At 41.3% G+C, this 115,343-nt stretch carries 69 protein-coding genes and 2 pseudogenes (1 of these 71 only partly in view); 15 read left to right on the plus strand and 56 right to left on the minus strand.

Annotation, left to right across the window (positions count from 1 at the left end):
• Positions 1–14 precede the first annotated feature (14 nt).
• From GD631_RS00280 to GD631_RS00370, 20 genes and pseudogenes are all read right to left on the minus strand, one after another.
• Positions 15–350, minus strand: a complete 336-nt coding sequence (locus GD631_RS00280; protein ID WP_004306577.1) for a hypothetical protein — start codon at positions 348–350, stop codon at positions 15–17.
• 32 nt (positions 351–382) lie between these two features.
• Entirely contained in the window at positions 383–697 is a 315-nt protein-coding gene (trxA, locus tag GD631_RS00285) for a thioredoxin (RefSeq protein ID WP_004306576.1), read from the minus strand.
• A 157-nt stretch (positions 698–854) separates the two neighbouring features.
• Positions 855–1,550 (minus strand): rhamnogalacturonan acetylesterase, encoded by a 696-nt coding sequence (locus tag GD631_RS22380; protein ID WP_370511892.1) that lies wholly within the window; start codon positions 1,548–1,550, stop codon positions 855–857.
• Between the two features lie 66 nt (positions 1,551–1,616).
• Positions 1,617–2,996, minus strand: a pseudogene (locus GD631_RS22385) (glycoside hydrolase family 88/105 protein); the annotation flags it as partial.
• The gene (locus GD631_RS00295) at positions 2,996–5,164 is read right to left on the minus strand and encodes an alpha-N-acetylglucosaminidase (RefSeq protein WP_143257723.1); all 2,169 of its coding nucleotides are present in this window, start codon (positions 5,162–5,164) and stop codon (positions 2,996–2,998) included. The pseudogene GD631_RS22385 and the gene GD631_RS00295, both read right to left, overlap by 1 nt.
• 54 nt (positions 5,165–5,218) lie before the next feature.
• Entirely contained in the window at positions 5,219–7,312 is a 2,094-nt protein-coding gene (locus GD631_RS00300) for an alpha-N-acetylglucosaminidase (RefSeq protein ID WP_244983370.1), read from the minus strand.
• Between the two features lie 144 nt (positions 7,313–7,456).
• On the minus strand, positions 7,457–7,603 hold the full coding sequence (locus GD631_RS00305; protein ID WP_143257722.1) for a glycoside hydrolase domain-containing protein: 147 nt from the start codon (positions 7,601–7,603) through the stop codon (positions 7,457–7,459).
• Positions 7,575–8,195 (minus strand): hypothetical protein, encoded by a 621-nt coding sequence (locus tag GD631_RS00310; protein ID WP_143257721.1) that lies wholly within the window; start codon positions 8,193–8,195, stop codon positions 7,575–7,577. The genes GD631_RS00305 and GD631_RS00310 overlap by 29 nt, the downstream gene beginning before the upstream one ends.
• A gap of 26 nt (positions 8,196–8,221) precedes the next feature.
• Positions 8,222–9,310 (minus strand): aldose epimerase family protein, encoded by a 1,089-nt coding sequence (locus GD631_RS00315; protein ID WP_143257720.1) that lies wholly within the window; start codon positions 9,308–9,310, stop codon positions 8,222–8,224.
• A gap of 4 nt (positions 9,311–9,314) precedes the next feature.
• Positions 9,315–11,456, minus strand: coding sequence for a glycoside hydrolase family 31 protein (locus GD631_RS00320; protein WP_143257719.1), 2,142 nt, complete (start codon positions 11,454–11,456; stop codon positions 9,315–9,317).
• An 83-nt stretch (positions 11,457–11,539) separates the two neighbouring features.
• Positions 11,540–13,291, minus strand: coding sequence for an alginate lyase family protein (locus tag GD631_RS00325; RefSeq protein ID WP_185911541.1), 1,752 nt, complete (start codon positions 13,289–13,291; stop codon positions 11,540–11,542).
• A 136-nt stretch (positions 13,292–13,427) separates the two neighbouring features.
• On the minus strand, positions 13,428–14,633 hold the full coding sequence (locus tag GD631_RS00330) for a glycoside hydrolase family 88 protein (protein WP_143257717.1): 1,206 nt from the start codon (positions 14,631–14,633) through the stop codon (positions 13,428–13,430).
• Between the two features lies 1 nt (position 14,634).
• The gene (locus GD631_RS00335) at positions 14,635–16,509 is read right to left on the minus strand and encodes a glycoside hydrolase family 97 protein (RefSeq protein WP_143257716.1); all 1,875 of its coding nucleotides are present in this window, start codon (positions 16,507–16,509) and stop codon (positions 14,635–14,637) included.
• A gap of 9 nt (positions 16,510–16,518) precedes the next feature.
• On the minus strand, positions 16,519–17,214 hold the full coding sequence (locus GD631_RS00340) for an endonuclease/exonuclease/phosphatase family protein (RefSeq protein ID WP_229067726.1): 696 nt from the start codon (positions 17,212–17,214) through the stop codon (positions 16,519–16,521).
• Between the two features lie 280 nt (positions 17,215–17,494).
• Positions 17,495–19,150, minus strand: coding sequence for a hypothetical protein (locus GD631_RS00345; protein ID WP_143257714.1), 1,656 nt, complete (start codon positions 19,148–19,150; stop codon positions 17,495–17,497).
• 132 nt (positions 19,151–19,282) lie between these two features.
• Positions 19,283–21,019: a RagB/SusD family nutrient uptake outer membrane protein gene (locus tag GD631_RS00350; RefSeq protein WP_143257713.1), complete on the minus strand. Its 1,737-nt coding sequence runs from the start codon at positions 21,017–21,019 to the stop codon at positions 19,283–19,285.
• 21 nt (positions 21,020–21,040) lie between these two features.
• Positions 21,041–24,124, minus strand: a complete 3,084-nt coding sequence (locus GD631_RS00355) for a SusC/RagA family TonB-linked outer membrane protein (RefSeq protein ID WP_143257712.1) — start codon at positions 24,122–24,124, stop codon at positions 21,041–21,043.
• A gap of 189 nt (positions 24,125–24,313) precedes the next feature.
• Positions 24,314–26,263, minus strand: a complete 1,950-nt coding sequence (locus GD631_RS00360; protein ID WP_143257711.1) for a glycoside hydrolase family 97 protein — start codon at positions 26,261–26,263, stop codon at positions 24,314–24,316.
• A gap of 22 nt (positions 26,264–26,285) precedes the next feature.
• A complete protein-coding gene (locus GD631_RS00365; RefSeq protein ID WP_143257710.1) occupies positions 26,286–29,579 on the minus strand; it encodes a DUF5107 domain-containing protein in 3,294 nt (1,097 codons plus the stop codon).
• A gap of 7 nt (positions 29,580–29,586) precedes the next feature.
• Positions 29,587–30,963 (minus strand): sugar porter family MFS transporter, encoded by a 1,377-nt coding sequence (locus GD631_RS00370; RefSeq protein ID WP_143257709.1) that lies wholly within the window; start codon positions 30,961–30,963, stop codon positions 29,587–29,589.
• Positions 30,964–31,266: 303 nt separating this feature from the next.
• Between GD631_RS00370 and GD631_RS00375 the strand changes: the two genes are divergently transcribed.
• Positions 31,267–32,154 carry an AraC family transcriptional regulator gene (locus GD631_RS00375; RefSeq protein ID WP_143257708.1) on the plus strand — a complete coding sequence of 296 codons (888 nt, stop codon included), beginning with the start codon at positions 31,267–31,269 and terminating at the stop codon, positions 32,152–32,154.
• A 165-nt stretch (positions 32,155–32,319) separates the two neighbouring features.
• On the opposite strand, the gene dnaE is transcribed toward GD631_RS00375, so the two are convergent.
• Positions 32,320–36,126, minus strand: a complete 3,807-nt coding sequence (gene dnaE, locus GD631_RS00380; protein WP_143257707.1) for a DNA polymerase III subunit alpha — start codon at positions 36,124–36,126, stop codon at positions 32,320–32,322.
• 161 nt (positions 36,127–36,287) lie between these two features.
• Between dnaE and GD631_RS00385 the strand changes: the two genes are divergently transcribed.
• From GD631_RS00385 to GD631_RS00395, 3 genes are all read left to right on the plus strand, one after another.
• Positions 36,288–36,974 (plus strand): phosphatidylserine decarboxylase family protein, encoded by a 687-nt coding sequence (locus GD631_RS00385; RefSeq protein WP_004299219.1) that lies wholly within the window; start codon positions 36,288–36,290, stop codon positions 36,972–36,974.
• Positions 36,975–36,984: 10 nt separating this feature from the next.
• Entirely contained in the window at positions 36,985–37,692 is a 708-nt protein-coding gene (gene pssA / locus GD631_RS00390; RefSeq protein ID WP_143257706.1) for a CDP-diacylglycerol--serine O-phosphatidyltransferase, read from the plus strand.
• Positions 37,693–37,759: 67 nt separating this feature from the next.
• Positions 37,760–38,050 (plus strand): DUF4834 family protein, encoded by a 291-nt coding sequence (locus GD631_RS00395; RefSeq protein WP_143257705.1) that lies wholly within the window; start codon positions 37,760–37,762, stop codon positions 38,048–38,050.
• Between the two features lie 14 nt (positions 38,051–38,064).
• Here GD631_RS00395 and GD631_RS00400 read toward each other — a convergent pair whose 3' ends face one another.
• A complete protein-coding gene (locus tag GD631_RS00400) occupies positions 38,065–38,502 on the minus strand; it encodes a nucleoside deaminase (protein WP_143257704.1) in 438 nt (145 codons plus the stop codon).
• A gap of 48 nt (positions 38,503–38,550) precedes the next feature.
• Positions 38,551–38,784: a hypothetical protein gene (locus tag GD631_RS00405; protein WP_004299215.1), complete on the minus strand. Its 234-nt coding sequence runs from the start codon at positions 38,782–38,784 to the stop codon at positions 38,551–38,553.
• Positions 38,785–38,851: 67 nt separating this feature from the next.
• Between GD631_RS00405 and GD631_RS00410 the strand changes: the two genes are divergently transcribed.
• The 4 genes from GD631_RS00410 to GD631_RS00425 all read left to right on the plus strand — a co-directional run bounded on the left by GD631_RS00410 (position 38,852) and on the right by GD631_RS00425 (position 41,777).
• Complete coding sequence (locus tag GD631_RS00410) at positions 38,852–39,217, plus strand: YraN family protein (protein WP_143257703.1); 366 nt, start codon at positions 38,852–38,854, stop codon at positions 39,215–39,217.
• Positions 39,218–39,319: 102 nt separating this feature from the next.
• Complete coding sequence (locus tag GD631_RS00415) at positions 39,320–39,676, plus strand: MmcQ/YjbR family DNA-binding protein (protein ID WP_143257702.1); 357 nt, start codon at positions 39,320–39,322, stop codon at positions 39,674–39,676.
• Positions 39,660–40,418, plus strand: a complete 759-nt coding sequence (locus GD631_RS00420) for a biotin--[acetyl-CoA-carboxylase] ligase (protein WP_143257701.1) — start codon at positions 39,660–39,662, stop codon at positions 40,416–40,418. Before GD631_RS00415 ends, GD631_RS00420 begins: the two co-directional genes overlap by 17 nt.
• A 66-nt stretch (positions 40,419–40,484) precedes the next feature.
• Positions 40,485–41,777 (plus strand): zinc-dependent metalloproteinase lipoprotein, encoded by a 1,293-nt coding sequence (locus GD631_RS00425; RefSeq protein WP_143257700.1) that lies wholly within the window; start codon positions 40,485–40,487, stop codon positions 41,775–41,777.
• A 33-nt stretch (positions 41,778–41,810) separates the two neighbouring features.
• Here GD631_RS00425 and GD631_RS00430 read toward each other — a convergent pair whose 3' ends face one another.
• The gene (locus tag GD631_RS00430; protein ID WP_143257699.1) at positions 41,811–42,494 is read right to left on the minus strand and encodes a tetratricopeptide repeat protein; all 684 of its coding nucleotides are present in this window, start codon (positions 42,492–42,494) and stop codon (positions 41,811–41,813) included.
• 112 nt (positions 42,495–42,606) lie between these two features.
• Here GD631_RS00430 and GD631_RS00435 point away from each other — a divergent pair, with 112 nt between their 5' ends.
• Both GD631_RS00435 and pyrH read left to right on the plus strand, forming a co-directional pair.
• Complete coding sequence (locus GD631_RS00435; RefSeq protein ID WP_143257698.1) at positions 42,607–43,935, plus strand: MATE family efflux transporter; 1,329 nt, start codon at positions 42,607–42,609, stop codon at positions 43,933–43,935.
• 54 nt (positions 43,936–43,989) lie between these two features.
• Positions 43,990–44,700, plus strand: coding sequence for a UMP kinase (pyrH, locus tag GD631_RS00440; RefSeq protein WP_004299207.1), 711 nt, complete (start codon positions 43,990–43,992; stop codon positions 44,698–44,700).
• A 97-nt stretch (positions 44,701–44,797) separates the two neighbouring features.
• Here the strand turns inward: pyrH and GD631_RS00445 are convergent, their stop codons facing one another.
• The 5 genes from GD631_RS00445 to GD631_RS00465 all read right to left on the minus strand — a co-directional run bounded on the left by GD631_RS00445 (position 44,798) and on the right by GD631_RS00465 (position 55,219).
• Positions 44,798–48,940 (minus strand): hybrid sensor histidine kinase/response regulator transcription factor, encoded by a 4,143-nt coding sequence (locus GD631_RS00445; RefSeq protein ID WP_185911542.1) that lies wholly within the window; start codon positions 48,938–48,940, stop codon positions 44,798–44,800.
• A 395-nt stretch (positions 48,941–49,335) separates the two neighbouring features.
• Entirely contained in the window at positions 49,336–49,533 is a 198-nt protein-coding gene (locus tag GD631_RS00450; protein ID WP_143257696.1) for a hypothetical protein, read from the minus strand.
• Between the two features lie 420 nt (positions 49,534–49,953).
• A complete protein-coding gene (locus GD631_RS00455; RefSeq protein ID WP_143257695.1) occupies positions 49,954–51,432 on the minus strand; it encodes a right-handed parallel beta-helix repeat-containing protein in 1,479 nt (492 codons plus the stop codon).
• Positions 51,433–51,512: 80 nt separating this feature from the next.
• Positions 51,513–53,729: a glucosidase family protein gene (locus GD631_RS00460; protein WP_143257694.1), complete on the minus strand. Its 2,217-nt coding sequence runs from the start codon at positions 53,727–53,729 to the stop codon at positions 51,513–51,515.
• Positions 53,730–53,851: 122 nt separating this feature from the next.
• The gene (locus GD631_RS00465) at positions 53,852–55,219 is read right to left on the minus strand and encodes a choice-of-anchor Q domain-containing protein (RefSeq protein ID WP_143257693.1); all 1,368 of its coding nucleotides are present in this window, start codon (positions 55,217–55,219) and stop codon (positions 53,852–53,854) included.
• Positions 55,220–55,444: 225 nt separating this feature from the next.
• Between GD631_RS00465 and GD631_RS00470 the strand changes: the two are divergent.
• A pseudogene (locus tag GD631_RS00470) lies at positions 55,445–56,168 on the plus strand (transposase); the annotation flags it as partial.
• 221 nt (positions 56,169–56,389) lie between these two features.
• Entirely contained in the window at positions 56,390–57,385 is a 996-nt protein-coding gene (locus GD631_RS00475; protein WP_143257692.1) for an IS110 family RNA-guided transposase, read from the plus strand.
• A 240-nt stretch (positions 57,386–57,625) separates the two neighbouring features.
• Here GD631_RS00475 and GD631_RS00480 read toward each other — a convergent pair whose 3' ends face one another.
• The 21 genes from GD631_RS00480 to GD631_RS00585 form a co-directional block, all read right to left on the minus strand.
• On the minus strand, positions 57,626–59,326 hold the full coding sequence (locus tag GD631_RS00480; RefSeq protein ID WP_185911543.1) for an Ig-like domain-containing protein: 1,701 nt from the start codon (positions 59,324–59,326) through the stop codon (positions 57,626–57,628).
• A 34-nt stretch (positions 59,327–59,360) separates the two neighbouring features.
• Positions 59,361–60,677 (minus strand): right-handed parallel beta-helix repeat-containing protein, encoded by a 1,317-nt coding sequence (locus GD631_RS00485; RefSeq protein ID WP_143257690.1) that lies wholly within the window; start codon positions 60,675–60,677, stop codon positions 59,361–59,363.
• Between the two features lies 1 nt (position 60,678).
• Entirely contained in the window at positions 60,679–61,263 is a 585-nt protein-coding gene (locus GD631_RS00490; protein ID WP_143257689.1) for a DUF1735 domain-containing protein, read from the minus strand.
• Positions 61,264–61,292: 29 nt separating this feature from the next.
• On the minus strand, positions 61,293–63,014 hold the full coding sequence (locus GD631_RS00495; protein WP_143257688.1) for a RagB/SusD family nutrient uptake outer membrane protein: 1,722 nt from the start codon (positions 63,012–63,014) through the stop codon (positions 61,293–61,295).
• Positions 63,015–63,042: 28 nt separating this feature from the next.
• On the minus strand, positions 63,043–65,859 hold the full coding sequence (locus tag GD631_RS00500; RefSeq protein WP_185911544.1) for a SusC/RagA family TonB-linked outer membrane protein: 2,817 nt from the start codon (positions 65,857–65,859) through the stop codon (positions 63,043–63,045).
• A 33-nt stretch (positions 65,860–65,892) separates the two neighbouring features.
• Complete coding sequence (locus tag GD631_RS00505) at positions 65,893–67,677, minus strand: RagB/SusD family nutrient uptake outer membrane protein (RefSeq protein ID WP_143257686.1); 1,785 nt, start codon at positions 67,675–67,677, stop codon at positions 65,893–65,895.
• A 23-nt stretch (positions 67,678–67,700) separates the two neighbouring features.
• Complete coding sequence (locus GD631_RS00510) at positions 67,701–70,862, minus strand: SusC/RagA family TonB-linked outer membrane protein (RefSeq protein ID WP_143257685.1); 3,162 nt, start codon at positions 70,860–70,862, stop codon at positions 67,701–67,703.
• A 218-nt stretch (positions 70,863–71,080) separates the two neighbouring features.
• Entirely contained in the window at positions 71,081–72,085 is a 1,005-nt protein-coding gene (locus tag GD631_RS00515) for a GRP family sugar transporter (protein ID WP_143257684.1), read from the minus strand.
• 15 nt (positions 72,086–72,100) lie between these two features.
• Complete coding sequence (locus tag GD631_RS00520) at positions 72,101–73,654, minus strand: ADP-ribosylglycohydrolase family protein (protein ID WP_143257683.1); 1,554 nt, start codon at positions 73,652–73,654, stop codon at positions 72,101–72,103.
• An 11-nt stretch (positions 73,655–73,665) separates the two neighbouring features.
• Positions 73,666–74,577: a ribokinase gene (gene rbsK, locus GD631_RS00525; RefSeq protein ID WP_143257682.1), complete on the minus strand. Its 912-nt coding sequence runs from the start codon at positions 74,575–74,577 to the stop codon at positions 73,666–73,668.
• Between the two features lie 110 nt (positions 74,578–74,687).
• Complete coding sequence (locus tag GD631_RS00530) at positions 74,688–76,505, minus strand: endo-1,4-beta-xylanase (RefSeq protein WP_143257681.1); 1,818 nt, start codon at positions 76,503–76,505, stop codon at positions 74,688–74,690.
• A gap of 31 nt (positions 76,506–76,536) precedes the next feature.
• Positions 76,537–78,681, minus strand: a complete 2,145-nt coding sequence (locus GD631_RS00535; protein ID WP_143257680.1) for a hypothetical protein — start codon at positions 78,679–78,681, stop codon at positions 76,537–76,539.
• Positions 78,682–79,245: 564 nt separating this feature from the next.
• Entirely contained in the window at positions 79,246–81,084 is a 1,839-nt protein-coding gene (locus GD631_RS00540; protein ID WP_143257679.1) for a glycoside hydrolase family 2 protein, read from the minus strand.
• Between the two features lie 104 nt (positions 81,085–81,188).
• Positions 81,189–82,484, minus strand: coding sequence for a polysaccharide pyruvyl transferase family protein (locus tag GD631_RS00545; protein ID WP_143257678.1), 1,296 nt, complete (start codon positions 82,482–82,484; stop codon positions 81,189–81,191).
• A gap of 184 nt (positions 82,485–82,668) precedes the next feature.
• Complete coding sequence (locus GD631_RS22030; RefSeq protein WP_211200532.1) at positions 82,669–86,244, minus strand: glycoside hydrolase; 3,576 nt, start codon at positions 86,242–86,244, stop codon at positions 82,669–82,671.
• A gap of 22 nt (positions 86,245–86,266) precedes the next feature.
• Positions 86,267–88,450 carry a GH92 family glycosyl hydrolase gene (locus GD631_RS00560; protein WP_185911545.1) on the minus strand — a complete coding sequence of 728 codons (2,184 nt, stop codon included), beginning with the start codon at positions 88,448–88,450 and terminating at the stop codon, positions 86,267–86,269.
• 20 nt (positions 88,451–88,470) lie between these two features.
• Positions 88,471–91,050, minus strand: coding sequence for a glycoside hydrolase family 3 C-terminal domain-containing protein (locus GD631_RS00565; RefSeq protein WP_143257676.1), 2,580 nt, complete (start codon positions 91,048–91,050; stop codon positions 88,471–88,473).
• A gap of 36 nt (positions 91,051–91,086) precedes the next feature.
• Complete coding sequence (locus GD631_RS00570) at positions 91,087–93,231, minus strand: heparinase II/III domain-containing protein (RefSeq protein WP_143257675.1); 2,145 nt, start codon at positions 93,229–93,231, stop codon at positions 91,087–91,089.
• Positions 93,232–93,241: 10 nt separating this feature from the next.
• Positions 93,242–95,182, minus strand: coding sequence for a DUF4861 family protein (locus GD631_RS00575; protein WP_143257674.1), 1,941 nt, complete (start codon positions 95,180–95,182; stop codon positions 93,242–93,244).
• A 66-nt stretch (positions 95,183–95,248) separates the two neighbouring features.
• On the minus strand, positions 95,249–96,193 hold the full coding sequence (locus tag GD631_RS00580) for an RraA family protein (RefSeq protein WP_143257673.1): 945 nt from the start codon (positions 96,191–96,193) through the stop codon (positions 95,249–95,251).
• A gap of 113 nt (positions 96,194–96,306) precedes the next feature.
• The gene (locus GD631_RS00585; RefSeq protein ID WP_143257672.1) at positions 96,307–98,526 is read right to left on the minus strand and encodes a glycoside hydrolase family 3 C-terminal domain-containing protein; all 2,220 of its coding nucleotides are present in this window, start codon (positions 98,524–98,526) and stop codon (positions 96,307–96,309) included.
• A gap of 538 nt (positions 98,527–99,064) precedes the next feature.
• Here GD631_RS00585 and GD631_RS00590 point away from each other — a divergent pair.
• Genes GD631_RS00590 through GD631_RS00600 form a run of 3 tightly spaced genes read left to right on the plus strand, consistent with a single transcriptional unit; the run spans position 99,065 to position 103,927 of the window.
• Positions 99,065–99,637, plus strand: coding sequence for an RNA polymerase sigma factor (locus GD631_RS00590; RefSeq protein WP_185911546.1), 573 nt, complete (start codon positions 99,065–99,067; stop codon positions 99,635–99,637).
• A gap of 31 nt (positions 99,638–99,668) precedes the next feature.
• Positions 99,669–101,654: a hypothetical protein gene (locus GD631_RS00595; protein ID WP_143257670.1), complete on the plus strand. Its 1,986-nt coding sequence runs from the start codon at positions 99,669–99,671 to the stop codon at positions 101,652–101,654.
• A 14-nt stretch (positions 101,655–101,668) separates the two neighbouring features.
• Entirely contained in the window at positions 101,669–103,927 is a 2,259-nt protein-coding gene (locus GD631_RS00600; RefSeq protein WP_143257669.1) for a glycoside hydrolase family 3 N-terminal domain-containing protein, read from the plus strand.
• A 223-nt stretch (positions 103,928–104,150) separates the two neighbouring features.
• Here the strand turns inward: GD631_RS00600 and GD631_RS00605 are convergent, their stop codons facing one another.
• The 6 genes in view from GD631_RS00605 to GD631_RS00630 are tightly spaced (at most 31 nt apart) and all read right to left on the minus strand, a layout consistent with a single transcriptional unit that may run on beyond the window.
• Complete coding sequence (locus tag GD631_RS00605) at positions 104,151–105,704, minus strand: glycoside hydrolase family protein (protein ID WP_143257668.1); 1,554 nt, start codon at positions 105,702–105,704, stop codon at positions 104,151–104,153.
• A gap of 10 nt (positions 105,705–105,714) precedes the next feature.
• Positions 105,715–107,127, minus strand: a complete 1,413-nt coding sequence (locus GD631_RS00610; RefSeq protein WP_143257979.1) for an agarase — start codon at positions 107,125–107,127, stop codon at positions 105,715–105,717.
• A gap of 3 nt (positions 107,128–107,130) precedes the next feature.
• Positions 107,131–109,794: a glycoside hydrolase family 2 TIM barrel-domain containing protein gene (locus GD631_RS00615; RefSeq protein ID WP_143257667.1), complete on the minus strand. Its 2,664-nt coding sequence runs from the start codon at positions 109,792–109,794 to the stop codon at positions 107,131–107,133.
• 11 nt (positions 109,795–109,805) lie between these two features.
• A complete protein-coding gene (locus GD631_RS00620) occupies positions 109,806–111,914 on the minus strand; it encodes a BACON domain-containing protein (protein ID WP_143257666.1) in 2,109 nt (702 codons plus the stop codon).
• A 31-nt stretch (positions 111,915–111,945) separates the two neighbouring features.
• Positions 111,946–113,559: a RagB/SusD family nutrient uptake outer membrane protein gene (locus GD631_RS00625; protein WP_143257665.1), complete on the minus strand. Its 1,614-nt coding sequence runs from the start codon at positions 113,557–113,559 to the stop codon at positions 111,946–111,948.
• 14 nt (positions 113,560–113,573) lie between these two features.
• On the minus strand, positions 113,574–115,343 hold the 3' portion of the coding sequence (locus tag GD631_RS00630; protein ID WP_143257664.1) for a SusC/RagA family TonB-linked outer membrane protein. 1,290 nt of this gene lie beyond the right edge of the window; the window shows 1,770 of its 3,060 coding nt (coding positions 1,291–3,060); its start codon lies off the right edge, out of view; its stop codon occupies positions 113,574–113,576.

Here is a 115,343-nt window from a genome sequence, read left to right on the forward strand (position 1 = left end):
AGACCGAACGTCGTTTAGTCCACTTGTCCCAGAGAGTTTCCGTATTCCATTTCTCCCTGAACCACAAAGAGGACTTCTTCAGGATCGTATTCTCCTATTTCATCCTTTTTGGCTTCCTTTACAATGTAAGCCACAACCTCTTCCAAATCGATGTTAACATAACCGTCTTCATCGGGTTGAGCGTCGAGAATGCCACTTTCAGAGTAATACTCGTCGATTAAATCGAGAAAATAATACAATTCATCGTCCGAGAACTTCTCTTTCAGTTCTTGAGGCAGATAGTTTTTGATGAACTCGATGGTCTTTTCGTCATCGGCATCTGCTAATAAAAAATCGTCTTCCAGTCCCATTTTTTTAAGTATTAAGTGATAAGTATTATCGACTATAAAAGCTTCTTCACCTTTTCTGCGAATACCGGTTTGCCAACTGCACCTACCTGCTTGTCTACTATTTCACCGTTCTTGAAAAACAATACAGTAGGAATATTACGGATACCATATTCAGCAGCCATATCACCATTTTCGTCTACATCGCACTTACCGATGATTACTTGTCCTTCAAACTCCGCAGCCAATTCTTCAATGATAGGAGCCACCATCTTGCATGGGCCACACCAAGGAGCCCAAAAATCTACAACAACCGGTTTTCCTTCTGCAAGAACCTCTTTATAGTTGCTGTCTGTAATTTCTAAAGCCATTTTTTTTAAGTATTAATTATTAAACGTTATTTCGTTAGCTTATTCTCGCCACAAATATAATCAATTTATTCTAATCGGTGATATTCTTTTCCGGTGTTTTATACAGCCCATACAAATGGTAAGAACTAAAGAGATGCAAGCATACAGTGATAGATTCCTATTTCTTCAAATAATTCTTCAGACGACATTTCTCCAGATAACGAATGCCTTCAATGACTGCTTCTGCATTAATCATGGCTCCTTCTTTAGATGTATGTACCATATCCATATAATGAGACTTGGTCTTCTCTTCACCAATCGTTTCGAATTTCTTCGCAGCAATATCATTCAAATCTACAAAATACGCATTTTCTTGTTCGGCCACTTCTCTTGACCATTTGGCATAGGTTTGACTACAACGCCTCATTTTACCATCCTGCCATTGATTGGCAGGCGTATGAGAAAGAATAATCACTTCAACCCCTCTTGCTTTAGCCTGACGAATATACATACGGATATAGTGTCCATAACTGAATACTTCTTCTATACTTCCGTCACGTTCAAGAACGACTTTTTGTGATTTATCGTCTGTCCCTTTCAGTGCTCCCCGAGCTAGTCCGGTATTTAACGGACCACTGTCATTATGACCAAAGTCTATAATCAGATAATCGCCTTTCTGCATAGCCGGCAACAGTCTATCCCACAAACCTTCTGTATAGTAAGTACGGCTGCTACGCCCTTCCATGGCACAATTCTCAACTGTGATACGGGATATATCGAAGAAAGCCTGCAAAAAGCCTCCCCAACCCCATCGGCCATATTCACCGTTACCTGCCCGGTATTTCACCGTAGAATCTCCTATGACAAATACCACCGGAGCTTTTTTATCCAAGCGACTCAACCCAGCTACAAACTGAAGCGGATTCCCCGGTTCTGAATAAGAGAATACAGGCAAGTCACTCCGTTGAATTGTAGGATAAAAGCAAACGGCACCATCGTTCATGCGCGGATGCTCGCGTTTCATCAAATTGACCATTTCCGCTCCTGCCCAAATAACCGGAGCATAACCTTGAGCAGCCAGCGCACTCACCGGACGATGATAATAGAACGCCGGATCAAAACCGATACCGGTCTTTACACAGGTACCTTCTACTTGTCCGTCGGCGTTGATAACAGATGAGACGGCATTCCATCCCAGCAGAGCAACCGGACCATAAACCATCGCATCAACCCACCCCTTATTAATGGCATGAGCAATAGCACAGACATAGAGAGCGGTAGACGAAGTTTCATCATAAGAGTCATTACAGTCGGATAACTGATGCCAGAAACCATTCTTGCCTTGACAAGCCGCTACTCCCTTAATGTGCTGCCGCAACAAGTCCATCAGATGATCTCTGTCCGGATGTTCTTTAGGCAATACATCAAGCACTTCACAAAGTGTCACCATAGCCCATCCATTCGCCCTTCCCCAATAATAGGCAGGATGTTCACTCATGCTTTCGACCCATCCATGACGAAAAAGTCCTTTTTCGGACACAAACATACGACCGGCAAATTGATTGACCTGTCGTACAGCTTCCTGAAAATATTTCTGTTGGTCATACGCTAAATAACGTCCTCTTAATGCCAATGCAGGGATTCCTTTAAACATATCATCCAGCCACAAAGTGTTACGAAAAGGACGATTACTGGAAAATGTGCCGTCAGACAATTTTAAAGATTTATACATAACAACATTAAAACAATTATCTATCAAAGATTGTAGCTTCAAATCCTTATTCATCATTTGAGCTTTTGTCATCGCAGCACACATTGCCCCACAGTCATCCAAAGTGCGCGGAGCAAGGAGTTGGATCATAATACTATCGGTAGTGCCATATTTCTCATACACAGTCTTAAAATGAGGTGTCACTTCTGCTAAAAAATTGAAGCGTTTATATACATAGTCGCTATAATCCACCTCTCCCGTAGCTTCTGCCGCAGCAAGCATAGCTGAATAGACAGCTCCCCATTCAGTGCTTATCAAACTGAAAGCACCTCTTTCAAGTTGAGCATTCTGATCCATTTTGGTATATTCGGTGATGATTTTCCCATTCTGTTTATTAACTACATGGAAGGGAGTATTCTTTTCCAAATAAGTTAACACAGTTTTCATGTTCAGCTTAATTTCATCCACTGTCACCACACCATAGTTTACCAAACGACTCGACTTTACAAGTTCCCGACTACAACCTGCTTTCTCTTTCTTTTGAGCCATTGCCTGATTTTCTAAAACCAGCAACAATAATACTATTATAGTTACTATTAATCGATTCATCATTCTAACCTTGTTTTGTATTTATCCAATAAAAAGTGAGCGTAATTCATCAAGTCCCCTTCAACCTTACGTTCCACTTTTTTATTTGAAGAAACCCAGTGATCCTCAAACTGCTTAATAGCATCATCCAGTGCTTTCTGATTGAATTCTGACTTACTCTCCACTGCGTGCAACACAGCATCTATATACATATTCCAGCGTACCGAATAATAATCACTAATCAATCCGGACCATGTTCTGCTGGCATAGTCATTCAAGGTTCCTCCCCAAGTAGTCACCAGATTCCGGGCATTCCTCTCATAATAATCCTGAATTACAGGATCCTGACTCAATCCTCTGGCATCAGAAATCCATTTAGATAGAGAGGTATAATCATGATATGATGTTAGTTTGTCTATATCAGCCAGAAGCTCACGCATTTCAGAAGCACGCATATCCAGAGCTGCCAAATCTTTGGTCTGATACATTCTGTCAAACTCATTCTTAACTGTCAGGAAATAATTGCCCAATAATTGTCTACCAACAGAAATCACATCTATTCTCAAAGCGTCACGACGTAAATCCGGGGCATTTAATAAATTCTGCCATACTAATAAAAGTTGTTTGTTAGAGTAATTTGTTTTTGTACGTCCACTATTCTCTCCCATTTTAGGACGGTAGGTCGGCAAAATCCCGGCTGTTTTAGGTACTTGCACATATATGTCATTAAATAAAATCTGCCAAGCCTCACGCACCGGCAAAGATACACTCCCTGCATGACGGTCTGCCAACGCATTCACCCAAGCTTCATCATCCTTATTCGTGCACCAAGCCTTTTCAAGAATATATTCATAAGGAAACTGAACGACATCAAGTCCTTCTAACGTGGAACCAATCCCCTTCATATTATCTCCTCCTTCTCTCAATGCGATATCCAGCCGTCTGCCACTCTCTTTTACATTTCCCGTAATAGCCGTATTTCCTCCAAAATTTCCTAAATAGCACCAAATAAAAGGTTGACCATGAAAATAGTTTGTAGATTTCCACAATTCAACGTTTTCACAATGGTAATCCAGTAAGAACATTTTATTTTCAGGAACACCTTTCAAAAGCGCTTCAATTCGAGGAGCGGTCCACTTCTTCCGATCAAAATAAAACATCCAGGTCATTTGCAACCACTCGGCTTTAGGGTCGGCTTCTGTCAAAGTATGATATAGTTTCGATGACACCTTTCCCAGATAATCAGGTTCCCAACTTGGAGGATCAACTTCATTAAAGGGATCTACCCCATAAATATGATCTGTTCCAAACAGGAGAGTCTGCTCTTTCAAGAACTTCTTTTGTATCAAAGAAAATAAAGGCTCTTCAGGATTCAAAAAAGAACAATGATATTGTTTTGAGAAACCGGCCCATTTACCTAAACTCTGAATATTGGCATCTGGATAAATTCGTTTTAATGCTGCCGGAACATGCCCATTAAATGCAGGTAATACGGGTTTCATATTTAATTCCCGTTCACGGGACAATATTTTTTTCTGCAAATCAACTTGATTCTCTAACCATTCTATTGGTAATGGTCCATTCCAAGAATCAATATTTGCCATCCGATGCCAAGGTAAATACACAGGTCCGGTGAAATAGGAAAGAATCTCCTTATCATGCAAACCGATTTCCTTCCATACTTTATACCACACTGCTTCTTGTCCCGTTATGGCTAAAGGCATATTGATGCCGTTAAGAGCCATCCAATCTATGAACCGCTCCCAATCAGCCCATTTCCAAAAAGGCATACTATACCCAAAAGTACAATAGTTTAAAAAGAAACGCCGATCTACTTTTGCGGGAATTTCTATCGGCTCTGGAATTTCAGGTAAAGTTTCCGGCATTTCCACCGGTTGACTGGCATACCAGGAAACCGTAGTCAAACAATAGTACTTCAAATAATAATTCAAACCAACAGCCATCGAATTAGCATTGTTCCCACTTATCTGTATTTTAGAGTTACTTATGGACTCTATCCTAAAAAGATCTTTCTCACTGTCTGTTTTCTTAAACTGAAACTGATCCACATAAGTTGGAATTAATCGTTTCAACATAGATTTGGCAACTAAAACATCACCATTCGACTTGGCTTGAATGGGCAAAGTCACCATTATAAACAACAAAAGAGAATAACAAGCATTCTTCATCTTTCAAATATTTAGAGTAAACTATATATACAATTTATCACGCAGCGTGGAATATCACAAAGCCACAGCATCTCTCACCAATTTTACAGCCTCATCCAGAGGTTCTTGAAAGGGCTCCGTAGTATTATGCCATGGTGTAGTTATCCACTTTTCCTCCCAATCATCCTTTTTTTTATCGGAAAAATAAAGTTGCAAACGAGGTATATAATAATCCTTTATTAAACCAGACCATGTACGCGCAGCATAATCTTCCTGTATTCCTCCCCACGTTGTTATTAAACGTTTTGCATTTGCTTCATAAAAATCTTTTTCCACTACAGACTGACCGCAGTTTCTAGCCTGTTCGACCCACCTGTCCAGTCGATGAAGAGGATGAGACAGAAGCAGTTTATCTGCCTGCTGTAACAAAGCAACAACCTTTTCCAATAGTTTATTAGCCTCATTCTTAGCACCCATCTGTTTCTTTTCCAATGCTTTTACATATAATAAATCGGCTTTTGCACATAAGTAATAAGAAGCAAATTCAATAGCATCATATTTATAAAGATCAGATTCTTTCAAATTATCAGAGCAACTTAAAAACAATTCTATGGCATGAAAAAAGTCATCACTCATATCCACTTTGCTCTTTCTCCTACTATCAGGTACAGCAGTTTGCCAAGTAAAACGGGGATAAGAATAGAATGTACCATATGAGCTTTTTCTTAACAAACTCCATGCCTCACTCATCTTCTTCGGATATCCCCCATAACGGGCTATACAATATTCTTTCAACCATAAATCCAAATCTATGGCAGATTTACTCCACCCAACATCTGCAAGCAGTTCATATATGACCTCATTATTCTCAAGACCTTCCGGTGCAGAACCGAAACCAACTAATTTTTCTCCATATTTAGAGTGCAAGGCCTCAATCGAAGCTGATGCATATAATCCCAAATCTCCAGTCAACAAATTCTTACCTCCAAAATTCGGAACATAACTAAAGATCCATTTCTTACCATAAAATCCTTCATGCGCTTTCCAAGTTTGTTCCGTCTTCCATACCCACTTCGGGAATTCATTCCCCAAATCGATTATTATCATCTTATCATCCGGCACATGACTTAACAAAGCTGTTAAGCTTTCCTTGTCCCAAAAAGAATGATGATAGCCGAAGGTCCACCCTTGAGTCACCCATACTGCATCAGGATTACCTGCAGAGATAGATTTGTAAATGGTTTCACCATATTGGGAAAGCAACTTATGTTTTCCTTCCGTATCATCTTTCGCTACGGGAAGCTCCATCTCATTAAAACTATCCGACAGGTAAAAATCATTTTTCCCGAATTCTTTTTCCCACTCTTCCACAAACATCTTTCCTATCTCCACAAAAAAAGGAGAGTCCGGAGGCAATACATAGGCATTGTATTTTTCATCAAAACCTCCCCATTTCAAATGATTAAACTTTATCTCCGGGTGTTTCTCCACAAAGGCCATAGGTACAAATCCTGCAAAAGCCGGTGCGATGGGATGCATATTCAATTCTCGCATCCGATTTAAAATTAAGTGTTGCAGATGTATCTGATCTTTTTGCCAGCTGTCAGACAGTCCTCCATCCCAAGAATTCAAATTTCCCATGCGATGCCATGGCAAATGAGCCGGAGCTGTAAAAAAAGACTGTATATCCTTTTTATCTAATCCCAAACGCAACCACACACGTTCGGCTATGGCCTCTGCCGCTACTGTAGCCAAAGGCAGATTTACTCCATGTAAAGCCATCCAATCAATCTCCTTTTCCCAACGTTCCCAATTCCAATAAGGAGCAGTATAGCCATAAGTACAAACATTCAAGAAATATCTATAATCATACGGAGTCGTTTGCTTTGCCGAATTATACTCCGGCCATGTTTCAGGTAAAGAAAGGTGCTCTCCACTCCAGGTTTTCATGGCTCCACAAACATTTTTCAGGTAATATCGAAAAGCAAAACATAAAGCAACTTGGCTACTTCCACTAATGGTCAAGACTCCTTTAGAAGACTCTATCAAGAAGGTCTCTTTCCCTTCACAAGGTTCTATCATCTTAAAAATAACATTTTTAAGACCATCCCCAAATTGTCTGTTTATTACTTTTTGTGCAGGAAAGCTTTTATCAGTAGCAACAGCCATAGATACCGATAAACAATAAGTATAAACAAGCAACAATAACATACTCTTCTTACCAAACAAGTTTTTCATAATACAAAATTATTATTAAAGTAACTAATCTATTTAAAAAGTTTACATGTCTGCCAAAGCTTCAAACAATAAGAATTACTGCACCTTAAACAACGAATCAAATTCTGTCCATTTTCCCAAAGCCTTGGCCATCTGTGCAACGCAATAATCGTCATAAATACCTTCCAAGAGTTTGGACACTGTCTCGCGACCATTATCGATATCCGCACAATGTATAATCATCTACAAACTTCTGTTCAGCCTCAAGCACATTATCCTTTATATTGTCCACATTCCAACTTCTACCATATTGTAAATCAATCAATAGATGAGCCGTTTGATTATCTTTATATGTATAACGATGATATGCGACGTGATCCAAAGCTGTTAATTCAACTCTGACCTGATGAGTGATTAACTCAACAGCATAATAGCCTGGCGCAGCCTGTTCCGCTTCTTTCTTATAAGTCGAACGAAAATCAGAACGTTTTCCTGTCCTTTTCACTTCACCCGAATAGGGCAACAACAAAATATCAGACAATGACGGGCAACCCACCCCGTTTAAATGAGTTTGAGTAAATCCCCATATATATGGATCACTATATTGATAACCGGAAATATGCTTCCCTTCATAACCTGTATAATAATCAGAAGTAGTCTCCGGACTAGGTTGAACAAATCCTAACGGTCTAATAGCACCAGGAAAACAATTGCCACCCCCCTGAGTACCTATAAAAGGATTTACATATTGCGTATAATCCTTTAAGCCAATAGAGGCATTGGCATATAAGCAGTATAATAAATCGAATATAAATATCCAGCAAAAATGGCGCATCTTAATAGAATTATCAATAATCACAACTAATCATCAATGGAAAACTTATACTTTGTATATTGCAAATATTCTTCATCAGTATCTAAAAATACAGATGGAAAACACTTCCAATGTACCGCATCCGGGTATCCTTGAGTTTCTAAAGCAATTCCAGCATTCGCATAATAAGGAATATTACCTTTTCCCACATCAGAACCATCCATTAAATAACCTGTGTATACCTGCAAAGATGGCTGATTGGTATAAATAGATAATCTCCGTCCACTATTTTTATCGTACAATTCTGCAGCAAGCGAACGGTCATTTTCATTACATAACGTATAAGCAAGTGAGAAACCATTCTGTCGCTTAATCCCTAAGTAATCAGTCACTAAAGCATCAGAAATCTGTCGCGGTTTCCTAAAGTCCAATACAGTTCCGGCTACAGAAATCAACTCTCCTGTAGGAATCAATTCATCATCACAAGCTATTATTTGAGATGAACACAATCTAAGACTATGGGATAAAACATCTTTATTCTTCCGAACTCCAGACAAGTTAAAGAATGCATGATTTGTCACATTTATAGGCGTTACTTTATCAGTTGTAGCTTTACAAACCATTTCTATTGAATTATCGTCCGTTAATGTATAACTCACAGAAATACTTACATTCCCGGGATACCCTTCCTCCCCATCTTCAGACAAACAAGCAAAAATGACTGTTTCTTCTCCTTTTTCATTCTGCTTAACCGAACTATCCCAAAAACGATTATGAAATCCTAAAATTCCTCCATGCAGATGATTAAATGTAGGTTTACCATATATATCATTGGCAGCCAAATCATAAGACTCCTCACCTATACTAAAATGAGCATTTTTAATACGCCCACAAACACGTCCGACAATAGCACCATAATATTGTTCAGAAGCACATTCATAGCCCGCCAAATCACTGAATCCTAACAAAACATCGTCAAAACAGCCATTCCTGTCGGGAACAAACATATCTAACCAGCGCGCTCCATAGGGCGAGAAGCGGGCAACTAAACCATTGCTATTCCTAAGTGTAATCACCTGCTCTTTCTTATTATTCGTCTGCCTGTTTATCATAGCTGAAGTAGAAGCTCCAATCATTTTTTTATTTTATAAATGCCCATTTATTGATGTTATATCTCCGTCCACTGAAAGAACCTTGACGTTTGTAATAGCCTTTTCCCTTTTTAACTCCCAATGTCAACCAATTGTAACAATTCTTATTTTCAAAATCATAACTAACTCCGTCATCTTCAAATAATGTACATTGCTTTCCATCAGGATTGCCATAGACATGGCAGGTTATATTAAAAACGGAAGTTTCAGAAACAAACTGCAACGGATCTGCCAAAGGTAAAATTGTACCGTCTTTAACGAACAAAGGCATTTCATCCAAAGCAATGGCAACTTCGTATTCTCTACCTCCCTCGTAACGTTCATTCGTATTAAAATTATACCATGCACCTGCCGGAAAATAGACTTTTCTCTTTCCAGTATCATCCAGTAAAGGGGCAACCAGCAAATTATCTCCCATCATATATTGATCTGATAGATTCAGTGTTTTAGCATCCATAGGAAAATCCATCAACAAAGGACGAAATGGAGGAATACCTTCCATATGATAACGGGCAAATGTATCATATAAATACGGTAACAACCTCATGCGGGTATTTATAAGTTTGCGCGTTATATTTTCCATTTCAACACTGTCGGCCAAAAAAATTCCAGTATTATTCTTATCTTTATCATATTGCAACCAGGGAGGATTCTGCAGGAACCAACTATCTACCACAGCGTGAGCCGACAACAACACTAGTTGCAAACGTCTAAAAAATTCAGATTTAGATCCGGACTGACGAACTTCCGGAGACCACAACAAACCACCAAAAGCTGAGTTACTGATCATTTGAATGTAATCTTTATATCCATAAATATCACTATATAAAGAAGCCGGAACCGAAGAAGCGAACAAACCGGAAGAGCGATAATCTTGAAAGGTTCTCCGATTCTCGCTTTCATACATATCATTTAATGTTCTCAAATACAATAGCCCCAATGCCTGATGCATTTGTTCACCATCCATCCCGGAAGGGAAAGTGCTCATTTCAGGAAATCCCCAGGTTGAATTGCCTACAGAAATATCAGAATTATCACACTCATCCAATTTGAATCCCGAAATACCTTCTCTCATGAGCTGTTTATGATAATCAGAGAAACGCTTTCTTGTTTCCGGCAATGCAAAATCCGGGACTAAGCCACCCCAAACCAGAAAATCTCCTGAATAATCTTTTAGCGGCTCCCACAATGGTGATGTAGGATGTACATATGCATGTTCCCAAAGATTCACTTTATAGTTATTCTCATTCAGGGCTTTTAACATTGAACGATGATTTGGAAAACGTTTCTCATTCCAAACATAAGAACAAGAATAAGCTGCGGTATGCCATCCCGGTTCCAGTCCAATCACGTCACAAGGAATCTTCTTATCTCTGAAATAAGCCTGTACCCTCATCACGCCTTCTTGAGTAAAATCTGTTTTCGTTCTATATTTGAATCCAAGTCCCCACATCGGAGGCAAACAGCCACCTCCGGAAAGCAGATTGTATTTCTGGACAACTTCTTTTACATTGGAAGCTTTAAAAACAAAAACTTCAACTCCTTTACAATTGGGAATATCAATATAGACATAATTGCCTGATTTCTTGTTTTCATAAAGTTCTTCTGTTGAATTCTTTACTTCACCATTTGAAGAAATTATTTTCTTTTGGGTATGTTTTTCAGTATGCGTGCCACAATAAAAGGTTGTATAGCGCAATGTATTAATCAGAATGCCATATCCTTTGCTTGAAATATAAAATGGCTGAGGGGCATGCGTGTATCCTAATGTGTTCAGAGGATGGTCATTTACTATCGGTTTTTTCTTCAGTCCCCTCTGTTGGAATGAACCTATTTGAAGTCCAAAGCCATAAAGCTGTTCGTCATTCAGCAATGGTATACGCACCCGTCCACCACGGCTAGAAATTTGCAAGTCTATATCTTCCAATATAAAAGGAAGCGTACCTTCAGGTAGTTTTTCCAAACTTCCCTGTTTGGGTTTCTTCGGACAAAAATCATAAGGGGTATGTTCGTCCGGAGTTCCTACAGACAAACGGATAATTCCGTTACCCAATGTATCTATTGAAATTTTATTATATCCGTATACAGACGTACAACACCAAACGAATAAAACGGAAAGAAATATTTTCATATTATATTTTTTAATGAATTTATTTTTCTAACAAGACTTCCTTTCATCTTACGCTTCTACCGAAATTTAGATATCTAAGGCAATCAATCAACAAAAGTCCAAATGGCTTTAATATCCATTTTTTTACCTTTGGTTCGAATAATCAACGGGTAGACATCTTCACCTTTCTTCAATCCTTTAGGTGGAATACCGGGAGCTACTCCAATAAATAATTCATACGGAGAATGAACTACTAAAGAGAGTTTTGTTCCATCACTCATAGAAAAAGAAAAGGTGCCTTTACCAGGACTCCTACGTACTTTTGATATCCTTTCATATTCAAGTAATGTGTCTTTCCTTTCTGACGGTAGAGAGATGGAATCACGCAATATCAATGTATAGTCATAAGTATGTTCCACATCCGACTCACATGTAAAATGATCTACCAACTTTATACCTTCTAAGGAAAGAGTGCGATGCATATTCACTCCTACATATGCACTGTCAGACACAGCCTCTATTACACCTCCGCGAGAAGTCGGCTTAAATAATACTATTTTCCCCTTAGATGCTTTTTGATCTTTCTTATCAATAGTCACTGTGTTATGAGATATTGTTTTTCGATACCAGGCATAGCAATCCGGCACACCATAAGCTGTAGTTCCCAAGTCCGGCAGGATTTCCCTACGTCCGTCATGAATGCTGATAGACAATTTATCCGGATGTCCATGCAACCCACCACTGGGACCATTCTTCAGAACAACCGTTTTATTCTTAGAGCGCAATACACCAACACCTAAATCGGGAAATAAATGACTACTTAAAGAAACTCCGGAATCATGACATTTCAGCTCCATTCCATTAATTAACGCATCTGGTGATTTCCGTTCTATTTTCTCATAACAAGCTGCCAATACATCTATTATCTTTTGATTTCCTGTACGCAAAGCAACTATTTCATATAAGCCAGCCTGTTCTAACAATGTTGTTCCATACCAACCGTCGTTTTGAGAAGGAAACATTAGATCCGAGTAAAGCATATTGACCGGAGACAAAAACATATTAATAACCTTCTCGTCATACAGGTTTATATGACGACACCTTACTGCCTCAGCAGAAAGAAGAATAGCCCTTAAAGGGTAAAAATGATAAACAACCGATCCTTCATTCCACCAGCCATCATTATATACATTCTTTTTCTGCATATCATAATATCCCAGATCCGGTTTGTTTAAAGCAGCATTGATGATAGAATCATTTTTCAAAGCAACCCCTAATGCTATTATTCCTCCATTATGCCAAACTTGCCAGTTCCCCTTATCGCGGCTGGATAGCAGCAAGTCTGCACAGGGACGCAGGAAACCTTTTTCTATTTGAAGACGTTCTTGCGGTGTCATTTCTACAGAAGCAACCAAAAATGCACGGGCCGCATCTATAGCCCATACAGCTTCATCCAAGCTTTGGGAGAACAGTTTGCCGCTAGTGCCCGGAGTATATTTTCGCTCCCGGTCATGGATTTTATAGGCAGGATACTTATGAGATAAGTCCAAGAGCATGGAAGTTATATTATCCGCATATCTTTTTTCATCTGTGGCTAAATACAAATACATATTCGCCTTCAAATAGTCCAAGTTAGCTCCATGAACAAAATTCACCCATGCCCAGTCATACCTGTCAACATCACTCCATTTCTTCTTACATACTGTGCAATAGTGCGCTTTGGGGCTTTCCCAGTCAAATACAAATTGGGTGTTATGAATCGGACAAAAATAATGATGCCCATGCCCACCTTCCAAAGCTGGTATAGCTAATGAATGTTTTTCCCTTTCCGCAATGGTTCCAGCAAGTTCACCCAAAATTTTCTTCCCCCACTTTGTCTTAGACGAGGATTTTATATTACTGATATCCTCTGCAGAATAAAAATAAAAATTCTCATCTTGTTGGGCAAAAGCTGTTCCAACAAAAAATAACAAGTATATAAATAAAACAGATTTATTCATCACTGTTTGGCTTACCATTATTATAAATTTTATTCAAACGGATTAATGCCTCTATATAATAATAATCAGCATATATGATTGACGCATCTATTTCCGTTCCACCAGGCTTATGTCCTGTGGAATGAAGAAGAAACGCATTATTAGTTTGTCCGCCTCGATAAGCTGGAGAAGATAATGCCTTTATCATTTCTACTGCAGAATTAAAATAGGCATCCGCCTTTGCCTTGTCTTTCACATACGAGCTCAGTTCTAACAGTCCCGAAGCCACCACAGCAGCTGCCGAAGCATCACGAGGTTCATTGAGTAAATTGGGAACATCAAAATCCCAATAAGGAATATAGTCCTCAGGCAGTCTTTTCAAATAAATGTCTGCCGCCTTTTGTGCTATCTCCAAAAAAGACGGTTCACCCGTTTCTCTATAACACATGGTGAAACCATAAATAGCCCATGCCTGTCCCCGTGCCCACATTGACTTATCCGCATACCCTTGATGTGTTAATTGGCTGATTCGCTTCCCATTGATTGTGTCATATACAACCACATGACAGGTACTGTAGTCTTCTCTGAACTGATTTCGTGAAGTCACCAGCGCATGGCTATAAGCTATATTGTACAAATCTTTGCCTCCCCCGTTTTTAGAAGCCCAAAACAGGAGTTCCAAGTTAAGCATATTGTCAATAATCGTATTATGCGGCCATCCCTTTTGTTTCCGCATTCCGGGCCACGAGTGAATCGTCCCCACTCTCTTGTCAAACAAAGTGGCTAGCGAATCAGCTGTACGAAGCAATATTTCTTTGTATTTTTGCTCTCCTGTAAGCCTGTAAGCATTGCCGGAACTACAAAACATCATAAAACCCAAATCATGATCATCGGCTTTACGATCTACTACAGGAAACAGGGCTGAAGAGTAACGTTCAGCCTGTTTCTTGATTTCATTATCACGCGTATACTCATACACATACCATAAAATACCCGGCCAGAAACCACTTGTCCAATCATAAATGGAAGTACAATTCCATTGTTTTTGTCCCTCACCGGACAAAATATTCCGTGGCATTCGGGTTGTATCATTCAACACTGCAAGACTTTTTTTAGTTTGTTCCTCACAATAATTCAATGAAGAAGCCACATCAAAATCAGAATGAGAAGAACATGAACAGAAAAGTGCAAGCAGACTACCTAATATACATTTCTTCATATCACTTTTTCAATTCTTTAATAATCATTGTAGCACCACCACGAGGTAAAAGCGACAAATTCAGTATTGTCCGACTGGTTACTTTCTTCGTTTTAATATCCACATGTGTTCTTGTTTTTACTTTTTCGCCTCCATCTGTAAATAGAGTCAGTTCATACTTCTTGTTTTTATCCAAAAAGTCGAGAGAGATGTCCAAATCTCTTGCATCATTATTAGTAATGCATCCGACGTACCAAACACCCTCTTTTTTACGGGCCATCGCTATATATTCTCCAATAGCACCATCAAGCGTCTTTGAATCATCCCATGTAGTGGGTAAGTTATCAAAGAAAAATAATTCGGGTTCATCTTTTACATCTTCCGGTGTGTCGTACCAATACAAGAACTGCAAAGGACTGTAATTAATAACGGATAATGCCATCTGATGGCAAGAGGTATTTAGCAATGAACGTGCATTTAGACTCTGTGCCAATCCGGGTTTCAGCTCTTTTCTATGATAATAACAAACTGTACAGTCTGCTGCGCCACTAATAAAGCGAGTAAACGGTAATGTGGTATTATTTACCCCATCAGGAAATTCTTCATTGCCTCTCACACCTTCTTGAGTCAACAAGTTTGGATAAGTGCGACTAAAACCGGTTGGCCTATATTCATCATGAATATCAACCATCAGGTGGTATTTCGCACATTTCTTAACAGCCTCGTGAAGCCAGATATTCCACCTGAACGAACCGACATGAACAAAACCAAATTTAATACCAGCGATCCCCCAAGACTCATACAATGGTAGAATCTCATCCAAATGTGCAGCAAGAGCACGTTGATTGACATACAGCCACACCCCAACTCCCTTACTTTTTGCATACTGCACAACGGTAGGTATATCCAAATCATTCACAGAACAACGTTGCGGATCAACGTCTGACTTTCTGGGATCTGAATCTTTTGAAGTTTCGGAGCCATACCAGCCTGCATCAAAATGAATATAATCAAGATTTCTTTTTACTGCAAAATCCACTACTTTTTTTGCTCCCTCTGTTGTCAAAGAAACAGTACGGATAATGCGTCCGGGCTTAATCCATTCCGTATCCTCTATTTGGCAAGCCTGGTTAAGGTTCAAAATAAGATCATTATTGTTGATTAGGTCTTTAGGCTGTTCACCCACCATCACCACTCTCCAAGGAGTTTCAAAGGGAGCTATGTCTTCCACAGCATCATACATTTTACAACGAATCACATTACTTTCACCTTTCCGCAACACAAACTTAGTTCTACTATAATTTACCATTTCCGCTTCTGCCAGACTTGCATACAATCCATTTTCCAATTGGAGCGTCAACGGTCTCTCGGCCTCACCCGGCCAGTCCTTCACTAACATACGTTTGTGCTCTGCTTGAGCAAAAGGCGCAAACCAGCAGTAAGTATTTTCAGGGACGACAAAAGTTGTTTCTTCTTTACTAATACGCAGATAAGAACTGCCTAAATATTTATATCTAAAACCAATACCTGAATTATAAGCTCTCACAATTAATGCAAGCCGACTCCCCCGTCCTTTTATTTTCAACGTATAGTTATATTCTTTGTAACAATCCTCGACTACGGCTCGTTCACCATAAACCGGATGCCAAGTCTTATTTACAGATAAAGAGTCAATACGCTCGATTTCCAGATTTTGCGACCAACCATCTATACCAAGTTGTGACTCCAAAATGACAGGCTTTCCTTTATAAGAAATCTTGTATTTCAGCAAACCGCCTGCCTCGTAGGCAGAGAATGCAACATTATTATCAGGAGAGAACAAAACCTTGACGGTATTCTCAGCGTATCCCGACATCATACTTAATATGAAAAGAAGAATAAAACTAAAAATCTTCATAACCTTATTTTACTTATTAACTAATTCTATTTCAGACACAATCGGCAAATGATCGGAGAGCAATATATTCTCTACTTTAGAAGAGAGTAGTCTCCAACTCTTTTGGGGATAACCAAACAAATAATCTATCTTATTCCGAGGATGCTTGGAAGGGGATGTCAATACGGTATTATCTGAAAGAGACTGCCATGTCTTAAAATATTTTTTTATCTCGTCAGAATCCGGTTTTGTATTAAAATCTCCCCCTAAAATAATAGGGAAACGCTTTTCTTCCAGTATTTTGGTAATCACCTTCAACTGCTCGGCACGAGATTCAGAAGAGGTGTAGTCCAAATGGGTAGAAGCGACTATAATTGTATCTCCACTTGGCAATTCCATCTCAGCCATCAACAGTGCACGTGCTTCATGCCGGACATCCTGTTTAGGCAACATAATCTTTTGTACATTTATATACGGATATTTAGTCAACATTCCAATGCCATAAAAACCACCCGCATAAGGTATAGTTTTGCCATACAGAGGAAACAGCTTTGTGTAATAGCCCAGCTCCGTTATAAAGTTCTTGTCATGCTGATGTGGTGTTCTCTCACGTCTGGTCATGCAATCCAGTTCTTGTAAAGCAACGAAGTCCGGTTCATTTCCAGCAATAAAATCTGCAATATTCTTCAATGAAGAAAGCTCCCCAAAACGCAGATTATAAGTCATGACCTTTAAACGCACTGGTTCCTGGGCAGACAAACAAGAAAACAGAGAGGTAATGAAAAAAACAAGAAATATTTTCAGTTTCATAGTTCCAATTCAGCTTTAAACTTATCACTCCAATTATAATTACTAATAAAATAACAGGGGCTAACTAAAAAGTTCTATTTACAATATTCTTTCTACATATGTCTGTAGTCAGAGGGGGGTATTAAGTTAAAACTTTTTAGTCAGCCCCTTTATGAATAGCTTCTACCTTGCTACTTGATTCTTTCCTTATCCGAAATTACAATGGAAAAGGAGCATAGGGTGCTATAGACCCACCCGTATTTGCAGCACGTTCATCTGTCAATGGATACTTCACATCAAACACCATAGTCCAATGACCATTAGCTTTCTTTGTCACACTTTTCACATAAAAAATGGCAAATGCAACATTGCTGACACCCACAGCTGGTGATACAGTCGGATGGGAATGAGTACCCCAACCGAAAAGGAAACCTCCCTCTTTCTTACTTGTATCATTAAATGTATCGCCCACCCGACGACTTGCTGTGTAAATCTTATAATTTTCACCATCAGGAGAAGGAGGTATGATACTTGATTCCAAGAATTCTTGCAACCCTTGCTCAGATGAGATAGCATCAAACGCATCCTTAGTTATTTTTCCCCGCTTAGCAGATATAAAGGCATAAGTCAATGTCTCAAAACCAGTAATATAAGGTTTAGATGCATTATAATAAGCATCACCTGCTCCATAAGCATGAGGTGACAAAGGTTGAACCCCATTTCCTTTGTTTGCCAAGTAAAAATCAATTCTTTCTTGTTTATTTATCGCTGTTGATACACCAAATACAGGGGTTTCTTCAAATAATGCAAGGAAACAAGCATTATCTGCAGGGTCTGTAGACATAGTAACATCTGTCAAAGAAGCAACTCTGGATGCACTTAATACCTTTACTCTGGGTTTCTCGGTAGTTGTTACATTTCCTTGATTGGCTGCAACAATCTCCACAGATTCCATCCCCTCTTCACCTGTTAACTGGATAGAGAATTTAGCTTCATTCCCTTCACTGTCAATGAGAGGTAATTCTGTATAATTGCCCAATGAACCATTTTTCTTTATTGCATATTTCACGGAAACGATATCAGAACCTGATGCTATTATTCCATCAATTGACTTTACCTTACCTATAATAGTTCTGTTCAATTCTGTCAAATCACTGGTAAATGTCAGGTCCAAGAAATCTTCCATCACTACATTCAGAACTTTAAATTCTTTAGTAGCAACTCCACCATGAACATTAGCTGCTTTTACAAGAACAGACTGTAAGCCAGCCTCTACCGGAATAGAGAGCTCAAAATTAGTAGAAGATAAACTTCCTTGAACTGCCTCTTTTTCCACTCCATTAACCACCGGAACAGCCCAAACTGAAGCCAGTTCGTATTCGCTCTGAATCTCTCCTTTGATATTGAAAGGAATGCCTACGCAAACCGTCTTTTTCTGGTCAACATTATCCTTAAATGCTAAAACAGGAGCGTTTCTTACTTCTGCAACAGTAACCGTTCTCTTGTACAATTGATCGTTTTTGTCAAATACAGCAAAGAATATATGGGACATATTCTTGACCACCGGAATTTTAACTGACAATATATCATTCGATGATTTTTCAGGAACCGGAATATCTACCGCATTACCAATCACAACCTTACCTTCATCATTTTTCACGCCCACTTTGTAATAAGCACTCTTTATGCCGGCCTCAGAGGCGACATACAAGGGTATCTCCAATTCACCATTTTCATCCAAATATTCGTATTGATCCGGAGTATCCTTTAAATCAATAGAATAACTTACATAATCGTCGTCATAGTCACATGCTCCCAACAAAAGTGAAAACACCATAACAACAAATAGATTTATAAAACTATAGTTTTTCATAATGTCTGTTTAATAAAGATTTTCAATGAAATTAATCGGCAAGAAGATAGAGTATTTATCTCCATTCAGTAATAAATCTAAATCAACTTGCCAATTAATAATTATCTAAATAATACCTATATCAACAAATTATCAGAATCCTGGATTATTGGGGAACTCTGCTTGGGAATTCGCATCAATAACCGATTGGGGAATAGGACCTAGGTTATTTCTTTCTCGCACTGTCTTTGCAGAAGCCTCATAACCAAACCTCTTAACCCTATCGTAAAGCAGTCCCATACGGCATAGGGTAAGTGTACGGAATTCTTCAGCATAAAGTTCACGGGCTCTCTCATCCAGTAGATAATCAATGTTCACATCTGCAGCTTCCACCGGTTTTGCATTGGCACGGTTTCTTACTACATTGATATCTGCAGCGGCTTTATCTTTGTTGTCATTCTTCAAATACGCCTCAGCACGTATCAAATAAGTTTCAGCTAAACGAATAGCGTACCATTCCATAACAAAACCATTAGCCGGTTCGGCAGCATAGTGCCAATCTGAACCACATTTCATGATACGAGGATAAAAACGCTCCATTGTATCTTGTCTGGTAGTTAGCCACTCTTTCTTAATAATATCACCCGGTCTCAGTTTTACTACAATATTTGTTCCATCCTCCAAAGTCACACCTGTTTCGTAAACCTTATTAGGATCATCCACTTCAACACCATTAACGATTGGTTTAGGAGCTCTATAAATACGATTGATATTGAATTCCGCATTACGCTGATCCTCCGAACCTGATTTTCCCCACAAATCATAACAGAAGTACGGAGTAGGACGTACCCAAGAAATACCACGGCCAGTCCAGTCACGGGCATTTCCGTCATAACCAAATTTTGTAGTTCCCCAAAAAGCTGGCCAGAATACACGTTCTTGATCAGTACGGGTAGCTAAACCATCATTTAATCCACCCTGTACGAATTTATCTACCTGAATAACCCAAATAGACTCTTTGTTTCCAGTCTGATAACTAAAATTCGAGAATCCATCTTCGCTTTTCATTTGGAACAGATCCCAAAAGGCATCCTTCCCTGCTACATCCTTACGCCATCCAAAGCGTTCTGTCATCAAATGATACTCTCCTACCTTTTGGTCAATTACCATAGAGGCTGCATCTATCGCTTTTTGATACATGCTCTTATCGCCAGTTTCATCCCCAAGAGCAATATACATCTCTGCTAAATAATGATAGGCAGCTGCCTGAACCACTCTTCCTGGCTCTGTTACAGAAACCGGAAGGTTCTTAGCCGCAAAATCAAAGTCCTCGATACATTGTCTATACACATCCTCACGACTATCACGTGTATAAGCAAGGGATGGAGTTCCTACCGGCTCCGTCAGGATAGGTACCCCTCCAAACAGAAAACCTAAATAACGGTAACAATATCCTCTAAAGAAACGGGCTTCTGCCTGGGCCGCCAACTTTTCAGCCTCATTGCTCCATCTTACATCCGGATTTTCCGTCTGCTTCAACAATGTATTCACATTATAAAGCATACCAAAATGACGTCCATAAACAACACGGTAAATATCTGTGGTCGAATTTACCAAACTCCAGTCTGTATACATATCCATATCAGAAACTGGACGAAACATAATATCCGTACCAATACCAAATTGAAAGAAATAATTAGGATCATCCCTAAAATTATAATTCTGACGAACAATTCGGTAAAATTCATTCAAACCAGTTCTGAACTGGGAAGCATTTAAATAAGAATTATCGACTGTAAGAAAATCATCTGCATTCTCCTTCAAAAAATCACTGTCATTACATGCACAGAGAGAACAGAGTGACAATGCCAAGCATATTAATTTTTTCATATCTTTCCTCTATTTTTAAATTTAAAATGTAACTTCCACTCCCATAGTTATATTACGCAAAGCAGGATTACCATGAGCATAGGCCGTACCTGTTTCAGGATCGATTCCTTCCCAAGAAGTAAATGTCAGAAGGTTCTTTGCAGCCACATAGAATTTCAAGCTCCGAACAGGAGTTTTACTTAAGAGCTTTTCGTCAAATCTATAAGCTAAAGAAAGGTCTTGCAGACGTAAAAAGTCATGACGCTGTGGGAACTTATACTGATAAGGATTCGTATAATTTGGACGAGGAACCTTGTTAGAAGGGTGTTCAGGCATCCAATATTCCTTATTCAGCCAGTTAGCAGTACCACCACCGCCAAAGGTTCCAACATAATTAGCATAAATATTATCAGCAATATAATAATTATTTTTTCCACCACCAGAAATCCAGTTCAGTAAAAAATAGAGTTCAAAGTTTTTATACGTCAAGGTGTTGGACATTGTCATTGTAAAGTTAGGCTTAGAATACCCTACAATTTTACGGTCACCGTTAGCATCAATCTTACCATCATTATTTAAATCCTTGAATTTGACATCACCTGGATTACCACCATAAATTGCCATATATTCGAGGTCATCTTCCTGAATAATGCCGTCAAATACATAAGTATAGACTGCACCTAATGATTTGCCAATAAAAAGATTATTAGCGATATCATCATCTTCTACACCATCGCCATCACCATCCAAGCCATATAGTGAAACCACCTTATTACGGTTCATCCAAAAATTCAGACCTGTAGACCAAGAGAAATCTTTTGTCTCAATATTCCTTGATCTCAAAGAGAATTCAAGTCCCCAGTTTTTCACTTCACCAATATTATCGGATACATTCTGAAAACCATTCATTACAGGAATAGCACGATTCAACAACAGGTCAACAGTTCTTGAAGAGTAATAATCGATATTACCACTCAAACGATCATTGAACATTGAGAAATCGACTCCAACATTCCATGCACCAGTCTTTTCCCAAGAGAGTGCCTTGTTAGCTAAGCCACTTGAAGCTGAAGTGTTTGCTGTTTCCTGACCGAACAGATAAGATCCGGAACCCATTTTTGAGAAAGTGGAATAAGAACCAACAGACGGATTACCATTTTCACCATAAGATAATCTAAATTTCAAGTAGTTGATTAGCTTCACATGATCTCTAAAAAAAGCTTCATTGCTCACAGTCCATGCACCGGCTAACGAGAAAAAATCACCGTATTTATTACCATCCGCAAAACCGGAATAGCCATCACGACGTATAGAAGCAGATGCATGATAACGCTGTTTATAAGCGTAATTGGCACGAGCCATATAGGCCAATTGAGAAAGAACTGTTTTATCGGTATTAATACCTCTTTTTGCAGGATTACCTAATTCTAGCGAATGAATACCCAGAACTGTAGAGCCTGCTGCTTTGAAATCTTTAGCACTCAATTCAGACTTGGTAGTAGTTGCCCTCTGACGTTCTGCCAATAAAGTCAAGTCTACCGAATGATCACCAAATGTACGATTGAAGTTGACCAAATGGTTCATAAACCAGTCTGTACGTGTAGAATGACTTTTGCTACCATTTGCGTCTACCAAATACTTCGTTTGATCATAGAGGTCTTTTTCATCCAATGTATTCATAAAATAACGCTCATCTTGGAAGTTTGCACCATGTCCTTCCCAACGATTTAAAGAGAAGTTGAATGTATAAGACAAACCTTTTATCCAAGGCAAATCAACACGAGCAAATGTCAAACCATTATAATTCTGATTTCTGTCTTCATTGAATTGTCTTGTCTGCCACAACGGGTTAATAGTAGTCTGATGTCCCTGAGGAGAACGCTCCATCTCGTGTTCAAATCCTTCAAAACGAACATACTTATAACCATAAGGAGTGTTGTTTACAGCGTTTCTCATATCCGCTTCTTTACCGTCCGCATTTTTGTTAACAACAGATAACTTTAAACCAACCTTCAGCCAGTCTGTAACCTGTGATTCTATTTTGGAGGTTACAGAGAACTTTTTGAATTGGTCATTGTACATAATACCATCTTGATCAAGAAACTGACCAGAAACATAATAGTTCAGTTTATCCGTTCCACCGGAAATACTAAGCTGATAATCTTGAGAAAGCCCCATACTAACACATTCATCATACCAATCAATTATATTGCCCTCCTGGTAAGCAGAATATTCATATGGGGTCAACAGATTCTGCAATTCTAAATCTGCTTCAGAAGCACCGTTCATTCTTCTTAAGTCTTTCTTTAATTGAAGATATCCTTCAGGAGAAAGCATATCCGGCCTCGTTGTAGGAGTCTGAAAGCCTACAGTCGCGCCAAAACGTATAGTCGGCTTTTCACTCTTACCACGTTTAGTTGTAACCAAAATTACCCCATTGGCAGCTCTCGAACCATAAACTGCTGCGGAGCTTGCATCTTTCAGAACATCGACTGAAGCAATATCACTAGGATTTAACTCATTCCAACTTCCGAGATGAACAACACCATCAACAACAATCAATGGATTATTGGATGCCTTAATAGAGTTTTGACCACGGATATTAAAGCTAGGATTACCTCCCGCATTAGTAGCAGTACCAATGTCTAAACCTGGAAGTTGACCTTTCAAAGCATCCAACACGTTCATATTAGGAAGAGACATACGAGGAGAATCTTCTAATCTAATGGAAGCAATAGACCCTGTCAAGTCCTTCTTCTTAGCAGAGCCATAGCCTATCGCAACGACTTCATCTAGAATCTGTGAATTCTCTTCCATCCCAATTTTCAATTTCTTCACGGCAGAAGTCACTTGAACTTCTTTTGAGTTGTAACCAATGTAATGTACCACCAATGTACCGTTTATAGGTATATTGATCACAAAATTACCATCCACATCAGATACGACACCATTTTGCGTTCCTTTTTGAATAACCGATGCTCCAATCAAAGGATCACCAGTCCCCTTATCAAACACATATCCCTTTACACTTATGTTTTGCGCAAACATAAATGTAACAGATAAAGCACATAACAAACTAAAAATCCAGAAACGTTTGTTCTGATCCATAAAATTACTACATTTCATAAACAAAGATTTAATTAAACAAAGTTTATATTACGGACTTAATTACAACTAACAATTCTTAAGAATATTGCAAAATAAGCGAATAATTCAAGAGACTCAAATAGACTATTTATCTAAAAAGATAGACTATTTTACTGCAAACATACAATCTTACGTACACTACTGTTTTATACTGATACTGATTTGAGACTAATAAATCTTAGCAACCCAACCACCGCCTGAAGCTAAAGATATATTCAGAACTTCCCCACCTTCAACCTCTATAAGTTCATGTTTATAATCAATAGCACGAATATCAGCATTAATACCATCTTTAAAAATCTCCATCTTATACTTCTTCCCTTTAGGCAAAAAGCTTAAATCCAGTTTCATCTTTCTTGGACTCCAATCTGTAATAGCAGCTACATACCATGAATCTCCACTTCTACGAGCCATAGTCACGTAATCACCTATTCTACTGTCAAGTGGCACGATTTCATCCCACTCAACAGGGATATTTACCAAAAACTCCGTACATTCGGCCTCTTTATAATAGTCAGATTGAGGATCTGGCAACATCTGCATAGGACTTTCAGCAATAACGGCCATTGCCATGAAATGTGCCCTTGTACCTTGCCCCATCGGTGTGTCATGGTTAAAACGAAATGATTTTTTGGTAGCATTATTCAATGTTCCGGGGATGTAATCCATGGGACCGGCCACATTACGAATAAAAGGAAGCATGCAACGATTATCCGGATTATCTTTATAAGTTCCACCATTCTGCTCAAATTCCACCAAAGCCTCTCTTGTCAAAACATTGGGATAGGCTCTTCTTAATCCATCAGGACGGTATGCGCCATGGAAATCAAGTACCATCTTATACTCAGCCGCTCTTTTTGCAGCTTTCCAGTAGAAATTAGATGCCTCTTGATCGGAACGGTTGATAAAATCAATCTTTAATCCTTTGATGCCCCATTCGGAAAATTTAGCCAACGCAGCTTCCATCTGGCTATCAAATAGATCGTAAGTGACCCAAAGCATCACATCCACTCCTTTTGAAGTAGCATAATCTACCACCTCCTTCATATTAAGACCGTCAATCGTCCGTGTCAAATCCTCTTTATATGTCCAACCATCATCAAATAAGAAATAACGAATGCCAAAATGGGAAGCGAAATCTATCATATATTTAGCAGTCTCTGTATTAATGCCAGCCTTAAAGTCTACATTATATAATCCCCGTCGTGCCCACCAGTCAAAGGTTACCCATCCCGGCTTTATCCAAGAGGGAGCCTCAATCTGACATTTAGGTGCCAACTGATAAACCAACTGATTATTCAGCAAATCCTTATCTTCCGAAGCTATAGCAAACACACGCCAAGGAAAAGTTCTCTTTCCGGACGTCTTAGCTATGTAATTCTCACAAGTAAGAATTTGTCTTCTGTTCTTTGAATTACCTTTAACATTATAAGTCTTAGGATAATTCCAGAAATGAGCTCTCAAATCCCTATTCCCTTTTTCTAACCATAAACAAGGATAATCCTGCAAATCAGACTCTAATAAAAGCACATTCACTCCCGATGGAGTTTTTACTAAGGCCGGATAATTACCAGTTACCCCTTGCTCTATATCTTGAATTTTCTGTTCTACATAAGGTGCCTCATAGTCACTATTCATATTAGCGTCTTTCTGAAAAAACAAAGTGGAAGAAGGATCAAAAGCAAAGTCTGCAGCTTCATCAAAAATTGTAAGCTCCCCTTTACAATTGGTAGAGATGCGATAAGCTACTCCATTATCATATAAACGAATTTCCAGCTTTGTCTTGTCAGCAAACAGTAATGAAATCTCATTATATCGATCAACTATCCGAGAATTTTTCTCCTTTATTTCCGGCACAATTATTTGATCAACAGCATTTTTCTTTATCGAATGTACTTTTGCATTTAGCTTAGGTAACATACCTTGATCTGTATCCAAGTAAATATCACGAACTGTAAACAGGACATTTTCTTTGTGCAGTACCTGCATAGAAACATTCTTTTCAGCCGTCACGACAACATGCAATACTTTATTTGGCGAGGAAAGATTAACCTCTTTAGCCCCTGCAAACAAAGGATACAGAAGCAATAAAAGCAGATTGATTTTTAGTTTATTCATATTTTTCAGACATAAGAAGTTATTACTTATTTATCATATTATTATGTATCTGTACACCTTGATGATTATTATCCAAGTGGGATGCAATATCAAAATAGCTTTTTGCCTTCTCCATATTACCAAGCCCCAAATGTCCAAGTCCCATCAGATAGTTGCAATGAACGAGATTTTTCTTATTCATATCATCTTCCCAAATTTGTAAATCAGGAAGAGATACTGCAAAATAGTCCATTTTGAAGCGATCAAATAAATGTTTTTCACCAAAATCAATCAACCGATTAAAACGACTACGAGCATTCTCTTCATCCCCCATTTTCAAGAAGGCTAACCCCTGATAAAATATTTTATCAGGTTTCTGATCATTATAATACATTGCAGCTACCGGCAGGCTATCTCCCAGACTAGCTTTCACAAATAAGCGTTGTGCTTCTGCATCCCGTCCCATCGCTTGCATAATACAACCCTTATAATAATTGAAATCATTTTCTTGAGCTCCTTGCAACTTACCCTCTCCCAAGTTATGAGGATAGACAAAACATTCATCTATCAACTTCAATGCTTTTTCATATTCCTTCAAGTTCAGATATTTTTTCACCAATTCTACACGAGACAATTGATATTGAGCAGGTACTTTCCCTTCGCCACCTTCCCAAGGATGAAAATGGCGGTTATCAATCATGTGGATAGCTTCTTCATAACGCCCTAACTGATTTAACAATGTCACATACTCCAGATAAAGATCGTCACGCGAGAACGTAACCTCTTTATGTGCATCAAGTAAAGACAGTCGCTCTTCATGCGGACGGTTAAGACACTTATATAATTGATCCAGTTCCATCAACACACGAGCATCCTTTACATCCAACAAAAAAGCCTTCTCTAATAAAGCAACCGCCTCTTGTTTTCGATCTAATTTATTAAAATATGCCAGAGAAAGATTACGGAATACAACTGGAAAAGTAGCATCCTGTTCAACAGAGGTCTCCCAAGCAGCTACAGCTTCCGCATATTGCCTCTTGTCATACCACAAGTTACCCAAATAATACAAAGCTTTAGGAGCCTTCTTTATAAGTCCAATAACGGTTTGAAGAGCTAATATTGCCTCCAAAGTGTTTGGAAAACAATAATCCGGCGATTGTAATTCAGCCACTCTCGCCACAGCCGTAGCTGCTTCTGTCTCACCAAGCCGAAGCAAAAACCAAGCCTTATAGTAATATAATAGTGTCGGTTGTAATACCGAAAAATCAATTGCGGCATTCACCACTTTAAGTGCTTCCTCCCAACATCCGCATGAAGCATAATCCAAAGCAAGCTCTTCGTAATTATGGCTTTCTCTACGCATTTGTGTCATCAATAAATGCAGATTTTCTTCATCTCCTGTTATAAGGTATTTTTCAAAACTACATCCAAAGTTAAAGTGATCATAGGATAATGATTCCTCTATCAATGCCAAAGCTTTATCCATTTCTCCCAAATGGCGCAAAATGATTGTTTTCAAATGCCTACCTCGTAAATTACACCAATTTCGCATTAATGATTTGTCTACTTCATAAAGCGCATTTTCCCAGTCATTCCATGTTGCTGATATCTGTGCTAAAGAATAATAACTCATATGCTGCCATGCATCATTCCAGCATGCCTTATAAAAATAGTCATATGCTTCAGTGAGCTTGTCTTGATATTTAAGAGAGAGTCCCAAGTTATATAGCGGCTCTCCGTCATAAGGATTCGGATTTTTCTCTGTCAAAGTCTTTACTGCCTGACGTAAATAAGATTCAGCCTTGGCAAACTGTCCTTTACGCAATAGCCAAAGTCCCATAGCATTGTTATTTCGAACATCACTCGAATCTCTATTCAGGGCTTCTTGATAATAATCTGTAGGCATATAAGTAGCATGGCGATACTGTTCCAAATGCAAACCGGTTAGATACAGTTGTTCTGTAGTCGAGACATCTTTCGGATCTAAAGCCGCCTTAGCCGCTTCCGGTACCTCTTTAATGTCTTCTGGCTCTGGTCTCCATTTCAACAAGCACTTACCTTTGGAATTAGAGATAGTGACACATACGTCTTTAATCTCTATAATTTCGACCTTTTCTCTCAAATCATTTTCAGGAGTAACATCTCTGATAATATCAAGGACTGTATTCCCAAATTGAGTTACAGTTATATGAAGTCCGGTTTGTGTTGACGTAGCAAATACCTTCAAAATTGCACAGTCCACTCCGATTTCAATATTCATCAATATGTCTTCAGAAGCATTTTTCACTACCCCCAATTCTCTATAAGGAATAAAATATTGAACAAATGTTTTTTCCTCATAAGGTTGCAGCCATGTAAAATCAGGTTGATTGTCTGTGTACACACCGGCCATTAGCTCAATATACGGACCATCTGTATCCGTTAAGTTACGATCCCATGCTTGGCCAAAGTCTCCATTACCCCATGTCCATTGTTTCTTACCTGGTGAAATATGGTGGTTTGCCACATGTAAAACTCCTGCACGTGTATCGTTCTCGTATCCACCTACAAAGTTATATTTTGAACGTATAGCCATATATGAAGTAGGTACAGGGATATTTTTATAACGAGAGATATCAACTCCGGAGGAATAATCCATTTTATAATAGGTTCCCGTAGCAATAGGATAACGAGAGACGTCACGTTTACCATGGTCGAAAACTGCATTAACATCTTCGGGAAACACCGACTGATAATATTCATTCACTGCAACAGCAGGATTGGCCCACCACAAGAATGTTTGAGGGAAAGGAGTCGGATTATATACTTTCCCTTGTATTTCAAGTCGGGCACATCCCGGACGTAATGTAAAACCAGCCATACCTTTTTGATGGAACATACGTTCTCTTTCATTTACCCAAACGATTGCACTACCATCTTCTTTCTTTTCTATATGATAGTCAACCGGCAAATAAGTGCTCGGACGATGGTGTTGTGGCCAGTTAAACTCAATACCTCCAGAAATCCACGGTCCGGTTAATCCCACCAAAGCCGGTTTAATGACATGATTATAATATATAAAATGACGTTGTTTCACCTTGTCATACGCCATTTGTACGCGTCCTCCCAATTCGGGCAAAATCATGACTTTGATATATTCATTTTCCAGATAGATTACATGATAACTTTGCTCCTTACAAGTATCTTCTATCTTTTCAATAACAGGATATGGATAAACGACTCCACTACTACCTTGATATACCCGCTTCTCAAGAAACATGGGATTTTTCTCGGCTTTACCGATAGCATAGGTAGGAAGAAGAATATCCTCCTCCCAAACTTTTACTTCTTCAATCATGTTTTATCTATTTTTTTATTAATTCTTTTTCTAATTCTTCTAATGTCTTTCCTTTTGTTTCAGGCAAATTTGACCGGATAAAAAGAAAGCCCGCCAAACAAATGCCACCATACAACCAGAATATACCTGCTGCTCCTACAGATTCATTAAGAATAGGGAATGTATACGTCAAGAGGAAGCAGGCCACCCATAAAAAAAATGTTGAAAGAGCCATTGCCATTCCCCGTATTCTCACCGGAAATATTTCAGAAAGTACTACCCAGACAACGGGAGCTAATGACATGGCATAACAAGCAATGGCCAATATGACAAGCAACAACATTGGCCATCCGCTCACCCCGCAATAATAACATGTACCCAAAATAAGATAGATTGCCGCCAATCCAATTGAACCTATAAACATTAGATTCCGGCGTCCCCACTTATCCACAGTGTAGATAGCCACAAATGTAAAAATAACATTGGTAACACCTGTCACCACAATATTCATCAAAACATCAGAGACTTGATAACCAGCTGCGGAAAATATTTCGTGCGCATAATTGAAAATAACATTAATACCACACCATTGCTGAAAGATAGCCAGTACGATACCTATTATCAGCACTTTTCGAACTGACAAATGAAAAAGTTGTCTCCAATTGCTTTGCTGTTGCTGCTCTGTAACTAGCCGAATTATCTCTGACGAGGTCTGCTTTGCATAATCATCTCCACCTATTCGAGCTAAAATGATTTGCGCTTTATCCATCTGTTGATTAGCCGCTAACCAACGCGGGCTTTCAGGGATCATAAATGCAAGAATAAAAAACAGCCCTGCAGGAACCAACTCTCCCCAAAACATCCATCTCCAAGCCCACTCCACGCTTTCCGCACTAAGAGTAGTTGAATCCGCCGCATAATACTCTCCTATCTGCCAATTAGCAAGTTGAGCCATCAATATACCTAATACAATAGTTAATTGATTTAAAGAAACGAATTTTCCTCGAACCGGAGCTGGAGCCACTTCCGCTATATACACAGGGGATATATTGGATGCGATTCCAATGCCAAATCCACCCACAATCCGATAAAAAATAAACCAGTCAAAATCATTAACCGCACCCGTTCCATAAGCTGACAACACAAAAAGAAATGATGCAATAATCAGCATTTTTTTACGTCCATAACGGTCACTCCAACGTCCTGAGAGTAAAGCCCCAACCAAACATCCGACCAAAGCGCTACTCATAGCCCAACCTCGAAGCACAGGCAAATCTTCCAATCCCCAAAAAGGTTCATAAAAAATCTTAGCACCACCAATCACTACCCAATCATAGCCGAATAACAGCCCACCCATAGCCGAGACCAGGCAAATCAATAACAGATAAACATTATTCTTTTTCATAATATATCAATAGAAGTTGCTGCAAAGGAAAACAATAATATTTATACAGGAAATAGAAAAAAATATATAAAGATGGACTATTTTACTACTTAGCAAAATACAGACTATAAAAATAGCATAAAGACCATAAGTCAATCAGAAGAAAAAAAGTAATCACTACTATCTACTATGTTAAAATGCAATATAACAAACTGACTATATTTATAATATATATATATTTGTATTCATTTACATTGCTAATTTTCTACATAGCTTATACATAATTAGCCATAAAACTCTAATAACACTTTCAATAATAATACTATGATTAAGAAAAAAGATGGATTTAGCGGCGAAAGAGCAGTTGTACTTCCCCAGTTCATTATACATGAAATGGAAGAAAATCCCGTATCGACTCATTTACATATTACCGATATCGGCTATTACCCCAAAGCAAAATTTCACTTTATCGAGCGGTCAGAGCCTATCTCCCAGTATGTATTTATTTATTGTTATGAAGGTAAAGGATGGTATCAACTAAATGGAAAAAGATATACTGTCAATGCCAATGAGTATTTCATCTTGCCTGCTGGAATTCCTCACTCCTATGGTTCTGCTGATGATTCACCATGGACTATCTATTGGATACACTTCAAAGGGAAGCTGGCTCCCTATTTTTCTGCGCAATGTTCACATCCCATAGAAATCAAACCTGGAATACAGTCCCGGATTAATAACCGAATAGACATGTTTGAGGAGATTTTGCATACGCTAGGAATGGGCTATAGCCACGAAAACCTATTGTATACCTGCTCCATTTTCTATCACTATCTTGGAACATTAAGATATCTCCAGCAATATAGAGGAGCCGTTCAACAGGATTCAAACTCTACAGATATAATCATTGAAACAATACATTACATGAAAGAGAACATTGAACGAAAACTAACACTCCAAGAAATCGCCAAACATACAGGATATTCAATTTCTCGTTTTTCTTCATTATTCAGCCAACGAACAGGATATTCCCCCCTGACTTATTTTAATATGCTCAAAATCCAACAGGCATGCTATCTGTTGGACTTCACAAACATCAAAATTAACCAAGTCTGTTACAAAATAGGCATTGACGATCCTTATTACTTCTCACGTCTATTCAATAAAATCATGGGAATGCCTCCTAAAGAATACAAAAAACTCAAAAAAGGCTGAAGAAGACCATATTATATCTCACTATTAATCCTCCTTTTTAGTGGATTAAAAAGGAGGATTAATACAGAAACCGGATTTTATATTTTACTGTGCCTTAATTTTTGCCAAATATTTTTTATTTGCCATTTATTAAAGGACTGATATTCATCTGAGAAATACATATAATCAATTTATATGAAATCCCAATTCGGGACGCTCTTTTAAATATGTTATTAAATCCCGCCCCACCGAAAGCTTAATTGGACGAGAAATCAAATCAATTGACATGTGGCTTACATCAGCATCATCCGTCACTTTAAAATACAATTCTGTATTTCCCGGATGTTCCTTAGTCAGAGTGGCAAGTTCAGTAACCAAAGCCGAGTTCAAGACTGACAGAGGAATGATAATCGTGATCTTCTGCACCAGTTCTTCTTTCACGTCGGGAAGAAGCTCCATAGAAGTGATTTTCACTTCCAATTCATCCTGCCGCCATTGTTTCGCTTGGCAACGGGCTTTAATATATAGGAACGTTCCTTCGTTGAGATATCCCTGATAAGTCACCCAGTCATTTCCCCAGAATGGGATTTCGGTAGAACCGGAATAATCTTCAATCTTAGCAATACCATACGGATTTCCATTCTTGCTGACTCCGCGACGAACACTAGTCACAATCCCTCCCATCGTTATTTCACGACCAACAAGTGCAGCTTTATCTTCCAAATCCGCCATCCGTGTATTGCAGACATGTTCCAATACGATAGAAAATTCATCCAACGGATGAGCGGAAAGATAGATACCGACCAAATCACGCTCACGATTCAGCCGATCAAGATCACTCCAACGTTCCACACCTTGAGGAATTTCAGGAGTTGCAACATCAATAACGTTTTCACCACCGAACAAAGAATTGACAGCAGCTGCCTTATCTGCCTGATAGCGGTTACCATAGCGCATCAATGTTTCCAGAAATACTTCACCTTTAGAGTTTACAGCAAAATATTGTTCCCGCTTCAGTTCAGGAAAACTATCAAACCCTCCGGCTAATGCCAGACATTCCATATTTTTCTTGTTGCAGGCATTCAGGTTGACACGTTGCACAAAGTCGAATATACCGAGGAAAGGACCATTCTTACTACGTTCCTCCATAATACTTTGTACAGCAGCTTCACCTACACCTTTGACAGCACCAAGTCCGAAACGAATATCACCGTCATGATTTACAGTAAATTTCAGGTTACTTTCGTTTACATCCGGTCCCAGCGTCTGAATACCCATTGCCTTACATTCGTCCATCAGTTTCGTAATATCGGTAATGTTCGACAAGCTTCGACTCATCACTGCAGCCATATATTCAGGAGGGTAATTTGCTTTTAGATAGGCTGTTTGGTAAGCTACCCACGAATAACAAGTAGCATGTGATTTATTGAAAGCATAAGACGCAAACTTTTCCCAGTCGGTCCAAATCTTTTCAAGCACTTTCGGGTCGTGTCCGTTCTTACGCCCACCTTCAATAAATTTAGGTTTCATGTGATCCAGCTTGTCACGCAACTTCTTACCCATGGCTTTACGGAGTGCATCAGACTCACCACGGGTAAAGTCAGCCAATAAACGTGACAGAAGCATCACCTGTTCCTGATAAACCGTAATGCCATACGTATCCTTCAAGTATTTCTCCATTATCGGAATATCATACTCAATCGGCTTGCGTCCATGTTTACGGTCGATAAAATCAGGTATATAATCCATTGGTCCCGGACGATAAAGGGCATTCATGGCAATCAAATCTTCGAATGTAGAAGGCTGCAATTCGCGCAGGTACTTCTGCATACCGGCAGATTCAAACTGAAATGTACCAATCGTACGTCCGTCACTATATAATTTATATGTAGCCGGGTCAGAGATGTCTATCGCATCAACGTCTACTTCAACATTACGACTTAAACGGATATTTTCAACGGCCTCTTTGATAATAGACAAAGTTTTCAGGCCAAGGAAGTCCATCTTAATCAATCCGGTATCTTCAATCACCGAACCTTCATACTGGGTAACAAGCATTTTTTCGCCCGTTTCCTTATCATCAGCAGTGCTGACAGGTACCCAATCGGTGATATCGTCACGACAGATAATCGTACCACAAGCATGTACACCTGTACCACGCACGTTACCTTCAAGCATCTTAGCATACTTGATCGTATCTCGAACCAACGGATCGGATGATGCTTCCGCAGCTTGCAGTTCGGGAACATATTCAATCGCATTCCGCAAATTCAATTTCTTATCAGGAATTTTATCTGGCACTAATTTAGCCAATCGGTCAGACTCCGAAAGAGGTAGCTTTTGCACACGGGCAACATCCTTGATAGCTAACTTAGTAGCCATTGTACCATAAGTGATGATATGAGCAACTTTTTCCTGACCATATTTATTCGTTACCCAACGAAGTACTTCACCACGTCCGTCATCATCAAAGTCGACATCAATATCGGGCAAGGAGATACGGTCCGGATTTAAGAAACGCTCAAACAGCAAATCGTACTGGATAGGGTCGATTTTCGTAATCCCCAGACAATAGGCCACTGCCGAACCAGCAGCCGAACCACGCCCCGGACCAACCGACACACCCAGTTCCTTACGTGCCGCATTGATAAAATCCTGTACAATCAAAAAGTATCCGGGGAAACCCATCGTTTTCATGATATACAGCTCGAAGTTCATTCGTTCTTTAACTTCTTCCGACAGAGGTTCGCCATAAATTCTCTTGGCTCCGTCAAAAGCCAATTTAGCTAGATAATCCCCTTCAAGTTTAATACGATAAAGTTTATCATAACCACCCAGGCGTTTAATTTTCGCTTTCGCATCCTCTTCACTCAATACCACATTACCATGTTCATCCTGAGTAAATTCGTCAAACAGGTCTTTTTCCGTAAACTTCGCCCGATACCCTTCTTCCGTTCCAAAATCTTCGGGAATAGCAAAAGTAGGCATGATAGGTGCATGATCGATGGAGTAATATTCTACCTTGTCAAGAATCTCCAGTGTATTGCTCAACGCTTCGGGCACGTCAGCAAAGAGTTCGTTCATCTCTTCTCGTGTCTTCATCCATTCCTGCTTGGTATAAAGCATACGAGTAGGATCATCCAAGTCCTTACCAGTACTCAAACAGATCAAACGGTCGTGCGCTTCCGCATTCTCTTCATCTACAAAGTGAACATCATTCGTACAAATCAGTTTAACATTGAACTTCTTAGCATATTCAATCAGATATTTGTTCACATTCACCTGCAACGGATAACATTCGTGATTGGCACGGGGAACAGTCGCTTTATGACGTTGTAACTCCAAATAGTAGTCATCACCAAACAAGTTCTTATACCATTGAATAGCCTCTTCAGCCTCTGCAAATTGCCCGGCAGTAATTCGTTTCGGCACTTCACCACCAAGACAGGCCGAACAGATAATAAGTCCCTCGTGATATTTTTCCAGTTCGCTGCGGTCAGTACGCGGACGCATATAATATCCGCGCGTCCATGCGTGCGATACTAATTTAATAAGATTATGATAACCTTTTTCATTCTTAGCTAATACGATCAGGTGATAACCACTTTGGTCGGGTTTACCCTCTTTTAAGTCCATAGTGCGGCGCGCAACATACATTTCACAACCGATGACAGGTTTGAAAAGCTTATTTTCCGCTTCCACTATCTTAGCTTTACATGCAGCAATCTCCGCCTCTTTATCCGCACACTCTATTGTGCCGGCCTCAATTCCTGCAATTCGCTTCTTCAAATCTTTGACTTCACCTCTTGGACCGCTGTTCTTTTTATTGACGTAGTTCGTAAATTCCTTGATACCGAACATATTTCCATGATCGGTCACGGCAATCCCCTTCATCCCGTTTTGCATCGCTTTATCGACCAGACGAGCTACGCTAGCCTGACCATCCAACAGAGAATATTGAGTATGGACATGTAAATGAACGAAATCCTGCATAATGATAAGTAGTTAAATTGAAGGCATAAAATTACTACCTCTTGGGTTATAAACAAAAATAATCCTCAAAAAGTTATCAACATTCACATTTCTATGCTCATTTACTTGCTGATTTTTTAAATTAAGTATATTTTTGCAGACAATATCATTAAACAGCATTCATGGGCCGACTAAAAAAATTAAAAAAAATACGTATTCACCGCGAAGGAACACATATATTATGGGCTAGCTTCTTGCTATTGCTATTGATTAATGCAGCTCTTTATTGGGGAATCGATTGCAAAATACCTTTTTATGTGGTAGCAGTAGCGAGTATAGCAGTCTATCTGCTGATGGTGAATTTCTTTCGATGTCCGATCCGTCTCTTCGGGCAGGACACTGAAAAGATTGTCGTAGCACCCGCCGATGGAAAAATCGTCGTCATCGAAGAAGTTGATGAAAACGAATATTTCCATGACCGCCGCTTAATGATATCCATCTTCATGAGCATTGTGAACGTACATGCCAACTGGTACCCGGTAGATGGTACTATTAAAAAGGTAGCGCATCATAATGGAAACTTTATGAAAGCATGGCTGCCGAAAGCCAGCACAGAAAACGAACGTTCTACGGTAGTGATCGAAACTCCGGAAGGAGTGGAAGTACTCACCCGGCAAATCGCCGGAGCAGTGGCACGCCGTATTGTCACCTACGCTGAAGTAGGAGAAGAATGTTATATTGACGAACACATGGGATTTATCAAATTCGGTTCCCGTGTGGATGTGTATCTACCCATCGGCACAGAAGTATGTGTCAGCATGGGACAATTAACGACCGGTAACCAAACGGTTATCGCCAAACTTAAATAATTCTGTCACAATGACAAACATTATTAAAAATAGTATTCCAAATACTGTAACCTGCCTGAACCTTTTCTCCGGTTGTATTGCCTGTGTCATGGCTTTTGAAGCAAAATATGAACTGGCTCTACTTTTCATCGCTTTAAGTTCTATCTTCGATTTCTTCGACGGATTGTTGGCTCGTGTACTCAATGCCCATTCCATTATTGGAAAAGACTTGGACTCATTGGCTGATGATGTCAGCTTCGGGGTTGCTCCTTCACTGATCGTATTCTCTCTATTCAAAGAGATGTACTATCCGGCAAATATGGAATTCATCGCTCCTTATCTACCTTATTTGGCATTCTTGATTTCTGTTTTTTCAGCATTGCGTCTGGCAAAATTCAACAATGATACACGGCAGACGAGTTCTTTTGTCGGACTTCCGGTACCTGCCAATGCTCTGTTTTGGGGCTCATTAGTGGCAGGGGCACATGACTTCCTAATATCAGCCAACTGCCATCCTGTCTACCTTCTTATACTTGTCTGCCTGTTTTCCGGACTGCTGGTATCAGAAATACCGATGTTTTCTTTGAAATTTAAAAACCTTTCATGGAATGACAACAAAATCAGTTTTATATTCCTGATTATCTGCATTCCCCTCCTTATATTTCTTGGAATTAGTAGCTTTGCTGCCATTATTGTATGGTATATTTTACTTTCACTTTTTACAAGAAAAAGTAAATAAACAATCTCTTGGCACGTTTGTTGTACTATGAGTTTTATCGAAGTAACAACATAAAAATCATAGCCCGATGCATATACTTTTATTCATACTCATTTTTATCATTGCCATTTTTGTATTTGGCCTTTCTATTGTCGGATTCATCCTAAGAACGATTTTCGGATTAGGACGCAGTTCTTCTTCATCCCGCCCGAAACAAACAGAATCAGGACGTACAAGCCAACAGGACTATGAGCAAAGGAATCACCGTTCAAATGACAATGAAGAGGAAATATATTCCGAGAATGTTCCGGAGAAAAGACATAAAAAAATATTCACCCAGGATGATGGTGAATATGTAGATTTTGAGGAAATCAAATAGACATTACACTGCTTTCATTTCCGTTTCGCCGCAAAGAACTCTTTCATTAGCGCAGCGCATTCGTCAGCCATTATCCCTTTTACAACCACTGTTTTAGGATGTAATGCCGCACCGGCATATTTCTGATAGCCCCGTTTTTCATCTTCGGCACCAAATACAAGTTTGCCTGTTTGTGCCCAAGCAATAGCTCCTGCACACATCACGCAAGGCTCAACTGTGACATACAGGGTACATTCGTTTAAATACTTACCGCCAAGCACATTGGCAGCAGCTGTAATAGCCTGCATCTCGGCATGAGCCGTTACGTCATTCAATGTTTCTGTGAGATTATGGGCACGTGCAATAATCCGCTCTTTACAAACCACGACAGCTCCTACGGGAACTTCTCCTCGCTCGGCAGCCTTACCTGCCTCTATCAAAGCCTGTTTCATGAAGTAAATATCGTCAAGCATCCCCCTCTTTATTTTTTTATCTACAATTTCTAATTTAATAATGATCCCCTATCGCCTCATATCGTGTTCACCAAAAAGGGTGGGATAATCTTCTTCCATATTCTTATGGATAAACATGAGAATCGTTTCACGAAGCCAACGTGACTTATTCGTTATCTTATATTTCTCAAGATAACGATCTACAATCAGCTGTTCTTCGTCGCTCAACAAAATGCTCATCCGTCGTTCCCTTTTGGTACACTCGACGTGCATTTTCAGGCACTTTTTACTCCTTTTTCTCATATCTTCTGCAAAATTACTTTTACTTCTGTAAATACAAAGAATAAAAGCAGTAAATTTGCAAAAAAAGATGGCTGAACATAATGATTTAGGAAAAGCCGGAGAAAATGCCGCCGTAGTTTATCTTGAACAGAAAGGATATCTTATTCGTGACCGGAATTGGAGAAGGGGACATTTCGAACTGGACATTGTAGCCGCAAAAGGTAATGAACTGATTATAGTAGAAGTGAAGACCCGCAGCAATACCCTATTTGCTGAGCCGGAAGATGCTGTAGATTTGCCTAAAATAAGACGTACAGTACGTGCAGCAGATGCCTATATCAGATTGTTCCAGATTGACACTCCTGTACGCTTCGATATCATTACTGTAGTAGGCGACAACAGGAATTTCAAGGTTGAACATATAGAGGAAGCGTTTTATCCTCCTTTATATTAAAAAATGCTGGAACTTTATTCATCATTATAAAAGCTGTGAAATTCGTGCTTTAATTTATGATATAAACTAATTATGAAAACATATTATAATTATTAATTCATTATGAATGTAGAAACTGTCAGAGAATACTGCTTGAACAAGAAAGGAGTCACCGAATCTTTCCCTTTCGATGATGTATCACTGGTTGTAAAGGTTATGAACAAAATGTTTGCTCTCATTGACCTGGAAGAAGCTAATCACATCGCACTAAAATGTGATCCGGAAAAAGCAATCGAACTGCGTGAACATTATTCGGGAATTGAAGGAGCTTATCATTTTAATAAAAAATACTGGAATAGTGTCCGCTTTGACAGTGACGTAGACGATAAATTGATGAAAGAGCTTATCGATCACTCTTATGATGAGGTAATCAAGAAATTTACTAAAAAGTTACGCACAGAATATGATGCCCTCCCCTGATATATTCCCGGTTCCATTGATTCGTATCAGCGAGACGAACTCCACCAACAATTATTTGCAGTCTCTCTGTTCTGAACAGAAGTTGGAGGAATTAACTGTCGTTGTCGCCGATTTTCAAACTTCCGGTCGGGGACAGCGTGGCAATTCTTGGGAATCAGATCCTGGCAAGAACCTTCTTTTCAGCACCGTTATCTTCCCCGAGTTTTTGGAAGCACGACGTCAGTTTCTCATTTCACAGATTATATCTTTAGCTATTAAAGAAGAATTAGATACATATACCACCGACATTTCTATCAAATGGCCGAATGATATTTATTGGAAAGAAAAGAAAATATGTGGGATGTTGATAGAAAACGATCTGATGGGGCGGAACATCAGTCAAAGTATTGCAGGAATCGGAATTAATATTAATCAGGAAACATTTCACAGTTCTGCTCCTAACCCCGTTTCACTGCTACAAATCACAGGAAAAAAGTATGCTCTACTCGAAATACTGAAAAATATCATGCTGCGTATCCAATCTTATTATGGCTTGCTCAAAAAAGGTGATACGACATCAATAGCCTGTCAATATGAAAAATCTCTTTTCAGAAGGGAAGGACTGCATCGATACAAAGATGCCAACGGAGAATTTCTTGCACGAATCGTTTGTGTAGAACCAGAAGGAAGGTTGATTTTAGAAGATGAGATGCTGATGAAAAGAGACTATATGTTTAAGGAAGTGGAATATTTACTGAAATAAGCTATCCTATTCCAGATCAAAACATTATCTTTGGAACGTGCGTTTTTATATAAAACTCTTTCATTTATGAAAACAAAACTAATTTTCTTCCTTCCATTGTTATGGATATTAATAGGATGCGATGATTCAGATTCTGCAACATTAAATATATCAGAATCAAAGTTTGATAACATCAGCGCAAGCGGTGAATCATTAACGATAGATATTACATGTAGTTCTTCATGGACTGTAACAAGTAATAAACAATGGTGTATTCCTAATACACAAAAAGGAGAAAACGATGGAAAGTTAATCCTGACTGTCAACGCTAACTTGGAATCCAGTCCCAGAACCGCAACTATCACTATTATAAGTCACAAAGTTAACAAAACGGTTCAAATCATTCAAAAAGGCTCTACCAATACAGCAGAAGAATACCATTATGAACTCCCTGTAATCTTCCATGTATTATATAAAGAAAAAAATGATCCGCTTCAATACGTTAGCCAAAGCCGTTTAAACAATATACTCAATACAGTAAACAGCTTATATAAAGATGCAACTAAAAGTGTAGACATGAATCTGACTTTTACACTTGCAACTAAAAATCCGAATAATGAGGTTCTACCCACTCCAGGTGTAGAATATAAAGAATGGCCAGATAACTATCCCATTGACTGTGAAGTTTTCATGAATGATAATTCGGGCAAGTATGTTGATTTTTTATGGGATCCTAACCAATATATCAACATTATGATATATAATTTTGCGTCAGATCCCAACTCTAATTCAACTATATTGGGAATATCTCATCTTCCTTTTTCCACCATCAATAATAACTTTTTGGAAGGACTTAATTCTACACAATACACTCACCTAGAAAAGAATAATCTGAAGTTTCCTTATTGTGTATCCGTCAACAGTTTATTTATTAATGAACCATCTGGCACTAAATATTCTGAAGCCGATATCAGAGTAACCTTAGCTCACGAGTTAGGTCACTATCTGGGCTTACGCCATGTGTTCTCTGAAGAAGAATCTGGTGGTTTATTAGATGAATGTAAAGACACCGATTATTGCAAAGACACTCCTTCTTATAATAAGATAGAATATGATAATTGGCTCAATGAACTGCCAGGAACTAGTTATGAATTAGAATATTTATGCCAAAGAAGTAACTGCCAAGATACTAAATTTATATCTAAAAATATTATGGATTACTCCTACAGTTATTCAAACCAATTCACTCAAAATCAACGTGAACGTATCAGACATGTCTTATCCTATAGTCCTCTGATACCTGGACCGAAAAAAGGAGACATTGATACCCGAGCACTTAATGAAAGTCCCTTGGATTTACCAATACGCACTATAAAATAACAAATTGAGTATAATTGAAAAGAGGTGAACCACTTAGCGATTCACCTCTTTTTCTATCCTCAATATCTTATCCAATGTCTTTTGAGCTTCTGTTGATGGAAAACGCAAAATAACTTTCTGCAAAGAGTTACGCGCTTTCTCATACCGGGTAGTGAACAACTTCGATAATCCATCCCGGTAACGGGCATACTGCATTTTAGTGGGAGAAGAAAGTTTCTTATAATCCGTCTCCAGCTTTCTCTTCTCCTGTTCCGCTGTCAAATAATAATAGTTACCTAAAAAGATATTAGCCGCCAGATTATCCGCCTCAAGTTGCAGTATTTTTTCGTACATACGCAAAGCATCTTTTTCCTGCCCGCGACATACCTGCATTTCCGCGCAAGCTTCCAAACAATCTACATTATTAGGAGTCTTTTGCAGTAATTCCTTGTAAAATAAATAGGCTTTATCGTAATTCCGATTCTTTTTATAGGCAAGCGCTAATTCTGTAGCCAGTTTGGAGCTAATTTCACTGTTCTTGTCTACATTCGTCCAATAATACATTTCCGTACGGTCTATATTCAGAGCGATAGTCTGCCGGAAATAGCTCACAGCCTGCCCATTCTGCCCTGCCTCAATGGCAGCAGACACTTTTTGTAACATCTCATCAACCGACTGCGCATTCAGCACCAGCGGCAATGAAAATAAAGAGATAAGAAAAATAGTTAAGGTCCTCATAATCCATCTGATTGCTATTTAGTTCGTGACACACAAAGATACAATAAAAAAATAAAAAATGTACCTTTGTTCGCGAAAAGAACAATCAATTTGATAAAAGTGTTTTTATACAATGACAGATAAAAAAAAATCCTCCGTAAACAGACGAATATTACAGATAGCCATCCCATCGATTATATCGAATATTACCGTTCCGCTACTGGGACTTATCGATGTCACGATCGTAGGACATCTCGGTTCTCCGGCGTACATTGGAGCCATTGCAGTAGGAGGAATGTTATTCAATATTATCTACTGGATTTTTGGATTCCTGCGCATGGGGACAAGTGGAATGACTTCACAAGCGTACGGCCAGCATAATTTAAACGAAATCACCCGGTTACTACTACGTTCCGTTGGAGTAGGATTGTTTATAGCACTTTGCCTATTGATACTCCAATATCCTATCCTGAAACTGGCATTTACACTGATACAAACCACACCGGAAGTCGAGCAATTGGCAACGACTTATTTCTATATCTGTATTTGGGGAGCCCCAGCCACATTAGGACTTTATGGATTCGCCGGCTGGTTTATCGGGATGCAGAATTCACGCTTTCCCATGTATATCGCTATTACTCAAAACATTGTCAACATTGTGGCCAGTCTATGTTTTGTCTACTTATTGGATATGAAAGTGGCAGGAGTGGCAACAGGGACTTTAATTGCTCAATATGCAGGTTTCTTCATGGCTATTCTGCTATATATGCGCTATTACAGTGCACTTAAAAAGCGGATTGTATGGAAAGAGATCATACAGAAACAAGCCATGTACCGTTTCTTTCAAGTTAACCGGGACATATTCTTCCGTACCCTCTGTCTTGTTATAGTCACTATGTTTTTTACTTCTGCAGGAGCCGCCCAAGGAGAAATCGTATTAGCTGTAAACACCTTGCTCATGCAGTTATTTACTTTGTTTTCGTACATTATGGACGGATTTGCTTATGCTGGTGAAGCACTGGCCGGTCGTTACATAGGTGCTAAAAATCAAATAGGCTTGCGTAACACAGTACATCAACTTTTCTATTGGGGATTCGGTCTTTCACTGGTATTCACAATTCTCTATGCAACTGGCGGAAAAGAATTCCTGGGATTACTAACCAATGACACTTCAGTAATCAGTGCTTCAGACACTTATTTTTACTGGGCACTGATTATTCCGTTAGCCGGTTTCTCCGCTTTCCTATGGGATGGCATTTTTATCGGTGCCACTGCTACCCGGCAGATGCTTTACTCCATGTTAGTCGCTTCTGCCAGCTTTTTTGGGGTCTATTACGCTTTCCATCCACTTTTAGGAAATCATGCTCTATGGTTGGCTTTTCTCATTTATCTTTCACTGCGAGGAATTGTACAAACCCTTTTGGGAAGGCAAATAATGAAAAAAGTAATCGCATCCCAGTGAGGCTATCCGATAAATTATCTCTATATTTGCGGCAAACAATAAAAAGCAAAAGGTATGGCAAAGTATAAAAGAATCTTACTAAAGCTTAGTGGAGAGAGCTTAATGGGCGAAAAGCAATACGGCATTGACGAAAAAAGACTGGCAGAATATGCTGAACAAATCAAAGAGATCCACCAGCAAGGGGTACAGATTGGTATCGTTATCGGAGGAGGCAATATATTTCGCGGACTAAGCGGAGCCAATAAAGGTTTTGACCGTGTGAAGGGTGACCAAATGGGAATGTTGGCTACCGTTATCAACAGTCTCGCTCTAAGTTCTGCTCTTGTGGCTACCGGCGTAAAGGCACGTGTGTTGACAGCAGTACGGATGGAACCTATCGGCGAATTCTACAGTAAATGGAAAGCTATCGAATGTATGGAGAACGGCGAAGTGGTCATTATGTCCGCTGGAACGGGAAATCCTTTCTTTACTACTGACACCGGTTCTTCACTTAGAGGTATAGAAATCGAAGCAGACGTTATGCTGAAAGGTACTCGTGTAGATGGTATTTACACAGCTGATCCCGAAAAAGATCCTACCGCTACCAAATTCGACGATATTACATACGATGAAGTACTGAAACGTGGTCTGAAAGTCATGGATTTGACAGCGACTTGTATGTGCAAAGAAAACAATCTGCCAATCGTCGTATTTGATATGGACACAGTAGGCAACCTAAAGAAAGTTATCAGTGGAGAAGAGATAGGTACGTTAGTACATAACTAATTCTAAAATACACTGTACTAAATCCCGTACACGTAATAGCAAACTTCAACTATTATGTGTACGAGATTAATATAACAAACATGCAAGGATTAAATTATTATATCGTTTTCCTATACTGCATAGGGCTCATTCCAAAATATTTAGTGAATGCGCGGCTAAAATTAGATTTTTCCTGATAACCGCAATCAAAAGCGATTTCGGCAATAGTCTTGTCAGTATGTTTCATCTCATTTACAGCATAATCCATTCTTGTCTTTATAATAAAGTTATAAGGGGTTATGCCCATTAACGCTTTTGTCTTTCGCGCTAATTGCGAAGAACTCATACAGAGTTCTGAAGAAAGAATTTCCAGATTAAAATCTGGATCTGCCATATTTTCCCATATTATTTCCGTCATCTTTTGCACAAATGGATTGATGTATTTTCCCTCATAATCGTTGCTTACACTGTCCTGCTGTCCTTTCAGAGTTGCATACTTCTCCCACCATTTTCTTCTGTTGGATAAAATATTGCTAACACGTGCTTTAAGTATAGGAGCACTGAAAGGCTTGGTGATATAATCATCTACTCCCACATAAAAACTCTTCAATATCTGCCGCTCTTCATTTAGAGCAGTCAATAAAATGACTGGAATATGATTAATACGTTCATCACTCTTTATTTTCTCCAAAAGTTCTGTTCCATCCATTTCTGGCATCATTACATCACTAATAATTATATCTGGGATATATTCTAATGCTTTCTCCATTCCGTCCATTCCATTTACTGCCTCAATAATTCTGAACTCCGGAATCAATATAGACTTTATAAATAAACGCATATCACTATCATCTTCCACCACCAAAATGAGACCGCCATCACTGCATCTCGATGATTCTTCCTGAACGTCCACCGCTTTCTCTACCTCAATTCCCTCTACAGATGGAACCACTTCTTCAGTCTTTCCGGAAGAAACGAAACTTGAATTAGATATTGGAAGCAAAACGGTAAAGGTAGAGCCCTTATCCTGCTCGCTATCCACATAAATATGACCACCCAACAGATGTATCAATTCTTTAGTCATATTCAGACCAAGCCCTGTTCCACCTCTATTTTTTATTCTCTTCTCGTTGATCTGATAGAAGATCGTAAAAAGTTTCTCCAAAGACTCTGCCGGTATCCCTACTCCATCATCAACCACTTTAATGGATACATACATTTTCCCTTTCTCTTGGGCTTGATCCAAAATAACAGAGATATGCCCTCCCTCATCCGTATAATTAAAAGCATTCGACAGTAAATTGTACAATATCTTATCCACCTTATCCTTATCAAAGTCTATCACCAGTTTATCAAACGATGAACTGAAAGAATAAGTCACATTCCTTTGTTCAGCATGGAATTTGAATATTTCAAAGACCTCCTTAAGAAAAGGAATAATATCTTGAGTAACAAGTTGAACCGACAACTTATTGGCTTCTATCTTCCTAAAGTCTAGCAACTGATTGATTAAACGCATCAGACGACTGGCATTCCGGTGCATGACTTCCAACAAGGATTTGTCATTCCGGTCCTTCACCTTGACCATAATATGTTCCAAAGGACCCAATATCAAGGTAAGACTTGTTCGGAACTCATGGGATATATTGGCAAACAGTTGCAGTTTCAATTCATCCGCCTCATGCTGCCGCTTCGCTTCCAGACGTTCCAGCTCAATCTTTGCTTTGATCTTTTCTCTGTTCACAAAGTAATAGAGAATGAAAATAAAGAAACCGACAAACAACGAAAAATAAATAAGGTATGCCCACCACGTTTTCCACAAAGGAGGTAAAATAACCACCTTAATCTCCGCTCCTTCTTCATTCCATACTCCGTCATTGTTAGCCGCCTTCACTTTGAATACATAATTTCCCGGCGGAAGATTTGTATAAGTAGCGTATCTTTTATCAGACTTTGTATAAATCCACTGATTATCAAACCCCTCCAACTTGTAAGCATATTGGTTTTTCCCCGGTGAGAGATAGTTCAAAGCTACAAACTGAAAAGAGAACATAGACTGCCAATGCTTCAACACGATTTTCCGTGTCTGTTCCACAGGAAGTTTCAATACCGAATTATCGCCAGGGACAACAGATTGATTAAATATCTGAAAATCTGTGATATAAACGGCAGGCACTATTGTATTTTTCTTAATTGAATCGGGATTAAAACTATTAAAGCCGTTGATTCCTCCAAAAAGTATTTCCCCGTCTCTACCTTTGGAAAAGACTCCTTGGTTAAACTCATTACTTTGCAAACCATCATTTTCGTTGAACACACGGAATGTATGTAACAAGTAGTTGAACTGTATCACACCAATAGTAGAACTAATCCACAGATTGTTTGACTCATCTTCTACAATACCCATTACCACATCTCCCACTACCTCACCCGGGCGAGTTATCAAAGAAAAGGAACTGTCCGCTCTGTTAAAACGATGCAAGCCACCCTTCGTTCCAATCCACAACGTCTTATTCTTATCTTCGTGAATGGAAGTAATGACATTATCACTAATTGATTTATTGTCTTCAGGATTTACCTCATAGTTAGCAACTAACGTACCATCTAAGCCATAATGCTTCAGCCCCCCCTCTGTCCCCAGCCAAAGTTCCCCATAGCTGTCGCGAACAATAACAGTCACTTTTTCTTCCGGATAAATCAAATTCTTGCTCTGGAACAACGGGGTAAACACTTTGGTCTGCGGATTGTAGTTTAGCGCTCCTATTTCTGTTCCTATCCATATAGATCCGTCAACATCTTCATAAAAGGCATTGACAGATCTAAAAGGAACACAATTCTTCCATGGAGACTGCATTGTTATCTCTTCATAACTCTTCTCTATTAAATCATATTTACCTATTTTGTTATGACTATAGCCAAACCACAAATTCCCCTTACTGTCTTCAAACATTACGATTTTCCAAATTTTCTCATATCGAAGATTTGTGTAGTCCACAGCCTTTACTTCATTTGTTTTTTCATTAAAACTTATCAATTTGTTCCGTCCTTTGACTAGGATTTGTCCGCTTTTATCTTTCAAAATAGAGAAAATATATCCGTCTTTCGATTCTTCATCCCAATCTTTGATGTTATATGTATTAAACTTCATCATCAATGGATTATAGAAGTGTATACCATTCCATGTCCCAACCCACATGGAACCAGATCGATCTCGATATGCACAAGTCACGCTGTTCGTCAAAAGATTCCAATCACCTTTTCCTGCAACAATATGCCTGAACTCTTGTTTCTTTCTTTCAAAAATGGAGATTCCACCGCCCTGTGTAGTTATCCACATATCCCCATTAGTATCTTCTACAATGCCCGTCACTGTTTCATGACTCAGGCTTTTGGAATCTCCATTGATATGAGTGTATTGTTTCCACTCTTTTGTCTCAGGATTTATACAAAAGAGTCCGCTATGATCCGTCCCAATCCATACATTACCGTAGCGATCATGATATTGGCATGTCAAATGCCTGCATGGCACATCTTCCGAGATGTTCGGAGAATTCATATAGTACGTAAACATCTTTGTCTTCGGGTCAAAACGATTCAATCCGCCTCCCCAAGTCGTAATCCATATACAACCGTCACGGGCTATCGCAATGGAAGTAGTGGCATTATGTGAAAGGCTGTTGCTGTTATTAGGATCCGACTCATAGCAAGAAAAGTCGCCTGTATCCGGGTTTAGACAGACAAAACCTTTCCGGTCCACAGCTATCCAAAACAAACCGTCTTTATCTTCTACTATTCCGGATATATCTCCAGCACCCAAAACTTTTGAATCTTCCAAGACACATGTGTAATTTGTAAACTTCTCCACCTCTGGATTGAACTTACTGACGATGCCGTTCAATAGACCCACCCAAAGATTGCCATGACTGTCTTCATACAAACAACGTATATTATTGCCGCCAATGCTAGTCTTGTCGAAAGGATTCCGTTTATATATCTTAAAGTCGTAACCGTCAAAACGGTTTAGTCCGTCAGTTGTCCCAATCCAAATATATCCTCTTCTATCCTGCAAGATATCGGTAATATAACTGTTTGAAAGACCGTTGGAAATGGTTAAATGTTTGAATTTCAGAGGTTGATTCTGAGCATACGGATATAAACAGAAAGCCAACATAAAGAAATAGACAAAAGTCCGTTTTGAACGAAATTCAGTCTTCACCAGACAGAACAGACAAATCAATATATCTATAAGGTTAACTCTCATAATTAAATCACTTCTTCGATACAAATATACATATAAAAAACAAATAGCCATCTGTCCGATGATTTTTATTTAGGAGAGTATCAGAAGTCCTTTTTTAGTTCTTTCAATTAAGCTGAAAAGTCCACACACCTTCACGCCACCCACCGGTAATCTTCTTCATAGATGATTGATTTACCAAAATCGTTCCCCTCGCTTTACAGCTTTCTGAAGTGCTTTCGTATTATCTACGACACTCGCGTCAGGCGAGAAGCCATAAGCAACCGCATCGACGGATTCCTCCGTAGATACAGAAACGCCCAATGGCAGTCCCCAAACAAAGCGACGAAGAATATTATCCTTTTAAGTATTCTCATTGGAAATAAGTTTTATTAGTCATTAATCGAAGATATCAATTGCTACAAACAGGATATAACATCCTCCTTGAGATCAGTTTCTATTTCAATTCTTTTTAAAATTTCATCAAACACCCTTTCTCGCGCAGCTTCAGCATCCTCCAACACTTCGAAAGAGACCGGCATTTCTAAGATCTCTTTGTCCGAAACCATAAACAATGCATCTATATCATATTTATTCGGAGGTATATTCTTATCCATATTTACCATGAGTCTAATTCTTTCCAATGTTTTCCCTTTAGCTATAAAGAGTACACAAACATAAATACTCCTATAGCCTTTTGGAAAGAATTAACATAAAGCAATGAGTTCTTTTCCTCCACTGACAGATTTACAATTATTGCAGTCCGATAAAATTCGTAAAGGCATATAAATGATTCCCGAGGCACTGCAAAATTGCATTTCGGGATCTTTTTTCAAGAACAAGATCATCTGTTAAAAAAAATAACTCTAGAGGGGTTATCAATCCCCTTCACTTTTCACCATCTCTTTCACTTTGCCTAAGAATGCTATATCATTATAGCTAATGGGGATATGTTCCAACTACCTAAATAAAATGCTATGGTGGGTTAACTTAACTCATCCTTTCTGTTTTTATCAACGAAATTTTGCTATTGACCATTAATTTTCCACAGAATATTCAAATGCACCTATATCCCAATTAGAGGGATCTCTTTTCTTTCCATTATAATCTGTATCAAACAGCAATTCTTCACTGCCAAGCAGTGTGATGGGGACAGCTCTATTTATTGCAGGAGAAGAAACCTGCAAATTAAAGTTATACTCACTACCATTTACAAACAAAGGATCTTGGTTAAGTATATCATTACTGGTCAGATTGCTCTCTGTAAAACTATTAACTCCCCCGGAATTGCCCGGTTTAAAATAGCAATAGAGATTATGACTGATATCATGCGGAGCAGCCACTTCGTGCCATATTGAAAATCTTTGTTTATTTGCTTCATTGAAAAAGAGATTGTTTTTAATCACTAAGTTTTCATTTTCCTCATTTTTGCTGTAATTAGCGATCTCTCCACCAAACCCACTAGTGGTGTTGGTGTTATAAAAGGTATTATTAACAATATAAATATTCGTAAACTTCCCGTTTTGAACATTTTGAAATACAAATCCGGACAGTTTACTATTTACTATCACATTATTATAATAATATATGTTATCAGCATGTCCACCTAGTTCGCCCGCGACAGCAAGCCCTCCCGTATTAATCGCCTTATTACCAAATACTCTTATATTACTAGATTCTCTACTTCCGGCATCCACATAAATAGCCAACGGAACTATATCATGAATATAATTATACGATATTTTCCCATCATACGAACTACCCTTGGTATCAATACCTTCCCCTCCGGCAGCTCCATCCACTGTAGAACCATATACTTCATTATGACTTATCTCAAATTGATTCGTCCTTGCCAAGGTGATGCATTCTTGACTTCCATTCCCATTCGAATCACGTTCATGTTCCTGACATGCTTTCTCCACATTATTATTTGTGATAGTCATATTGGAGGCATTTGCCACATACATTCCGGACGCTCGAGTGTTATAAGTAGAACATTTATTAATAATAATGTTATCACAATAATTCTCTACACTAAAGCCATACCATCTCGAATTTATCACTTTTAGACCTTCTATCTTTATATATTTTGCCTTGTCTATTTTAAAAACACTGGTGAAACGCTCTGATACGCCATTATGTTCGTCATCAATAATAACCTTTCCTTCATTTTTTGCAACAAAAAGAGTAGGAGCTACCTGATTACCGCTACAACGTGCGCCTATCGTCACCTGCTCATGATAAGTTCCATCCAAGATGACTACAGTATCTCCACCGGCAATCGTATTGGCCGCTTTTTGAATTGTGCGCCAAGGAGTCGATTCATTCTTTGCTTTATCATCGGAATAATTGTCGTTTCCCGTTAATGACACATAATAAGTTTTAGAATTTTGAAACGAAGGGTCTTGGGGTTGAGCACCTGAAGTTTCCTCTTTGATAATCTCTTTACTATCATCAGAAGTACAACTGCTCGTTAATAACAAGCAAACAAAAGTAAGTAATAGTATTTTATTCATCTTATTTTAAATAAAAAAAACAATACAAACCCAAACTATAACACCCATATACTTTTATACTTATTTCCATCCCCCCGAACCTATTCTTTCAACTTGTAATAGCAAAACAAAGGCCATGTATGAGGATGTGAACAATACCCTTGCACCACATGCCGATAATCGGGATATGAAACCCAGAACGCATAAAGCCCCTCCCGGTAAATCGTAGAGTTTATCTCATCAGGGGCCGTCCAGTGTCCGACCCAATAGTGAGGATAGTTTTTGGCATAGTTATCGAAAGAAAACCGGCGAAACAAGCGCCAGGCTTCTTCTTTATCAAAAGTAGCCACCCCCAGCAGAAACGGATATTCCAATGAATACCAAATGCCACAGTCTTCGCCACCTTCAATGTTCCAAAGCGGACGCTCACGGTTTCGCACTCCTATTTTCTCAGGTTCCAGAATCCGTTGTTTTATATAGGAATATAGCACCTGTTTACGTTCCGCTGGCAAAGACGGGATTTGCAGCAAATAGGATTGCGGTTCAAGACATACGTTATCGACTCCAAAATGGAGCTCGGACGCAAGATAAGCGCGTGCCGAGAAAAGACGGTCCCCAAAATCATTCATATAATCCGCTTCCAACTGGAGGCGATACTCCTCCAACACCCGGACGAACGCAAGCGCATCTTCCCGCAACGACTTTCTCAGACAATCTATGAATTTAGGAAAGACAGCTAATGCCATGGCACTGTTGAGATGTGATTCTGCCGACCATTCATATCTGTTGGGTGAATAACGATGTAGAAAGCTATCAGCCCAATCAGAATTAAGCAGACGAATCAACCCAGTAGGACCCGTCCGTATCTCATCCCTGAGATAAACAAAATACTTTTGCAGCAAGGAAAAGACTTTCTCCTTCACGCCACATTCAGCAGGGTAGATTTCAATTTCTTCCTCCAAGAAAGCATAATCAGTCGTTATGCGGAGATACTCCGCCACTGTATTCAGCATATACAACTGCTCGTCACTTTCCTTATAAATACCCGGTACCGTATAACCGAATCCAGAATTCCCCCTCTTAATCTCACCGTCACGCTCGGAATGCTTCATGACATATCGGATGCATGATTTAGCCAATGAAGGATTGTAATAGATTGCGCCCAAGGCTGCCTGCAGGTGGTCGCGATTGGCTATGTTATCACCAAAATGATAAGAATAGACCGAGCCTTGGGGAATGAATGTTTCATGATAGTATTCACTATATTTGGCCGACGCCTCCACCGCATGGGCATTCCACAACAACTCCCGACGAAGCACTTCATCTTTTTCTTGCGTGAGGTCGGGCAGACGTGTCCTCCACAATGCGGCGAAAGCTCCCGCACGGTTTGTCTCGTCAGCATCCCGCAAAAAGTTTTCTACCTGACGCCCGACGGAACCGTACTCTTTTTCATCAAACAGCCCGATTACAATTTGCAAGGTTCTGCTCTCACCGGGAGCCAATGACAGATAGCATACAGACTCCAGTTCATTGCTTCCATATCCTCGCACAGATGAGTCAATATTCTCCTCACCTTTGACATGCATAAATACCGATGGAGGATTTATATCGTACATGTAGTGCTGGCATTCTGTTTCAGGTAACACCAAAAAGCGATTGGCACAAGCTCCTATCCGAGCTACGGCATTATCGCCATCTTGTCCTACCTCAAATTTTACAGGATAGCGCATAGGGCGCTCGCAAGGTGAATGAAGTTGCATGTTCATGCTCACATAATTCACGGGCATGCTCTCGGCATACTTCACCGCCAAGGTCTTCTGACCTCTATTATGCAAAGTAACCGAAATGAGGAAAGAAGGCGTTCCCTCATTGATATTCTCGGAGGGGCGTACTGAAAGGAGACGGGTGCAGGACACTCCTTCATCCAACTCATAATCGTAACGAGCAAACCCTACTCCAAAGAGGCGTTTTACTCGCTTGGAATCCGATGCAATGGAATTCACTCCTACAAGCTCCGTCTGTTGGCTCTTCTTTCCATGAGTGAGTATCACATAAGCCTCATTACTGCCATAGTTTGGCTGCCCCTCATTGAAGTTAATACGCGCCCAGACTCTCTGCGCCGTCATGAACTGAAAGATACCACTGACATGGGTAAACAGCCCCAACCGATAGTTGCCCAACAAGAAGTAAGGATCCGCAGGCAGATTCGATTCGTTGCCTTCATTGTCGAGTGCCTGAAAAGGCAAATCTCCCAGATATCGGTAGGCGGGAAATCCCTGAATTGTGGAAGTCCATTCTCCAATCTGCTGACCTTTCATTGAAGAAAAGGATAAAAAAGATATAAGAACTAATATCAGACAATGTCTCATTTGTTTTTCCATGGATTAAATGTGCGAACCCTCTTTAAACAATACCATCGGCTCATCTATGCGCCCTCCTGTCATTGCTCAAAAGCCCCTCGATCTCTTCCCGCTCCTTTTGGACGTTTCTTTCCTTGATGATCCGTAGGCTGCGCCACGTCGTCCGTACCGGAATGCAAAGCCGGACTTCCTTTTTTCAGTTTAAAATCTCCGATGGAGAGATTTATATGAGGATTTACAAAACGAGGATCAGCAACAATGTCGTGTTCTCCTTTAAAAACATTCTGGTCTACAGGATAAATATTATAGTCCCAACGAATGTCTGTGTTCTTATTATTAGAGGTCACTTTTCCACCGGGACGGGGAACGATGATATTATTTAGAATTACAATGTCATGTGAACGATTAGGAAACAGTTCCTGATAATCTACTGAGGTACCGTTCCAATACGTTGTATTGTTGATAATATCTACATGAGAAGTACGGAAAGTGTGTATACCCGATCCCCCGTTATAGGCACTTACATTGTTGGCTATCAAGGAGCGATTCTTCCAGATGGGTCTTGAAGTTTTTTTATCGGATACCGTTCGTTGTGTTCCAGACTGAGAAGTTTGCTCCACCACAGCGTCAGCATTGGGATTGGTGGCTCCTTGCCCGTTTTGATCGGTTACGTCGAGTAGAATTCCATTGCCATCACTCAATTTTCCTGTTCTTCCCCAAGGAACAAAGCATTTATTATTCCACACCAAGTTACGTTGGATGATAACATGATAACCGGGTGCATCGTCGAAAGCCCAGTTATTAAGAAAAGTAATTCCCGAACCAGCATACCGCATGAACCACGCATTGTCAAAAACCTTACAGTCCTCAATTGTTACATAATCTGTTTCAATAGCGGTAATTCCACCACCACACTTAGCTACTGTACAATTACGTATAATGACATGATGCGGTTTATCATTTGGACAGTTGTTACGCCCATTGACGAATATTCCGTTTGTATTGAAAACAGCACTTGGGGTGGGCTTTTGCGCATCTGCCAAAGCATGTATAAGAGCGATAGAATCATTCTTACCTATCACGGTAAGTCCTTCAAGTATGTGATATGAGGCTTCTACCGTGATACCTCCCCAACCGACTGGATGTATTTCAGGGGTATGACCTGGTATAGCTTGCCAAGTTATCCAAGCATCGGGTCTTCCCGATTTCTTTATCAACAGTACGGAACTGCCGTTCGAGTCATCTTTGTCGGTGTATATGCCATTGCCAATGCGTACTACATCGCCAGGTTGTACCAAAGTTGCTGCCTTCTGCAAGGTGCGAAAAGCTGTTTTTTCTGTTTTTCCGTCGTTGGTATCGCTACCGACACCGGTTACGTACCATACCTGCGCCTGTACAAAAGTAATTGTCAGGGTAAAAAGAACGATAAGAGTTAGAATTCGTTTCATTTTAATATTCATTTTAATATTTAGAACTATATAAGAGTTATTAAATCATCACCCCACTGTACAGTATACAAATTTGTGTCTACCTTTCAACTTGGTGTTTTATCCGTTATTTTAAAAGAGTAGTTTATCCAGATTTGCCTATATGTTTTTTTATTTTATTTACTATTATCTAAGAAATGACAGAATAGGAAAGAAGGGGTTGTGTCAAAATGCTGGCACAACCCCCATCCTAAGATGATGCTTAAGGTGATTATCTATGCCTACATGAACAATATCTATTCTTGCCGTAAAATAGAGAAGCTTCTTCTTCGTGACATTCATTATATCTGGCTTTCCGGTAATGAGCATCCGGATTTTATCACGATCAACCGTTTTCGTAACCGTGTAAAGGAGGAGATAAATCATGTATTCACCCAGTTGGTTCTTGTTCTTGCCGACAAAGGTTTCATCAGTCTTGACGTGGAGTATATCGACGGCACTAAGATTGAGTCCAAAGCCAACAAATATACTTTTGTCTGGCGCAAGAGTGTTGAAAAGCACCGTGCGAAGTTGCTGGACAAGATTCGCATCCTTTTGAAACAGGTGGATGAAACTATCGCACAAGAGAACTCGGTAAAAGACACCTCAGTTGAATTTACTCCCGCCATGCTTCTCTGATATAGTGAATGAACTTAAAGAAGCCCTAGAACGCCAGCCTGCAACAAAGGATAAGGAGCAGAAGAAAGCCCTTCGTGAAAAGAAGAAACAACTCAGGGAACTTGAAGGGTATCGTGACAAGCTTATGGAATACAACAGTCACCTTGATACCCTTGGAGAACGTAACTCCTATTCCAAGACCGATCCTGATGCCACATTCATGCGCATGAAAGAAGACGCCATGAAGAACGGGCAGACCAAGCCCGGATATAATTTGCAAATAGGTACTGAAAACCAATTTATTATAGACTTCATTTACATTTGCAGTATTAAATATCACAATAAAATATAAGTGTATATTTGAAAAGAAGAGTTGCAGTGAACTAACTTTGACACTAGTCTTAAATGACTATAGGCTGAATCAGACTGCAACTCTCTTAATAGGAGAACCTGGCCAGTTAGAATTGTAGGTTCACGACCTAATAAATGTATTAGCTGTTTCTCCTTCATGTTTAATACTGTAAATACAAAGTTATGAATTATTCTCATTTTGTAGGTCTTGATGTAGGAAAAAAAACTTTCGATGCATCATTAATGTCTGCGGACGAAAAAGAGTTGTCTCACAAGTCTTTTGATAACACTCCAGAAGGGATCCAATCTTTATTGGATTGGATAGCTGGTTATCATCTCTCTTTATCCAAACTCTTATTCTGTGCTGAAAACATGGGAAGTTATGTCACAGAGTTATCTGTTTCCAGTGTCTCCATGGGATTTTCCCTGGCTTTGGTTTGCCCGTTGACCATCAAGAAGTCCATAGGCTTGCAACGAGGCAAAAATGACCGCATTGACGCCAAAAGAATAGCGAACTATGCGGTATTACACTATCGAAAACTGGAGTTATACAAATTGCCTGACAAAGACTTGGTGAGACTACGAGGATGGATTATTATACGTGACAATTTGGTCAAGCAAAAAGTATCAAGCATAAAGTTATTGGAAACATTCTCCCAGATGGCTAAGTTGGCTAATGCGACAGAAGCCATTTCTTTTTTGGAAGAGCAGCTCAAGTCGATAAAAGAAAAGATCCTGGAGGTGGAAGAGGATATGGAGCAACTAATAGCTGTCAGTACATCGCTTTACACAAACTACTTGCTATTAAGAAGTATAAAAGGAATAGGAATTATCAATGCTATTGTATTACTGTGTGTTACTGACAATTTTCAAAGATTTGACAACCCGAGGAAATTTGCCTGCTATTGTGGGGTTACCCCATTTGAACATACTTCAGGTATTTCCATACGGGGAAAAACGCAGACTTCTTCATTGGCTAACAAAGAAGTAAAAGTATACCTTACCCGGGCAGCTATTACTGCCATCTCTTGGGATCCGCAGATGAAAGCATATTATAAAAGGAAAATAGCGGAGGGGAAACATAAAGCATCTGTAATCAATGCTGTAAGAGCCAAAATCATAGCAAGGTCTTTTGCTGTGATACGAAGGCAGACTCCATTTGTAACATTAGCCGTATAATAAAAAGGTCCCTAACTTCGAAAACATCTTAGGTTTAGGAGTAGCTATACACTTCTGAAGAGTAGTTATGTCTATATACGAACTTACCCAAGGATACGTTAATGTTCGTAAACTTGGGTAAGATTTTATAGATATTGTTTGGAGGGGACTTAGAATTCAGCCTCTTTTTTCTAATTGTCCTGAAAAAGTTCTTCTCCTTCCACCTTTTCCAGGTATTCTCCTTATTCTTAATTTATTCTTTTACGGTACCACTTTCCAGAGCGGGTTGGTCATCTCTTTATTACTTAAATTATCATCCTTGCTTAGGTTGTCATCTACTTTTCTATGGTTAGCCGCACCACCGTCTCCTGTTGTGGCAAAACAGAACACCTGCTGCCCTGTTCTTCCCGCACCTCCTGCTGTGGTTATTTCAGCTGTATTGTTTTCGATAACTCCACCGGTTTTAATAAATGGCGTTCTTCTTATAGCCATTACACCACCTGCCACGCAATGCGTATTAAAGCAGGTTTCTAATTTATTACCAGAAATCAAGCCACCTTTCATATAGAAACTACCCCAGTTCAAGCATACAGCCACACCTATGATATTTCCACTACCTCCTACAAGTTCATTATTACAAATTTCGCCTCCATTCATAGTAAAGCTTGAAGCACCATCGGTTACATAAACAGCTGCGGCTCTACCTGTAGCACCCTTTATATCGGATATTTTAGCACCATCCTCCATCACCAAATGCCCGCCACCGAGTATATTGAAAGCGTAGTAGTTACCTATATTATCAGCAGTGACTTTAATGTTCTTATGCAATACAAAGGTACCTCCATTTATTGTGAACACGTTGCCATTTATAGTGCGCTTGATAACACGTTCCGTGCCTTTTCCCATGAAGTGCAGAGTAACGCTCTTGTTATTGAAAGACAATTCATTATTGGAAGTGATATTGTTTGCCAATAAGAGTGTATATTCGGCGGGGGTGTCTAATGAAAGGCTTTTCAAATAATTAATGGCTTTTACCATGATATTATCTCCATTTATGCTTTCCAAGTCTATAGGTTCAGGCAAATCACCCGAATTTACATCCCATTTAGCATAGAGGGTTAAATCCTCTACTACTTCAGTATCGAAATCATAAGCTATTGTCAACTGTTCATCAGTATACCAGCCACCGAAAGTATAAGTACCCATTTCGATATTTACTTTTCCTGGATACAATCCTTCGTCCAGCCCACCTTCTTTTGTCGGATCGGTTGGCTTATTAAGTTTATTGCCTTTCTCTATCACAGCATTTTCAATGGATGTACCACCGTTAGTGTTGAAAGTAACAGTAAATTCACTAGCATCTACGGTTACAACGCAAGTCGCTGTCTTTTCACCATCAAGTGTGGTCGCAGTAATAGTAGCCGATCCTATGGCTCTGGCTTCAACTTCACCCGTTTGACTCACACTGGCTACTGCCGCATCGCTTGTGGTCCATGCAACGGTTTTAACGGTAGCATTGTCCGGAACGATAGTAGCGATAAGGGTTTCCTTTCCACCAATCAACAAAGGAAGCTCGGTTTTATTGAGACTGACGCTAGTAACAGATACCAAAGATTTCATTACTTTAACCTCGCAGACAGCAACCTTACTACCGTCTACAGTGGTCGCAGTAATGGTAGTTGTTCCTACAGTTTTAGCTTCTACCTCACCCACACTACTCACAGTGGCCACGCCGGTGGAACTGCTGCTCCAAGTAACGCTTTTATTGGTCGCATTCTCGGGAGCAATGATTGCTTTGAGAATTTGTTTTTGTCCTTCAATCAATAACAGAGTCGGATTATCGAACGATACATCGGTTACCGGAACTGTTTCTTCATTGTCCCCACAAGATGTAATAAGAACTGTGGCACAACAAAAGAAGATGACCATGATATATATATTTAAAAAAAACGACTTTATCATAATTCTTTTATTTATAAAAATTATACTTTCTAATTCATTCGTAGGCTCCACGATTCTTTCCATTAGAGGCTGATCCGAGAGCTACGCTACCCGGTTTGAGATGAAAATCGGCAGCCTCACGATCCAGACTGAGGTTGACAAACATAGGGTCGCCTACAATATCGTTTGGCCCTTTATGTGCCACAGTTCCTCCAAAATAGACATTATAGTCATAAACTTCGGTATCATTACCGGGCTTCTCATTACACTTGTTACCTTCACGAGCGTACATAATGTTGTTTTTAATATTCACGTCTGTACACTGGTTAGAGTGGATATCGGCATACCCCACTACCATACCGTTGTGGTAGGCAGTGTTATTGAAAATGTCCACATGATTAGCCTTAAAAGAGTGAATGCCCGACCCACCGTTATTCACACTTATGTTATTCTGCACCAGCGTACGCCCCATATAAGGCCTTGGGTCAGTATCTTTTATCATGTCGCTAGCACGATTGTTAATATCAATAATAATACCATTTCCATCAGAAAGATTTTTGGTACTATTCCAAGGTATCATCGTTTTGTTGGAGTGACAGTAATTACCGATTATTTTAATTTTGTAATCAGTCTTATTATCGCTGTTATAGGGAACAATCACACTGATTCCACTACAGGCATACATCGTATACCAAGCATTGTTATAGACTACATTGTTTTCAAAGGTTATATAATCGGACTGCCCCGCACCTAATCCGCCACCTGGAAAATCGTGTACGATACAGTTGCGTATAATCACATGGTGACACAGTTCTCCGCTACCTATGGAAATGGCGTTTGTATTGTAAACGGCCGCCTGATCATATTTTATAGTTCCATCTAACCAAGTTTGGTACATATTATACGCATCGTCATAATTGAGACGCTGATTATAACCTTCGAATTCGATACCATCGAAAATAATGTAAGAAGCATCAATTACTACCGCATTCCACACACCTACACCACCCGCTAAGATTTTAGGTTTATGACCTTCCATCGCTTTGAAAGTAATATACTTTTCTTCAGTACCGGAGTGTTCACGCTTTAAAGCGATCACTGGTTTAGCAACAGACTCATACGTTCCGTTCATTAAGTTCACCACATCTCCCGGTCTTATAACCGACAAAACCTTATCGAAACTTTTAAAAGGAAAAGCCGCAGCTTTGCCATTATTGCTATCTGAACCTTCTGGAGACACATAGTAAACGCTCTCCGTAGGTTTTGAGTTTGTATTCGATCCCGATCCGGCATCTAATATCGGGTCATCGCCACCGCAACCTGCTACTAACAAAGAGCAACATAATATAACACTGTAATATATTTGTTTCATATTATTTGATTATACCCTGAATAAAATTTGTATCAATACATATCACTGCTGTGTCTAAATCATCATTAGTCGCAACAGACGAACTCGATATTTTTACAGCAACTGCAAACTTTTTCCCGGCATTAACACCCGTCAGTACATTTAAATCAATAACCATCTGAAAAGGAGTAGATGCAGCATTTGAAACCATATTAACTGATGAAGGAATTGAATATGCCGACGCTGGCAAAGGTAAAGTTCCAATCGGCAAACGCCCGTCCATTATCATGGTATTGACAATGGAATGATCTATTGATATATCCACTGTGGATGCTTTGAATTCAATCCCCGACTGAACCACACCCAACAATACAATAAACTTATTATTGGCTTTATCGATCTCATATCTTTTTGTCCCGCCGGGGGTTACAAGAGAAGGATTCTCCGGATTCGGAGCGTCAATATTCCAAACAGGTTCCAATGCCATTGGTTGATATATCGTCGTTTCCGGATAATCGGCATCGGCATATTCATCATAGCCGCATGAAGCAAAAGTCGTCGCTAACACCCAGCCGCATATTAGCATAAAAAGTATATTCTTTTTCATATTCGTCACACTTTATAAAATACATTTCATTACCATAACGGATTTTGTTCCCAATCAGGCAACTTGTTTAGTTCACTCTGCGGAATCGGGTAGAAATACATCTTCTTCTCAAAGGACCTGTCTTCCAACTTTCCAGCAACATACGTAAAGCCACCGTTAGGTTGCTTAGTGATATCAACTTTGCGTAATGGTTGCTTCAATGTTTCCTCGTCCATCCAGCGACGAAGATCAAACCAACGTTTACCCTCAAAACAAAGTTCAACAAAGCGCTCTTGCCTGATCAGTTTCCGAACCTCATCCTGCGACAAACCAGCGGGCAGTCCCGGCATATCCGCACGGCTACGAATCAAATCATAATACTTTTTAATATCACTGTCGCCCGGCTTATATTCATTCAATGCCTCTATATAATTTAGATAAATTTCGGCAAGACGAGTATAGATCCACGTATGAACAGACGTTTCATTTTTAGTCAAATTGGACCATTGATATACGAACTTTTTAATATAATATCCGGTAGGAGTCGCATTACGTACTCCTGCTCCATCTCGTCCGCCTGCCCATATCTCCACATTGCGCTCCTTAAACCACTCATTATTTACCAATATGAATGCCTTCAGACGTGAATCTCTGTTTTCATAAGGATTCGCCTTGTGTGTGGGATTCGACCAGTCAAAATTTTCCGATGCCGACGCATTTACTTTTACCTGAAAAGCATCCACCAGATTTTGGGAAGGGCAATTTCCTCCCGTTACTAAATCATAGCTGATCGGCAAATTCACCTTTTCAAAAGAATTGCTTGCCGCATCCCGACGACAGAAAATGATTTCCTTACTTCTGAAGGCGGTTGTTCCAAATAAGTTGGCATAGGTATCTAGTGCGTAACCGGCTTCACCTGACATATCAATGACCGCCTTTGCCGCATCCGCCGCAGCTTTCCAACGAGCATTCCGATCTCCTGCCGGTAACGAAATCAATTCAGGATGCGCATAGCCACTTGCCCAAGACGGATTATTCCACAATTCACTTGCCGCAAAAAGTAATACTTGGCTTTTCAGCGCTTTTGCAGCCCCTGCCGTTAGGCGTCCGAGTTCAGCATCCGGTTGCTTAACCGGCAATGCACCTTCTTTAGACACCTCATCACACCAATAAATAATCTCATTTACACATTCTTCCAAGGTGTTACGTTTCAAGGTAGAATAATCGGTATCCAATTTTAGCTTTTCTTTTACAATTGGCACACCACCATAGCGTTTTATCAATTCGAACATATAGAATGCGCGCAACAACAACACTTCATATTTCAGTTGTTGGACATCTTTCAACCGAGCCTCATAAGTACCCGGTTGTGAAGGATTATCACGTACGTCATCATAGTTAATATTATCCGCATTCTCCAAAAAATTATATACCTTACGAATGGATGCATAGTATCTGTTCAGCGGATTATCCGGCATATCAGTAGGAAGCCAGCTCCCCGTATTGAATTTCTGCACGGCATGCGTTTGAATCGTAAATTCAGCCTCATCCGTTGCAGCAGCCATCATAGCCGATGATGCGGATCCCCAAATTTCCGACAATCCCTGAGGAAGATCACCATATACAGAATAGGCTACATTCATCGCGTTTTCATACGATGAAAACGCGATAGTCTCATTCAAAGCTGTTTCAACATCCCTGTCCAAATAGTCCTCACACGAAGTCAGCACAGTCAGACAAGGCAGCATAAATAGTAATATTTTCTTTTTCATTTCTTTCACTTTTTAGAAATTAAACACATCAGAACTGCAGTTTCACACCGGCACTTACTGTTCGCATGGCAGGAACTCCCGAAAGACCTTCCGGATCCGCATTGCTCATATCATGCAAATGATGCAGGCTGAATAAATTAGTACCATTCAAGAAGAAACGAATTTTATCTGCATAAACAGCTTTGCTCCACTTCTCCGGCAAAGTGTATCCGACTTCTACATATCTTAGCTTCAAGAAAGAACCATTTTCCTGCCAGAATGAAGAATATTTCGTATTATTCGGATTCGCTTGCGTAGACAGTCTCGGATAAATAGCAGTCTCCTTGGTTGCTTCCGTCCAACGGTTTAAAGCAGACTCGGGAGCCGCATACTGGTTTTGGAAAGCCCAATAAGTACTTCCGGACAAATACACCGTCCGGTTACCTACCCCATAGAACATGGTTTCAAAATCAAAGCCCTTATATTTCAATCCTAAAGTCAAACTGGCGGAATATTGCGGTGTACCTGTATACCCAATAGGACAAGCATCCTGATCGTCAATTTGTTTATCACCGTTCATATCCTTGTATTTAATATCACCGGGACGCACATCACCAAAAGTCTGCGTTGGTGAGTTTTTAATATCATCCTCATCCCTAAACAGTCCCAAAGCTACCAGACCAAATCCCTGATCCAACGCCTGTCCGGTTCTCAATTGATACGGATAGATACGGTATTCCTCTGCCATATAGTCTATCTTGTTCTTGGCATACCAGAAATTACCTTGCGCATAATACTCCAGTCCGTTATTTAAAGCACCACTGTATCTCAATGAAGCCTCAAAACCTTTGTTCGTTGTCTTTCCCATATTGAGTGTAGAGAATGTCATACCCAAGAGACCCGGAATTGCTCCTGTAGGAGATACCAATATATCGGAACGCTTATGGCAAAAATAATCCAAACTTACATCCAATTTATTCCAAAGTGTAGCGTCAACGCCTATATTCAATCTCTTCTCACTCTCCCAAGTTCTGTCAGGATCGGCTGCAACGTCTTCCATAAGACCTGATACCGATGTTTGTGTAAAACCTTTATAGTAACCGGCACTATATTTATAATCCTGTGTATCAGCATACCTTTTACTACCAACAATGGCAGCGTTTCCTACTGTTCCGTAAGAGCCTCTCACTTTCAAGAAAGTCAGAAGGTCGTTTCCTTTCAGAAAATCTTCATTAGAAACAATCCAACCCAATGATACGGCAGGAAAAAGTCCGAATCGATTGCCACGCGCATAAAGATCGGAACCTTCGTACGCGAAAGCGACTTCCCCGACATACCGCTGATCATAACCATACGAAACACGACCACGTATTCCTACATTCTTATAGGGGAATTGGTTATCTCTAAGACCACTGTCTGTAAGTTTATACATTTCCTGCGTGAAGAATGCCACATTAGCATCCACACTATGGCAATTCCTAAAGATGCGGCTATAGTCAATCGTAGCCTCATAAGTTGTATTGCGCCATTGGTCAGATTGTGAGTCATCTATCGACATAGGCGTTTTCTCACTATACCCGTTGTAGACGTATTCATCTCCGGACATAGCCAAAGCATAATAAGGATACTTCTTACTCTTATTGTAATGACCTATAAAGTAGTTGTTGAACGAGAAAGCAGCCGAGATGCTTAATCCCTTCGTCAATGCGTCCAAATCGTAGCGTATACGCAAGTTGGACTGAATATTACGTGCATTGTAAGAATTGTAACCCGTTTCAGTCAAATCACCCACCGGATTGCTGAATGTCTCGTTTCCACCAAACGACCCATTCGGATTGCGCACAGGAAAAGCGTTCGGGGGCAACAATGACAGTTTGTTATATACGTTCCACGCACCACCGGCAGGTCCCGACTGATCCTGAATATTAGCAGCCAGTCTCATCTCGGCTGATAGATTTTCCGTGATATTCACATCTACATTCGCCCGAATGTTATAGCAAGTGTACTTACTGTTGGAACTTGTTTCACGCTTACGGTCTGTTCCCTTAAAGAAACCGCTGTTATCCGAGACATTCAATAACGCAAAATATCGGATGATTTCATTTCCACCACTGAAATTCAGATTATAGTTCTGTAATATCGAGCTTTTCTTCAGTACCTCATCATACCAATCGACATTGGGATACAAATAACGGTTACTCCCTGTTTTATATGCATCCATCGCATCAGTTCCTGTATAAACGGGATCCAATCCGTCATTGGCACGAGCTTCATCATAAAGTTTCGCATAATTATACGAATCCAAATATTTGGGTGTATGGAAAGGTGTGTTAAAGCCCAACTGTGCGCTAAAGTTCACTTCCAAAGGTTTTACCGATCCTTTTTTAGTAGTCACTAACAATACCCCATTTGCACCACGCATACCATAGACAACAGCTGCCGCCGCATCTTTCAATAAGGTAATGGATTCTATCTCCTGCACAGCCAACTGATCGAATGTAGACTCGAAACCATCTACAATTACTAGAACCGAACGGTCTGTTGTACTGAATGTATTAAATCCGCGGGCATTCATAGTGGGCGAGTCACTACCCGGCTCACCGCTTCCTTGCATCACAGTCAGTCCGGGAATTTCCCCATACAATGTATTCATCACATTTTGCGTAAATGACTTTTCCAGTTTAGAACCTTTTACCGTTGACATGGCACCGGTTACTTTCCAAGGAGAGATTTCACCCAATTGGGTTACAACAATTGAATCTTTCTTCATCCAATCCGCAGCAACACGCTCCTGTTGTGCCTGTACCGTTGAAGGAATCAACAGACAAACGGGGAGAAGCCGCATTATAAAATTTCTATATTTCATTGTCATACTTCTATACGATATTTAACCTACTAATTACCAACCGGGATTCTGTATCATGTATCCCTTATTTACCTCACTTTCAAAAATTGGATGCAGATACATATTGCGATTGAATACACGTTTCTCATATTCGGATATTACATAATCACATTTTTGAGACAGTCCTGTTCCACTCTTACGCGTTATGATAACTTTATAGAATGCCCCTTGCATAACCCCTTCCTTCTCAGCATCCATCCAACGGCGGATATCCCATAAACGGTGATCTTCATAAGCCAACTCGACAGCACGCTCATTCTTTATACGATCACGCATCTGCTTTTGTGACAAACCAGTCGGCAGATCAGGCATACCTGCACGGTCGCGAATCGTATTGACAGCATCATACACTTCTTGAGATGGCGACGAAAGATATTCATTCAACGCTTCCGCATAATCCAGATAAAGCTCACCAACACGGAATAAGATAGCATTTGCCTCCATCTGATAATTAGTAGAGTTACTCATAGCATAAGGTATGAGCTTATGCATTATCACACCCGTTGCGTTCGTACCGGGACCAGGACTTTGTCCTTTAGCTCCTTCATATAGCTGCATATCCGTATAGAGATGATTCCAACTCGATCCGTTATATGCCATCGTTTGTCTGAAACGAGGATCCAATTCAGCATATTTCTCCATCAGATCCGTACCTGGTATGCCCGGTTCATTCCATGTTTGGGGATCACCGTTCATCTTTTCATATTTGCATACAAAGTTATGCGGCACGCATACTGCATTTCCCGCCCAACCGTTCATACCTAAACCTGCGGGCAGTATCAATCCCCAAGGTGCTTGCCAGTTACCTTTTTTACCGTCAAACTTCTCTGCCAAGATAATTTCTTCATTATCATATGTATCCCATACTTTACGATAATCATTCTCCACATCATCGTTATCCAACAATTTGAAACCGGACGTTCGGGCAGCATCCAGAGCTGCCAATGCAGCATCTGCCGCTTGTTTCCAGCGTTGCGGGTCACGATTACCATAACATACCAGTTCCGGATGATCAGTCGGTAAATAAGGCTCATCCGTATTAAAGAGCGGACTTGCAGCGTACAATAGTGTCTTCGCCTTCAGCGCCAAAGCCGCGGCATCCGTAACGCGTCCACGTTGGTTGGCATTATATACAACGCCTTTCAACAGTCTGGCAGATTCATTACAATCATTCACAATATAATTCACAAAATCCGCCACTGAAGCACGTGGTTTATTCCAATCGTCAGCTTCCGTCAAACGTTTGTCCACAATAGGCATTCCACCATAACGCTTAAACATTTCAAAATTATTCAACGCACGGAGAAACAGCGTTTCGCCCAAATATTGGTCTTTTTCTCTCTGCGTAAGTGTAGTTCCCGGTAAACGTTCAATAATAATATTGCAACGACGGATGGCCGTCCAACGCAAATCAAAACGCTTATCTTCCTGATTTTTGATATTGTTAGCCAATATAGATCCTGTATTCCACTCCTGTGAGGTAAAAAAACTTTGTGCCATCTCCGCTTCATCGCACATAGGAGCCGTCATGCACATAGACGGATTCGGATTCACACTCCCATTATTCGTATTATACGGATAATAGGAATGAATGCCATACATATACGTACCGAAGACAAATGTCTCTATGTCTTTTTTGGTAGAGAAAATGGTATCTTCTGTAATATCCACCCCGGGAGGTTTGTCCAAGAACTCATCAAAGCCTTTCACACATGAACTGACAGAAGTACAAATGACTGCCAACAAAAGAAGTATCTTAATTATAAATCTATTTCTCATAGCTGAATTATTTTATGAATGAATCAGAATTTAATGTTCACTCCTATATTATATATCTTGGTGATAGGATACGGCTCATAATTCGTTGCTTGTTGAGCTGTTTCGGGGTCTACACCTTGGAACATATCCGACCATGTAATCAAGTTATTACCATTGATAAACACACGCATGGAAGACATGCGCAGTTTCTTCAACCAATCCGATTTTAAGGTATAACCTATCTCCACATTCTTCAAACGCAAATAACTTGCGTCCCGAGTCCAGAAGGTAGAATTCTGATAATTATGTTTCTGGGTAGCATTACCTTCCGATAAATGAGGGTATTTTATCGGCAACCCTTGTTCATAACGTTCCTGACTCCAGCTCTCCAATAAAGATTTGGGCGCGGAAAAGTTTTCTTGAAAACCTCGCGTATAAAGACGTGAATATTGTAATGAAACATGTCCAGCACCTTGAAATAGCACCGAGATATCAAATCCTTTCCAGTCACCTCCAAACGAAAGGCCATATATGATTTCCGGATAGTTGGAATATCCTATGGGCACTTCGTCATAACTATTGATAATGCCGTCTCCGTTCACATCCCGATATATCAAATCTCCCGGTTGAATTTTGTTGTTTTGCCAACTGGACATCGGACGATTCGGGTCATTCACTTCCTCCCAAGTATTGTATATACCGTCACAGATCAGTCCGAAATACTGTCCCAAAATCTGTCCTGTCCGTTGCTGATATTCATACGGTGTCTTCACCTCGTCCATATACTCAATTTTATTGTGCGCGTAGGTATAATTCCCACGTACCCAATAATTAAGATCTTGATACACACCTCTGTAAGTAACATCGAATTCTAATCCACCATTCTTCATTTTACCAAAATTCATGGCAGAAGGTACACCTCCAAAAAGAACGGCATAGTTTTTCCGGTTAGCTAATATATTATCACGTTTTTCAACAAAATAGTCGGCCGTTACCTTGATCTTATTATTCCAGAAGGAGGCCTCAATACCTATATTCATCTTCTTGGCACGTTCCCACGTTAAATAGGGATTACCGATTTTACCTTCTTTGGAAATATTTTGCTTCACATAAGTAGACCCCACTTCTCCAAAATAATACTGTCCTCCAGTGCCGGTGGTATAAGCAGTAGGCAAATACAAGAAACGGTCACCACCGATACGGTCATTACCCACTTCACCATAAGAAGCTCTCAACTTCAAGAACGAAATAATATCAGTTTTGGGGAAGAAAGGTTCTTCGGATGCAACCCACCCCACAGAATAGGCAGGAAAAAAGCCGAAGCGTCTGCCTTCCGCAAAGTTTTCAGTACCATTATATCCGACATTGAATTCCAACAAATAGCGGCTCTTGTAATCATAAGTCACACGACCGACAAGCCCCTGATAACTATTGGCTACTTTATATGCCAAATTAGGATCGACCCTACGGCTCTGATTATAAAGCAACAAAGCCGTTACAGCATGATCCTTTCCAAACTTATGGTTATAGTTGAATCCGGCTTCAAAATAAGTTCGTCTATTCTTTCCAAATTTTCCCGAATAAGTGAAAGGCTTGTCAGAAGTCGATGGAGTGAAATGAACCCCTCCGGACTCTGTGCGCTGAATCGTATAAGTCAGAAATGGATTTTTCACATACGTTGATTGGTGACGATAATAATTCTCATAAGAGAAAGTGGTGGTAAACTGTAAGCCGTCTACACCGGGTATCTTATATTTCAATCCGACCGAACCGTTCAAGTGATTCCGATAATCTTTTCGAGAACCATTCTCATAGAATTGTATTAAAGGATTATTGTCAGCCTTTATAATTTTCCCATCTACGGCACCCGGTGATTCAACAGGATTGGCTCGAGCTAAAGCACTCATCAATCTTCCTGTATCACCAGCATTACCGGTAATGTTTTCCATCTGCGATGCAATGTTCAGCTTTACACTCAATCGCTTACTGATCTCAAAATCCAGATTGGAGCGGAAATTAAAACGATCATAAGCCGACTGTACTTTATAGCCTTCCATCAAATTCGTACTGTTGAACAACCCCTCCTGATTATAATAACCGGCTGAAACGAAATACTTCACTTTTTCCACACCACCGGATATATTTACGTTGTGCTGTGTAGTGAAAGAATGTTTTTTCAACATCAAATCATACCAATCTACGTCCGGATAAAAAAGAGGATCTTCTCCAGAAGCATATTTAGCAAGTTCCTCCTCCGAGAATTTGGGCGTGTATCCACCCGTAATATATGAGTCATATTTACGAGCCTCATTATATGAACGGGTATATTCCTCCGCATTCATCGTTTCTCTGATATCCGTAAACTGGTTCATAGCGAAATTACCTGAATAAGAAATAACAGGTTTTCCGGTATTACCGCGCTTGGTAGTAATCAGAATCACACCGTTGGCACCTCTCACACCATATACAGCCGTAGATGAGGCATCCTTCAAAATAGATAAAGATTCTATTTCATTGGGGTCGATATTATTAAAATTAGTCGTTTCAATACCATCCACCAGCACGAGCGGTTCTTGAGAACCTTCACCATCGGCAAAGGTTGCCACACCACGGACACGTAACGTAGAATAGTCAGAGCCAGGCTCACCACTCCGCTGTACGGCCAAAAGTCCCGGCATACGTCCCGCCAGCATATTACTCACATTCGCCTGTGGAGACTGTACCAGTTCTTTCGTCTGAACCATGGAAATTGCTCCGGTCACGGTTTCTTTTTTCTGTGTACCAAAACCTACTACTACCACTTCATCCAATAATTGGGTATCTTCCACAAGCTGAACGTTATACTTATTCTTCCCAGCAACCACATTGACTACTTTCTTCTTGAAGCCGATATACGAAATTTCAAGCTGAAATGCCGCTGCAGGACCTGTAATCACAAATTGTCCTTCAAAATCGGTAATGGTACCTTGCGCAGCCCCTTCACCCAACATCTTGACTGCCGCACCGATGACAGGTTCTCCCGTAGCATCCAGCACAATTCCGGTAATCTTCCGCTGTTGCTGTTGCACAGCAGGCGTATCCTCGTATACCGGACGGGAATAAGCATTTAGTCCACCGGTAAGAAATGGAACAAGAAGCATCCAGAACAACAGTTTTCTTTTTCTAGTTGTCCCCGGATCATTATTCCTAAACGTTTGGTTATTCATACATTTTCAATCATTTAAAGTTAAAAATAAGGTAATTAATCTCTTTTTGCGAAAATCGTCACATCGTTTTAATGTTTCTCATAGTCTCATTCACTTTATTTAATTTTGATTCATTTATATTATTAAGAGTCTGATTATATTTTATTCCTATAAAGAGAATATGTTAAAAATGGGGAATCTCAATAGCTTACCCCTTTAGGCAATCGACTTCCATTCTTTTAAGCCCCTGCATAAATCAACATACCCAAACCGATAAGAAACAACACAAACATACCAATATTGAGAAGATTAGAAATTTGGGGAGCTCCTCGAAATTCCTTCCATATAAGAATTCCCCACAGCGCAGAAACAAGCGTGGCTCCCTGCCCGAGCCCATAAGAGATCGCCGCACCCGCCTTTTCAGAAGCAATCATACTAAAAGACTGTCCGAGACACCATATCACACCACCTAGCATACCTACCAGATGAGTCGTCGAAGAGCCTTTGAAATAACCTGATAGAGAAATCGGTTTACCTTCCACAGGATGCTTCATGGCGATACTGTTAAATACAAATGTACTGAAGAAAACGCCAAGAGAAAACACGAATACAGCTGTATAAGGGGTCAATTTACCCGCCGCCGGATGGACAAAATCGTCAAGATCCATTGACGCCGCCACAAAACGGTAGAAGAATGCCATTATCACTCCCGCAGAAATAGACAAGGCAATACCTTTAAACGAGACTTTCTTTTTACCACCGACCATTGCTTTCCGATAGGCCAACGCATTGAGCAGAATCGCCACAACGATGAGTACTATACCCGAAAATATCCACACCGGATCTCCTTTTGCCGATCCAAAATAGTTGACCAGCACACCAAGTACTAAAGCAAGCCCGATGCCTACGGGAAAAGCCACCGACATGCCACACACAGAAATAGCAGCCGATAACAAGATGTTAGCGGCATTGAACACAACACCTCCCACCAATGCACTACCTAAATTGTAGCAATCGGCTTGCATCAAATTAGGAAGAAAGCTGATACCAGTTTGTCCGATACTACCAAGAGTGAACGCTGACAAGACAGAAAATAAAAGGACTCCAATGACGTAATCCCAATAGAAATATTCGTAACGCCACGTCTTCGAAGCTAATTTCTGTGTATTTCCCCACGATCCCCAACAGAACATCGTAGCGACACAAAACAGGATGGCTAATGTATAATTATCTACGATAAACATATCTCCGTCTCTCCATTATTGATGGTTAAACTTTACAGGTGCATCGGAATACACGATAATCTCACCACAGTGAAGCATTGCCTCTTTTTCCGGATTGTTCCACTTCAAAGAAAGTGTGTGTTCTCCTTTTGGTAACATATACTTCCAGCATACCTCCTGGCTACGCTTGTTGAAGTCTGCCGGCAACTTCATTTCCTGTACTAATTGGCCATCCACAAACACCGACAGGTCAGCCACATAGTCTTTCTTATCCGACTTCACGCTACCGCGCAAGGCAAAGCCGGTACCGTTAAAATTAAATGAACCAAATTCCTGTGCCATTTTATTCAGGTTCTTACGCATAATAGGATACATGCCGGTAAATGCCTGTTCCAACTTTACAGGTACTGGCTTTTGACACTTGATAGTAACAGTGCTGTCCGCAATTACGCCCCCATTGCGTTCAATCATTTGCATAGCTTGGGCATAACTCATCTTATAGGTTTTGTTTAGCGATGAGGAAGTATATGCAAAATCAATATCCTCGCCTTCGCGCAGATTCTTCATCCAATACTCGGGAATCTTACTATAACCAATGATGGTACCGAGAATACCGGCGGCTGATGCAGGGTTGCAGTCTGAATCTTGTCCGCAACGGGTGGAGATATCCATCGTTTTAAAGAAATCACCTTCACCATAGAGAAGTCCCATCAAAATATAGGCACTGTTGATAGTAGCGTCAATATCATAAGGTTTGAATACACCATCGGGACAACCTATATCTTCCGAATAATTACGCTGTACCTCAAACCAAGTCCGTTTCCAGTCAGTAGGATATTTCTTGTACCAGCCAATTACATCGCGCATACATTTGTAGTATAAGCTCTCTTTAGGAATAACCTTCAATGCCTCGGTGACAATAAATTCGATATCATCCGAAACGAAAGCAAGCGAATACATAGCACCAACATATACACCGCCGTACCATCCGTTTCCATAGTTCATGATATGCCCTATTTTATCACAGATTTCACTTGCTGAATTAGGCATACCCGGTGACATAAGTCCAGAGAAATCCGCCTCAATTTGAAAATCGAGATCATCAGCATGAGGGTTGTTAAGCCAGTGACCTGATTCCGGAGGCATAATTCCGTTGAGTATATTGAACCGCGCAGCCTGATTGGCATGCCACAAAATATAGTCGGCATTGGCAAATGCCATGGCAAATGAATCGACAGGCGCATCAAGCCCCAAACGGTCAAATACCTCCACAAAAGTGAGATCCATGTAAATATCGTCATAAAGCCCCGGACCGTTGATCATCCACTCTTTTATATTTCCATCTTCCCACCGGATAGGATGATAATCTTGAATCATAGTGCCGTTAAACTTGAATTCGGTGGGACCACCATAAGTACATCCTATGGTTTGACCGGCCCATCCACCTTTGATCTTGTCAAGAAGGACTTCTTTTGACATTGTCATCTCCTCGGGAAGTGATGACTGTTGCTGCTGTGGTGAAGTGCAACCGATAGCTAAAGTGACTAATAATCCTGCCGCTACTCCGGCTGTTAACATGCTTTTTTTCATTGCTTATATTATTATTTCATAAATTCTTCTACCTCTTCTCTGTAGGGCACAGAAGATTGAGCACCTATCCGCGTCACAGAGATAGCGGATGCGGCACAAGCAAAATTGGCTGCCTCTATCAGATTCTTGCCTTCTGACAAGGCCACTGCCATTGCTCCGTTGAACACATCGCCTGCCGCTACCGTATCAACCGCATTAACGTTATAACTCTTCACCAAAAGGCTGCAATAAACATTCTGTACCCAGACACCTTTAGCACCCAGTGTGATAGCCACATTCTGAACCCCTTTGCCAAGTAATATGTCAGCAGCCTTTTGCGCCGAAGCCTCATCTTCCACGGAGACACCGGTCAATATACTTGCTTCTGTCTCATTCGGAGTAATGAGGAACAAGCCATTCAACAGGTCATCAGACAGTTGACACGCCGGTGCAGGATTCAAAATCATCTTTTTGTTTAACGCCGCCGCCTTTTTACACACATACTCTACTGTAGCCATAGGCGTTTCAAGCTGCATAAGTACAATTTCCGATTTCTCTATTACAGGAAGGGCGGTCTCGATGTCCTTTTCTGTCAGCTTACCATTAGCACCGGCTGCCACGACAATACGGTTCTCCGCACGCTCGTCAACTATGATCAGAGCCACACCCGACGAGGTCTCTGCATCCGTATAGAGATAGGTCAGATCCATTTTTTCTTCCGCAAAATGATTGCGCATCTGGTGACCGAACTGGTCGTCTCCCACTTTGGCAACCAAAATGACCTCTCCTCCGATACGCTGCACTGCCACAGCCTGGTTGGCTCCTTTACCCCCGTAATTCATTGCAAATGATTCCCCCATCACTGTTTCACCTCCTTCAGGAGCTTTTTTAGTATTTATCACCAAATCAGCATTACTGCTGCCTATAACGACTATCTTACTCATAACATCTTATTTTTCTTTTTTGTAAATATAGAGCATCATTTGGTTCCATCCCTATAAGAATGATATGTTAAAAAACAACAGATAACAGTATGACCAATTTATCCGTTTTTTTACAGCGTAACCAATAATTCACTTCCACTTTTCTCCAGATGGCAGTCCACTTCTTTCACTGTATTGTTGTAGGTGACACGTACTTTGTAGCTCCCCAGATGTCCGCGAAGACACGCCGTGCCCTTCCGGTCGGTAGACTGCTTCACATGAGTCTTCCAGCGTCCGGTCACCCATTCGCGCCAGACAGCTGCGTTCGGTTTGGGCGTCCAGTCCTTACGAAACATCCCTGCATCCGGTTTCCAATGGTGTGCTTCCCAAAATCCCCAAAGAATCACACCTGTCACGGACGGATGGCTATACACAGCAATCAAAAAGTCACGCGTATAATCCGCCTGTAATTCTTCGTCCGGTGTGTTGATATCAAACTCTGTGATTTGAACCGGCAAGCGGGTAGGTATGAAAAGGTCTAAATCTGTCAGCACCTGCTCCGGATTGCGAGGCTGCCTGCCTATGTGTCCCTGCACGCCAACGCCACCAATGGGTGCCCCCTTCTTACGAAGCATTTCGATGGTGTCTATATATTCACTTATATTCTGCGGACTCTGCACGCAGTTCAACATGGCGTAATCATTGATGAACAATTGTGCTTCAGGGTCAAGTCGTTGCGCCAATTTATACCACTCCACCATGATGTCTTTGGGTAGATAAGCGAAAAATTCTTTCTCATGCATCGGCTCATTCACCACATCCCATGCCACCACCCGATGCTTGGTGTAGGCCATCCGTTCATAGAACTGCGCTTTGATGAAACGATTGAAAAGGGCAGTATCGGTGAGGGCTATTTCTTTCGTGATGGATGGATTGAATTTCCATGCCGGCCAGACAAGATTGTGTCCGCGTTGACGAAACCCGTTGCGATCCAACCATTCGAAAGAGCGCAAGGTGTTTGCCTTCCGATTGATGTCCCATGCCCATCCTCCGGCTTTCATGCCGTTTTCGATGACGGCTGTGTTGAAGAGCTCTTTCAGATGTTGACGGTAAAGGTCGTTTTCCGCTCCTTCTCCCGACAAGGCGGATTCGTTGACTGCCGTTCCCCAAAGGAAGTCCGACTGCTGCATCACCGCTTCTACCACCGCACCTTTCACCGGCTTTCCCGCTGCATTCACCACTTGTATCGTAAGGGGAGCCGTCCGGATTTCCTTGATGCGTTGCAGTGCCTTCTGCCGCCATAGGGCATCAACTTCACGACCGGCATAAGAGAAACAGGTGACAGGCAGTTCATCCACACTCAACGCCTCTTTGAAGTTCAAAATTTGCACACCGCAGACTTCCACGTGCTGTGCCAACGAACCGAAAGCCAGTTCGAAGACGGCCTCTCCGGAAGTGAAGTCCTTGTGCGCCACAAAAGGAAGGTCGAACGTTTTCCACTCACGCCCGGCACCAATCTGACTCACGAAACTTTTGGTATAGGGTGTGTGCCCTTCTTGAAAATAGGCATAGACAACCGACTCCCCCGACTCCTGACGGGCAGAGATTGTACGCATGGAAAGACGGGCAAGCATCACGTCCCCCTTGCTGACAGCCACACCGACCTTCCACTGCAAGCATACGGAGTATTGCGACTGACTGCCGCGCTGTAATTCGATGTCATAATAAGGCAAGTTCTGTCTGTCAGTCTTCAACGCACATCGGCTAGGCGATGCAGTGGCTGCATGGCTATCCTTAAAGGAGTAGTTTTCCTGTCGGGCATCGGAGTCGAGGAGGACTTCCGCCACCCGGCTCTTGATCGTTTCGGACAATGCCGCCCGTTGCTGTGCCTGTGCCTGGAAGGTGCAGGCAAACAAGGTGACAAGCACCCATAACTTTCGGTTTCTCATAATTTCTTTTATTGATAGGTTCTTTATTCTATTACCAATTCATCTTTTTAGTCTCTCCCCGCTTCATCATCACGGAAACACCGTTCACACCAAACGTACAGTCCCGCTGCGCCGTCAATGACAAACAGACCTTCCCTTTTGCCACAGTGCCGGAGACAATGACGCCCAACCGGGTGCCGATGTTGCCGAAAGACACATCTCCCTCAAACACCGGACAAGAAGCAATGTCCAATCTTCCCCAATAATCATTTACATAGTTGCGAATCAAGCTTTGTAAAATCATGCCATGAGTGGTGACATAGAAAGAAGCACCTGCGTTGCCGCAGGTTTCATAAATCTGAATCCACCGGGAATCGGTGTAGTTGGAAGGACGCATTTTCGCCCAGTCCTCACGCCATCCCTCTACATCTTTTATATTGGAACCCGCCAGCAGGAACTCACCCAATGTCCATCCGGCAAAGAAAGGTTCTTTCGCCCGTTCGGTAAGCTCTTGCCGCAACTCATAGGCTTTCCGTTCCGGCAACAATGGCTTTTTCTCGACGGGGAAATAAGCAAGTCCATCCAACTGAACGGGATGCTTCTGTTTGCCGAAATCATCGGCATCATGCGCTGTGTGATAAGTTCCACGGTCAGACATCAGGCTTTTAAAGGCAAGACCGTCTTTTAATATGGCAGCAAGGCTACCGTCTTCATCCAGCCCCAGTTCCACAGCGGTCTGAAAGGAATACTGTGCACTGTACAGACTGCACAAATAGTTTTTCTTATTTCTTCCGCCCGCTTCATCCTGTCCGATACTGGGATACCACTCCATGTGCCAAAGCCCATCCGTACCTTTTTTGCAGGCAGACCGATAGAAACGGCATACTTCACGAATCAGCGGATAAGCATACCGTTTCGCCCATGCCGGATCACCGGCAAAGTCGGAGGCTTCCATCGCCATGCGGCACAAATAGCCCGGATTGTGGGGCTCATAACAGTAGGCTACCGGAACGTTGGGTTCATGATAGCCCTCAATGCTACCGAAGGGCAGTTCCCAAGGTGGATAGATTCCCTCAGACTGTGGCCACAGATGCTTGGCATATTTCTTCATCGCCTCTATCTCGCCCGCAAACTTCTCCATCCAACGCATCACAATGTCATTGTGTCCGGTCATCATCAGGGCAGGACTTATGTAGCCCAAGTCTTGCACGAAATGGAAGGGGAAAACGTTCCCTGTCAATCCGTTGGTAGGCTGAATGATACCCGCTTCAAAGTCATCATGAGAGGAAAGCAAATACGCCATAGAGCGCACCCACATCTTCTGTGCGTTTTCCTCCGGGAAATCCATCCATCCGCTCTTCCGCCACGTTTCGTGCCAGTGTTTCTTGGTTCTCTGCAAGGAAGAGACTCTGTCCTTCTGCCGCACCGGCTCACCGTAGGAGACAAAGATTTCGTTCTTTCCTTTGGAAACGAGGAAGCGAAGCCCGTCCTCACAAAGTTCCACCGGAGCGGTACTGTAGAAATAAATCTGTGAGCGGCAACAGTTGAGGGTTTCCTCACAGACAATGGTAAGCAGATAATTATCCCCCACCCGTTTCGCGGAAATGCTTTGCCGCACCGGTTTGCGGAATACAAAAGAATAGGCAAGGAAATCGGTAAGGGCGGTGGCTTTCACAGAAAGAGTTCCTTCGGAGAGTTCCAAACGGATGCCTGCCAGATTTTTGTTTACTTGGTCGAACCAGTTCTGCACCCGTACTTTCACTCCATTATCCAAGGTATAGACTGTTTTAAGTACCCCATCATACATATTTTGCTCCTGCCGATAAGAAGAAACGGTTTTCGGTTCCTCTTCCCAATGCAATTTCAACAACGGCAGCAGATAGTCCGCAGTGGTCTCCTTTTTCTCAATGGATGAGACGAAGCGAAACCTGCCCCAGTGGCTCAGATGCGAGAATTGAGACTGTCCCGTCTTTCGGCTCTTTTGCTGTTCCGGACTCATTGTAAGCCCCAAGCCTGAAAAAACCGCTCCAAAACGACCGTTGCCGAGGTAGCAACCAGCCTCCGCATCTTCTTGGTAGGTGGTGGTGACAATGTTTCCCCTACAAATGATTTCCTTCAGGGATTTTTGTTTCGATGTCTGCGCTGATGCCGCCCCGCCCAGCAAGACGACCATCAAAAGACAGAATACTTTCTTCATACTATTTCATTGATTATTAGGGTTAACATTACATAAGAGAATATTTTTATAATTTGCTGTCATCTGTCACTGAATAAGACATAACAAATTGTGTATAAATAAATAAGGCTGTGACAGCAAGAGGTGACAGCACGGTGACAGATATATTGCTGTCACCACATAACCGCATGGGTTAACCCATTAAAATCCTGCTATTTCATCGACTCCCGCTCCCCATCTGCCAACTTGTGACAGGGTGAAGCTTAGTCATCAAGTTAGTTTATTACTATTGAAACTCTAGTTTCATCGGTAAGAAACTCTAGTTTCAGCATTGAGGAACTTTGGTTTCATCAGTGAGAAACTCAAGTTTCAAGCAATGGAAACTCCAGTTTCTCGGTGTGAAACAAAAGGTTTTCCCTTAAAAACAGGATGCTTCATACGTCTCAAATCAAAAGGTTGGACATCACGGTGACGGCAATTATGCTGTCACTGTGATGTCACCTCTTGCTGTCACCGACTTAGCTACTTATAATCAGACGATTAATCCGCATTTGGTGACAGATGACAGCATTTATTTCTTTTTCTTTATTTATAGAAAGTAGCTTTGACATCACCGGGAGCATATTCTTTCTTTTTCTGTTTATAGAAATCCTGAAGCACGTAGAAAGCTTTCTTCTTCTGACCATTCTCGGAGATAAGCCCTTTGCGGTTGAAAAAATCCTGTACACCGTGCAACTGCCTGCGTGCAGAACGGAAGTCCATCAAAATCCATGGTGACATTCCAGAGAATCCTTCTGCACGATCATACATCGCCAACGTCTGTTTGTACAGTTCCTCCTGATACTCTTCCGTCCAACGTTCGTCTATATCACCATGACGACCATACAAAGCACCACCACCCAATTCACTCACGAAGAAGGGTTTGTCGTAGGGAATCTCCCATTTACGATTTTTACAGTCTGCCACTTTGCCACCATACCAACCAAGATAACAGTTGAAACTGATGATGTCGACATACTTGTTCATGTTGTCGTCAATGGTGCACACATTATCCGGCTTCCAGCTTACTTCCATCGCCATACTTAGCAAACGGACATTGTCAGCATCACGCACCTGACGCGCCAAAGCTCCCAGAAAATTATCACGCGCCTCACTGCGCGGAGTTTCATTGGCAATAGACCATACGACTACCGCACAACGGTTCTTGTCTCGATCCATCATGTCCTTCAACTGCGTGGAAGCATTTTTGAAAGTCTCCGGATTGTCCCAGTGTATCGTCCAGTAAACAGGAATCTCATCCCATACCATCAATCCCATCTCTTCGGCAGCACGTACCATCTTTTCGTTGTGAGGATAATGAGCTAGACGCACAAAGTTACATCCCAGTTCCTTGGCCCATCCCAGCAACGTACGGCATTCAGCCTCCGTAGCCACACGACCTTGGCGGAACGGTGCTTCTTCATGAATGGAAATGCCACGGAAGAAAGTTTTCTTACCATTCAGATAAATCTCCTTTCCCCGCACCTCTATCTGGCGGAAACCTATTTTGTCCTTGATGACCTCATCGCCACAAGAAAGAACGACCTCATAAAGCTTCGGGTCTTCTGGATTCCATAGCTTGGGAACAGCTTTCATTGAAAGGAGTGCCCTGCCATTCTGATCAGTAGTGACGGTTTTGCTTATCTTCATCTCGGGGATACTGACCGTTACAGATACACCGCTTCTTTTTACATTAGTCTGTACATATCCGCTGATTTCGTTGTACTTGCCTTTTGGCAGTTGCACAGAATAATCGTCTACGGAAATCTCCGGAGTTTCCACTAACAGCACGTCACGGGTAATACCTCCATAATTCCACCAGTCGGAATTGACCGTAGGAACACCTTCGGGCTTGCGGTCATTGTTGACACGGAGAATGACGAAGTTGTTGCCTTCCTTCACCTTATCCGTAATGTCGAAACTGAAAGGAGTAAACCCGCCTTCGTGCATACCCAGCACTTCACCGTTCATATACACATTTGCCAGATAATTGGCTGCACCGAAATAAAGGTACACCTTCTTACCTTCTTTCTTCTGATAGTTGAAGTCTTTCTTATACCAGATGCTGCCTTCGTAAAAGAAGAATCTGTCGGATTGTGTATTCCAGTCGCCCGGCACTCTCAAGGTTTCGGTCTTGCAGAAGTCATATTCCACCATATCCGATTTCGACTTGGGCCGGAGGTTTCTGAAAAAACCGTTCGTACTGTTCAACCGATAATCATAGTAACCGGTGTCAAAGGGATCGACTATTATCTCCCAGTTGCCATTGAGGATGGTTATATCACGGTCATACACATTCTGTAAAATCTGCTGCCCTTTCATCGGCGAGACATAACAAGCTAAAAGACATAGCAGAAATAACATTCTGCTCGTTTTGTTTCTCATATTCAGTTTATTTTAGAAATTTCAGTAAAAAAAATCCTTCTATAAGGAAAAGAGACCTTCTGCCCCCTTTCCCTATAAAAGGAAACTGTTAAAAGTACCCCGTCTTATTTCATCGTATTCCTGACGACTTCCATCGTTTCTTTTTGCCGTTGGTTTACAAACTTCCGGGCTTTTTCCGTTATCCTCTTTGACTCTTCCGGATTCTTTGCCATCTCAAGCACCGTCGGAACATATCTTTTCACATCTTCCTCGTTATCGAAATCGAACAACCAAGAATCCAAGCCGATTGTCTTCCACATATAGCCCTTGCTACTTTGTTCCGCCCATCTCACCACAATGGCAGGAATACCGTTAGCTATGCACATAATCGGACAGTGCATCTCGTGACTAAAAAGTCCGACTGAATGTTTGTAAATACTAATGGCTTCCTCTAACGTCCATTTTGTACTTCTCCATACCACTCTCGACTTTACGTCCTCCGGAAGTTTGTCCAGAATCCACTCCTTGCCGATAGACAGCTCTGTTTCATCTTCGTGAACAATCAATACTTTCAGATCTGTCTGGCGCACAATTTCAGTGACAGCCTCAATCATCGGGACATGATCATGTTCCTTCATCGACTCGTTAAGGTTATAAACCGCTTGATCAAAAGGACGATTTTTGAAAGTGTGCTCCCAAAACGGAGTGCGCCGGTGATTGGGGTTACAGCAGATATACTTTCCATCTTCCAATCCGTTCTCTTTCAGATAAGCAAGTGCTTTGTCTTCATCAGTCACATCCGTGCCAAACGCAGCGTCTGGTGCCCATTCCATAATCGGACAATGAATATTCTCTTCCTTTGCACGGTCCAGCGAAACCGTATCGCGGAAATAAACAAATGCCGCATTATTCAAAGCTTCATTCTCGGGAGTACCATATAGACCGTAAGTCACGCCATACACCCCGTAAGGCTTACCGGTCATTTTCTTAAACAAAAGTGCTTCTTTCCACGAAAGCATGGAAGGACCGGAGTTATGCACCAAAATATCGGCTTTAGAAATGGCTTCCGACAGTTCAGTCGTAGACGCCTTACCCTCTTCGGAAAGAGTGCCTTGCACAATGGCGAGTTTAGGAAAACGTTTCTTCAGCATCACAACTTCACTTTCCGGAAGTAGTCCGTAATACGGCCAAAAAATCAGTTCTGCCTCGGGGATGTATTTCTCTGCCAAAGCTAAAAAGCCGGGAGTATGGGCTACGTCACCGATATTCTCTACCTGCCAGCCCGAACGAAGCAGAATAACCTGGTTCTTTTTGTTCTTCACTAAGCCGTTACCCGGCCATACGACTGCCAAGACAATGCCGACAAGCACAACTCCAACAGCAATCAAAATGTTTCTTTGAAATATTTTTCCAAGTTTCATAAGATAATCATATAAATTATTACAAGGGCAAAGGTAAGTGCCATCCGTCCTGAACAGTTATCATATTTGCCCATTTTATTATCATAAAAGTTTTTTCCAATATCAATTCCCCACAAGAAGCTTTCACGACCATCAGGAACACTGTTTCTGTCATCATCAACAAAGGAAAACTCCCGAAAGCATTCTAATTTATACGCTCAAAGTAAGGAAGTCTACCGAGCGGAACTTCGATTCGAACTGTACATCCACCTTTATATACCTTTCCCTGTTCGTCCTTCCACTTTCCCTTCGGCAAGGCTACGGTGCGGGTCGTTCCCTTTTCAATCATGGGAGCTACCAAATATTTGTCACCCAACATATATTGGTCGTTGCAAGACAGAAAGCCTTCGTGTGGAAAGACATACTCCATATGGCGTACGATAGGTTCCCCATTCCTGGCAGCCTCCTGTGCCAGTCCGTAGATATAATCGCCCATGCGTGAGTGCAGTAGAGCAGCCGCACGGCACATATCCAAGTGTTTGCGGTCAAGCACTCGCCAAGGGGCTACGGAGAACTGCATCATGGGCATCAATGCCTGATTTTGTGCGGAACGTATCATCAGCGTCTGGTCGAACGTACCGTAGTCAATATCCTCGAACGTACTCAATAAACCTCCCCCAATCATATCCGGACAAGTATAAGGATGTCCGATCAGTCCGGCAGAAATCATATCGGGTATAAGCAGTTTCAGCTCGTTCCAAGAATAGCCCTTGTCCTGCAAGCGTTGCGCTACCGGCTGGTTTCCGTTCTTCCAGGAAGCGCGCATTTCGCTAAAAGCAAATTCTGTCCCCAGCCGGGTATAGATTTCGGACTGTTCATAGCCCTTGGCATTACTTTCCTTGTTCGGAAAAACAGTTGAACCTTCAACGTAAAAGTCGAAATCCACCGCATCGAACTTGAAGCCATCTATACCATAGTTGTCTTGAAGGTTTTTCAGTTTTCCACGCAGCCAGTTCATTGCAACCTCTTTCGTCAAGTCAAGGCAAGCACTGTACCCGTTCCACCATTTAATAATAGCCGGGCTTCGACTTCCTTTTTCCAACACCAATCCACCCTTGGATAACATTTCCTTAAACTCCTCACCGTCAGGGCTGATAAAGGGGGTAAGCCACAACATGATTTTGAAACCTTTGCCATGCAACTCATCCACCATTGCCTTGGGATTGGGGAACTTGACCGGATCAAACTCAAGGCAACCGTAATCTTTCGCCCATTGGTCATCTACCATGAAAACACCAGTAGGAAAACCGTTATCAATAATGTCGGCAGCATACTTCAAAATATCTTTCTGATTTTGATTACGGCCTAACTCTATCCATGTATTGTACTGAGGCATCTTGAACATCAGCATATCCGGTGTCCGTCCCGTTGGCGGGAAGTGTTTACGCATGGCAGCCACGTAAGCATCTCGCAGACTGCCACCTACCTGTACCGAAGTTATCTCTTCGTGACTAGAATAAAGCAGAAGGTCTCCCTGCTTCAGTTCAAAAGCAAAAGGCTCGTCACTCCAAACATATCGCCCCTTATTGGACACTAAAAGCGGAGCTGCTTGATTACCGTTGTTATCACGAGCCAAATCCTTCAGGGCGAACTCCGAAGGGTAAGGTTGGAACTGTATCTCGTTGAAAGGTGTATTGCAATACGCTTTAGCCGTATATGCACCGTACCAGACCTCACCTTCAAGTGAAGGAATGCGCGAAATATATTCATAGGAATGAATTTTCTTATCGAGGGTCACGCGAGAAATCGGAATATTCAAGATGTCGGACATTGTCGCACTGTGCAGAATAGTGAAAACTTGCTTGTCTGATTGAGCATTTATAAGATAGGAACGACTCTTCACCGTTTGGCCTTCATAGTCATAATCCGAATCGGAGAAGTTCACAACGATATTATGACCGGAAGAGAACTCTGACCGCTGTATCTTACCGTCGGAAGTGACAAAGGAATGCGAAACAAGTTCATCGTATGCAATCTTCTGTAACCACGGGCATACATTCTCATAACTTTCACGGAATGTTTCCTTGAACTCATCCCAGCGGTTCCTGTTCAAATTCCACAAAGGAGCGGAACCATACAGCATATTAAACAAATCCTTTTTCCACCAAATTTCAGGATAATGCTGGTTGCCGTCTTCCCAACGCCACGAAGTAACCACCGCATCATGATACACCAATTCATAAAGAGGCACACGCGTTGCTTCGTTGATGGAATATTTTAGGTAAGTGGGGGTAGCAGTCCGTGTTCCCACCATAATGGACGGGCAAGAATTGTTTTTCCAACTTCCATAATAATAAATCGTACCTTTTTTCTCAATCTCCGAATCAAACCACGTACGTTGCAAGGTCATCATGCCATGTACATAGACAGAATGTGGCACGGCAAAATCCGCTCCCCACTCGCCACCGACATATAGTCCTTGGTCTTCAAGATACTTCAAATTGCGATTGAGAGCGTTAGCATAGCCTTCACGCGTCACAGAATGTTTTTTAGAGTAGCATTCGTATAGTCCGTTTGCCTGATAGACATCCACAAAATAACATTCATGCGGATAATCTTTCAATTTACGGCTAACCTTTCTCTCCACCTGCTCCGCCATTGCCGCGGGGCAGGCATAAGTGCCAAATCTGTTGCTATAAGTTGTTCCGTCTTTCTTACGAGCTGCCAACCGGTTGAACAAACCAGGATAGACTGCATGACGAAAACGATCAGAACCGTTCCAATCAAAGTCATAATAAGTTGTGTCTCTTTTATGCAAATCGGAGAAAAGTTCATAACCACCTGTCGCATATCCAAGTTCCTTCAATTTAGTGTCATATCCGACAACCGGATAAGGCTGATGATTGGCATCCCATAAGAATAAAGCTTTATCAACACCCGATTCCTTCATGTCACGTGCCATGCTGATATCACGTCCGGTTTCCCACACATACACATGGGGCGCACCCACCATCTTTTCAATCGCGGGAAAACGCCGTTGCTTCTCTTTCAGCGTGACAACCCCGTTCTTCTTCCAAATATAATCGCGATATTTCTTGCATTGAGCCACATAACCACCTTGGTCAAAAAAATGATAGGTAATCCTGCGGTTGTAACTGAATGTCTCCATCGAAGACAACCATACCGGCTTGAATGTCACCAAGCCATCCTCTTGCCGGATCGTGCGTAAAGCCGCATCGTATGGCGTTTCCAGAATAGCCATGTAGCCGGAACGGAACTGTCTGTCCACGATTCCCATCCATGCCATCGACAATCCGCCGCCACAGAAGTAGGTTATGCCGTTGCCCAACGGATAGCGAGTGTCATCCACCGGCAGCAGCAGACCTTCACCGTCAGTATAAAGAAGATAATAATCCTTATTCTCCGTAGTAAAAGCCGGCGGATAATCAAACTCGGTCATCGGCGTTTTTCCTTTCGCCTTCAGTTCAAACTGCACTCCCGAATCGGCAGAAAGCGATACGAATGCCTCGAAAGGAAAAGCTGCTTCCAAATAAAGATGAAGACTGCCGTTCTCCTGCTTCACGCTTTTCACTTTCACCTTTCCAGCCTCCGTTTTCTGTATCCACTGTTTACCATTCCGCAAATCCTTTACGCAGAACAATGCCGTCCGGTCATCAAAAGCCACTGACAAACGGCTATCGGCAAGTTCCCATACCTTTGCAGACAATGACAAGGAACAAATATATAGCCATATCAGGCACATAAAAATCTTTTTCTTCATATCTTTCTACTATATTATAAAGTCACTTTCCCCAGCCTGTCGGCGTTTCACTCAATATCATTTCAATGGATTTCGCATTCATTAATTCATCATGTTTGATAAACGGACTATTCCAAACTTTTCCATTCACCTTACACGATTTAATGTAGACATTACCTTTCGAGACATTCGCCGTTATTGTCAAGGTCTTTCCAGATGAGAGTTTTATCACCGACTTCGGATACAACGGTGCATTCAAGTAATAATAATCCTGACCTGCATTCGGGAAAAAGCCAAGCGAACAAAACACATACCATGAAGCCATGGACCCTGTATCATCATTTTCCGGATAGCCTAATAAATCATAGCCTCTAGCCATAATATCATGCACCCAATAAGATGACAAATCAGGACGACCGGCATGAGTAAAAGCGCGAGTGGCCAGAAATCCAGGTTCGTTAGTATATCTAATCAATCGATGTTCAAAACCATAAACCAGACGTTCTACAAATTTATCTTTTCCCCCCATCAATTTTATCAGCACATCAAAATCATGAGGTACATAATAGCTATATGTCCAAGAAGAAGCTTCATAAAAAGGAGATGTCCAAGAACCTCCATAGCGAACAGCATCTATATTAGCAAAGACTCCATCCTCTGTTTTAGCATCAATGAATCCCGTGTAGCCGTGACTTTCAAGATGGGGATTCCAAAGATTGATCCATTTATGGCTGCGCTTGAGATATTTTTTATAATCAGCTTCATATCCAAGTCCCCGTGCCATAAGCGCCACACTATAATCATTATACGCAAACTCTAACGTTTGGGAGGTACTCATTATACCAGTGGGAATCCATCCCAATTCTTTGTACTTTTTATATGTATCCGTCTTTACACCGGACTTGAAATACCCTAATCTTCTGTGATCCGCATTATATTTCACAATCTTATATGCCTCATTCCAATCAATTCCTTTTACACCCTTAAGGTAGGCATCTACTATGACGTGATCTACATCATTTCCTCCTTGTTCTCCTGTGCGATCTACACTTGCCGTAAATCCGTCATAAATGCAGCCATTATGCTTGAAACGATCTATTAAAGCTAGAATATTATCACGCATGGCCGGTTCATCCATCAAAGTCAACAGCGGGTAAGCTGTTCTAAAGGTATCCCAGAAAGCATAATTGTCATCCCAGAAAGGTTCCTTGCTATCCCATTTCGAATTATCAAGCGAACGGTCACGAGCCAAAGTAAACGAACGATATAATGCAGAATAGAATATTATCTTCTGTTCTTCCGACGATGTTTCTACATCAATCGAATTTAATTTACTTTCCCAACTATTCTTTCCTGACTCTTTTACTCTCTCAAAATCCCAATCAGGAATTTCTTTCAACAGTAGTTCTTCTGCTTTATCACAACTGGTAAATGAAATAGCTAATTTTAGCAAGATTTCAGTTTTCTCCTTTGTATCAAATTTGCAGAAAGCACCAATATGTTGTCCGGGTTTTTGTTTCCCTCTTTCAAGAACATGCTCTCCCCGCAATATTTTATCTCCTTCCCACATACCCACTTCTTCTGCGGGTCTATTATATTGTCCGGCCAAATGCAGATAATATGGAGCTCCAGGCCAGCCACCATTGAACTTTATTGTCATCCTAATTTTATTCGCTACAGAATCCAACTTCACTGAGTTTTCCAGAACTGTTCCTTTCATTTCTGTGGCTATATCACCTATAATACTTTGCGAAGCATCAAAGACAAGATATGATTCATCAGATGCAGGATAGGTAAAACGATAAATTGCACTGTAATGTGCCGGGGCTATTTCTGTAACAATATTATAGCGGTCTAAATTAGTCTTATAATAATAAGCTTTGGTAACATCGTTTGAATGAGGAGAATCATGTCCTTTCAAGTCAATATCCAATCCAACTTGAGGTGACACCAGAAAATGACCATAAGAGCTCCAACCTGTTCCACTAACGTGTAATTGACCAAAACCACGAATCGGATAATTCGGATGATAGCCATCCATTCCACCTTTCTCTGTTTGAGGAGAAGGATTAATGCTCCCGTACGGAAGCTGTGGTCCTATCACACAGTTGCTTCCACGCTTATCTATAGCACCAATACTGGTGTTTACATAATCCACACTTTTTTCCTCGGCTCTGCCAAATAAAGAAAAAAGAAAGAAAAGAAAACATAATAGTAAGTTCTTCATAATATTAATCTTAATGTCAATCATCTATTTATAATCCCCATCTGATAAGAAATCCCTTGCAACGGCTGTCCACCCCCCACTGAAATCTGAACAGCTCCTTTCATCGGTATGGGATAACCACTCCTATCAATCACCTGCAACTCTTTCTCCGGCAAAAAGAATGAAACATTCTTCGTCTCTCCTTTTTTCAGATGAATACGTTGAAACCCTTTTAAAGACCGGATGGGTACACGGAAAGATGCTTTCCCGGACGAGACATAAAGCTGTACCACCTCATCACCGTCCACTCCACCTACATTCTTCACATCGGCACTGACCTGATATCCGTCAGCCACCTTTGCTATTTTCAGACGGCTATAACTAAACTGGCTATAACTCAATCCATAGCCGAAAGGATAGCGTACTTCCCCTTTAAAGTAACGGTATGTACGGTTGTCCATGCTGTAGTCCTCAAAGTCAGGAAGGTCTTTTTCACTTTTATAGAAAGTCACCGGCAAACGACCTGCAGGATTGTAATCGCCAAAGAGTACGTCGGCAATAGCCAATCCACCCGCTTGCCCCGGATACCATGCATTGAGGATGGCCGGCAGATTCTCCGCCTCCCACTCCACAGCGACAGCACTACCCGTAAGCATCACAAAAACAACCGGTTTGCCCGTAGCAACCAATTCTTTCAACAAAGCGGTCTGTACGCGGGGAAATGAAATCGTTTCACGGTCTCCGCCTTTGAAGCCTTCGGCAAATACCTTCATAGACTCACCTTCAAGGCTGGCAGAAATTCCTCCGGCAAAAAGAATGACATCGGCATCTTTCACTGCACGAGCTGTTTCTTTGGGGTCGGCATCCCACAAATGCCCTACATCAAATTTCAATTCGCTAATGTCAGTATATTGCCAGTATTCGATAATCACTTTATAAGACTTTCCCTCTGTCGCAGAAAACGTATAATAAGTTTGCCCTTTTTCTGAATCTATGCAAAGCTGATTATCCACATACAATTTATAACCGTCATCCCCTAAAAGGTACAAACTTATCTCTCCCGAACCTGCCGGACGAAACTCTGCTGTATAACGGATTGACATCTGATTCGCAGCTATTCCGGATGTGAAGGCTTCTCCGTCACCATGTTGAAAGTTTATCTCCGATTCCATTTGTACCGCTACAGGCGCTCCCTCCAAACGAGGATTCGGGAAATATTCTGCTTGCAGCCCCTTTTTACCATTGTAGCTGAACTGGTCTGGATCAAACTCTGAACGAAAGACCTGCGTATCCACATAGCCGCAGCCCGGTTCATAAATCAGTTCTACTTCCTCGCCCACTTTCTCACGCAGCCCGTCCATGATGGACCAAACTTTGGTTGGATAGCCGTAATAATTTCCCAACATCACATTCTCATGAACTGCATTCGGTCCTACCACTGCTATTTTCTTCACTTTCTTACTAAGAGGAAGTACCTGGTTGTCATTTTTAAGCAACACAATGGATTGCCTTGCCATATCAAGAGCATGTTCTTTGTGAGAGGTACTTTCCAGTACATCCGTCGTTATACGGGAATAAGGGTTCCGGTCTATCGGATCGAACATACCAAGGCGCAAACGGATTTCAAACAAACGTTTCAAAGAAGCGTCAATCTGTTCTTCCGTAATCAAGCCTTCCGCCACAGCCAAATTCAACGCATGATAGGCTCCGTTATTGGAACATTCGCAATCTGTTCCGTGAAGCACGGCATCTGCAGATGCAGACTGTGCGTTCGGATGGGTCTTATGAGTTCTATAAAAGTGATTGATTCCGCCACAGTCGGAAGTCACGTAACCCGTGAACCCCCATTTATTGCGCAGAATATCCATCATCAACACATCGTTTCCACAACAAGGCTGTCCGTAGAAAGCATTATACGCACACATCACACCACTCACCTTCGCATCGACTATCAGTTTTTGAAAAGCAGGCAGATAGGTATCCCAAAGATCCTGATTGGAGACTTCCGCATTAAAAGTGCTGCGGTTCCATTCCGGTCCGCTATGTACGGCATAATGTTTGGCACAGGCAGAAGCTTTTAAATAATGAGGGTCATCACCCTGCAACCCCTGTACAAATGCCATGCCGAGCTGTGAAGTAAGATACGGGTCTTCACCGTACGTCTCCTGTCCCCGTCCCCAACGTGGATCGCGGAATATATTCACATTAGGGCTCCAAAAGGTAAGCCCCAAATAGATGCCTGACTTCCCCTTTGCCGATGCGTCATTATAGATAGCACGTCCTTCATCGGAGGCATATTCCGCCATTTTTTGCAAGGAACTTGTACTCCAAGTGGCAGCCATACCAATAGCTTGCGGAAAGGAAGTGACACGATAAGGAGAACGTGCCACTCCATGTAAACACTCATTCCACCAATTGTAAGCAGGGATGCCCAATCGTTCTATAGCGGGAGCACTATTCATCATCTGCCCTATCTTTTCTTCTAAAGTAAGAAGAGAAACAATATGATCCGCCCGTTCCTCTACCGTTTTGTCTGGATCAAGAAAAGGTAAGCTGTACTGGGCCACTGCATGAGCACCGCAAAGGGCACTGATGCAAAGCATTAAAAATCTTCTTTTCATTATAGATATTGATTTAGTGCCTGTTTCTACATTTTCTTATTTAAGACACCATTTCTGATTCTTGTCTTGCACTATTTTATAGTTCTGTTTAGAATTTGTTTCACTAACCGTCAACGAGCCGTCTTCCGCAATCTGCAACACCCATTTTTCACCCCGGTCTTTTGATTCGAGCGTATAAGCATTCCCCTCCTGTCTGCTATTCCAGCTATCCAAAGCACTAGGCGTATCAACAGTAATGGTATGAACCACTAAACGATTGGTTTGTGGAACCGTCTCTTTAAAGCGCATCATAATTCCGGTACCGGGAGTTCCTTCGCTGAATTGGTTGGGAAGAATATGATAAGCATCGTGCACCAGCGCATACATCGGTCCGTCTAAAGACTTCTTTGAAGCGTAATTGGTGATTTTGATACCTGCATTTCCCCGGATAGCACTAAAGTTGGAAGGACGTGAGAACTGATAATCCAAATTGCTGTCCCGATTATTCAACAGCCAGTTCCAAGTAGTACGTAAAGGCTCGGATGACTCAATACGGTCTACCACAAACAGCGCATTAGAACCACACAGCAAAATGAAACGGGCATAACTCTGCAAAGGCGCGCCATACAAATCTGCCGCATCCGATGCCAGAACAGAAAGTGTTCCCTTATGAGCATCCAACAATCTTTTCCCACCGATAGAAACGGGAGCTTCGCCTGTTTTCTTGCCATTCATCAGTTTCATCGGACGATTGATTCCGCCACGCTGATCTAAAACCCGTGCCGGAACAGATGCTGTCCCGGGTACTTCAAAAGTACAGGTATTGTGACTGGCGGCACTTACGTCCAATGCTCTTGTTATATTCCGATAGCAAGTATGTCCCGGGTCTACCAAAAGACGTTCTCCGTTATGTTCCAGCATAAAACTGTTCACATCTCCGTGCAAATGGGCGGATGCATGACGCGCTTCCGCAGGAATCCGGGCGGCAAGAATGGTTTTTCCACCCCACACATCACGCAAGAAAGCATCTCCTCCGGAGAATGTTTTCAATTCGCTATAACCGGCTTGAACAGGAGAAATCGGTTTGGCTGCGTCAGCCAGCATCATAACGGAAAGGAAGCCGAAGTCATTTATCATTCCGAAACTTGCCAAGTCATGAGGTACGGGTTCGTTTGCCGGAAAATAAAGAGAATCAAACAACCAACGTGCCATGCCAGCTTGAGCGGGAAGTTCATCCTTTGCACGAGCTGATATGTGAACTAATAAATCACCGGAGGGTCTGAATATCGACGCACAATCTCCAAAGTTTGCGCTACGTGACAGATTGGCTAAAGGCCATCGTGCCAACGGCTTGCGATAAAAATGAGCGTAAGAAGCCCAATCTACCAATCGTGCGTATGGATCCAGCGTCGTTTTACCTATATGATTGGAACGGATCAATGCTTCATGCCCCAGCATAATACCATACGCTGCATAGTTGGCATACTGAAGGGACTCTCCATAACTTCCGTCCGGTTGAAAATGATCTAAAGCTACAGGCAGATAATTCATTGCGTATTGCAGATATTCTTTCTCTTCCAGAACAGCTGCCGCAACAGACATTCCCGCAAACAAAATACAATTCCAGTTATGAAAGAAATCCGAATGTTCCAAATAACGGCGGCATGGCAACATCCCCTTTTCCCGCAATGCAGCCTTAATCTCCTCTTGTTCAGAGAGAGTAAATAAATCCGAAACCATATCTAGAGAGATAGCTACCCCCCACGTCAAATGTGCCGTTTCAAGTCCTCCGACCATATTACCGCCACCGCCATAACCACGGAAACGGGGACCTGCCCAATCGGCCAAAGGACGGCGCACGATGCTCAGAACATTGCTCCGAAGCCATGAACCTACTTTATCCGATGGTTCCAAGGCATATATCAAAGCGGCATCTGTCAGATATTCCGAGGTGTGATGCCACCATTCGGTTGTGGCAGAAGGGTCTGTCAGATTAGGAGTCAATGCACGTTGGTTAACCCGCAACTTAATAGCTTGGAACAGTTCCGCTACCTGCGATGTCTTATCAATATCCTTCAACAATTTGTATTCAGTTTCATTCAGGAATAACCGCCCACCGGTACGATTATTTTGGGCAATCACCGGTATAACGCAAAGATACAGCATGAATAATGCCGTTAGTAACTGATAGATGTTTTTCATGATGTATTGTTTATTTTTCAGAATAATAAAGATTCAATCTCTCCCAAGACTGTCCGTTGAGCATTTCATTCCATTTCTTGAAGGGAGAGAAACGAGGATCGCCACTCCATCCAGCCCCTACATAATAGGTAAAAGGTTCACCGGACTTTGCATGAAGCAACACGACTTCATCTTTTTCGACTGTCCGGTAATCCACGATCCGGGAAGGGTCGGCAAATACAGCAGTAGCCAGTTGCCCGTCTTTCGCACTGATTTCTTCCATCAGAGCCAGCCCCCCGGTATCCTTTTTCGTATTGACTATCGCTTTTCCCATATTTGTGAGACCTACGGCCACGGTTATGTCTTTCCCGTCTTCCGTTTCGAAAGTAGAAGTCACTTGATAAAAGTTAGTACCGTTTATCATCCGTATTCTCTTTTTCTCATACACCGTTACCCCATTCGCCTGAAAAGGATAATAACTCAATTCAAACTCTATCCCATCCTCGTCGTTCCGGTAGATACGATAATTGGCATAAGGCCCTGGTACAAATAATTGTCCTTCCGTATATACCCCGGTACCGCCACATCCACGATAAAAGCCCATGTGATAGAAGTCGTACCCTTCGCCACGATCCACATGGTAATCCAAACCTTTGGCGTTTAAAGCATACCAGTTGTCTATGACAGAGTGAGCAACCGATTTTGCCCAGACATCGACTCCATTGCCTACTTTATCTTTCACCGTGCGTGCATATACCCGAAAAGCGATCCGGTCATTTTCCCAAGCAATGTCTTCACTGCGTTCCGGTACAAAACGGACGTATGTCTTAGGTAATTTCTGCGTAATGGCAGACCCCATCTCTTTTTCTAAAGATAATTCTCCGATACCCATCTTCAATGCTTGAGCAAAAGCAAGTACCACCGGTCCAAAAGCATGAGAATCGTTGTAATAAGTAGGATGTGACTTATAATCTTCCTTACTTCCACTTTTAGGACAAAGGCAGCTCCAGCAGGCATTACTTACAGAACCATCCTTTGCAATGTATGCCGCAAGTCCCCGAAGCCCTTTTTTAAAATGTTTCATGTATTTCTTATCCAGAACTTTTGCCTGAATAGCTATTCCCATACCATAAAGCAACAATCCGGTACCGGAAGTCTCGGCATAAGACCCCATATCAGTCATTTCCTGATGCCACATGCCATTCTCATCCTGATATTTCAGTACGTTCAAGTAGAAATCCCGGGTCAGTATCTCCACCTCCTTGCGCTGTGGATGACTTTTGGGAAGATCACCTGCCAACGCACTCAAAGCCAGTGCTCCCCAACCATTGCCACGGCTCCAGTTGTCTTGAGAAACCTCTCCTTTGGCTACAAAGCCACGTCCCTGATGAATAAGTCCGGAGTGATGGTCCGCCAAAATACGGAAAAGCTCCAATGTCTCGAATACAGCCAAATCTATATAATGCTGATTGCCTTCGCTCAATCCGGCATAAAGCAAATAAGGAGAGACAGCAAATGCCATATCTATAAAAACCTGATCCTTTTCTTTTGATACCCAACTTGGTATCAACAAGTTCTCACTGGAACGGCTTTGTTTCTCTACCATTCTCCGAGCAGCTTCCGCCACCTGTCTCTTCAAAGTAGGAGCCACACCTCTATAATGAAGCAGAGCCGCACCGCTGCCACCGGCTTCATAACTGATAAAACTGCCGCCACCTTTTATTTCTCTGGTTCCAAAACGTTCCATAATATCGACGGCACAATGCAGCAGACTATCCGAAGAAGAAGCAAGAGCCAATTCACTCATTCCTTGTAAAAGCAAACTTCCTTCATAACCCTTAATATTTGATTTCTGTATGCCTTTACGCAAAACGCTTTCAGCCACCTGACGAGTTGATATAAGAAAACCGTCTTTAGCTTGCAAAGCCACAGACAAGCATATTAATGCTAATATAGATACTATTCTTATCATAATCTTCTAATTAAGAAACGCAGTATTCAGAAAAAAGCTATGCTTCTTCTGAATACTGCAAAGATATTAAAAGTTCCGTTTCTCCAAATAACGATTCAGTTCTTCCTTCGACATCGGCAACTCACCCTTATAATTAATCACCCAATTCTTAAAGTCCTTATTAATCTCATCACTCCATACACTGTCAATCTCCCCGGCAGTATATTTATGTTCTCTGATTCTTTGTTGACCGAACTCATCTGTCAATGCAGTAAATTCAGCTGTCAATACGATATGCTCTACTAAATGAGCTGGTATAAACAACACACCATGCTTCTTTGCCAATACGGCATCTCCGGGCAATACTGTTGCATGTCCGATACGGATAGGCGTATTGATGCCGGTCAACAGAGTCTTACGCATATAAGAAGGATCAGAGCCTTTTATCCAGCCGTTGAATCCCTTGATTTTCCGCAAACCTTCCATATCTCTGACATGACCATACACAATGATACCTCTTTTTGAATTGGCAAAAACACCACTGCCTAAATTAGAACCAACCACCGTTCCGTATGACTCCTTGTTATACGCATCAGCTACATAGACATCCCCTTCGACTAAGGTGGTAACCGCCCAAGATACCGTTCTGCGCTGTTTCCAGTTTCTTCCTTCTTTCTTGCCTTGTTCTATCACCTGATTCTCCAAATCCTGACGAGCCGGCATGAATTGTGCTGTCACTGCCCGCCCCGTCATCACATCAGACTCCGTTTCATCTATTAGACTCCATTCACCTTCATATTGGTTATGATAGCCCAATTCAATCAATTCTGCCCAAGCTTCCTCAATGGTCACTTTCTTTAATCTTTCCAAAAGATTATCGGACACTTTGGGACGACCGTCTTCAAAACGTTCTCCTTTCCAATCAGCCGTCAAAGCCTTTATATATTCAGGAGAAGCCCCTACCCGTTGTGCATTAGCTCCGGCACAAACAAACAAAACAATAAATGCTAATGATACAAATCTACGTTTCATCTTTCTATTCTATTTTTATTTATTATTCCTATTAAAAAATCTCAAGCACCTTATCCCAATTCATAAGGATACCCAAGGTTATGCGGAAACCATTTTTTTCATCCTGAATTGAATTATTTAAAATTGAACACTGCCTTATCCTTGATATCACTAGCCGAGGCTCCTATCAAAACTTCAAAATCGCCCTCTTCGGCAACCCATGCCTGTTTTCTGTCATCATAGAAGCTTAAAGCTTGTTTATCAATAGTAAAAGTGACTTCTTTTTCCTCACCGGTCAACAAGGACACTTTTTCAAATCCTTTCAGTTCTTTCTCCGGACGAGGCAATGACGATTTCTTATCTTTGATGTAAAGTTGCACGATTTCCTTTCCTTCGCGAGAGCCTGTGTTTTTCACACGCACTTTAACGGTTATCGTTTCATCGGCTGTCATTTCCTTCTTGTCCATACTGATCTTGCCGTATTGGAACGAAGTATAGCTCAAACCGTGTCCAAAACAAAACAAGGGTTTCAGTTTCTGCTTGTCATGCCAACGATAGCCTACAAAGATACCTTCCTTGTATGTCACTTTAGTATGGTCACCTGGATATTCTCCCAGCGCATGAGCCGAGTTATCAGCTAACCTCACGGGGAAAGTAAACGGCAGTTTTCCAGAAGGATTCGTATCTCCAAAAAGGATGCTTGCTAAAGCATTGCCTGCAGAACTGCCACTATACCACGCTTCCAAGATGGCAGGAACCTCATCCACCCACGGCATGGCTACCGCATTGCCACTGATAATAATTACCGCTACATTTTTATTAACCTGCGCCAAAGCTGAAATCAAAGCATCTTGTTCGTATGGTAAACTCAAGCTTTCACGATCCACACCCTCACAATCCTGATATTCATTTTTGTTCAGTCCACCGATAAAGAGTACCAAATCGGCATCCTTAGCTGCCTCTACGGCTTCCCGACGCAATGCAACAACATCTATTTCCTTTCTCACCGGTTCTTTCGCACCTTTCAAGTCCTGCTCTTTCTGCATAGGTGATTCATACCCTTGTACAAAATCGACCTTGATATTCTTTCCGGCGCGCAGACGTATTCCTTCCAATGGAGATACTTCCTTCTTCACTTTTAAGGAAGAAGAACCACCGCCAATGGTCAGACGCTTTATCGCATTCTCCCCCACTACCAATATTCGTCTCACATTCGATTTAACAGGAAGCAACCCTCCCTTATTTTGGAGCAGCACCATGCCTTCTTCGGAAATGATTTGTCCAACTTTTGCATGTTCCGGAGAAGCAAAGGAGCCGTATGGTCTGTTGCGGCTCATCGTCGTACGAAACACTAAACGAAGAATACGCCGCACTTTATCATCCAATTCGCTCACACTGTATTTCCCTTCACGCAAGCCTTTCAGATAGGGCATAGCCATGTAATAGTTGTCGTATGCATTGCTCGCTCCCCAATTAAGACCGTTCGTCCAACTACCGAATTCCATATCCAGTCCGTTTTCTATAGCCTGCTTGGTATCGTGTACGCCTCCCCAGTCGGAAACGACTACTCCGTCAAACCCCCATTGTCTCTTCAATATCTCTTTCAACAAATATTGATTATGGCAACAATGTTCATTTTTATACTGATTGTACGCTCCCATAAGCGCCCATACCTTACCCTCTTGCACAGCCGCCTTGAAAGCCGGCAAGTAGATTTCATGCAAGGCTCTGTCATCTACCTCTACATTGACATGATCGCGGTCTATCTCCTGATTGTTGAGAGCAAAATGTTTCACACAAGCAGCCACACCATTCTGCTGCACACCTTGTATATAAGGTACTACCATACGGGAAGCCAAATAAGGGTCTTCGCCCATGTACTCAAAGTTACGTCCATTGAGCGGTGTACGATAGATGTTTACGCCCGGTCCCAGCAAGACGTTTTTGTTGCGGTAACGCGCTTCTTCCGCAAGATTCTTTCCGTAAAGACGGGCTATCTGTGGATTCCATGTAGCCGCCAGACAAGTCAAGGCAGGAAATGCCGTACAAGAATCATTGGTCCATCCGGCACCCACCCATTCGTCCCATGCTACTTCCTGACGAATACCATGAGGACCATCCGTCATCCAGTTTTCAGGAATACCCAATCGGGGAACACCCGGTGAACTGAATTTGGACTGCGCATGACACATAGCAACCTTCTCTTCCAAAGTCATTTTAGACAGAGCATCTTTCACCCTCTCCTCTATAGGTTTATCTTCATCAAGATAAACAGGAATATTGACATTCTGTGCCTGAACAACTGAACATGACAGGCAGAACACAGTTAATGATAAACGAATATACTTAAACATTCTATTTCTTTTTATTACAAATGATACAACTATAATAATCCTAAAAACAGTCTTAATACCCTATCTACACTATACAAATACCAACTTCTTAAAATCCTAACCTTAAAAAAACAAGAAACAACTTGTCTGCCTTTTATCTAATTCCTACACATTTCTATCTTCATCGCAAATCCTCCACCAGGTGCCAGATGAGTACTTAATTACCATCTTACACAACATTGTCGCTATTAAATAAGAGGGAAAAAACGTTGTATGCCTATAAGCCATAATCAATAAAAAACACTTTTCTGAAAAGTACTTATAAATCGTAATATTGCCATGGTATTATTTGTACTCCACTAGTATGGTGATAAGACACTAATCAACGAGCAATCCCCACCAAAAGACATCCCAGCATATATCATGCATGATTCTTCATACATGATTGCTGATTTTTGATAACTATATGCAGGGATTTGCTAACCCCTCCCTCCTCCTTCTGCAGTACATTTGCAACAGAAAGCAAAACTCGTTTTTAAACCGAATTAATCTATATAATATGAAAACTGATATCAAAGCAATCGTGGCATCCGTAGTTTCCGGGAATCAATATGCTTTCAGGCAATTCTACGATCTTTATTACTTGAAGATTTACCGTTTCATCTACTATTTCCTGCAAAATTCATACGATTGTGAATCGGTGGTATCGGATGTATTTTGTCTCGTATGGGAGAAACGTCACTTACTGGAAAATGTGGAGAATATGGATGCTTATATATACCAGATCAGCAGAAACGAATCATTTCATTATCTAAAAAAGAAAAACAGCGAACAGTGTATATCTATTGATGAGGCATTCGCGGATATTCCTTTGACTGCAGATTCAGTAGTAGATACAATGACTGAACATGAAATGATGCAAGTCTATCGGTTTGCTGTAAATAAGTTACCGGAACGATGCAGAAATGTCTTTCTGATGGTACGCGAACAAAAACTCTCTCATAAAGAAGTTTCCGAAATTATGGGAATCACTCCGGGCACTATTGAGGTTCAGATGAACATAGCCATAAAGAAAATAACCACCGTAGTGAAGGCTTACTATCCAAAACTGATGGCTACCGAATACAAATAAAAAAACGCTGTATCAATCATAAAAAGGGACTATGTCAAAAATACACCTTCTACTCATAATGATAGCTTTGCTTCCGTCAGTTTCCGGCTATGCCAAAAATAAACAATTGGAAAAAGATGCCGTTCCGTTTTTCGGCGCACAAATATTCATTGAACCTGGACAGACACAACCCCAGATAGAAAGCTGGTTCAAAACACTAAGTGAAAATGGCATGACCGTATGCCGTATCCGAATGTTTGAATCGTATATGTTACAACCTGACGGCAATTGGGACTTTACACTTTTCGACTATGCTTTTCGGGCTGCTGACAAACATGGTATAAAAGTGTATGCTACCTTCTTCCCCGCTACAGAAAAGACAGACATTGGAGGATGGAAATTTCCGAAAGATGAAGAGCAGAAAAACGCCTTTTCTCAATATATCAAAGCTTTAGTTACACATTACAAAGATTTCTCCTCACTTTGTGGTTGGGTAATCATTAACGAACCGGGCACAGATGGTCATTATCCACAAACGGATTTTTTTCAAAGCGCACGTATGCAATGGAACGAGACTCATCCTATAAGGGATTTTAAAGAAAATGGATTTCCCATTCTGATGACAAACCGCGATAAAGAGTTTCTCAACGAATTTACTACCGAATTTCTGAGCTGGATAGCCGGAGAAATAAGGAAATACGACACGTCACATGACATTCATGTCAATCCGGCGGCTGTCTTCTCCAATTATGGAGAGTACGACTTTCCCTCTTGGCGTCATTTCCTTACCAGTCTTGGCGGGTCAGCACACCCGTCGTGGCATTTTGGATATTTCACCCGTCAACAATACTCTTTGGCAATGCTTGCTCTTGCCGAGATTCTTCGTTCCGGCGCAGGAGATATGCCGTGGTTCATGACAGAAATACAAGGTGGCAACAATACCTACAGCGGTGGTAATGCCATGTGCCCCACTTCTGAAGAAATAGCTCAATGGCTATGGATTGTTCTGGGTTGTGAAGGTAAAGGTGGAATCTTTTGGATGCTTAATCCGCGTAGTTCAGGCATAGAAGCCGGTGAATGGGCGATGATCGACTTTCAAGGAAAGCCTTCCGAAAGACTGACATCCGCAAAAGAAGTGGCAAAAGTAGTAAGCAGCTACACTGATATTTTCCGTAATCCCCGCATTATATCATCGGGCATAGACATCATCTATATAAAAGAAAGCTTATGGGCAGAGAATCTGATGGGAAAAAGCAGTGACCGATATCAAGGACGCAATCATGGAGCAGTGATAAAATCTTCCATTGCCTGCTTCAAGGCACTGACGGAAAGAGGGCTGAATGTAGGCCTGAAAGAGATTAACGAATATGATTTCTCTCAAGCCGACTACACGGGACGCTCCATTGTCATCTCCAATCAGATTTCTATCCCTACCGGCTATCAGAAGAATCTGGAAACATTTGTTTCCCGTGGTGGTACCCTCTTGGTAGAAGGACTGAGCGCTTTCTTTGATGAAGACTTGCACAATACCATGAATACAGGATTCACCTTTGAACGGCTGTTTGGCAGTAATATCTCGGAATTTATCTTGAAAGATGATTTATTCACAATAAACACAGGCAAACATAAACTACCTGTCCACCTCTGGCAAGGTAAAATAGCGGATAAGACAGCTCCTGTATCGGAACATTCTTTTGGCAAGGGACGCGTTATCTGGTTTCCTTCCAATATCGCTTTGGGGGCTTGGGTATCAGACAATTTCAAACCATTGTCTGACTATCTGTATGAAACACTTCCGAAATCAGCCAAAGCCCTATCGTTTGACAGACATCATGAAAATGTATTGCTGAGAACATTGGAAACAGACAAGGGAAAACTGCTTATCTGCGTAAACAAGTCTGAAGAGAAGGAAATCATCACGCTGAATAATCTGAACGTAATCGCCAAGTTAATTCCCATATACGCCAGTCCTGATTGTTCCGTAACTGGTAATAAAATAACGATGCACCCTGACGGCATATTAGTAATGATATTATAAAAACTGATTAATATATGAAAAAGGTATTCATAAAAAAGACTCTGGTATTCAGCCTCTTGCTGCTTTTTGCAATGGCAGGACAAGCACAATCTGCAGAAACCTCCGCCAAACAGTCAAAAACACCCCATAAAACGAAGGGCAACCCAATCACCCCGACCTACAAACGTGCAGACGCTCCGATAGATACCCGTATTTCCGACTTATTGTCACGCATGACACTGGAAGAGAAAATTTTGCAACTAAGCCAGTATATCACTGGTTTAAACGATAATGTGAACAACATCGGAAAGCAGGAGGATGAATATCCCAACAACGTAGGTTCCTATATTTATTTTAGCGACAACGCCAAACTGCGCAACGAACTACAACGTCGGGCTGTAAATGAAACCCGTCTTGGAATACCTATCCTTTTCGGTTTCGACGTGATACATGGTTTTCGTACCATCTATCCCATACCTTTGGCTCAAGGATGCAGTTGGAACACAGAACTCATTTCACAGTCTTGCGCCATGTCAGCCCGTGAAGCCCGTATGTCCGGTACAGACTGGACTTTTTCTCCGATGATTGATGTTGCACGTGACGGACGCTGGGGACGCGTAGCCGAAGGATATGGAGAAGATCCTTATACGAATGCGGTAATGGGAGCTGCCGCCGTGCATGGCTATCAAGGAAGGTCTCTGAACAATACCTCTAATGTAGCAGCTTGCCTAAAGCATTTTGTAGGCTATGGAATGTCCGAAGGCGGACGTGATTATACAGCCACTAATGTCTCCCGCCAGTCATTGTGGGACACCTACCTGCCACCTTACGAAATGTGCATCAAAGCCGGAGCCGCCACCGTGATGAGTGCATTCAATGATATTAACGGAGTGCCTGCTACAGCCAATCACTATACGTTGACCGAAGTGCTTAAAAAACGCTGGAACTTTGACGGTTTTGTCGTTAGCGACTGGAATGCCGTAGAGCAACTGATACCACAAGGCGTAGCGGCAAACCGCAAAGAAGCCGCTTCAAAAGCATTTTCAGCAGGATTGGACATGGATATGAAGGACGGATGCTATCAAGAACACATGTCTGATTTGGTGAAAGAAGGCAAAATAACCCTCCAACAAATAGATGCGTCCGTAGCCCGTATTTTACGCCTCAAATTCCAATTAGGCCTTTTTGAAAATCCTTATACTCCTTCCTATAAAGAGAGTGAAAGAATTCTTCGTACAGAAGACAAACGGATAGCAGCCCGCATGGCAGAAGAATCTATCGTACTGCTGAAAAACGAGAATAATCTATTACCATTAAATAAAAATCAAAAGATAGCTGTTATAGGTCCTATGGCTAAAGACAAAGAGAATATGCTAGGCTCTTGGAAGGGACATGGCCGTGCTGGAGACGTTGAAAGCATCTATGAAGGACTGGAAAAAGAATTTGGTTCTCAATTGCTTTATGCAGCAGGTTGTGATTTTGACGGAGAAGACACATCCGGCTTCGCTTCTGCTTGTTCGACAGCTTCGCAGGCAGATGTAGTCCTACTTTGTTTAGGTGAAAAGAGAGAATGGAGCGGCGAAAATGCCTCACGTTCAACAATAGCGTTACCGCATATTCAGGAACAACTTACCACCGAACTACAAAAATGCGGCAAACCAATTGTATTGGTTCTTTCCAACGGTCGCCCTTTAGAACTTTGCCGTCTTGAACCACTGTGTAAGGCTATCGTGGAGTTATGGCAACCCGGCATTGCGGGAGGTACTCCGTTGGCTGGAATTCTTTCGGGCCGCATCAACCCTTCCGGAAAATTATGCATCACTTTCCCATTGACTTCCGGACAAATCCCCATATACTACAATGCCCGACAAAGTGCACGTCCGGAACAAGGACAATATCAGGATATATCGACTTTACCACTGTATGAGTTTACTCATGGACTGAGTTACACTACTTATTCTTATGGAAATTTGTCAGCCTCCACTATGCGTATAACCAAGAATGACAAACTGACAGTGGAAATTCCGGTAACTAATACCGGTGATATGGACGGATATGAAACCGTACATTGGTTTATATCAGATCCTTATTGCTCCATCTCCCGTCCGATAAAGGAGCTCAAGAAATTCGAGAAACGTTTCCTTAAGAAAGGAGAGACAGCTTTGTTCAGCTTCGAAATAGAACCGAAAAGAGATTTCAGTTATATAAATGACAATGGCAGTCGTTTTATTGAGTCAGGAGACTATTACGTAATCGTCAAAGATAAAAGAATAAAAATAGAAGTAGTTGATTAACAATATATTGGGATATGAACTTTCTATCCCTTTGATCATACTCTCTCAATCGTCCAGTCACACAAAACAATTCATCCAATGAAGTGCTAAAATTTGAAGTGAACCCTTTTGATTATTCATGTAAAAAACAAAGTGCGAATTTTGCAGTATAGCTTTAATAAAAACTAATCCTGTAAAATTCGCACTTTGTTTTTCCTCTCAAATATTATATAGAAACAAACACCTATTTATCAAAATACTGAATCAAATCATACGCATTAAAATTCAATTCGCGGGCAAAGAAAGACAAATAAGGAAAGAGTTGATAAGAGTTATCATAAAGACCTTTATTAGCAGGTTTCGACGAATTATCCGTACCATCATCATCCTGGTATTTGAACCAATGCCATCCGATACAATTCTTAGCTTCAAGCAATCCTAATGTAAAATGCTGATAAGCATAAGCTCTCTCGTTTTGTGTAGGGACAGAATATCCGGCTCCCGACTGGTTATTCAGATCAGAGTCCTCCACCCCTTTCGTATAAAACTCACTTACAAGAAACGGTTTGTCCGCCCAATTAGCCCAATCAGCAATCGCTGTTGTCAGTTCAGGACTCCAACGACTATAATAGTTGATAGAAATAACATCACAATATTTTCCGGCAGCTCTCACTACTCCTTCCATATATTTAGGAGTTCCATGTAATCTAGTTCCCAGATAAAGCAACTTATCATCTACTTTCTTCACAGCCTCTTTCACTGCTTTATAATATTTCTCTGCTACAATCCCGGCAAACTCATTATTCAAGGCGTCCGTCACATTTTGCGTACCTTTAGAATCCATAAAAGCCTTCGCCGCAACATAAGCCGGATCACTTGAGTTACTGATAGCCAGAAAACGATCCAAAATCCGGGAACTGTTTGAAGAGAAGTTGATCTCATTATCCGAAAAGAAACCCAATACATTAGGATCACGCAAATAATCTGCGAAAGCGCTACCAGCTAAATATGAATCACACCATTCAACCCATCCATTATAAAACACAAGGCCTGCTGCGTTATCATCGCTTCCTCCGGGATAATTATAAGACTTCGCACTCTTGAACTGGCTTAGAAAAGCAAATGAAGGCGCCAAAGTCAACGGACTGCTCGGATTAGAAGCATTATGAGCCTGAATCTGTGAATAAGTTCCTGTACAAAAGGCACCTGTACCGTGAAAGCCGATCTCACTCAATTCACGTTGAGTAGTAGACAGCCATTTCTCATCAGTTCCAAACCTGCTATTCCAGGCCGTTTTATTACGACTGGAAGTTCCCTTACGCAAAGAAGTCGCACTACGTTCCAGATGCAGACAACCTTCCGGATCAACCAACCACCAACGTCCGTCTATTTTCTTCGTATAAAACCTTCCCGTAGCCGCCTGCCTCGGAAGCGTAGTCGAACTTCCGTATTTATTAACCGACTCCTGATACGCTTTCAACGTTTTAATAGCCGGTTTATACCCGTCCATATACGCAATAATACGTGTATTCTCTGTTTTCCAGCTGGATATAGGCGGATAAGCACTGGAATACTTAACACTGATAGGGCGATACATATTGGCATTTAATGACGGAGTATACATCACGGAAGCTCCGGGAGCAGGTAAATCTTCCGGATATTCCGACTCTACATCTCCCCCTCCCATCACTATATCAGGAGGCATAAAATTAGGATCTTTATCATCATCATCCGTACAAGACACCATAGGAATAGAACTTATAAACAGTAAAGTTCCCAATATAAATAGTTTTTTCATGGTATGTATTTTATTTATTATTAGTTGATTGTTGATCGAACCAGTCAGCCAAACGATAAGCGTTGATATTCAATTCTTTCATAGCATCAGCCAACGGTTTATAAAGATTGTATTCATTATCTACCAGTCCTTTGTTAGAGTCCAGATTCGAAGGATCTGCCCCTTTTGCCGTCGGATCATTATCCTGATAACGGAACCAATGCCATCCGACGCAATTCCCACTTTCCAATAATCCTAAAACAAAATGCTGGTAGGCATATCCACGTTCCTGCTGGGTTTGAACGGTGAAACCTGCCCCTGTTGTGTTTGCCAGCCCGGAATCCATTCCTTTCGTATAAAATTCCGTGATGATGAAAGGTTTCTGAGCCCATTCTCCCCAATGCTTCATGGTCTTCTCACTCGGTGTCCATGCACCATAGTAGTTAATAGCAACGACATCACAATACCTGCCTGCCGCTTCCACAATCTGGCGGACAAACTTAGGTTTTCCATGTAGACGACTACCTAAATAAAGGTGATTGGGATCATACTTCCGAATCGCTTCCGATACCACTTTATAGTATCGTTCCGCTACTACCCCCGCAAACTCTTCCCGATGTTCGTCCGTAATTTGCTGCGAAGTAATACCTTGCTGTTTCAACCAGGATTCTGCATACAATCTTCCCGGATCATTGGGATTCTTCAAAGTCAGATACCCCTCCAGGTTCTTCGGGCCGAACGGCAGTTCATTGTCCGAAAAATAACCGATTATGTTTTTATCCGTTTTGTTTGCGACCAGTTTTTGTGCCATCTCATCGCAATAGGTTTCAAATTCCGGGTCAAAAACGAAAATACACTGATTAGGATATCCCGTATTGCCAGGCAACTGATAAGTTCCTCCACGTTTCTTCCCATATCCACTCATCAGGTTCAGAATGATTGAGCGGGTCAGTACCTCCTTGTGAGAGGCATTGTAAGAGGCAATAGCTTCCTCATTACTCCAAGAACCAGCCCCGGAAAAGCCCAACGAATGAATCATTTGTGCTGTTCCTTTCATCCATTTTTCCTCCGTACCGAATTTGTCCAGCATTGCTTGTTTATTGCGTTCGGAAGTACCTAAACGTACTCCAACCACCACTTTCTGCAAATGCCGATACCCATCGGGATCAATCATCCACCATCGATCCCCGATGTGTTCTACCCTGAAAAATCCTGTAGCCTGATGCCTAGGAGCATCCAAATCACTTCCATACTCATTCACATGTACTTTACCAGTAGGTTTGAACCCATCCAATTGAGCAATAGTACGAGTATCATACTCTTTCCAGGGAAGATCTTTCTGTCCTTTCACCCACGGACGGGCAGTGACCTTAAATGTACGTCCCTGGGCATAACCAAACTGGGATAACAGCAGCAAAAACAATATAACTATACTATTTTTCATCATCTAATATTCTTTTACGATTCGTATTGCATTTAAAATGGGCACAGACTCCACCGCTCCAAAACGAACGACAAGCCCTTTTCCTTGTGAAACCGGAACAATATATTTCTTAATAACCGCACGTTCGGAACCGTATTCTTCTGCAATATTCATTTGTCCGGCAACAGATACCCCATTTATATCCATAGAAAATACCCGGTTAATATAGTCCTCCCTCACCACATCATTTCCCAAATTATACACCAAAGCCTCTCTTTTATTTTCAGAAGTAAGTTCCGTCCAATACAAATATACAGCATAGACACCATCCGGCACATCTGCCTTAAAAGCCTCAATGCCTACTCGCTGTGTCTGAAAGATAGGATCCTGATCCGTCCCCAGTATATCTGTATCGCTGGCAGGCAAAGAACCGTAACGAGTTTTGTTCGGAGCCACCTCCCCACCAATATATCCCCATGAACCTTCTTCATAAACCTGTTCGGGTATCCAGCACATCTCTGCTGTCCGATCCTCAAAATAGCGTCGAGCCCCCAATAACACATTGATCTCCGTAAAGCCATTCTTCACATTGACACATTTAAAATCACAGACATACTGGTCACGATATTCACGTCCCTCCTTTTCTATCACAGCATCTACCACATTCTCTCCGTTCACAAAAGGAATGTCCACGGAAACAACCTTATCTGTTACTGGATATACTCCAAAACTTTTTCCATTCAAAAAGACTTCCACCTTATCCGCGTTAGTATAGACTTTCAGGGGTTGCGTACAGCTCTTTCCATCCCGACTGGCCCCTGCCCTGTTCTTCCAAGATTTAGAAGCAATATGCAGGATAGGTGACTCTTTCAGATAAGCCTGATAAAGATAATACCCGTCCTTACGTTCTCTATCCGTACTTACCAACCCTTTATTGTTAACATGAGGCATGGCATTTCTTCTGGCTTCGGAATAAAAATCATTCAAATTCCAAACCATAGCCCCCACTATATAATCCCTCTTTAGAATTTCAGGCAAATAATGTTCATGATAGACAGAGCCAAACTCACAACTAAAATCAAACCGCATCGGTGAAAAAGAATGAATACGAGTATCCACATCCGCCCCATATTCGGTAATAAGCAACGGTTTATGAGGAAACTCTTTATGAAGTTCTTCCAGTTTCTCTTCAAATCCGCCCAAATTACCACCATACCATCCATTATAAAGATTAAATCCCAATAACATTGGCAGTTCAGTAATCCCTGCTTCCTGATAGATTTGGGAAGCAGAATGACAAGGCAACATGGTATAGCGTTCCGAGTCCAGACTTCTGATCTGCGCCTCAACAGTCGAAGCTATTTGATGAAGAAACTTCATATATTCCGCCCGTTCTTTCTTGTTGTCAGAATTAAAGGGAGGACGCAAAAGCACTTCATTCATGTAAGCCCAAATGATGACAGATGGATAATTATAGTTCTGATAAACCATTTCCGTAGCCTGTTCCACACAGTTATCCATAAACGCCCTACTTTGAGTAATAGCATTTACAATCGGAATTTCAACCGAAGTCAACAGCCCTAACTTATCACACATCTGCATCACAACCGGATCTTGCGGATAATGAGCCACTCGCAGGAAATTACTTCCCATATCCTTACTCAACTGTATATCCCGGATATGCATTTCATCCCGCAAGGCATTCCCCATTCCTTTGTAATCCTGATGCCGACTGGTACCAATCAATTTCCGATATTTCCCGTTCAGGAAAAAACCTTTCTCTGCATCAAAATGATATTCACGGATTCCCAGCGGATTAACAACGCAATCGAGAACTTTTCCCTTTTTATCCTTCAAACGGCTATACACCTTATATAAATAAGGAGAATCAACATCCCACCGTTTGGGTTGCGCAATAGTCATCAACGCTTTAAAGGCTACATTCTTCTCCCCTGCCTTCACATTCACTTTCTTTGCGGAAAGTGCCACTCTATTGCCGTCTGCATCCAAAATCTCCGTTTCAAGAATCAATGTCTGATTACTTTTCAAAGCGTTGGACAAGAATGTTTTTGCACACACTTCCGCTTGAGCATCTGTTATCCCAACAGTTTTGAGATATACTCCACTGGAAGCATAATGAGTGGTAGACAGTTGCACGGGTGAAGTATACACCAGATAAACATCCCGATAAAGTCCGCCGAAGAAAGTGAAGTCTGCCGAAAGAGGAGCAATATCCGGATTATGAGAGTTGTCAACACTCACTGCCACCAAGTTGCGTCCGGTATGAACATAGTCAGTCACATCAAACGTGAAAGCCGAATAACCACCTTTATGATTCCCTACCAACTTTCCATTCACAAATACATTTGTCTCCTGATTGGCTCCTTCAAAACAAAGATAAACTCTTTGACCGGCAATCAGTTCCTCCACTGTCACGGCTTTCCTGTACCAGCCTTTTCCCCGGAAGTAACCGGGAATTTCATCTTCTGCATCTTTTGCATTCCAAGTATGAGGAATGGAAACGTCAGTCCAACCGGACACATCAAAGTCAGCAGTGGACGCGTCTCCCTCAAAGAGAGAGAACTTCCAACCATCGTTGATCGTTTGCGTCACACGCTGACCACAGACCGTGCCGGTAACAATCAATAACAAGCAGGCTAAGATTATTTTTCTATATACCTTACACATACCTAATACCATTATTTCAAGATTGAACGGACGGCACGAATGTATCTTGCCCCAGTCTTTTTCTCATTTGCTTTATCCCAGGCAAGTGGTTTTCCAAAACGTACATAAAATGCCTTTGTACCACTTGACGTTTCACGACTAGCCCAATAAGAATCCCCATTAGAAGATGCCGCTGCCGTATTCATAGCAGTTCCTCCTGCATTAGTAATCACCAGATCCCATGCTTCACGATTTGCTTTTTCAAAATCAGTAATCGCATTCGGAGTATTCTCTGTTGCATCTGCTACCTTAGTCCCATTATAGGTTTCAAACATCTGTTCCAAATCCGATCTTGTAGGCCAATACCATCCGGAACCTTTATCCATGCAATATTTAAGAGCAGGCATTTCCACTGCATTCGGCAATGCTGCCAAGGCAGTAGTATTTGCTAAACCGTCATCATTAGATAAAGTCAAACCGGTAGAAACCGGAGAGCCTGCTGTAGACCATGCCAAATTCTCTCTGTCCAACGACATGATTTTAGCTTTACCACGATTAGTCGCGTCTACCCAGAAAACAATGCCTCCCTTCAACGCTCCATTATCCGCAATTACCTGTCCAACCGCAAACTCGGAACTTAAAAGTCCTTTCTGTGTAATCGTAACCTCTTGTTTAGACACCTTTGCTCCGCTTCCGGCTGTTACCGTAGCAGTCGTTACCCGGTTAGAGCTATTCAGATTAGGAGATAATGTCCAAAAATAAAGAGTTTTATTTGTTACATCAACATACGCTTTCACCCAAGATTCATCAGTGATATTTATTGCAAATTCCGTCTCATCAGAAATCATTGTAATTACCTCTGATTTTGCTACCGCATCAGGAGTAATAGTCACCGTATTGGTACTCAATTCGAGGGAAGCGTCTCCCTCGGCAGCTACATTTTGATTCACTGTTACCTCCACTGCTTTTGCAGCTGCGCCAGTACCGGCTGTTATTGTAGCAATTGTCGTACGAATATTACCAGTGCCATTCTTCGATTTTGCCTTGAACGTAACTGTTGTGCCTGAAATAATATACGAAAGCCAGGAATCATCTGCCAACACTACACTGAATACACTCTTATTGGATGTCAACGTAACATTTGCTTCCGCTTCGTTAGCACCTTCCAATGTCACAGGATTAGGAGTAACCGTCAAAGTTGCCGGCTCTTCAGGATAAGTATAATCACCAATTGTGCGCATACATCTCACAAAACGGTTGGTAGCTGTTTTATTTCCTGCATCAGCACCAGACTTTCCGAAACGTACCCAATAAGCCTTATCCCCTGCTGCATTTTCCGTACTCGACCAATAGCTTTCCCCATTGCCCGAACCGGCAGCCTCATTTATCACATCACCCTGCAAATCGGTCAACATCTTATCAAATGCCGCACGTGCCGCTTTTTCAACTTCCGTCAACTTATCGGGTACAGTCGAAATAAAATCCGGATCAGTATGTACAATACCATTGTAAACATCAAACAACTCCCATAACTCATCACGTGCAGGCAGATACCATCCCTCACCCAACGACTGACAGTATGCCACTGCATCATTTGCAGCAGGAGCAGTAAACAAAGCCGTATTGACATATCCATTCACTGTGGAAAGCGCATTGTGAGACATCACGGAAGCCTCAAAAGGATTTCCTCCCTGACGTTTTACAGATACAGCTTTTCCTACCATATTGTCCGAAGGATCCACCCAGAAAATCATACCGATACCATCATCTACACTTTGTCCTACCTTCAAAGAAAGGTCCGGTTCTTTGGAATCCTGTGTAACCGTTACTTCCACTGTATATGAACCGCAAGTCAGTTTCACGACAGTACTCCTTGCATCCTCACCGTCATTCTGCGTCAAGGCAGTGTATATTACACTTTTAGCGTTTACATCTACAGAAAGCCACTCCGCTTGATATTGAGCAACAATCTGACCGACATTAGTATATAATAGCGATGTAACGGAAGAACCCGCCGCTTTTGCTAGGTTTACTTTTGTATCTTTACAATTAAATTCAGGCATCACACGTACCGACGCATCATCGACACAGGAAAGCAGCCCTAGATTTAAAATCAATAACAGATATATTATTCTTTTCATACTTATTCATGTTTTACAGATAATCAATCGCTTAATACCAATTCTCATTCTGCGGAAAATTCTCTTTCCCCATCAAGTCAATCTGTTCTTGTGGAATAGGCCAACATTCGTGCTTTCCAACTACAAAGCTGGCACGACATTCCGCATAATCTTTATCTAAATAAGGATTTTCAACTTTCGTCTCACCATAATGCGCTTTCACTCTTTCACCCAAAAGTCCCAAACGTTTCAGCAACGGCCAGCGAACTCCCTCAAAATTCAGTTCACGAGCATATTCATCCAAAAGAATATCTTGCGTCAGAGGTCCCGCAAATTTGTCATTTCCGGCACGTTCCCATGTTTTATTGTAACAGCGCAGAGCATCCGTGCTCATCCCTCCGTCACGGCGCATATACGCTTCTGCCGCCATTAAGTAAGTTTCAGCCAGTCGATAGACAATCAAATCCTTGAATCCCGTTGTCCGGTCCGGATTATCGGCCATAGTCCACTGGTCAAAGTACTTTTTCGACATGAAATGCAACGTCTCACAATAGCTGGAACTTTTCACAAGAGGAATCAATTCTCCATATTTAGGAGAATTAGGATCATTGTATTTGAAACGGTGTACAAACAATTCATTGTATCGTGTATCTTTAGCCTGATCATATAAACTCAATAAATAGGTATTCGGATAAATACGTCCCCAACCATATCCACCCTGATCGGCCGTATTGATGCAACCTGAAATTTTATTGATTCGGGTAGTGGTCTGAATAGAGATACGATGTCCGGCAACCGGAGTTCCGGAACCTCCTCCACCCAAGTTTTGTGAATATTGGAAACTCCACAATACTTCCGGGGATTTCAAATCTGCGCTATTAAATACATTCTCGGCCTTCTTTTCCATCGAGTAGATACCCTCCTGTTTAAAGATATCTTCACATTCCTCAATGACTGTATCCCAATCTGACTCCCACATGGCAACCTGTGCACGGACATGTTTGGCAGTCGCTTTCGTTACTCGTCCATACAGCACATTTCCGTTATTTTGAGGAAGCGACCAGTCCAGACCTTTCATCGCATCATCCAAATCAGTCGTCATCAGCGTCATCAGTTCTTCGTGAGAAGCCGGTTTATACTCCCGTTTCAGATTATCGACAGTGGTCGGAGTGACGTTCAGATAAAGACGGTCAAAGCGTTTCCAAAGTTCAAAATAGCTCCGTCCTCTGAAGAATTTCGCTTCACTCCATGCGTGCAATACATCGCTGTCATCCAGCCCCAAGGCTTCCGCGGCTACAATAATTTCATTTGCTTTTCCGATAATACCATAGTGATGTTTCCAGAACTTATTGACATCTCCAGTACTTGGAGTAAAACTTGTATTCAAACGTCCGATTGAGGTAGAAACACCTGCTCTAAGTATGGCAATATCCGTATTAAAGTCACACATGGTAACGATGTACAAATTAGATTCATTATTATCCGCTCCACCCGGCAATTCACGTGCCAGGGAATACAATCCTGTAACGGCAGTATTCAACCCTTCGGGAGTAGTGAACAGATAATTATTCGTCACGTCTGTTTTGGATTCCAGATTTAATAAATCCGAGCAGGAAGCGGTCAACATTCCGCAAATGACAAAGGCTGTATATATTAACTTTTTCATAAGGATTCTTTATTTTAGAATGAAACATTGACACCGAACACATATTGTCTGGACTCCGGATAAGATCCTGGAGTCAGTTCGGGACTATAAGATTTAAATTCCGTAAATGTCAGCAAGTTAGTAGCAGTTGCATACAAGCGTAACTTATGAATCGGAGTATTCTTCAATAGTCGGGTGGGGAAAGTATATCCCAGTTGTAAGGTGCGTAAACGGATATAAGAAGCATCCTGAATGGCAATGGCACTCAAATATGCAGGGTCCGCACTATAAGAAGGACGTGGGAATTTGTTCGAAGGATTGAACGGAGTCCAATAATCCACCTTCACTCCATTCAGTTTTCCACGTAAAGAACCACCGGAATTATACTCGTACAAATAACCGTTCTTAATCTTTCTGCCGGAAACTCCATACCAGTCCATGAACAGGTCAAATCCTTTCCAGTTCCATGTAGAAGAAAGGGAGAGTGTAAACTTCGGATCTTTCCGGATAGGTACCCTGTCATCAGCTGTAATCTTTCCATCCCCGTTGTTATCACGCACTTTGACCATTCCCGGTTCAATAGCGCCACCATAATCAATCGGACTGTCGGCCACACCGTCATTATCACTGTCATAAGTATTTCTCGGTGTATAGACCAGATTTCCCGTACCATCACGAGTAATCTCAAAATCATCATACTGAAAAATTCCATCTACCAGATAATCATAGTATACATTGATCGGTTCTCCGATAATCCATCCCTGGGCTACCTGACTTGCCGGCTTTCCGTTCTCATCGAGAGTATCGTCAATACGGACAATTTCATTCTTATACATGCTGAAATTAGTTCCGAGTGTCCAGGTAAACTCCTTCGTACGTACCACGTCACCATTTAAAGAAAGATCAATACCACTGGATTTCGTCTTTCCCAGATTATCAAGCATGGTGGTATATCCGAGTGACGCATTCAGGGAACGTTCCACCAACAAATCCTTCGTATGAGTATTATAATACTCAACCGTACCATTCAGACGACCATTGAAGAAACTAAAATCAACACCAAAGTTAGCTGTTGCAGACTGTTCCCATTTCAGGTTTGGATTAGACAGTTCCTTGCCCGGCAAATATCCCATTTGAAAAACATCTCCAAACTCATATCCTTTATTATCAGCCAGTCCCAAAGTAGTATAATTGCCGATACCGTTCTGATTACCTACAATACCATAACTCACACGGAGTTTCAGGTTATCAATCCACGACACATCTCTTAGGAAACTCTCCTGATTGGCACGCCAGGCAAAAGCAGCTGACGGGAAAGTTCCCCATTTATTTTCTTTTCCGAAACGGCTGGAACCGTCACGGCGGACAGCCACGTTCAACAAATAACGATCTAAAAGTGAATATTGCGCCCGAGCCATGAAAGACACCAAGTTATTTTCATTAAACAGACGACGGGGCTTGCCTGTAAACTCACCCTGAGAAATGAAGTTCCAGTCTTTATCCACCGGAAGATTCTCAACCGAGTACCCGATAGATTTCGAACCATTATGGTCGACAGACTGAACGCCGGTTAATGTCAACTGGTGTTTCTTATTCCGGATAGGCACTTTATAAGTCACAATATTCTCAACCAGCCAGTTCTGTGTACGCGATTCGTCAAGAACCGCCGTTCCTCCGCCTCCCGGATATTGGGAATCTTTATAAGAACCATCTTCAGACGTCTGATTATAAACAGAAGTATTCAGGCGATAATTGAATCCCTTGAATGGCTTCACATCCATAAAAAAGTTCAGGCGGTAATTATC

Origin of the sequence: Bacteroides luhongzhouii (assembly GCF_009193295.2) — a bacterium.
Taxonomy (GTDB): Bacteria; Bacteroidota; Bacteroidia; order Bacteroidales; family Bacteroidaceae; genus Bacteroides; species Bacteroides luhongzhouii.

Coding starts and splice junctions, on each gene's coding strand:
- GD631_RS00460 (WP_143257694.1), bottom strand. CDS start 53,729: ATGAAAGGTCAGCAGATTGGAGAATGGACTTCCACAATTCAGGGATTT.
- GD631_RS00480 (WP_185911543.1), bottom strand. CDS start 59,326: ATGATAAAGTCGTTTTTTTTAAATATATATATCATGGTCATCTTCTTT.
- GD631_RS00310 (WP_143257721.1), bottom strand. CDS start 8,195: ATGCGCCATTTTTGCTGGATATTTATATTCGATTTATTATACTGCTTA.
- GD631_RS00450 (WP_143257696.1), bottom strand. CDS start 49,533: ATGGATAAGAATATACCTCCGAATAAATATGATATAGATGCATTGTTT.
- GD631_RS00580 (WP_143257673.1), bottom strand. CDS start 96,193: ATGAAACGTAGATTTGTATCATTAGCATTTATTGTTTTGTTTGTTTGT.
- GD631_RS00360 (WP_143257711.1), bottom strand. CDS start 26,263: ATGAATAAACTAAAAATCAATCTGCTTTTATTGCTTCTGTATCCTTTG.
- GD631_RS00495 (WP_143257688.1), bottom strand. CDS start 63,014: ATGAAAAAGAAAATATTACTATTTATGCTGCCTTGTCTGACTGTGCTG.
- GD631_RS00500 (WP_185911544.1), bottom strand. CDS start 65,859: ATGAAATATAGAAATTTTATAATGCGGCTTCTCCCCGTTTGTCTGTTG.
- GD631_RS00585 (WP_143257672.1), bottom strand. CDS start 98,526: ATGTTTAAGTATATTCGTTTATCATTAACTGTGTTCTGCCTGTCATGT.
- GD631_RS00515 (WP_143257684.1), bottom strand. CDS start 72,085: ATGTTTATCGTAGATAATTATACATTAGCCATCCTGTTTTGTGTCGCT.
- GD631_RS00375 (WP_143257708.1), top strand. CDS start 31,267: ATGATTAAGAAAAAAGATGGATTTAGCGGCGAAAGAGCAGTTGTACTT.
- GD631_RS00615 (WP_143257667.1), bottom strand. CDS start 109,794: ATGTGTAAGGTATATAGAAAAATAATCTTAGCCTGCTTGTTATTGATT.
- GD631_RS00315 (WP_143257720.1), bottom strand. CDS start 9,310: ATGATTGGAGCTTCTACTTCAGCTATGATAAACAGGCAGACGAATAAT.
- GD631_RS00305 (WP_143257722.1), bottom strand. CDS start 7,603: ATGATTATACATTGTGCGGATATCGATAATGGTCGCGAGACAGTGTCC.
- GD631_RS00280 (WP_004306577.1), bottom strand. CDS start 350: ATGGGACTGGAAGACGATTTTTTATTAGCAGATGCCGATGACGAAAAG.
- GD631_RS00335 (WP_143257716.1), bottom strand. CDS start 16,509: ATGAAGATTTTTAGTTTTATTCTTCTTTTCATATTAAGTATGATGTCG.
- GD631_RS00490 (WP_143257689.1), bottom strand. CDS start 61,263: ATGAAAAAGAATATACTTTTTATGCTAATATGCGGCTGGGTGTTAGCG.
- GD631_RS00365 (WP_143257710.1), bottom strand. CDS start 29,579: ATGATTGAAGAAGTAAAAGTTTGGGAGGAGGATATTCTTCTTCCTACC.
- GD631_RS00320 (WP_143257719.1), bottom strand. CDS start 11,456: ATGAAAATATTTCTTTCCGTTTTATTCGTTTGGTGTTGTACGTCTGTA.
- GD631_RS00530 (WP_143257681.1), bottom strand. CDS start 76,505: ATGAGAAACCGAAAGTTATGGGTGCTTGTCACCTTGTTTGCCTGCACC.
- GD631_RS00570 (WP_143257675.1), bottom strand. CDS start 93,231: ATGAAAAACATCTATCAGTTACTAACGGCATTATTCATGCTGTATCTT.
- GD631_RS00545 (WP_143257678.1), bottom strand. CDS start 82,484: ATGAAACTTGGAAAAATATTTCAAAGAAACATTTTGATTGCTGTTGGA.
- GD631_RS00520 (WP_143257683.1), bottom strand. CDS start 73,654: ATGAAAAAAAGCATGTTAACAGCCGGAGTAGCGGCAGGATTATTAGTC.
- GD631_RS00395 (WP_143257705.1), top strand. CDS start 37,760: ATGCATATACTTTTATTCATACTCATTTTTATCATTGCCATTTTTGTA.
- GD631_RS00620 (WP_143257666.1), bottom strand. CDS start 111,914: ATGAAAAGAATAATATATCTGTTATTGATTTTAAATCTAGGGCTGCTT.
- GD631_RS00560 (WP_185911545.1), bottom strand. CDS start 88,450: ATGAAGAACTTACTATTATGTTTTCTTTTCTTTCTTTTTTCTTTATTT.
- GD631_RS00300 (WP_244983370.1), bottom strand. CDS start 7,312: ATGGCTGTTGCTACTGATAAAAGCTTTCCTGCACAAAAAGTAATAAAC.
- GD631_RS00350 (WP_143257713.1), bottom strand. CDS start 21,019: ATGAAAAAATTAATATGCTTGGCATTGTCACTCTGTTCTCTCTGTGCA.
- GD631_RS00465 (WP_143257693.1), bottom strand. CDS start 55,219: ATGAAACGAATTCTAACTCTTATCGTTCTTTTTACCCTGACAATTACT.
- GD631_RS00445 (WP_185911542.1), bottom strand. CDS start 48,940: ATGAGAGTTAACCTTATAGATATATTGATTTGTCTGTTCTGTCTGGTG.
- GD631_RS00600 (WP_143257669.1), top strand. CDS start 101,669: ATGAAAAAGGTATTCATAAAAAAGACTCTGGTATTCAGCCTCTTGCTG.
- GD631_RS22030 (WP_211200532.1), bottom strand. CDS start 86,244: ATGAAGAAAAAGATTTTTATGTGCCTGATATGGCTATATATTTGTTCC.
- GD631_RS00400 (WP_143257704.1), bottom strand. CDS start 38,502: ATGCTTGACGATATTTACTTCATGAAACAGGCTTTGATAGAGGCAGGT.
- GD631_RS00330 (WP_143257717.1), bottom strand. CDS start 14,633: ATGAAGAAATGTATATTAGGTAGTCTGCTTGCACTTTTCTGTTCATGT.
- GD631_RS00510 (WP_143257685.1), bottom strand. CDS start 70,862: ATGAATAACCAAACGTTTAGGAATAATGATCCGGGGACAACTAGAAAA.
- GD631_RS00455 (WP_143257695.1), bottom strand. CDS start 51,432: ATGAATAAAATACTATTACTTACTTTTGTTTGCTTGTTATTAACGAGC.
- GD631_RS00605 (WP_143257668.1), bottom strand. CDS start 105,704: ATGAAAAAACTATTTATATTGGGAACTTTACTGTTTATAAGTTCTATT.
- trxA (WP_004306576.1), bottom strand. CDS start 697: ATGGCTTTAGAAATTACAGACAGCAACTATAAAGAGGTTCTTGCAGAA.
- GD631_RS00590 (WP_185911546.1), top strand. CDS start 99,065: ATGAAAACTGATATCAAAGCAATCGTGGCATCCGTAGTTTCCGGGAAT.
- GD631_RS00410 (WP_143257703.1), top strand. CDS start 38,852: ATGGCTGAACATAATGATTTAGGAAAAGCCGGAGAAAATGCCGCCGTA.
- GD631_RS00505 (WP_143257686.1), bottom strand. CDS start 67,677: ATGAGAAATAGATTTATAATTAAGATACTTCTTTTGTTGGCAGTCATT.
- GD631_RS00430 (WP_143257699.1), bottom strand. CDS start 42,494: ATGAGGACCTTAACTATTTTTCTTATCTCTTTATTTTCATTGCCGCTG.
- GD631_RS00575 (WP_143257674.1), bottom strand. CDS start 95,182: ATGATAAGAATAGTATCTATATTAGCATTAATATGCTTGTCTGTGGCT.
- GD631_RS00535 (WP_143257680.1), bottom strand. CDS start 78,681: ATGAAGAAAGTATTCTGTCTTTTGATGGTCGTCTTGCTGGGCGGGGCG.
- GD631_RS00610 (WP_143257979.1), bottom strand. CDS start 107,127: ATGAAAAATAGTATAGTTATATTGTTTTTGCTGCTGTTATCCCAGTTT.
- pyrH (WP_004299207.1), top strand. CDS start 43,990: ATGGCAAAGTATAAAAGAATCTTACTAAAGCTTAGTGGAGAGAGCTTA.
- GD631_RS00595 (WP_143257670.1), top strand. CDS start 99,669: ATGTCAAAAATACACCTTCTACTCATAATGATAGCTTTGCTTCCGTCA.
- GD631_RS00565 (WP_143257676.1), bottom strand. CDS start 91,050: ATGAAAAGAAGATTTTTAATGCTTTGCATCAGTGCCCTTTGCGGTGCT.
- GD631_RS00295 (WP_143257723.1), bottom strand. CDS start 5,164: ATGAAGAATGCTTGTTATTCTCTTTTGTTGTTTATAATGGTGACTTTG.
- GD631_RS00420 (WP_143257701.1), top strand. CDS start 39,660: ATGATGCCCTCCCCTGATATATTCCCGGTTCCATTGATTCGTATCAGC.
- GD631_RS00340 (WP_229067726.1), bottom strand. CDS start 17,214: ATGACTTATAATCTGCGTTTTGGGGAGCTTTCTTCATTGAAGAATATT.
- GD631_RS00485 (WP_143257690.1), bottom strand. CDS start 60,677: ATGAAACAAATATATTACAGTGTTATATTATGTTGCTCTTTGTTAGTA.
- GD631_RS00425 (WP_143257700.1), top strand. CDS start 40,485: ATGAAAACAAAACTAATTTTCTTCCTTCCATTGTTATGGATATTAATA.
- rbsK (WP_143257682.1), bottom strand. CDS start 74,577: ATGAGTAAGATAGTCGTTATAGGCAGCAGTAATGCTGATTTGGTGATA.
- dnaE (WP_143257707.1), bottom strand. CDS start 36,126: ATGCAGGATTTCGTTCATTTACATGTCCATACTCAATATTCTCTGTTG.
- GD631_RS00475 (WP_143257692.1), top strand. CDS start 56,390: ATGAATTATTCTCATTTTGTAGGTCTTGATGTAGGAAAAAAAACTTTC.
- GD631_RS00385 (WP_004299219.1), top strand. CDS start 36,288: ATGGGCCGACTAAAAAAATTAAAAAAAATACGTATTCACCGCGAAGGA.
- GD631_RS00625 (WP_143257665.1), bottom strand. CDS start 113,559: ATGAAAAAGTTAATATATACAGCCTTTGTCATTTGCGGAATGTTGACC.
- pssA (WP_143257706.1), top strand. CDS start 36,985: ATGACAAACATTATTAAAAATAGTATTCCAAATACTGTAACCTGCCTG.
- GD631_RS00405 (WP_004299215.1), bottom strand. CDS start 38,784: ATGAGAAAAAGGAGTAAAAAGTGCCTGAAAATGCACGTCGAGTGTACC.
- GD631_RS00355 (WP_143257712.1), bottom strand. CDS start 24,124: ATGAAATGTAGTAATTTTATGGATCAGAACAAACGTTTCTGGATTTTT.
- GD631_RS00370 (WP_143257709.1), bottom strand. CDS start 30,963: ATGAAAAAGAATAATGTTTATCTGTTATTGATTTGCCTGGTCTCGGCT.
- GD631_RS00415 (WP_143257702.1), top strand. CDS start 39,320: ATGAATGTAGAAACTGTCAGAGAATACTGCTTGAACAAGAAAGGAGTC.
- GD631_RS00345 (WP_143257714.1), bottom strand. CDS start 19,150: ATGAAAAACTATAGTTTTATAAATCTATTTGTTGTTATGGTGTTTTCA.
- GD631_RS00435 (WP_143257698.1), top strand. CDS start 42,607: ATGACAGATAAAAAAAAATCCTCCGTAAACAGACGAATATTACAGATA.
- GD631_RS00540 (WP_143257679.1), bottom strand. CDS start 81,084: ATGAGAAACAAAACGAGCAGAATGTTATTTCTGCTATGTCTTTTAGCT.